86 protein-coding genes, 4 tRNA genes and 24 pseudogenes (1 of these 114 running past the window's edge) are annotated in these 115,343 nt (G+C 52.7%); 65 read left to right on the forward strand and 49 right to left on the reverse strand.

The features are described 5' to 3' along the window. Nucleotides 1–582, reverse strand: a pseudogene (locus tag DO97_RS31000) (integrin alpha); the annotation flags it as partial. 394 nt (nt 583–976) lie between these two features. Between DO97_RS31000 and DO97_RS09675 the strand changes: the two are divergent. Then, complete coding sequence (locus DO97_RS09675) at nt 977–1,975, forward strand: Rpn family recombination-promoting nuclease/putative transposase (RefSeq protein ID WP_239651612.1); 999 nt, start codon at nt 977–979, stop codon at nt 1,973–1,975. Nucleotides 1,976–1,983: 8 nt separating this feature from the next. Then, the gene (locus DO97_RS27590) at nt 1,984–2,115 is read left to right on the forward strand and encodes a hypothetical protein (RefSeq protein ID WP_275574992.1); all 132 of its coding nucleotides are present in this window, start codon (nt 1,984–1,986) and stop codon (nt 2,113–2,115) included. Between the two features lie 321 nt (nt 2,116–2,436). Here DO97_RS27590 and bioF read toward each other — a convergent pair whose 3' ends face one another. Both bioF and DO97_RS29050 read right to left on the reverse strand, forming a co-directional pair. Further along, on the reverse strand, nt 2,437–3,636 hold the full coding sequence (bioF, locus tag DO97_RS09680; RefSeq protein WP_036532920.1) for an 8-amino-7-oxononanoate synthase: 1,200 nt from the start codon (nt 3,634–3,636) through the stop codon (nt 2,437–2,439). A 35-nt stretch (nt 3,637–3,671) separates the two neighbouring features. Beyond that, a pseudogene (locus tag DO97_RS29050) lies at nt 3,672–4,852 on the reverse strand (glycosyltransferase family 4 protein). 222 nt (nt 4,853–5,074) lie between these two features. On the opposite strand from DO97_RS29050, the gene gpmI reads away from it, so the two are divergent. The 3 genes from gpmI (at nt 5,075) to DO97_RS09700 (ending at nt 7,836) form a co-directional block, all read left to right on the forward strand. Beyond that, nucleotides 5,075–6,670: a 2,3-bisphosphoglycerate-independent phosphoglycerate mutase gene (gpmI, locus tag DO97_RS09690; RefSeq protein ID WP_036533043.1), complete on the forward strand. Its 1,596-nt coding sequence runs from the start codon at nt 5,075–5,077 to the stop codon at nt 6,668–6,670. Between the two features lie 25 nt (nt 6,671–6,695). Then, nucleotides 6,696–6,926 carry a preprotein translocase subunit SecG gene (secG, locus tag DO97_RS09695; RefSeq protein ID WP_036532922.1) on the forward strand — a complete coding sequence of 77 codons (231 nt, stop codon included), beginning with the start codon at nt 6,696–6,698 and terminating at the stop codon, nt 6,924–6,926. 151 nt (nt 6,927–7,077) lie between these two features. After that, nucleotides 7,078–7,836: a hypothetical protein gene (locus DO97_RS09700; RefSeq protein WP_052128590.1), complete on the forward strand. Its 759-nt coding sequence runs from the start codon at nt 7,078–7,080 to the stop codon at nt 7,834–7,836. 330 nt (nt 7,837–8,166) lie between these two features. On the opposite strand, the gene DO97_RS09705 is transcribed toward DO97_RS09700, so the two are convergent. Both DO97_RS09705 and DO97_RS09710 read right to left on the reverse strand, forming a co-directional pair. Further along, on the reverse strand, nt 8,167–8,391 hold the full coding sequence (locus tag DO97_RS09705; protein WP_036532924.1) for a hypothetical protein: 225 nt from the start codon (nt 8,389–8,391) through the stop codon (nt 8,167–8,169). Continuing rightward, nucleotides 8,375–8,644 (reverse strand): annotated as a pseudogene (locus tag DO97_RS09710) (BrnT family toxin); the annotation flags it as partial. The pseudogene DO97_RS09710 and the gene DO97_RS09705, both read right to left, overlap by 17 nt. A 61-nt stretch (nt 8,645–8,705) precedes the next feature. Here DO97_RS09710 and DO97_RS09715 point away from each other — a divergent pair. The 9 genes and pseudogenes from DO97_RS09715 to DO97_RS25040 all read left to right on the forward strand — a co-directional run bounded on the left by DO97_RS09715 (nt 8,706) and on the right by DO97_RS25040 (nt 16,887). Beyond that, a complete protein-coding gene (locus DO97_RS09715) occupies nt 8,706–9,338 on the forward strand; it encodes an MOSC domain-containing protein (RefSeq protein WP_036532927.1) in 633 nt (210 codons plus the stop codon). Nucleotides 9,339–9,488: 150 nt separating this feature from the next. After that, a pseudogene (locus DO97_RS09720) lies at nt 9,489–10,272 on the forward strand (ion transporter). A 183-nt stretch (nt 10,273–10,455) separates the two neighbouring features. Then, a pseudogene (locus DO97_RS27595) lies at nt 10,456–11,704 on the forward strand (FIST signal transduction protein). Between the two features lie 97 nt (nt 11,705–11,801). Continuing rightward, nucleotides 11,802–12,278, forward strand: a complete 477-nt coding sequence (sufU, locus tag DO97_RS09730; protein WP_036532930.1) for a Fe-S cluster assembly sulfur transfer protein SufU — start codon at nt 11,802–11,804, stop codon at nt 12,276–12,278. Nucleotides 12,279–12,281: 3 nt separating this feature from the next. Then, the gene (locus tag DO97_RS09735) at nt 12,282–12,815 is read left to right on the forward strand and encodes a Ycf51 family protein (protein ID WP_036532932.1); all 534 of its coding nucleotides are present in this window, start codon (nt 12,282–12,284) and stop codon (nt 12,813–12,815) included. 229 nt (nt 12,816–13,044) lie between these two features. After that, nucleotides 13,045–14,220 (forward strand): iron-containing alcohol dehydrogenase family protein, encoded by a 1,176-nt coding sequence (locus tag DO97_RS09740; protein ID WP_036533047.1) that lies wholly within the window; start codon nt 13,045–13,047, stop codon nt 14,218–14,220. 30 nt (nt 14,221–14,250) lie between these two features. Then, a pseudogene (locus tag DO97_RS31005) lies at nt 14,251–15,434 on the forward strand (aspartate aminotransferase). 177 nt (nt 15,435–15,611) lie between these two features. After that, nucleotides 15,612–16,694 (forward strand): hemolysin family protein, encoded by a 1,083-nt coding sequence (locus DO97_RS09750; protein ID WP_204368560.1) that lies wholly within the window; start codon nt 15,612–15,614, stop codon nt 16,692–16,694. Then, a complete protein-coding gene (locus DO97_RS25040) occupies nt 16,672–16,887 on the forward strand; it encodes a transporter associated domain-containing protein (protein WP_036532936.1) in 216 nt (71 codons plus the stop codon). Before DO97_RS09750 ends, DO97_RS25040 begins: the two co-directional genes overlap by 23 nt. A 129-nt stretch (nt 16,888–17,016) precedes the next feature. Here DO97_RS25040 and DO97_RS09760 read toward each other — a convergent pair. After that, nucleotides 17,017–17,485 (reverse strand): annotated as a pseudogene (locus tag DO97_RS09760) (NUDIX hydrolase). Nucleotides 17,486–17,540: 55 nt separating this feature from the next. Next, nucleotides 17,541–17,999: a hypothetical protein gene (locus DO97_RS09765; RefSeq protein WP_052128592.1), complete on the reverse strand. Its 459-nt coding sequence runs from the start codon at nt 17,997–17,999 to the stop codon at nt 17,541–17,543. Nucleotides 18,000–18,264: 265 nt separating this feature from the next. On the opposite strand from DO97_RS09765, the pseudogene folD reads away from it, so the two are divergent. The 3 genes and pseudogenes from folD to DO97_RS09780 all read left to right on the forward strand — a co-directional run bounded on the left by folD (nt 18,265) and on the right by DO97_RS09780 (nt 20,584). Beyond that, nucleotides 18,265–19,168, forward strand: a pseudogene (gene folD, locus DO97_RS31010) (bifunctional methylenetetrahydrofolate dehydrogenase/methenyltetrahydrofolate cyclohydrolase FolD). Nucleotides 19,169–19,188: 20 nt separating this feature from the next. Beyond that, nucleotides 19,189–20,115 (forward strand): geranylgeranyl diphosphate synthase CrtE, encoded by a 927-nt coding sequence (gene crtE, locus DO97_RS09775; RefSeq protein WP_036532938.1) that lies wholly within the window; start codon nt 19,189–19,191, stop codon nt 20,113–20,115. A 12-nt stretch (nt 20,116–20,127) separates the two neighbouring features. Beyond that, nucleotides 20,128–20,584: pseudogene (locus DO97_RS09780) on the forward strand (divergent PAP2 family protein). A 308-nt stretch (nt 20,585–20,892) separates the two neighbouring features. Here DO97_RS09780 and ftsH2 read toward each other — a convergent pair. Both ftsH2 and DO97_RS24375 read right to left on the reverse strand, forming a co-directional pair. Continuing rightward, a pseudogene (ftsH2, locus tag DO97_RS09785) lies at nt 20,893–22,755 on the reverse strand (ATP-dependent zinc metalloprotease FtsH2); the annotation flags it as partial. 164 nt (nt 22,756–22,919) lie between these two features. Next, nucleotides 22,920–23,222: a hypothetical protein gene (locus tag DO97_RS24375; protein WP_036532940.1), complete on the reverse strand. Its 303-nt coding sequence runs from the start codon at nt 23,220–23,222 to the stop codon at nt 22,920–22,922. A 92-nt stretch (nt 23,223–23,314) separates the two neighbouring features. On the opposite strand from DO97_RS24375, the gene trpS reads away from it, so the two are divergent. The 3 genes from trpS to DO97_RS09810 all read left to right on the forward strand — a co-directional run bounded on the left by trpS (nt 23,315) and on the right by DO97_RS09810 (nt 26,181). Continuing rightward, complete coding sequence (gene trpS, locus DO97_RS09795) at nt 23,315–24,322, forward strand: tryptophan--tRNA ligase (protein WP_036532942.1); 1,008 nt, start codon at nt 23,315–23,317, stop codon at nt 24,320–24,322. A gap of 59 nt (nt 24,323–24,381) precedes the next feature. After that, on the forward strand, nt 24,382–25,278 hold the full coding sequence (locus DO97_RS09800; protein WP_036532944.1) for a methylenetetrahydrofolate reductase: 897 nt from the start codon (nt 24,382–24,384) through the stop codon (nt 25,276–25,278). Nucleotides 25,279–25,776: 498 nt separating this feature from the next. Beyond that, on the forward strand, nt 25,777–26,181 hold the full coding sequence (locus tag DO97_RS09810; RefSeq protein WP_036532949.1) for an NIL domain-containing protein: 405 nt from the start codon (nt 25,777–25,779) through the stop codon (nt 26,179–26,181). Between the two features lie 37 nt (nt 26,182–26,218). Here DO97_RS09810 and DO97_RS09815 read toward each other — a convergent pair whose 3' ends face one another. Then, nucleotides 26,219–27,226: an adenylate/guanylate cyclase domain-containing protein gene (locus tag DO97_RS09815; protein ID WP_036532952.1), complete on the reverse strand. Its 1,008-nt coding sequence runs from the start codon at nt 27,224–27,226 to the stop codon at nt 26,219–26,221. A gap of 276 nt (nt 27,227–27,502) precedes the next feature. On the opposite strand from DO97_RS09815, the gene budA reads away from it, so the two are divergent. Continuing rightward, entirely contained in the window at nt 27,503–28,330 is an 828-nt protein-coding gene (budA, locus tag DO97_RS09820; protein WP_036532954.1) for an acetolactate decarboxylase, read from the forward strand. Nucleotides 28,331–28,384: 54 nt separating this feature from the next. Then, a tRNA-Met gene (locus tag DO97_RS09825) sits at nt 28,385–28,461 on the forward strand. Nucleotides 28,462–28,543: 82 nt separating this feature from the next. Here DO97_RS09825 and sds read toward each other — a convergent pair. The 6 genes and pseudogenes from sds to DO97_RS09850 all read right to left on the reverse strand — a co-directional run bounded on the left by sds (nt 28,544) and on the right by DO97_RS09850 (nt 35,188). Beyond that, nucleotides 28,544–29,515: a solanesyl diphosphate synthase gene (sds, locus tag DO97_RS09830; RefSeq protein ID WP_036532956.1), complete on the reverse strand. Its 972-nt coding sequence runs from the start codon at nt 29,513–29,515 to the stop codon at nt 28,544–28,546. A 286-nt stretch (nt 29,516–29,801) separates the two neighbouring features. Continuing rightward, the gene (gene murI / locus DO97_RS09835) at nt 29,802–30,710 is read right to left on the reverse strand and encodes a glutamate racemase (protein WP_081980711.1); all 909 of its coding nucleotides are present in this window, start codon (nt 30,708–30,710) and stop codon (nt 29,802–29,804) included. A gap of 41 nt (nt 30,711–30,751) precedes the next feature. Then, the gene (locus DO97_RS09840) at nt 30,752–32,125 is read right to left on the reverse strand and encodes an N-acetylmuramoyl-L-alanine amidase family protein (RefSeq protein WP_052128593.1); all 1,374 of its coding nucleotides are present in this window, start codon (nt 32,123–32,125) and stop codon (nt 30,752–30,754) included. Continuing rightward, a complete protein-coding gene (locus tag DO97_RS23870; RefSeq protein WP_156120518.1) occupies nt 32,122–32,709 on the reverse strand; it encodes an AMIN domain-containing protein in 588 nt (195 codons plus the stop codon). The genes DO97_RS09840 and DO97_RS23870 overlap by 4 nt, the downstream gene beginning before the upstream one ends. 86 nt (nt 32,710–32,795) lie before the next feature. Continuing rightward, nucleotides 32,796–34,231 (reverse strand): annotated as a pseudogene (locus DO97_RS09845) (cation:proton antiporter). A 144-nt stretch (nt 34,232–34,375) separates the two neighbouring features. Further along, a complete protein-coding gene (locus DO97_RS09850; protein WP_036532958.1) occupies nt 34,376–35,188 on the reverse strand; it encodes a carbon-nitrogen hydrolase family protein in 813 nt (270 codons plus the stop codon). Nucleotides 35,189–35,377: 189 nt separating this feature from the next. Here DO97_RS09850 and tadA point away from each other — a divergent pair, with 189 nt between their 5' ends. From tadA to ftsH4, 3 genes and pseudogenes are all read left to right on the forward strand, one after another. Continuing rightward, nucleotides 35,378–35,872, forward strand: coding sequence for a tRNA adenosine(34) deaminase TadA (gene tadA / locus DO97_RS09855; protein WP_052128594.1), 495 nt, complete (start codon nt 35,378–35,380; stop codon nt 35,870–35,872). A gap of 199 nt (nt 35,873–36,071) precedes the next feature. After that, the gene (locus DO97_RS09860) at nt 36,072–36,269 is read left to right on the forward strand and encodes a DUF2949 domain-containing protein (protein ID WP_036532960.1); all 198 of its coding nucleotides are present in this window, start codon (nt 36,072–36,074) and stop codon (nt 36,267–36,269) included. Nucleotides 36,270–36,392: 123 nt separating this feature from the next. After that, nucleotides 36,393–38,247: pseudogene (gene ftsH4 / locus DO97_RS30225) on the forward strand (ATP-dependent zinc metalloprotease FtsH4). Between the two features lie 7 nt (nt 38,248–38,254). Here ftsH4 and rsmH read toward each other — a convergent pair. The 4 genes from rsmH to DO97_RS09880 are packed head-to-tail and all read right to left on the reverse strand — an operon-like array spanning nt 38,255 to nt 42,035. Further along, nucleotides 38,255–39,172, reverse strand: a complete 918-nt coding sequence (gene rsmH / locus DO97_RS09870; RefSeq protein WP_052128595.1) for a 16S rRNA (cytosine(1402)-N(4))-methyltransferase RsmH — start codon at nt 39,170–39,172, stop codon at nt 38,255–38,257. After that, nucleotides 39,169–39,963, reverse strand: coding sequence for a tetratricopeptide repeat protein (locus DO97_RS23115; RefSeq protein ID WP_052128596.1), 795 nt, complete (start codon nt 39,961–39,963; stop codon nt 39,169–39,171). The genes rsmH and DO97_RS23115 overlap by 4 nt, the downstream gene beginning before the upstream one ends. After that, complete coding sequence (locus DO97_RS09875) at nt 39,905–41,545, reverse strand: helix-turn-helix domain-containing protein (protein WP_052128597.1); 1,641 nt, start codon at nt 41,543–41,545, stop codon at nt 39,905–39,907. The genes DO97_RS23115 and DO97_RS09875 overlap by 59 nt, the downstream gene beginning before the upstream one ends. A 43-nt stretch (nt 41,546–41,588) precedes the next feature. Continuing rightward, nucleotides 41,589–42,035 (reverse strand): CopD family protein, encoded by a 447-nt coding sequence (locus DO97_RS09880; RefSeq protein WP_036532964.1) that lies wholly within the window; start codon nt 42,033–42,035, stop codon nt 41,589–41,591. 344 nt (nt 42,036–42,379) lie between these two features. Here DO97_RS09880 and DO97_RS09885 point away from each other — a divergent pair, with 344 nt between their 5' ends. Then, a complete protein-coding gene (locus tag DO97_RS09885) occupies nt 42,380–42,985 on the forward strand; it encodes a hypothetical protein (protein ID WP_156120519.1) in 606 nt (201 codons plus the stop codon). A gap of 72 nt (nt 42,986–43,057) precedes the next feature. On the opposite strand, the gene DO97_RS09890 is transcribed toward DO97_RS09885, so the two are convergent. After that, a complete protein-coding gene (locus tag DO97_RS09890) occupies nt 43,058–43,879 on the reverse strand; it encodes a thiazole synthase (RefSeq protein ID WP_036533061.1) in 822 nt (273 codons plus the stop codon). A gap of 3 nt (nt 43,880–43,882) precedes the next feature. Between DO97_RS09890 and DO97_RS24380 the strand changes: the two genes are divergently transcribed. Both DO97_RS24380 and DO97_RS09895 read left to right on the forward strand, forming a co-directional pair. Next, nucleotides 43,883–44,140: a hypothetical protein gene (locus DO97_RS24380; RefSeq protein WP_162182976.1), complete on the forward strand. Its 258-nt coding sequence runs from the start codon at nt 43,883–43,885 to the stop codon at nt 44,138–44,140. A 109-nt stretch (nt 44,141–44,249) separates the two neighbouring features. Next, nucleotides 44,250–45,215 (forward strand): glycoside hydrolase family protein, encoded by a 966-nt coding sequence (locus DO97_RS09895; protein WP_036532970.1) that lies wholly within the window; start codon nt 44,250–44,252, stop codon nt 45,213–45,215. 19 nt (nt 45,216–45,234) lie between these two features. Here the strand turns inward: DO97_RS09895 and DO97_RS09900 are convergent, their stop codons facing one another. The 4 genes from DO97_RS09900 to DO97_RS09910 all read right to left on the reverse strand — a co-directional run bounded on the left by DO97_RS09900 (nt 45,235) and on the right by DO97_RS09910 (nt 50,273). Further along, nucleotides 45,235–46,758 carry an amylo-alpha-1,6-glucosidase gene (locus tag DO97_RS09900; RefSeq protein WP_239651614.1) on the reverse strand — a complete coding sequence of 508 codons (1,524 nt, stop codon included), beginning with the start codon at nt 46,756–46,758 and terminating at the stop codon, nt 45,235–45,237. A gap of 38 nt (nt 46,759–46,796) precedes the next feature. Further along, nucleotides 46,797–47,552 carry a glycogen debranching N-terminal domain-containing protein gene (locus DO97_RS26325; RefSeq protein ID WP_239651615.1) on the reverse strand — a complete coding sequence of 252 codons (756 nt, stop codon included), beginning with the start codon at nt 47,550–47,552 and terminating at the stop codon, nt 46,797–46,799. 87 nt (nt 47,553–47,639) lie between these two features. Then, nucleotides 47,640–49,142: a glycosyltransferase gene (locus DO97_RS09905; RefSeq protein WP_072016415.1), complete on the reverse strand. Its 1,503-nt coding sequence runs from the start codon at nt 49,140–49,142 to the stop codon at nt 47,640–47,642. 36 nt (nt 49,143–49,178) lie between these two features. Next, nucleotides 49,179–50,273 (reverse strand): glycosyltransferase family 4 protein, encoded by a 1,095-nt coding sequence (locus DO97_RS09910; RefSeq protein ID WP_036532973.1) that lies wholly within the window; start codon nt 50,271–50,273, stop codon nt 49,179–49,181. A 574-nt stretch (nt 50,274–50,847) separates the two neighbouring features. Here DO97_RS09910 and DO97_RS09915 point away from each other — a divergent pair. After that, nucleotides 50,848–51,594: a sucrose-phosphate phosphatase gene (locus DO97_RS09915; RefSeq protein ID WP_036532976.1), complete on the forward strand. Its 747-nt coding sequence runs from the start codon at nt 50,848–50,850 to the stop codon at nt 51,592–51,594. 516 nt (nt 51,595–52,110) lie between these two features. Here DO97_RS09915 and DO97_RS09920 read toward each other — a convergent pair. Continuing rightward, nucleotides 52,111–53,481, reverse strand: coding sequence for a DUF1254 domain-containing protein (locus DO97_RS09920; RefSeq protein WP_036532978.1), 1,371 nt, complete (start codon nt 53,479–53,481; stop codon nt 52,111–52,113). A gap of 295 nt (nt 53,482–53,776) precedes the next feature. Between DO97_RS09920 and DO97_RS09925 the strand changes: the two are divergent. Next, nucleotides 53,777–54,265, forward strand: a pseudogene (locus tag DO97_RS09925) (Uma2 family endonuclease); the annotation flags it as partial. A 445-nt stretch (nt 54,266–54,710) separates the two neighbouring features. Beyond that, a complete protein-coding gene (locus DO97_RS09930) occupies nt 54,711–55,376 on the forward strand; it encodes a Uma2 family endonuclease (RefSeq protein WP_036532981.1) in 666 nt (221 codons plus the stop codon). 396 nt (nt 55,377–55,772) lie between these two features. On the opposite strand, the gene DO97_RS09935 is transcribed toward DO97_RS09930, so the two are convergent. From DO97_RS09935 to DO97_RS09945, 3 genes are all read right to left on the reverse strand, one after another. Beyond that, nucleotides 55,773–55,845: transfer RNA gene (locus DO97_RS09935), tRNA-Met, on the reverse strand. Between the two features lie 121 nt (nt 55,846–55,966). After that, nucleotides 55,967–58,291, reverse strand: a complete 2,325-nt coding sequence (locus DO97_RS20945; protein WP_052128598.1) for a LysM peptidoglycan-binding domain-containing protein — start codon at nt 58,289–58,291, stop codon at nt 55,967–55,969. A gap of 782 nt (nt 58,292–59,073) precedes the next feature. After that, entirely contained in the window at nt 59,074–59,535 is a 462-nt protein-coding gene (locus tag DO97_RS09945) for a tRNA (cytidine(34)-2'-O)-methyltransferase (RefSeq protein ID WP_036532983.1), read from the reverse strand. A 231-nt stretch (nt 59,536–59,766) separates the two neighbouring features. Between DO97_RS09945 and aspS the strand changes: the two genes are divergently transcribed. The 3 genes from aspS to DO97_RS09955 are packed head-to-tail and all read left to right on the forward strand — an operon-like array spanning nt 59,767 to nt 62,693. Next, nucleotides 59,767–61,569: an aspartate--tRNA ligase gene (gene aspS, locus DO97_RS09950; RefSeq protein WP_036533069.1), complete on the forward strand. Its 1,803-nt coding sequence runs from the start codon at nt 59,767–59,769 to the stop codon at nt 61,567–61,569. A 6-nt stretch (nt 61,570–61,575) separates the two neighbouring features. Beyond that, on the forward strand, nt 61,576–61,950 hold the full coding sequence (locus tag DO97_RS23875) for a DUF6464 family protein (protein WP_156120520.1): 375 nt from the start codon (nt 61,576–61,578) through the stop codon (nt 61,948–61,950). Next, a complete protein-coding gene (locus DO97_RS09955) occupies nt 61,905–62,693 on the forward strand; it encodes a cobalt-precorrin-6A reductase (RefSeq protein ID WP_036532985.1) in 789 nt (262 codons plus the stop codon). The genes DO97_RS23875 and DO97_RS09955 overlap by 46 nt, the downstream gene beginning before the upstream one ends. Here the strand turns inward: DO97_RS09955 and shc are convergent. Next, on the reverse strand, nt 62,681–64,633 hold the full coding sequence (gene shc / locus DO97_RS09960) for a squalene--hopene cyclase (protein ID WP_036532987.1): 1,953 nt from the start codon (nt 64,631–64,633) through the stop codon (nt 62,681–62,683). The two genes, DO97_RS09955 and shc, sit on opposite strands and share 13 nt — an antisense overlap. Nucleotides 64,634–64,837: 204 nt before the next feature. Between shc and DO97_RS31015 the strand changes: the two genes are divergently transcribed. Beyond that, nucleotides 64,838–65,086: a 2TM domain-containing protein gene (locus DO97_RS31015; protein WP_036533071.1), complete on the forward strand. Its 249-nt coding sequence runs from the start codon at nt 64,838–64,840 to the stop codon at nt 65,084–65,086. A gap of 82 nt (nt 65,087–65,168) precedes the next feature. After that, nucleotides 65,169–65,474 (forward strand): DUF3181 family protein, encoded by a 306-nt coding sequence (locus tag DO97_RS09970; protein WP_036532988.1) that lies wholly within the window; start codon nt 65,169–65,171, stop codon nt 65,472–65,474. 161 nt (nt 65,475–65,635) lie between these two features. Here DO97_RS09970 and DO97_RS31020 read toward each other — a convergent pair. The 5 genes and pseudogenes from DO97_RS31020 to DO97_RS09995 form a co-directional block, all read right to left on the reverse strand. Next, a pseudogene (locus DO97_RS31020) lies at nt 65,636–68,046 on the reverse strand (phosphoketolase family protein). Nucleotides 68,047–69,255: 1,209 nt separating this feature from the next. Next, a pseudogene (chlP, locus tag DO97_RS09980) lies at nt 69,256–70,480 on the reverse strand (geranylgeranyl reductase). A gap of 147 nt (nt 70,481–70,627) precedes the next feature. Then, nucleotides 70,628–71,179 carry a hypothetical protein gene (locus tag DO97_RS20950; RefSeq protein WP_156120521.1) on the reverse strand — a complete coding sequence of 184 codons (552 nt, stop codon included), beginning with the start codon at nt 71,177–71,179 and terminating at the stop codon, nt 70,628–70,630. Nucleotides 71,180–71,203: 24 nt separating this feature from the next. Continuing rightward, nucleotides 71,204–73,358: pseudogene (locus DO97_RS31025) on the reverse strand (cation:proton antiporter). A 195-nt stretch (nt 73,359–73,553) separates the two neighbouring features. Then, on the reverse strand, nt 73,554–73,742 hold the full coding sequence (locus DO97_RS09995; protein ID WP_036532990.1) for a hypothetical protein: 189 nt from the start codon (nt 73,740–73,742) through the stop codon (nt 73,554–73,556). 359 nt (nt 73,743–74,101) lie between these two features. Here DO97_RS09995 and clpS point away from each other — a divergent pair, with 359 nt between their 5' ends. Both clpS and DO97_RS10005 read left to right on the forward strand, forming a co-directional pair. Further along, a complete protein-coding gene (clpS, locus tag DO97_RS10000; protein WP_036532992.1) occupies nt 74,102–74,383 on the forward strand; it encodes an ATP-dependent Clp protease adapter ClpS in 282 nt (93 codons plus the stop codon). A 52-nt stretch (nt 74,384–74,435) separates the two neighbouring features. Further along, nucleotides 74,436–75,272: a CPBP family intramembrane glutamic endopeptidase gene (locus DO97_RS10005; protein ID WP_036532994.1), complete on the forward strand. Its 837-nt coding sequence runs from the start codon at nt 74,436–74,438 to the stop codon at nt 75,270–75,272. Here DO97_RS10005 and DO97_RS10010 read toward each other — a convergent pair. After that, nucleotides 75,252–75,923, reverse strand: coding sequence for a class I SAM-dependent methyltransferase (locus DO97_RS10010; protein WP_036532996.1), 672 nt, complete (start codon nt 75,921–75,923; stop codon nt 75,252–75,254). The genes DO97_RS10005 and DO97_RS10010 overlap by 21 nt on opposite strands. A gap of 154 nt (nt 75,924–76,077) precedes the next feature. Between DO97_RS10010 and DO97_RS10015 the strand changes: the two genes are divergently transcribed. After that, on the forward strand, nt 76,078–76,479 hold the full coding sequence (locus DO97_RS10015; RefSeq protein ID WP_036532998.1) for a hypothetical protein: 402 nt from the start codon (nt 76,078–76,080) through the stop codon (nt 76,477–76,479). A 30-nt stretch (nt 76,480–76,509) separates the two neighbouring features. Here DO97_RS10015 and DO97_RS10020 read toward each other — a convergent pair. Continuing rightward, nucleotides 76,510–76,590: transfer RNA gene (locus DO97_RS10020), tRNA-Leu, on the reverse strand. 198 nt (nt 76,591–76,788) lie between these two features. Here DO97_RS10020 and accC point away from each other — a divergent pair. Next, a pseudogene (gene accC / locus DO97_RS10025) lies at nt 76,789–78,154 on the forward strand (acetyl-CoA carboxylase biotin carboxylase subunit). A 46-nt stretch (nt 78,155–78,200) separates the two neighbouring features. Here the strand turns inward: accC and DO97_RS10030 are convergent. Then, a complete protein-coding gene (locus DO97_RS10030; RefSeq protein ID WP_036533000.1) occupies nt 78,201–78,491 on the reverse strand; it encodes a YggT family protein in 291 nt (96 codons plus the stop codon). A gap of 267 nt (nt 78,492–78,758) precedes the next feature. Here DO97_RS10030 and psbX point away from each other — a divergent pair, with 267 nt between their 5' ends. The 5 genes from psbX to DO97_RS10055 all read left to right on the forward strand — a co-directional run bounded on the left by psbX (nt 78,759) and on the right by DO97_RS10055 (nt 81,416). Beyond that, complete coding sequence (gene psbX, locus DO97_RS10035; protein ID WP_036533002.1) at nt 78,759–78,878, forward strand: photosystem II reaction center X protein; 120 nt, start codon at nt 78,759–78,761, stop codon at nt 78,876–78,878. Nucleotides 78,879–79,057: 179 nt separating this feature from the next. Beyond that, the gene (locus DO97_RS10040) at nt 79,058–79,873 is read left to right on the forward strand and encodes a Ycf66 family protein (RefSeq protein WP_036533004.1); all 816 of its coding nucleotides are present in this window, start codon (nt 79,058–79,060) and stop codon (nt 79,871–79,873) included. Then, nucleotides 79,842–80,477, forward strand: coding sequence for a TolB family protein (locus DO97_RS10045; protein WP_081980708.1), 636 nt, complete (start codon nt 79,842–79,844; stop codon nt 80,475–80,477). Before DO97_RS10040 ends, DO97_RS10045 begins: the two co-directional genes overlap by 32 nt. 2 nt (nt 80,478–80,479) lie before the next feature. Then, nucleotides 80,480–81,037 (forward strand): TolB family protein, encoded by a 558-nt coding sequence (locus DO97_RS10050; RefSeq protein WP_052128600.1) that lies wholly within the window; start codon nt 80,480–80,482, stop codon nt 81,035–81,037. A gap of 34 nt (nt 81,038–81,071) precedes the next feature. Continuing rightward, nucleotides 81,072–81,416 (forward strand): metal-sensing transcriptional repressor, encoded by a 345-nt coding sequence (locus tag DO97_RS10055; protein ID WP_036533006.1) that lies wholly within the window; start codon nt 81,072–81,074, stop codon nt 81,414–81,416. Nucleotides 81,417–81,430: 14 nt separating this feature from the next. Here DO97_RS10055 and DO97_RS10060 read toward each other — a convergent pair whose 3' ends face one another. After that, nucleotides 81,431–82,156: an ACT domain-containing protein gene (locus DO97_RS10060; RefSeq protein WP_036533008.1), complete on the reverse strand. Its 726-nt coding sequence runs from the start codon at nt 82,154–82,156 to the stop codon at nt 81,431–81,433. A gap of 73 nt (nt 82,157–82,229) precedes the next feature. Here DO97_RS10060 and DO97_RS10065 point away from each other — a divergent pair, with 73 nt between their 5' ends. Further along, complete coding sequence (locus DO97_RS10065; protein WP_036533010.1) at nt 82,230–82,757, forward strand: GNAT family N-acetyltransferase; 528 nt, start codon at nt 82,230–82,232, stop codon at nt 82,755–82,757. 17 nt (nt 82,758–82,774) lie between these two features. Next, nucleotides 82,775–83,538: pseudogene (cobS, locus tag DO97_RS10070) on the forward strand (adenosylcobinamide-GDP ribazoletransferase). Here the strand turns inward: cobS and DO97_RS10075 are convergent. Together DO97_RS10075 and DO97_RS31030 are read right to left on the reverse strand one after the other, a co-directional pair. Continuing rightward, nucleotides 83,535–83,861 carry a DUF3593 domain-containing protein gene (locus DO97_RS10075; protein WP_052128606.1) on the reverse strand — a complete coding sequence of 109 codons (327 nt, stop codon included), beginning with the start codon at nt 83,859–83,861 and terminating at the stop codon, nt 83,535–83,537. The pseudogene cobS and the gene DO97_RS10075 sit on opposite strands and share 4 nt — an antisense overlap. Before the next feature lie 40 nt (nt 83,862–83,901). Then, nucleotides 83,902–84,244, reverse strand: a pseudogene (locus tag DO97_RS31030) (DUF2499 domain-containing protein). Nucleotides 84,245–84,296: 52 nt separating this feature from the next. Between DO97_RS31030 and csaB the strand changes: the two are divergent. From csaB to DO97_RS10115, 7 genes and pseudogenes are all read left to right on the forward strand, one after another. After that, nucleotides 84,297–85,350 (forward strand): annotated as a pseudogene (gene csaB, locus DO97_RS10085) (polysaccharide pyruvyl transferase CsaB). Between the two features lie 206 nt (nt 85,351–85,556). After that, a complete protein-coding gene (locus DO97_RS10090) occupies nt 85,557–86,948 on the forward strand; it encodes a hypothetical protein (protein WP_036533012.1) in 1,392 nt (463 codons plus the stop codon). A gap of 291 nt (nt 86,949–87,239) precedes the next feature. Then, entirely contained in the window at nt 87,240–87,704 is a 465-nt protein-coding gene (gene pssD / locus DO97_RS10095; RefSeq protein WP_036533081.1) for a PssD/Cps14F family polysaccharide biosynthesis glycosyltransferase, read from the forward strand. A 30-nt stretch (nt 87,705–87,734) separates the two neighbouring features. Further along, nucleotides 87,735–88,223 (forward strand): glycosyltransferase, encoded by a 489-nt coding sequence (locus DO97_RS10100; protein ID WP_036533013.1) that lies wholly within the window; start codon nt 87,735–87,737, stop codon nt 88,221–88,223. Between the two features lie 328 nt (nt 88,224–88,551). Next, nucleotides 88,552–89,553, forward strand: coding sequence for a sugar transferase (locus DO97_RS10105; RefSeq protein WP_036533014.1), 1,002 nt, complete (start codon nt 88,552–88,554; stop codon nt 89,551–89,553). 89 nt (nt 89,554–89,642) lie between these two features. Beyond that, a complete protein-coding gene (gene kefF / locus DO97_RS10110) occupies nt 89,643–90,290 on the forward strand; it encodes a glutathione-regulated potassium-efflux system oxidoreductase KefF (RefSeq protein ID WP_239651621.1) in 648 nt (215 codons plus the stop codon). Beyond that, on the forward strand, nt 90,283–92,178 hold the full coding sequence (locus tag DO97_RS10115) for a monovalent cation:proton antiporter-2 (CPA2) family protein (RefSeq protein ID WP_036533018.1): 1,896 nt from the start codon (nt 90,283–90,285) through the stop codon (nt 92,176–92,178). Before kefF ends, DO97_RS10115 begins: the two co-directional genes overlap by 8 nt. 50 nt (nt 92,179–92,228) lie before the next feature. Here the strand turns inward: DO97_RS10115 and DO97_RS10120 are convergent, their stop codons facing one another. Both DO97_RS10120 and DO97_RS10125 read right to left on the reverse strand, forming a co-directional pair. Next, complete coding sequence (locus DO97_RS10120; protein WP_036533020.1) at nt 92,229–92,735, reverse strand: phosphoribosyltransferase; 507 nt, start codon at nt 92,733–92,735, stop codon at nt 92,229–92,231. Nucleotides 92,736–92,737: 2 nt separating this feature from the next. Continuing rightward, nucleotides 92,738–93,806 (reverse strand): annotated as a pseudogene (locus DO97_RS10125) (DUF2157 domain-containing protein). Between the two features lie 17 nt (nt 93,807–93,823). On the opposite strand from DO97_RS10125, the gene DO97_RS10130 reads away from it, so the two are divergent. The 4 genes from DO97_RS10130 (at nt 93,824) to DO97_RS10145 (ending at nt 101,657) form a co-directional block, all read left to right on the forward strand. Beyond that, complete coding sequence (locus tag DO97_RS10130) at nt 93,824–95,281, forward strand: MFS transporter (RefSeq protein ID WP_036533023.1); 1,458 nt, start codon at nt 93,824–93,826, stop codon at nt 95,279–95,281. Between the two features lie 317 nt (nt 95,282–95,598). Beyond that, entirely contained in the window at nt 95,599–96,444 is an 846-nt protein-coding gene (locus DO97_RS25045) for a filamentous hemagglutinin N-terminal domain-containing protein (RefSeq protein ID WP_036533025.1), read from the forward strand. A gap of 43 nt (nt 96,445–96,487) precedes the next feature. Next, entirely contained in the window at nt 96,488–99,991 is a 3,504-nt protein-coding gene (locus DO97_RS10140; RefSeq protein ID WP_204368561.1) for a beta strand repeat-containing protein, read from the forward strand. Next, nucleotides 99,882–101,657, forward strand: a complete 1,776-nt coding sequence (locus DO97_RS10145; RefSeq protein ID WP_052128601.1) for a CHAT domain-containing protein — start codon at nt 99,882–99,884, stop codon at nt 101,655–101,657. Before DO97_RS10140 ends, DO97_RS10145 begins: the two co-directional genes overlap by 110 nt. Nucleotides 101,658–101,680: 23 nt before the next feature. Here DO97_RS10145 and DO97_RS10150 read toward each other — a convergent pair whose 3' ends face one another. Next, entirely contained in the window at nt 101,681–102,214 is a 534-nt protein-coding gene (locus DO97_RS10150) for a metal-binding protein (RefSeq protein WP_052128602.1), read from the reverse strand. 116 nt (nt 102,215–102,330) lie between these two features. On the opposite strand from DO97_RS10150, the gene DO97_RS10155 reads away from it, so the two are divergent. Then, nucleotides 102,331–102,402 (forward strand) — tRNA-Val (locus tag DO97_RS10155). Between the two features lie 330 nt (nt 102,403–102,732). Here DO97_RS10155 and DO97_RS20955 read toward each other — a convergent pair. Next, entirely contained in the window at nt 102,733–103,323 is a 591-nt protein-coding gene (locus DO97_RS20955) for a type IV pilin-like G/H family protein (protein ID WP_156120522.1), read from the reverse strand. A gap of 46 nt (nt 103,324–103,369) precedes the next feature. Continuing rightward, nucleotides 103,370–105,182: pseudogene (gene lepA, locus DO97_RS10165) on the reverse strand (translation elongation factor 4). Between the two features lie 375 nt (nt 105,183–105,557). Between lepA and DO97_RS10170 the strand changes: the two are divergent. From DO97_RS10170 to DO97_RS10195, 6 genes are all read left to right on the forward strand, one after another. Then, nucleotides 105,558–105,788 carry a hypothetical protein gene (locus DO97_RS10170; RefSeq protein WP_036533029.1) on the forward strand — a complete coding sequence of 77 codons (231 nt, stop codon included), beginning with the start codon at nt 105,558–105,560 and terminating at the stop codon, nt 105,786–105,788. Nucleotides 105,789–105,828: 40 nt separating this feature from the next. Beyond that, complete coding sequence (locus tag DO97_RS10175) at nt 105,829–106,434, forward strand: hypothetical protein (protein WP_036533032.1); 606 nt, start codon at nt 105,829–105,831, stop codon at nt 106,432–106,434. Next, on the forward strand, nt 106,431–107,594 hold the full coding sequence (locus DO97_RS10180) for a sensor histidine kinase (protein WP_081980709.1): 1,164 nt from the start codon (nt 106,431–106,433) through the stop codon (nt 107,592–107,594). The genes DO97_RS10175 and DO97_RS10180 overlap by 4 nt, the downstream gene beginning before the upstream one ends. Before the next feature lie 64 nt (nt 107,595–107,658). Beyond that, on the forward strand, nt 107,659–108,309 hold the full coding sequence (locus DO97_RS10185; RefSeq protein ID WP_036533088.1) for a DUF3386 domain-containing protein: 651 nt from the start codon (nt 107,659–107,661) through the stop codon (nt 108,307–108,309). A gap of 115 nt (nt 108,310–108,424) precedes the next feature. Then, nucleotides 108,425–108,667, forward strand: a complete 243-nt coding sequence (locus DO97_RS10190) for a NifU family protein (RefSeq protein ID WP_036533034.1) — start codon at nt 108,425–108,427, stop codon at nt 108,665–108,667. Nucleotides 108,668–108,733: 66 nt separating this feature from the next. Then, nucleotides 108,734–111,034, forward strand: coding sequence for a glycoside hydrolase family 57 protein (locus DO97_RS10195; protein ID WP_036533037.1), 2,301 nt, complete (start codon nt 108,734–108,736; stop codon nt 111,032–111,034). Nucleotides 111,035–111,054: 20 nt separating this feature from the next. On the opposite strand, the pseudogene DO97_RS10200 reads toward DO97_RS10195, so the two are convergent. From DO97_RS10200 to DO97_RS31035, 3 genes and pseudogenes are all read right to left on the reverse strand, one after another. Then, a pseudogene (locus DO97_RS10200) lies at nt 111,055–112,983 on the reverse strand (flotillin family protein). Nucleotides 112,984–113,016: 33 nt separating this feature from the next. Next, complete coding sequence (locus DO97_RS10205; RefSeq protein WP_036533039.1) at nt 113,017–113,694, reverse strand: OB-fold-containig protein; 678 nt, start codon at nt 113,692–113,694, stop codon at nt 113,017–113,019. Nucleotides 113,695–113,843: 149 nt separating this feature from the next. After that, a pseudogene (locus tag DO97_RS31035) lies at nt 113,844–115,343 on the reverse strand (chloride channel protein); it runs 1,171 nt beyond the window's last position.

Below are 115,343 nucleotides of genomic sequence, written 5' to 3' on the forward strand. Positions count from 1 at the left end.
TAACCACCAATAATCAGGTCATCAATGCCATCACCATTCACATCTCCTGCCCCACTGACTGATTGACCTGAGAAGTCAGACGCATTAATTCCATTAATTACAAAGCCATTGCTGCCATTGAGGGTAGAGAGGTTCAAGGTACTGCTGAAGCCACTGGTAGTGCCAAACACGACATAACTCTGGCCTGCATTTGTTTTGCCATTGGGGTCGGCGCGTACAGCGCCAATAATCAGGTCATCAATGCCATCCCCATTAATATCTCCGGCACTGCTGACTGAATGGCCTGAGGCGTCACCTCCAGTTCTGCCATTGATAAAAAACGCCATTGGAGCCATTGAGGGTGGAGAGATTCAGAGTACTGCTGAACCCACTAGTAGAGCCAAACACTACGTAACTCTGACCTGAACGGCTGCCATTAGGGTCGGCAAAGGGAGCCCCTATAATAAGGTCATCGATGCCATCACCGTTTACATCCCCTGCTCCGCTAACAGAAATGCCTGATTCGTCACTTGCATTAATACCGTTAAGGATAAAGCCATTACTACCATTGAGGCTGGAGAGATTGAGAGCTGAGCTAACCATGGGTGTTTCTCCTGTATTTGATCAATGAGTTCAGAGTTAGGGAAGACGGCTGCGGTCATTCAAGAAATGCGGCGTTGCAAAATAATTGGCTGTTATTAATTGGCTGTTATGGAGTGGGAACCTGCTTGAGACTCGGAGTTCAATGGGCTGCTAGTGCTGCCTGTTGCTATCTTTTGAACTGATGGAAATCAGGTTAAATTTACAAGCACAGTATCATTTGAGGCTAAGTTTTGCCCCACTGATAAAGAATGGAAATACTTTCGGTCAGGGAAAAATTAATGGCTAATCGATCTGCGTGGTTTGGGGCAGTCGATGGAGGGTGGGCTAGCTCCAGAGAGTAATTGCGTTTGGCTGATAGTTGCTGAAATACCCCCCTCAATCCCCCCTTCTAAAGGTGGGAAGAAGAGAAGAGTTCGGTTCCCTGCGCGATCGGGCTTCAGGGGTGTTCCTTGCTAGATATACAATTGAGCCATCTTCAGCCATCTCCCGATTGAAAACCGATTCTCTGTTTTATCGCTTATTCTCCACGGCTCCTCATTTGCTATTTGAATTGCTGGGAGAGTCTCCGGCGATTCCCTATCAGTTCCAATCCGTGGAGGTTAAGCAAACCGCCTTCCGCCTGGATGGGATTTTTTTGCCCCCGGCTTCTGATCCAGACTTGCCAATCTATTTTGTAGAAGTCCAGTTTCAGCTTGATCCAGATCTTTATCGGCGTTTGTTTGCGGAAATTTTTCTATTTCTGGCTCAAAATCCCAGGATTCGTCATTGGAAAGCAGTGGTAATTTTGGCACGGCGATCCATTGAACCGAAGCAGAAGCTGGCCTATGTCTCACTATTAGAGAGCGATCAAGTGGAGCGCATCTACTTAAATCAACTCCCCCCAGACTCGGGATTACCCGGCATTAATTTAGTGAGGTTAGTGGTGGCGTCTCGCAGGCAGGCGGCGAAGCAAGCCCGTAAACTCCTGACGCAGGTTGAGCAAGGTGAGCCGTGGCTGCCGCAGGGAGTACTATTGGAGTTAATTGAGACGATAATGGTCTACAAGTTTTCTGAGTCTAGCCGGGAGGAAATCGCCAAGATGCTGGGGTTAGCAGAATCCATTACCCAAACCAGGGTTTATCAGGAAGGTAAGTTAGAAGGAAGAGCGGAGGGCAGACTAGAAGGCAAGCTAGAAGGCAAGCTGGAAGGCAAGCTAGAAGGAAGAGCTGAAGGCAAGCTAGAAGGGGAGCGATCGCTGATTGTTCGTCTACTCACCCGCCGCATGGGCACCCTATCCCCTGGGGTACTGACTCAACTGCAAGGGTTATCCCTAGAGCAAGTGGAGGCGTTAGGCGAGGCTTTGTTAGATTTTGCCACTCCATCCGATCTAGATAACTGGTTCACATCTCTTTAAGGGTGTGGATGGCAGTTCTGGCGCAGTTGCTCCGCGATCGCGCGGGTGACCTGCCGTGTTGCTCAAGATTACATTTTCCAGCTTTGAGTTATTGGGGGAGCGATCGCGGTATTTTCTCCAAGGGTGGAGCTATTTTGTAAAATGTTTTACAATTTTTCTCGGCGATCCGAGTTCGAGGGTAGAGTCGTCGAGTTCTGAGGTTCAATACCCGAGGCACTGTTTGACTTTTCCAGTGCCGCTGATCTAGATGCATGGCTGCGGGCAATCAAGCAACTGAGGAGCAGCTACGCCAAAGACCATTAAGACTAAATTTTGCCCCACAGATCAAGAATTAGATTTGAAGCAGTGGGATGACGGGGGGGAATATAGTTGCTGGGGAGTAGCTACTTTTAAGAGGCCGTTTTTGAGATTCACGATGTCTCAATGGGGTCACTCATTTAACGCCTAGGCATCGATTGATGTCATGGATGACATGCCCCTAAAGCCAGTTTTTGAAGGGCGATCGCGACTTGTTGCAGCTGATCGGGGGTATGGGTTGCCATGACCGTGAAGCGCAGACGACTCGTCGGCACTGTGGGGGGACGCACCGCCGCTGCCCAAACGCCCCACTGCCTCAGTTGCCGTCCCAGGGAGAGAACCGTCGCCGCATCCTCGACTTGGAGGCAAAGAATCGGGGACTCCGAGGGCAGCAGTTTCCAGGTAGGGGGAGCAAAATGCTCCAAGACATTTTGGAGCATTTGTTGAAGTATCTGCACATTTTGCCAAAGGCGCTGCCGTCGTTGGGGTTCTTGGGTGACAATCTGCACTGCTGCTAAGGCGGCGGCGGTATCTGCGGGAGACAGACCTGTGGTGTAGATCCACGTAGGAGCGCGGTTGCGGAGTAGGTCAATCAAGGGAGCAGTACCAGCTACATATCCTCCCAGACTTCCCAGTGCCTTGCTCAAGGTTCCGATCTGAATCAGGGGACGTCCGGTGCAGCCAAAGTGCTCCACACCTCCAGATCCTCGCTCACCGAGGACACCTGTGGCATGGGCTTCGTCAATCAAGAGCATGGCATCAAACGACTCGGCGATCGCCAGCAGATCCGGCAACCGACAAAGATCCCCGTCCATACTGAAGACGCTATCCGTCAGCATCAAACAACGGCGATGGTGAGAACGATGTTGCTGTAACTGCTGCCTCAGCAGCGTCAGATCACTGTGGGGATAATTCATCACCGTGGCTCCGCTCAGTGCCGCCCCACTTTTTAGACTGGCGTGATTATATTGATCGGCCACGATCAGATCCCGTGCTCCTACCAAGGCTGAGATTGTCCCCAGATTGGCTAAATAGCCAGAACTAAAGACGAGGGCTGCTGCGGTTTGTTTGAGATCTGCGATCGCCTGCTCTAAGCGGTGATGGAGTTCTCGATGCCCACTCAACAGCCGCGACCCAGTGCTGCCAGTGCCATAGACTTGAGTAGCGGCGATCGCGGCCTGAATCAGCCGTTCATCCCCAGCGAGACCCAAGTAATCGTTACTGGCAAAATTCAGCAGTTTCTGACCCTCCAGGGTGACCACCGATCCGGGGGAGCCGGACACCGCCTGTACTGAACGATACCAGTCTGCCCGATGAATCGCTTGCAGGGTTTGATCAATCCAGGCGTAGGGATCAGGGGGCATTCAATTCAAGGCTCCAGCAACCATCACCCTCTCCCCTACCACACCACCTGTTGCCGCTCCTGCACCACTCGGCAGTAAACGGCTGCGGTCTGTCGAGCGAGTTTCGGCCAGCTAAACCGGGTTTCTAGTTCAGTATAGGCATTAGCGGTGAGAGCCTGGACATCATCGGGATGCTTCAACACCTCTAAAATTCCCCAGGCTAAGGAGTCGGCGTTGTTCGTGTGCGTCACAATTCCGGTTTTCCGATGTTGCACCACTTCAGGGAGTCCCCCTGTATCAGAGACAACGACGGGGACTCGGGCGGCAAAACTTTCTAGAGCCACAATGCCAAAGGGTTCGTAGAGACTGGGAAACACGGCACAGTCGGCAATGGTCTGAAATTGATCCAAGTCATGATCCGACATAAACCCAGTGAAGAAGCACTTCTGCCAGATGCCCAAATCCCAGGCCTGCCGTTTCAGCCCATCGGTGTTCCCCCCCCGATCAACACAAACTTCACCTGACCTGCCATGGCATCAATCACTCTGGGGGCGGCGGCCACTAGCACCGAAACCCCCTTTTCATAGGTCATCCGCCCCACGTAATAGACAATTTTTTCGTTGTCGGTGGCAAAACGTCTGCGAAAGGTTGCCCCATCGAAGTGGAGTTGCTTTTTCTCAGGACGGATGCCGTTGTGAATCACATCAATTTTGTCCCAGGGACTGGCTAAGACCCGTTCCACTTCTCGACGCATGTAATCGGTGCAGACGATAATCCGCCAGGCATTGTAGGCCAGAAGATTTTCTTTGCGATGGATATAGTCTTGATCAGCGTTATGAATGCCGTTGTAGCGACCATATTCCGTGGCATGAATGGTGGCAATCAGGGGAATTTTAAAGGCATGCTTGAGGGCGATCGCCGCATCGCCGACGAGCCAATCATGGGCATGGATCAAATCAAAGGAACCTTCCGCCGCCATCAACTTGCCACCGTGCTGGCCCATGCGCTCATTCATGTTGCCAACCCAGTGGAAGAAGTGGTGACTCAGGGGCACCTTGACGCGATGCACTTGAATGCCTTCTACGACTTCGTAGTGAGGGGCATCGCCAAATTCGACGGTAATCAGATGAATCTCGTGTCCTAGCTGCACTAACTCTGGGTATAGCTCCGCCACATGGCGAGCAATTCCGCCCACAATTCGCGGGGGAAATTCCCAGGTGAGTACCAAGATTTTCATTGCTGTTCCGACGTCCCAACTCCGGGGTTTCTGTCCCTAACAACTCTACATAAATTCTGACAACTTTAGACAGGGATGGCTAACGGTAACTACGGAGTCAACCTGTTTCGCAGCGGACAGAATTTGCTCCAGTGCCGACAACCCCCCGACCGAGAAAATTCAGACTTCAGGGTCGATGGTATGATTGCGATGATACTGCTGCATAAAGGGGCAATTTTCAGTATGCCGCAAGCGCCTGTTTCTCCGGTGGTGCTAGTGATTTTAGATGGATGGGGATATCGAGAAGCCCTCGACGGCAATGCGATCGCCGCTGCCAAGACACCTGTGATGAATAGTCTCTGGGCAGCCTATCCTCATACCCTGATTCACACTTCTGGGAAAGCAGTGGGACTCCCAGAGGGACAGATGGGTAACTCTGAAGTCGGGCACCTGAATTTGGGAGCCGGACGGGTGGTGCCCCAGGAATTAGTTCGGATTTCAGATGCCGTTGAAGACGGTACCCTGCTGGAAAATTCAGCACTGGTGAAGGTCTGCCAAGAAATTCGTCACCGGGATGGCAAATTACACCTCGTGGGTTTGTGTTCAGAAGGCGGCGTTCATTCTCACTTCAGCCATTTGGTAGGACTGTTACAGTTAGCCAAGCACCAAGGTGTGCAAGAGGTCTGTATTCATGTGATTACCGACGGGCGTGATACGCCCCCCAGCGATGGGCACTTGATGCTGCAAATCCTTGAGCAAACCATGGCGAAATTGGGGATCGGACGGATTGTTACCCTTGGTGGCCGCTACTACAGCATGGATCGGGATCATCGTTGGGATCGGGTGCAACGGGCCTATGAGGTGATGACAGCGGATGGCCCCGGCGATGGGAGATCGGCCTTAGAGGTGTTACAAGCCTCCTATGCCGCAGGCATCAACGATGAGTTTGTGCTCCCCACTCGCATTGCCCCAGGGGCGATCGCCCCTGGGGATGGACTGATTTTCTATAACTTCCGTCCCGATCGGGCTCGCCAACTCACCCAGGCGCTGGTGGATCCAAATTTCCGAGGCTTTGAGCGTCCCCTGATTTCTCCTCTGACGATTGCCACCTTTACCCAGTACGATCCGGCCTTCCCCGTGTTGGTAGCCTTCGAGCCCCAAAATCTCAACAATATTCTGGGTGAAGTGATTGCCAACCAGGGATTGCACCAATTTCGCACTGCTGAAACCGAAAAATATGCCCATGTTACCTACTTTTTCAATGGCGGCTTAGAGGAACCCTTCCCCGGAGAAGATCGGGAGCTGGTCTCCAGTCCTATGGTCTCTACCTATGACCGGGCACCAGCCATGTCAGCCCAGGCGGTAACCGATGGAGCGATCGCGGCACTGGAGCGGGGCGTTTACTCCTTGGTGGTGATCAACTATGCCAATCCTGACATGGTGGGTCATACAGGGCAGATGGTGGCAACGGTTCAGGCCATCGAAACGGTGGATCAGTGCCTAGGACAATTACTAGCCAGCGTCGCCAAAGCAGGGGGGACGGCGCTGATCACCGCCGATCATGGCAATGCAGAATATATGCATGACCCGGAAGGCAATCCCTGGACTGCCCACACAACCAATCCGGTTCCCTTTATCCTGGTAGAAGGAGAGGGGCTGAAAATTCCTGGACATGGCACGAATGTGCAGCTTCGATCCGGTTGTTTGGCAGACATTGCCCCCACGATCCTGGAGATTCTCCGGTTACCTCAGCCGCCGGAAATGACGGGGCAGTCGTTGATCGAACCCGTCGAATTTGATGTCCGTCGCAACCGTACTCCGGTGCGGGTCGCCCTTTAATTCATTTTCACTGCTAAGGATTTTTATGGCTGTCGAGATTCTCAAAATTGTCTGGTTGGTCTCTGCCCTGGGTCTGACGATTCTGGTTTTACTCCACAGCCCCAAAGGTGATGGCATTGGCGCGATTGGTGGGCAGGCACAACTATTTACCAGCACGAAAAGTGCTGAAACAACCCTGAATCGGATCACCTGGACCCTGAGTGTGATGTTTATGGGGCTGACGATCATTTTGAGCGCCAACTGGCTCAGTCAATAGCATCAGGCTGGGGAGGTGTCTTCCTGTCCCATGAATCGATGCAAGGGACTGTGGCGGTTCGGGGTTAATATCGCCCTCGCGTTACTGATGTGCGGGGGAATTCTGCGCACAGCCCATCCGGGGACATTGCCGCTGTCCGTTACCCCAACTGATGACATCGTATTTCTGCGATCGCCTCAGACCCACCTTCGAGCATCGCCGTCGGGGTTGCAGGCTCAAACCCTGGGGGAAGGAACCGCGATTCCCAGTTCCCCCATCCCGCCCGAACAACTGCCGCTCCTGCAATCCCATCCCCTTTCCCCCTTCCCTGGCTCAGTGGCGCAACGATGGGGGCGATTACTGGGATCAACTTGTCACGCCAGAGGTGGGTGCCCTGGTTTGGTCAGAGTTTCCCATTCAGGTGTATGTGGAGCCACCGGGCAAACAACCCTCGGAGACTGCTTGGACTCAGGCAGTCTTGGCAGCGGTTCAGGAATGGCAACCCTACCTGCCCCTAGTGGTGGTCGATCAGTCGGAGAGCGCTGATATTGCCATCTGGCGGCGATCGCCCCCCTTGCGCCTCGCGCCTCGCCCTAGCCCTTCGGTGGCTCCGGTGATTGAGCGGGTGCGCTCGGCAGAAACCCGCTATGCCCTCTACCTGCAACAGGGGAGCGGTAGCGCCTCGGTGTTAATCCATCGTTGCGTCATCTATCTCAGCCCCAAACAAACCGCCTTTTATGTCCGAGCAGCGGCGCGCCATGAGTTGGGTCATGCCCTGGGAATTTGGGGGCACAGTCCCCAAGAGACAGATACCATGTATTTTGCCCAAGTTCGCAATCCGCCGACCATTTCGCAGCGGGATGTGAATACCCTGAAGCGCGTTTACGAGCAACCCACTCGCTTAGGGTGGCCGCTGCGAAATGGTAATTAAGCATACGCTGGTTTTGCCTATGCAAAGGATTTACGCTCGGCGATCGCTCGTCTGGGGGAACGACTGCCCGAGCAAACATGGGTAAACCTGCAACAAATTAAGGATCATCTGGAGTTGTATCAGCTTCAGCAGTTTCGAGTTGGGGAAATATTGAGATCGCACATCTTCCCAGAACTGCAACTCAGCACAGACAAGATTTTACAAACGGGCGATCGCTAACACAAGCTGGATTGAAAGATTATGCTAACCACAGAGAAGGCAGTTCCCCTTTCCTGAATAGCGGCTACTACGCTACTCCCGGTTCCTTTCGGGATACAGATGAATTTATCGTTAGTCTTGGACAGACTGGGCAATTTTGGCAAGCAATCGCAAGGCTTCATCCACCGCAGCCGAATCTGGAAAAACGGCTGCCACGTCTGGGTCGAGAATAATTACATTGCGCGATCGCTGATATGCCTCATAATACTTGCCCCGAACACCTCCTGAAAAATCATATTCAGGACGCATCTCATCATCAGTTTCCTGTTCAACCGTAGGGTCAATCTCCGAACTCATACCTTTTTCTCTCATTACGGGTTGCTAAATGCGCACTGATCAGGCGAATCTGCTCCTCTCTTTCAGTATGCAATACCACGACAAGACGCTCTAAATGAGAAATCCCGATCGTCACCAAGCGAAATTCACCGACCGAGTGGTCAGGATCGTTTTTGGTGATAGCCAGTGGATCACCAAAAACCGTCACCGCTTCCTCAAAAGACACCCCATGTTTCTGAAGATTGGAGCTTGCCTTGTTGGGATCGAGCCGAAATCAGAAGACTGCGCGAGGGTGCGTTAGAGTTTCAGGGAGTGATCGTTCAAGGGGTTGCCGGATGAAACTAATTTCCATTTGTGTTGGATTGCCACGGGAAGTGAGTTGGAAGGGAAGGCCGATCACAACGAGTATTTTTAAGCAGCCTGTGGCCGGACGGGTGATGATGCGATCGCTGAATCTAGCCGGTGATCAGCAGGCAGATTTAACGGTGCATGGCGGTACCGAGAAAGCGATTTACGCCTATCCCATGGAGCATTACGCTTATTGGCGGCAAGAGTTACCGGATCAAGAGTTGCCTTGGGGCGCGTTTGGCGAGAACCTGACGATCGAGGGCTTATCAGAAACGACGGTGAATATCGGCGATCGCTTTCGCATTGGCACCGCTGAAGTGATGGTGACGCAGCCCCGATTCCCTTGCTTCAAGCTCAATCTCAAGTTTGGGCGCGACGATATGGTTAAACGGTTTCTCAACAGTCGGTTGAGCGGTATCTACTTCTCGGTTGTGAAGGAGGGGGAAGTTGGCGCGGGGGATGAGATCGCACAGGTAAGCCGCGACGAAAACAATATCACCGTTGCCGACATTGTGAAAATCTATGTGCGTGAGGCGGATGACATTTTGGTGCACCGCGCCCTTCAGGTTCCAGCCTTAGCGACCGAATTGAAGACCTACTTCCAACAACAAATAAAATAACGGCATTAGGCTAGTGCCGCGTCAATACTAAGTGTCAACCACTGGATGGCAGCTCAACATTGTATCGAGGCTCGCCGCTCACTGAATCCTGGTCACGGGACACTCAGTGCATGTTAGCCTGGGTTTCTACGAACTCTTTCGAAAGTAATAGTGTCCTCCTCAAAAAAGTCCTGGGGATTCTATCTAGAGGATCTGGAGACCCCCATTGGTCGGGCGGTAAACCTGGCGATCGCGATTCTGGTGTTGCTGTCCTCGATCATTTTTGTCGCTGAAACCTATCCTCTGCAGCCAGCTGTCCGGAGGCAACTGGCAATGGTGGACTCTTTCTGTCTCTGTGTCTTTGCCATCGAATACGTGCTGCGACTCTGGTGTGCCGAGAATAGACTGCGCCACCTGTTTAATCTCTACTCGGTGCTCGACTTAATTGCGATTTTGCCGTTTTTGATCGGGTTTTTTTGATATCCGCTTTATCCGCGTCTTTCGCTGGTTTCGGATTCTCCGCCTTTTACGTTTCATCGAAGGGAGAACCATTTTTGGCTATGTCAGTCGGGAAGATAGCATCATTTTTGTCCGGATTTTATTCACCCTGTTTACAATTGTTTTTGTCTACTCCGGTCTGATTTACCAAGTTGAGCATCCCCATAATTCAGCGGAATTTAAGACCTTCCTGGATGCTTTTTATTTCTCCATCGCCACCATGACCACCGTGGGGTTTGGAGATGTGACACCGATTTCCGAGACCGGACGGTTATTAACCGTATTGATGATTATCACAGGGGTAGCGCTGATTCCCTGGCAGATTGGCGACCTGATCAAGCAATTTCTCAAGACTGCCAATCAACTCTCAATTCTCTGCCCCCAATGTAGTCATGCCTTGCACGATACGGATGCTAAGTTCTGCAAAGTCTGCGGCACCCAGTTACCGAAGCTGTAGGCGGCCAATCCGGTAGCAGGAGCCAAGATTTGACGATAGATTGGGTTTCTTAAGCGTGGCGCGATGGTCTCCGACCGGCCTTCGGCCATCGCCCGGAATTGATGTCGATTGATAGCTATGATGACTGCCGTCGGAACGCTGCCCTATAGTAATTGCATAGGAGTCTTAAGGATGGGGGAAGCAGTGTCAAACCAAATGCAGTGGGTGAATGCCCTATCGACACGCCCATCCTTAGAGGCAGCAGTTGCAGAGGTGGTAGAACGCACGACTCGACAGTTGCAGTCGGATGCAGATTTGGGGCTGGTCTTTATCTCTTCGGCTTTTGCCAGTGAATACTCGCGATTAATGCCGCTATTACAGGAGCGGTTGCGGGTTCCCACCCTGATTGGTTGTAGTGGGGGGGGTAGTGATCGGGATGGATGCCCAAGGGGTCACCCGAGAGGTAGAGGGAGAGTCAGCCCTCAGCTTAAGTCTGGCCTATCTCCCAGGGGTAAAGATCCACAGCTTTCACATCTCCGCTGAGGATCTGCCCGATCTGGATAGCCCTCCGGATGCCTGGACGGCCTTGATGGGAGTGCAACCCCAAGAACAGCCCCAGTTTATTCTGCTAGCCGATGCCTTCTCTGCGAAGGTGAATGATCTGCTCCAAGGCCTTGACTATGCCTATGCTGACACGGTGAAAGTGGGTGGACTGGCAAATTCTGGAGCAGCCAGCAGTACGGGACTGTTCTGCGATTATCGACTCTATCGGGAGGGAACCGTGGGGGTGGTACTCAGCGGCAACATTGTCCTAGATACGATTGTGGCTCAGGGTTGTCGTCCTGTTGGCCCCCTGTTCCGGGTGATTGAAGGGGAGCGAAATTTCCTCATGGGTCTTGAAGAAGAGCCAGATCTAGAGAACCTCAGTGCCAGTCGGTGTCCACAGCAAACCCCCCTGGAGGCGCTGCAAGGGATTATCCAAGATCTGAGTGAGGCCGACCGCACCTTGGCCCAACATTCTCTGTTTATTGGCATTGCTCGGGATGGGTTTAAACAGCACTTGGAGCAGGGAGATTTCTTGATTCGGAATTTGTTAGGAGTTGACCCCCGATCGGGGGTGATTGCCATTGGCGATCGCGTGCGATCGGGGCAACGGATTCGCTTCCATTTGCGTGATGCCCAGACCTCGGCGGAGGATCTGCAACTGTTGTTAAAGCGGTATCCAAAATCTGATCAGGGGCGATCTGCGACAGCCGGAGCCTTGATGTTTACTTGCCTCGGGCGCGGGGAGGGGCTTTACGGCCAACCCGACTTTGATTCCCAACTCTTTAGCCAGTACTTGCAACAGGTACCCCTAGGAGGATTTTTCTGTAATGGTGAAATTGGCCCAGTTGCTGGAAATACCTTTCTTCACGGTTACACCTCGGTCTTTGGCATTTGCCACCAGCCCTAAGGGCTGACCTGCCGGATCTCTCCCTGCCAGTCTTCCAGGACGCTGATAGGATTGAAGTACGAAGTACAAAGATGTTCATACTTGGACGAACAGCTCCATGACGATCGCAAATCTGCGTGACCTCTACCAACAAGTGATTCTGGAACACTATAAAAAACCCCGGCATCGCGGTACCACCAATCCCGTGCATCGCCACCAGCGGGGACATAATCCCTCCTGTGGAGACACGATTGAGTTGACACTGCAACTGAGTGAAGGGGGTGATCGGATCCAGGAGGTCAAATTTGAAGGCGAAGGGTGTGCGATCGCCATGGCTTCTGCGGATTTGATGGCGGAGGCATTGCGCGGTCGGGAGGTTCAAGAAGCCCTGGCCATGGTGCAGCAGTTTCAGAACATGATGAAGGGGCAGGCCGAATTTCCCAAGGAATTTCGCAAGTTAAATGTGATGCAGGGGGTGTCTCAGTTCCCGGTACGCATCAAATGTGCCACCTTGTCCTGGCATACGCTGAAAGCGGCACTGGAAACTGCCAATGGCAACCTCATGCCAGGGTTTATTAGCAACGAAACCGAGTGATTTATGTTAAGTACTGCTGAGTTTCTGACGGCCTCCCAATGGGTCGGCATTTTCACCCTGGTGTGTGCCACCCTGGCAGGCTTGGGATTTGTTCTCCAGTGGGGCATTCGCTTTCGTCTGGTAGGGGTCACAGGTTTTATGGGAGTGCTGACCGGGGGGCTATTTGCCCTGGGTTTGGTGCCGTTTACCCACCCCGCCATTCCCGGTGCAGTGCACTTCTCGGTGGTCTTTGATAATGGGGCGAACCAGGTGGTGATTGTGGTTCCCCCCACGATTACTGCCCCAGAACTTGAGGCAACCTTGCAACAGGCGGCGGGGGACTTACTATACAGCTATAGTCGCCTCAGCCCCACGGGTCAGACCATTCTCCTGCGAGCCCGCACGATTCTCCATCCTCAACCTGGTGTCTCTCAGCCTGTGTATCTGGGACAGGTACGCCGGGTTTTGGGTGCAGCTACAGATGACGCTAACCAGATTCAAATATTTGCCGATCAGTTCGCCCTGCTGCCCAAACCAGCAGCATCCCCTGCCACCTAATTCGGGAGCAATCTCAGGGGGAGATTCGTTTTTCCGGCTTTTTTTGTCTCTGTCTCAGAAGCCCAAGGGAAATCTGGGAAACAGCACCAACGTCACGGCAATTCGCGGCGAATCATCAGCTCACTACTGGAGCTGAAAAATTATAATAGGAACTCTACACTCCATGGTGTTCCCAGTGCTGATCCTGGGATGGTTTCTCTGCAATATCATTGCGCCCAGCTCTGTTCCCATGCCCAACCCCGTCTCGACTCCGGCATTGAACTCGGTAACCCCAATGCTGACCATCGCCCCGACTCAAGTTTTTCGAGGTTCCCTATCTCAAGCTGGTTCTGCGATTACCCGGTTGGGGCAGCGGCCCTTAGTGGTGGGGGGACAACGAACCCTAGGGGTGGTTCGTCCCCATTTACAATCGCTGCTCGCAGCCAATGCCCTTGATGGGGCTGAGGCCGATTATGGAGGGGAATGTACGGAAGCGGGATTCCTGGCTCTCAGACAGGCCGTTCTCACCCATGAGGCAGACTTCGTTATCGGTGTTGGGGGGGGGAAGGCGCTGGATGCAGCCAAGCTGTTAGCGGATCGGTGTCGGTTACCGATCGTTACCCTTCCTACCTCCCCTGCAACTTGTGCTGCTTGGACAGCGCTTTCCAATGTCTATTCCCCCCAGGGGGCGTTTTTATATGATGTCAGTTTGGCTCACTGCCCTGCCTTGTTAATCTTGGACTATGACCTGATTGCCACGGCTCCACAGCGATCGCTAGTAGCTGGGATTGGTGATGCCCTGGCAAAGTGGTACGAAGCTTCTGTCAGCAGTGGCGATTCCGATCAAGCTCTGGTAATTGCTGCTGTGCAGCAGGCGCGTGTCCTTCGAGATCTGCTGTTTCAGCAAGCTCCCATGGCTCTTGCAGACCCAGGGGGAGCAGTTTGGTGTCAAGTTGTGGAGGCAACGGTGTTGATGGCGGGGGTGATCGGTGGCTTAGGGGGTGCCCAATGCCGCACGGTGGCTGCCCATGCGGTGCACAATGGACTCACCCACCTGCCTGCCTGCCACCAGATGCTGCATGGGGAGAAAGTTGCCTACGGCATTCTGGTGCAACTGCGATTGGAAGAAATGTTGCAGGGTAGTCAACTCGCCCTGGCCGCCCGCCAACAGTTGTTGAAATTTTACCGTCACCTTCACCTGCCCTTACATCTGGAGGATCTGGGACTGGGGGAGAGCACTCTCCAGGAACTCCAAACCGTCGCCGCGATCGCCTGTAGCCCCCAGTCTGATATCCATCGGCTGCCCTTCGCCGTCACCCCAGAACAGTTGGTGGCTGCAATGGGGTCAACCCTGACCGTTCCAGGACAGGAGTCCGCCCTGAATCCCGTTACTGTTTCGGGTCCCCCTGGCAGTAAAGTATCTTAATACCCTGAGTTATTGTTGGCTACATCTTTCATGAACCTGGACTGGATTAACCCCCGCTGACCGCCTGAGAGACCTTCCCCCCTACGTCTTTGCTCGCCTGGATGAGCTGAAAGTCCAAGCTCGGGAACAAGGATTGGACATCATTGACCTCGGCATGGGCAATCCGGATGGAGCCACCCCCCAACCCGTCGTGGAAGCAGCGATCGCAGCGATTCAGAATCCAGCGAACCACGGCTATCCTCCCTTTATGGGCACTGCCAGCTTTCGGCACTCGATTACCGCCTGGTATCAGCATCGCTACGGTGTTGCCCTCGATCCTGAGGGAGAAGCTTTGCCATTGCTAGGGTCTAAGGAAGGGCTGACCCATCTCGCTCTTGCCTACGTGAATCCAGGGGATCTGGTTTTAGTCCCCAGTCCTGCCTATCCCGCCCACTTTCGGGGGCCAATGATTGCAGGAGCCAGAATTCACAACCTGATCCTGAAGCCGGAAAACGACTGGCTCATTGATCTGGCAGCCATCCCAGACGCTGTTGCCGAAGCCGCCAAAATTCTCTACTTTAACTATCCCAGTAATCCCACCGCTGCAACGGCCCCCCGGGGAGTTTTTCCAGGAGATTGTCGCCTTTGCCCACAAGTACGAGATTCTGTTGGTTCATGACCTCTGCTATGCCGAATTGGCCTTTGATGGCTATCAACCGACTAGCTTGCTAGAAATTCCAGGGGCGAAAGAGATTGGGGTCGAATTCCACACCCTTTCCAAAACCTATAATATGGCCGGCTGGCGGGTGGGATTCGCCGTCGGCAACCACCAAATCCTCCGGGGATTACGGACGCTGAAAACCAACTTGGACTACGGAATTTTTGCCGCCCTGCAAACGGCGGCAGAGACTGCCCTGCAACTCCCGGATATCTATCTCCATGAGGTTCAAGCCCGATACCGTAGCCGTCGAGACTTTCTGATTGCAGGGCTAGCAGAACTGGGGTGGACGGTGCCTAAACCCTTGGCAACCATGTACCTTTGGGTACCCTGTCCCCCTGGAAGCACCTCCACGGATTTTGCCCTCTCAGTGTTGGAGCAAACCGGAGTCGTGGTCACCCCTGGGAATGCCTTTGGGGTCGCCGGAGAAGGGTATGTCCGCATCAGTTTAATTGCGGAATGCGATCGCCTGGGGGAAGTCCTACGCCGCTTTAAACAGGCTAGTATTTGCTATTAGTCCGAAATCGTGGCTGTGGAAAAGTCATCAAGAGGGATGCTGTTAGCGCAGGGCTGAAACAGATACGATCCAAGGTCAGATGTTTCCCCTAGAGCACCTGGTTATAATTAGCAGTATTTCGCTGAGTAGTCTGGTTAGTATCCTGTCCTTTCTCCCCAGCATCCCACAAACGTCACAATGGATATTGCCTTTCAGCTTGCCCTGATTAGCGGTCTGGTGCTAGTCAATGGTTTCTTTGCCGCCGCAGAAATTGCGTTGGTTTCTGTGAGCGATGTCCGGATGAGATCTCTCGCTGAACGGGGCAGCAAACAGGCGCGACTGGTACTCAAGGTCACGGAGGATAGCACCCGCTTCCTGGCTACGATTCAAGTGGGCATCACCCTGGCGGGCTTCCTAACATCGGCAACCGCCGCCACAGAACTAGCAGGCCCTTTAGAGCGAACCCTCAAGCCCTTCATCGGGAAAGTGGCGGAACCGATTGCCCTCGTGGGTGTAACCGTGATCTTTGCCCTGATTACCTTAGTGGTGGGGGAACTGGTTCCCAAAAAGCTAGCGTTGCGACACTCGGAAGCCTTTGCCCTGATTGCGATTGCCCCCATTCACTGGCTAGGGCGGGTCATTAACCCGATGGTGAAATCCCTCAGTGAGATCACCAACCTGATCTTGCGCGTCACCGGCAATCCCGTGGGAGACGCGGAAGAACACATCAGCGTCGAAGAAGTGAAAGCCATGGTCGATGCTGCCCGTACTGGGGGAGCAGTGGGCGAACAAGAGCGGCGAATCATCTATGGGGCGGTGGAGCTGAGCAATATTACGGCACGGGCGATTATGGTACCCCGGGTCGAGATTCAGTACTTAAAGGCATCCACAACCTTAGAAGAGGCTTACCAGATTGTTTCTGAGAATGCCCATACTCGCCTGCCCGTCTGCGATGAGGATCTGGATAATCTTTTAGGGATTCTGCACGTTAAGGATTTGATTCGTCCTTTACCCGGATTGATGCAAAATCCTCCCAGTCTCCGGGAATTACTCCGTCCGGCTTCTTATGTGCCTGAAGGTCAACCCGCCACCGATCTGTTGCGCCACATGAAGAAAAATCGTCTGCACATGATGATCGTGCGTGATGAGTTTGGCGGCACCGCTGGCCTGGTCACCCTAGAAGATGTGCTGGAGGAGATTGTTGGCGAAATTCGCGATGAATATGATGCCGAAGAAGAGCGCGAATTTCGTCACCTGAGTGATCACGAAGCCAGTTTTTAAGATTCGAGCTAGTATTGCTACTGTCAATAATGAATTAGACATTCATCTTCCCCGTGACGAAGCGGCAACCCTGGCAGGGCTGTTTCTGGAAGAACTGGATCGCCCCCCCGTCGCTGGGGACTATCTCGCCGTCGATAATATTCTGCTGACGGTTTTAGAAGATGGCCAGCGGGTGCGGGTCAGATCTAAGTAGGCTTAGGCCATGGACGCTGACTGAGTTATTGCGGCTGAGTGGATGAGGATGGTGCGATCGCATCCCAGGCAACCTCCCAGCATTGGCCTGTGACCGTCTGGTTTTTACTTGTAAGTCCAGCACTTGATTTTATCCATCAAGGCGGGTGCCCCCCTGGGCTATAAAATCCAGCAGAATTTGTTGATGGGGCTTTGCCAACGGTTTAACGCCCCCTGCTCGGTCGGAGTAGCGATCGCCCCGCTGGATATCCTCCGGGGTAAACAGTCCCAAGTCCCATCCCTCCTGGAGGGTTAAGACCGTCGGTTCAACGGTGAGGGGCACGGCAAAGACATGGCGTAATACCCCCGGATCGGGATAGTAGCCGAAGAGTTCCGCCTGGGGTAACTGATAGCCAATCTCTTCTAGTAGTTCCCGCTCCAGTGCCGCTTCTGGAGTTTCTTGGGGTTCAATGTGGCCGCCTAAAAAAACCCCAATGAGCTGGATAGAGAATGCCGGGAATATCATCCCGGAGCTGGAGAAGAAACTGGCCGGGGCGATAGAGAATCGCGATGGCTACTTGGACAGGCACAACGCTCACCGTGAAGCTGACTTCTTGCATGCATCTCCCCTGATCAGGACACAGCACTTCAACCTAGCGTATCGGCATATCCGGATCAACGACGAGACTCCTTGGGAACCGGAGCAGGCGTTGTTGACGGTGAGGGACTTAAGGGGGAGGGGGAGGCTTCTTGGAGCTCGACATATACTTCACCCCACTCTTGACCCTCGACTACCGCACCCTGGTAACGAACGGTTCCCTGAACGGTGACTTCTGTCCCCAGCGTCAGTATGGTTTTGGGGGCGAAGACCCAAATGCTCCCGGTTTGATCTCGCAATTCATAAACATGTCCACTGAGCAGGGGCACTTGCCGCTCTACCTGCCCCCGCAGATAGACGGGGCTATCGGTTTGGGGCTGTTGTTGAAGGTCATGGATGGGGGTGAGGGTGCCCCCTGCACTGAGGAGAGGAATCCCGGATTGAGCCAAGCGATCGCAACTAAACCCACTGAGTAGCAGCAAGGCAGTGAGCAATTGTACTCGTCCAACCTGGAGCAAGAGTTGCTTCAGGGTCATATTGCTTCCCCTAACCTGTGGATAATCATGAAATCATCGGTAATCTTGTCTCACAGGATAGGCGAAATCTGAGAAACTAGCATTAAGGGAAGTATCCTTTCCATGCTGGCTGGGAGAGGCAAAGGTGATTGTGAAGAAAAGTTGCCCTGGATTGCTAGCAACACCGACAGAGATTCTTTCAACCTGGATGATGCAGATGGAATGTTGAAATCTTCTGGATATCTGGCCTGCGACCCTACCCCTTGCTGCTCACTCTTGTAAATCAATGTCTGTACCTACGGCTCAACTTCTTGATGGTAAATTGCTAGCCCAGCAGCTTCAGCAGGAGCTGAAGGGACAGATTCAAGTTTTACAGCCGACTGCCGACCGACCGCCGGGACTGGCGGTATTAATGGTTGGGGATCATCCAGCCAGTGCTGCCTATGTCCGCAATAAAGAACGAGCCTGTGCTGCCGTTGGCATCGCTTCCTTTGGACGGCACTATCCAGCAATGACCAGTCAGGCCGAACTGGCCGCGGACATTCAGGCATTGAATCAAGATGCGTGCGTGGATGGCATTTTGGTGCAGCTCCCCCTCCCAGAACACCTGGATGCAATTCCCCTCCTCCATCAAATTGATCCTGCTAAAGATGCCGATGGGTTGCATCCTGAAAATCTCGGACGACTGGTGCGAGGTGAGCCAGGATTACGCAGTTGTACCCCCGCTCGGGGTGATGCGATTACTTCAGGCCTACGGCATTGATCCCAGCGGCCAGCATGCCGTTGTCATTGGCCGCAGCATTTTGGTCGGCAAGCCGATCGCCCTGATGTTGCTAGAAGCAGATGCGACGGTTACCATTGCCCACTCTCGTACCCCAAACTTGTCGGCGATCGCCCGCAGTGCCGACATTTTAATTGTGGCGGTGGGTCGCCCAGAATTGGTGACCGCAGACATGGTCAAGCCTGGAGCCGTGGTCATTGATGTGGGCATCAATCGGGTCACCGATCCCACCGGGCAGGGGCGATTGGTGGGAGATGTGGACTTTGAGTCCGTAGGACAGGTTGCCCAGTTTCTGACGCCAGTTCCAGGGGGGATTGGCCCCATGACCGTAACCATGCTGTTGCACAATACAGTATGGAGCTATAGTCAGCGCTTGAAGGATCGAGCGTTACCTCTGTTGAGAGGCTAACAAACAGGAGGGATCAAGGCATGGTTTTTACAAACGACATCCATTTACCTAAACAGGGCTCTGATTTTGATTTCTTCGGCTATTTAGCAGAGCGACAAACTCGGGTGGAAGCCGCACTGGATGGGGCCCTGCCGGTGATTTATCCTGAGAAGATTTATGAAGCCATGCGCTATTCGCTGTTGGCTGGTGGCAAACGGCTACGGCCCATTCTCTGCATCGCCACCTGTGAACTGCTGGGGGGCACTCTGGAAATGGCCATGCCCACGGCCTGCTCCCTGGAAATGATCCATACCATGTCGCTGATCCATGACGACCTACCGGCGATGGATAATGACGACTTTCGCCGAGGAAAACTTACCAACCATAAGGTGTTTGGTGAAGACATTGCGATTCTAGCGGGGGATGGACTGCTCGCCTATGCCTTTGAATTTATTGTCACCCAGACCAAGAGTGTACCAGCCGATCGCCTATTGCAAGTGATTGCTCGCCTAGGCCGGGCGGTGGGGGCCAGCGGACTGGTGGGGGGGCAGGTGATGGATCTGGATGCCGAGGGGCAGCCCAATATCTCTCTGGATACCCTCAACTTCATCCACACCCATAAAACGGGTGCTCTCCTCGAAGCTTGCGTCGTCTGTGGGGGGATGTTAGCAGGAGCCACCGCCAAGGAAGTGCAGCATTTATCCCGCTATGCCCAAAATATTGGACTGGCATTTCAGATTATTGACGATATCTTAGATATCACCGCTACTCGCGATATTCTTGGCAAGACTGCCGGGAAAGATCTCCAGGCTCAGAAGGCAACCTATCCCAGCATTTGGGGGTTGGAAGAATCCCAGCGCCATGCCCAACAATTGGTGATCAATGCCAAGGCAGAGCTAGCTATTTTTGGGGAACAGGCCCATCCACTGATCGCGATCGCAGACTACATTACCAGTCGTCGCCACTAGAGGTTTTCCATGATGCAGGACGTGAGTACAATTCTCCACAACCGGATCCTGCTGGTTGCATTGATTGCTTGTCTGATTGCCCAGGTTTCTAAATTGTTCGTCGAGTTAGTTCGCGATCGCAAGATCAGCTTCCGGAGTCTGGTGGAAACTGGGGGGATGCCAAGTTCCCACTCAGCATTAGTGGCTGCCTTGGCAACCGAGGTGGGGCAGATCGATGGCTGGGAAAGTACTGAATTTGCGATCGCCGCGTTGTTTGCCCTGATTGTCATGTACGATGCCGCTGGGGTGCGGCAAGCAGCTGGGAAGCAGGCACGGATTTTGAATCAAATTATTGATGAAGTTTTTTCAAGGTAATCATCAATTTAATGAAGCCCGACTCAAAGAACTTCTAGGACATACCCCCGTGCAAGTCATTGTCGGGCTGTTGTTGGGAATTGGCGTCTCTTGGGTGGCAGAGATTCTGTATTAGTTTTCCTGTTGCCTAGACCCTGACTGACCACGGGTTAAGCTGTACTATACTTGTAGTATTCGTAATGTATCAGAAGATGGCGAGGCACCATGAGACTAAAAAAACATGAAAGCCCCCGACGACGGGGGAGAAATACGAAGGGTAAGCTCGCTGCTGCGAGAGCTAGACAATTGAAGAAACGATCTCGCCTGCTCCACCAGCAACTACTGGAGCCTCAAATTCCCCACACTGACAAAAACGCCCCCAATTCGGAGGCGTTTTTTATTAGGGATGAATTGCTGATTTACAGCTGGGGCAGGAAAGGCTCGTTTTTCAGGAACATGGGCATACTCGGCAACAATCTGCCGGAACTCTTCCCCATCAATGGTTTCCTTCTCAATCAGCAGATCGACGAGGCGATCCATCACCACCCGATGCTCCCGCATCAGTTGCAAGGCTCGCTCATAGCAATGGAGGACAATGGTGCGGACTTGGTTATCAATCCGGGCGGCAATTTCTTCAGAGTATTCTGAGCGGGTCATCAAATCCCGTCCCAAAAACACCTCGCTGGTTTGACCTTCCAGAGACAGGGGCCCCAAGTCGGACATCCCAAAGCGGGTGACCATTTGACGGGCCATGGAGGTCACCTGTTGCAGATCGTTACCGGCTCCAGTCGTGACTTCGGCATCCCCAAAAACCACATCTTCTGCTGCCCGACCCCCCAGGGCTCCGGTGATCCGAGCCAGAATCTGAGCCCGAGAGATCAGGCCCTGCTCTTCTGAGGGGGCGAACCAGGTTAGTCCCCGAGCCTGCCCTCGGGGAACCAGTGTCACCTTTTGCACCGGGTCGTGATCCTTGACTAAGGTACCGACAATGGCGTGACCAATTTCGTGGTAGGCAATCAACCGCTTGCTCTTGCTATCGACCAGGGGAGTGCCTTCCATTCCTGCCACCACCCGATCAACAGCATCATCAACTTCTAGCATCGTGATCGCGTCTTTACGCCGCCGGGCGGTGAGAATTGCTGCTTCATTCAACAGGTTGGCGAGGTCAGCGCCAGAAAATCCAGGGGTACGGCGGGCGATCGCCTCTAGGGAAACGCTCTCCGCTAACTTTTTATTACGGGCATGGACTTCCAGCACCTTCAGACGACCCTTGACATCGGGGACATCCACCGTCACTTGGCGGTCAAACCGCCCCGGACGCAACAGGGCGGAGTCGAGAACATCAGGGCGGTTGGTGGCCGCGATGACAATAATGCCCGTATTGCCCTCGAACCCATCCATCTCCGTCAGCAGTTGGTTTAGAGTTTGCTCCCGTTCATCGTTACCGCCGCCAATGCCGGCACCCCGTTGCCGACCGACGGCATCAATTTCATCAATAAAAACAATGCAGGGTGCATTTTCCTTCGCCTTTTTGAACAGATCCCGCACCCGTGAAGCTCCGACCCCAACAAACATCTCGACAAATTCTGAACCCGAGATGCTAAAAAAGGGAACCCCTGCTTCCCCGGCGATCGCCTTTGCCAGCAAGGTCTTACCCGTACCTGGAGGCCCGACTAACAGCACCCCCTTGGGAATCCGGGCACCTACGGCGGTAAATCGTTCGGGTTTCTTCAAGAAGGTAACGACTTCCTGAAGTTCTTCCTTGGCTTCCTCAATGCCCGCCACATCATCAAACATAACGCCGGTCTTGGCTTCCATCATGAACCGAGCTTTGGACTTACCAAAACTCATAGCCTGCCCTGGGCCCCCCGGCACATTGCCAGAGCGACGGAACAGTAGGAACAGTCCAGACAACAGCAGTACGGGAAAGATTAAATTACCTAAAAAGCCCCAGATTGCCCCATCGTTACGGGGAGGATGGGAATCAAAGCTGATCTTGGCATCTCGCAGTTTCGAAATCAACTCCGGAGCAGCGATGGGTAAGTCCACCCGCAGTCGTTGAACGCGATCGCTTAATTCTGGATCGATGGCCTCGACAATTGCAGTCCGACCATTGTCATAGAGGTCAACGCTGGTGACCCGGTTGGCATCCAGATATTCCAGAAACCGCCCATAGGTCATGCGGGTGCTGGCGGTGTTTCTCCCCGTATTTACAGCAGCGGGGGCAAAGGCTCCCTGCCAAACAAACAATCCGATTACCAGCAGCGGTAACGCCCATAGGAGTGCGGTTTTCCAGGAAAATTTCATACGCTGATCACCTTTAGCAACAGTATAGATAAGTGCTTCTATCGAGATTTTGAATGGGCTGAGTCAAGGACTCGGCGGCCAGGGAGCCGATATCGCCGATATTGAGAATGAGAAGAAATCTTAATCAAATGTAACCTGGCGATCGCAGGCAGGGCAACTGTCCACTACTGCTCTTGCATTAACCGCAGATAGTTTCGTTGCAGTTGTAAGTGACTGGCTGCCATGCGCTCAGAAATTTCTTTCTCAACATTGCTCACCTGTTGCCAAAACTCGGCAGAACGTCGGGCTGCTAAAACTTCCCGCCAGAGCACTTCCAGCAGTTCAGCTACCCTGGGGGTATCGGTGCCTAACTGTTGCTGGAGTTGCTTAAAGGCTATGCTCGCTTGGGAATGTTGGGAGACCTCCTGAGCAAGGGACAAACAGGTTTGTAACTGAGCCATGTCGTCCAGGGTTACGGTCTGGGTCATAATTTAGGGGTGTCCAGTTGGCTTAAAGACGATAATTAAGATTTATTAAGTCTTTTAACCATTCTATAACGAAAACAGGCGAGTTGAGAGTGATGGTCAAACAGCGGGTTCTTTCTGGCGTGCAACCCACCGGCAATTTACATTTGGGTAACTATCTAGGAGCGATTCGCAACTGGGTAGACGGGCAGAGCCAGTATGAGAATTTTTTCTGTGTGGTTGATCTGCACGCCATCACCGTTCCCCATAATCCCGCCACCCTCCGGGAGGATACCTACGCGATCGCGGCTCTGTACCTGGCCTGTGGCATCGACTTGAGCCACGCCACTATTTTTGTCCAATCCCACATCCCCGCTCATTGTGAGTTGACTTGGCTGTTTAACTGCATTACTCCCTTGAACTGGTTGGATGACATGATTCAGTTCAAAGAAAAGGCGACTAAACAGGGGGAGAATGTCAGCATCGGTCTCCTCGACTATCCGGTGTTAATGGCAGCGGATATCTTGCTATACCAGGCAGATAAGGTTCCTGTCGGGGAGGATCAGAAGCAGCACTTAGAGTTGACACGGGATATTGCGGTGCGGTTTAACCACCAATTTGGTCAGGGAGAGAAAATTCTCAAACTACCTGAGCCGATGATTCGTCCCGAGGGAGCAAGGGTGATGAGTCTGGCGGATGGTACCCGCAAAATGTCGAAGTCAGACCCCTCCGATCTCAGCCGCATTAACTTATTAGACTCCCCTGAACAAATTCAGAAAAAGATCAAAAGCTGTAAAACCGACTCCATTCGGGGGCTGGCCTTTAGCAGTCTCGATCGCCCGGAATGCCATAACTTGCTCACCCTCTATATGATTCTCTCGGGTCAAAGCAAAGAAGCGGTAGCGGCCGCCTGTCAGGACATGGGTTGGGGGCAATTTAAACCCCTGCTCACCGAGGTAGTAATTTCAGCTCTCAAACCCATTCAAGACCAGTATCAGGCAGTGATGGCCGACAAGGGCTATCTCAACACGGTGTTACGCCAAGGCCAGGAAAAAGCGGGGGCGATCGCCCACCAAACCCTGACGGCGGTAAAGCAAGCCATGGGCTATGCCTTACCACTCTGAGGTAAGCCCTCATTTGCCGCTGTTCCTGACTCTCCATCCCCTTGTAAGACGCTGCTGGCATGACCTCTGTTTTTCGTTCGGCTGCTGAGGCAGGCGAGTTCTTAATTACCGCTGAAGTTGCCCCCCCGAAGGGAGGCGATCCAGCCCATATGCTGGCAATGGCAGAGATCCTGAAGGGACGAGTCCACGCCATTAACCTCACCGACGGCAGTCGGGCGGTGCTGCGGATGTCCCCCGTCGCTGCCTCAGTGATTTTGCTCCTCCACGGCATCGAGCCGATTTGTCAGCTTGCCTGCCGCGATCGCAACCGTATTGGCCTCCAGGCTGATCTCATGGGTGCCCATGCCCTAGGCATCCGCAACATCCTGGCGCTGACGGGGGATCCGGTGAAAGTGGGGGATCACCCCGATGCCCGGAGTGTGTTTGACATGGAATCCGTACGGCTGCTGAAACTAATTGGTAAACTCAACCAGGGGTTTGACTGGAATGATCGGCCCTTAACCGATGGTGTTACCGATCTATTTGTCGGGGCGGCGGTTGACCCCCAACTGAGTAGCTGGTCTGGACTGCAACGCCGATTTGAGCACAAGTTAGCCGCAGGGGCCCAGTTTTTCCAGAGCCAGTTAATCTGTGATTTTGAGCGACTGGAAAAATTTATGAGCCAGATTGCGGCGGGGTGTAATAAACCCATCCTGGCAGGGATTTTTCTCTTGAAGTCGGCCAAAAATGCTCAGTTTATCAACCGCTGCGTCCCAGGGGTGCAGATTCCCCAATCCATCATTGACCGCCTCGATCGGGCAGAGAATCCCCTACAAGAGGGAGTGGCGATCGCGGCAGAACAAGTATGCCTCGCCCGAGAACTCTGTCAGGGTGTGCATATGATGGCGGTCAAACGAGAAGATTTAATCCCTCAAATTCTCGACAAAGCGGGAATTCACCCCTTAAATGCACCTTAATTGTCTGCCAAGATTGTTTTAATGGGCTGAAACCCTTCACATACCCACTCCCTAGAACCGTGACGGATGATTTGAAGCCATCTGAAGTACTCACCGTTCGATACGATCAAGGCCGCTAATGCCAATATCAAGAGTGAATGCTTCTACCAATCTTGAATGAAGCTGAGCATCGTCGTGAGCTTGAAAGCTTTACTCCGCGGGGCTTTTCTTAAAACAGGAGGAGCCTATTCTATTCTCATACACCAGACACTGATGCACTTCAGATTTGAACTAGCGCTTGATAAGTTGCGTTATTTGCAACTGGAATTAAGCCATCGCTGCTCGATCATTCACTGGAGCTTTGACCTACTGCCAGAGAGGCTTGTCTAATCGATTATTAAGTTTTTATATCGGGATTCAACACTTCTGGTTCACGTTGACTATCCACTGTCCTCCCCTCGAGCCTCCAACCCAAGATGGGGAGTGCTAGGTTAAAGGTCGTACTATCCCCAGGCAACCGTGAAAAAGCGGGTCACCCTCATCTTCCCTAAGCGTTCGATCCAGATGCCAGTCACCTACCGCCTGGCAAAGGATTTTAATGTCGCGGCCAATATTATTCGTGCCCAGGTTGCTCCCAATCAAATTGGCAAATTGGTGGTAGAGCTATCCGGTGATATCGATCAATTAGAGGCGGCTATTGAATGGATGCGGATGCAGGATATTGGTGTTTCCCTCACCAGCCGCGAACTGGTGATCAACGAACAAGCCTGCGTCCATTGCGGTCTCTGTACCGGAGTTTGTCCAACCGAGGCTCTGACCCTAGACCCTCAAAGCTTTCAACTCACCTTTACGAGATCGCGATGCATTGTCTGTGAGCAATGCATTCCCACCTGTCCCGTGCAGGCTATTTCCACCAATCTTTAGCTGGGTAGATGCAGCATTTACGGAGCAGCGGTACAGGCTACTTATTTTTCCCCCAGGAACCTGCAAATTTCTGCATAAAAGACATGACTCGCTTCGTCAGGGGCATAGAAGGGTCAGCCTTTTCCAGCTTCACGGGCGGTTCTCCCTTCATGCCTACCACCTCATACACCTGTAAACCAGATCGACTACCGGAAATAGCGATCGTCTGATGCCGATTCACCGCTGCCTCAGCCTGAATTTGGGCATAGGCCGCTTCCGACACCAGTAGCTGACTGCCCACTTCCCGATTCGCCGCTTCAATCCGACTGACCAGGTTTACCGCATTTCCCGCCGCCGTAATCAGAGAAGGCCGACTTGGGTCCACAGGGACGATCACCGCAGGCCCGTAGTGAACCCCCAGGGTCAGTTGCAGCGGCTGATAGGACAGTTGCTTCAGATAGTCGTTCAACTCGCGGATCGCCCGTAGCATCTCTAACCCAGACCAGACTGCCCGTTGGACAGGTTGATCCGTGTCCTCCAGCCCAAAGATAGCCAAACACCAGATGCCCATGTAGTTGTTGATCACCCCACCATAGCGATTGACCACCTGGTTCATGCTGTGGAAATAACGACTGAGAATATAGATCATGTCGTAGGGAAAATTCACCTCGTCAAAGTTTGTGGCACCGCGAATCGAGGCAAACAAGACGGCAACAGTTTTCTGAGTGCCGATTGACCCTGTAGAAAGTTGAGCATCAACAATATCAATGTCCTCGTTGTCGATCACCATGCGGCGGATGGAGACATCCCCCGTCACCCTGGTCTGACAGGCCAAGCGGATGTGGAAAGGAAACTCGAGCTTGCGAGCCAGGGTGCGTTCCGCTGTAGTTGTGGGACTGCAATTTTCAATCCCTTTGAGAATCATTACCCGACAGGTGGAACAGTAGGCATGGCCGCCACAGACATGAGTGTGGGGGATATCAGCGTTTAAGAGCGCCTCGAGAATGGTTTCCGAGGGATCAATCTCCACAGAGCGCTGATCGGGAAGGCTGTGAATGTTTGCCATGGGTTTGCCAAGAGGTGAGGTACTGAGCAGGTGTACAGTATGGCTTGCCCCTGAAGGTTCCAAACCATCCCACTCAAGGATTGCTAGCGACTACCAGTAAACTCTATCCCTTCTAGGCTTGTGTGAAAATTTGCTGAGAATCAAGATAGATACAATTAAAAATTTCTCTGGATTCTGGGGCATGGCAGTTCTGGTTGGGGTATTTATCCCTGCATCTGTTGGGGGTTCGGGGATTGGGTATGCTAGGGTTGGTAGTCCAATTCAGGCACCGTTTCCATGAACTCTTCTCTGCACCACAGGCTATCCCCGTCGTTACAAGTAGCGCTGGCGAAACGGCAGCGAGAGACGGGGCAGTCCATAGAGGAGATTGTTGAAGCAGCTCTGGGTCAGTATCTAGAGGTGGATGAGGAGACGATTTTTCAGACCTCCACCATTAGTGCTTTGGTCGAGGGGGTCAATAAAGGGGACTTGACCGTCGGCGAATTGGTCACCCATGGAAATTTTGGCCTCGGAACCTTTGATGATTTAGATGGGGAAATGGTGTTGCTGGATGGTGAAGTGCTGCAATTAAAATCCGATGGTCAGGCCTATGCCGTGGCTGAGTCGGCCAAGACACCTTTTGCCACCGTCACCTTCTGGGAAGCCGATCGCACCGTCGTCCTGAACCAGCCCTTAGACTACTCGCAACTACAAGCTTACCTAGATACCCTGCTGCCCTCCGATAATATTTTCTATGCCATTAAAGTTGAGGGCAGCTTTGAGTTCGTCAAAACCCGTAGCGTTGCTCGACAGGTCGAACAAACCCGGTTGATTGACGCCACGGCTCAACAGCCCGTGTTTGAGTTTCACCAGGTTCAGGGAACCTTGGTGGGCTTCTGGACACCTACTTATATGCAAACGGTGAATGTCCCTGGCTATCATTTCCACTTTCTCACCCAGGATCGTCGCCAGGGAGGGCATCTCTTAGACTGCCGCATTGGCCAGGTCACGATTGGCATTGATGACACCCCCCAAATGCGGATGGCTCTGCCCAACACTAGCGACTTTTTGGCGGCAGACCTTTCTAAGGATACCCGAGAGGAATTACATCAGTCTGAAAAATGAACCCCAAGGAATATTTGCTATCTAGCTGCTTTATCGCTATACTTAAAAAGCCGACGCGGGGTAGAGCAGTCCGGTAGCTCGTCGGGCTCATAACCCGAAGGTCCATGGTTCAAATCCATGCCCCGCCACCACTCAAAAAATCAGATCCCTGTTGTCTTTTTTGGCTTCAGGGATTTTTGCTGTTAGGGTATTTTGGAGGGTCAGCGTTGCGGATTAATACATCCGGCTTAAGACATAGTCCGCAATATCGATCAGGGCTTGACGAGCTTCAGAAGCGGGTAAATTACTTAAACATTCAATGGCGGCCTTGCTGTGCTGGGCTGCAAGTTCCCGAGAACGACTGATTCCCCTGCTTTCTAGTATGAGGGCGATCGCCTCCTCTAGATCCCCGGTTTGGGCAAACTCACGCTCAATCAATTTTTCGAGGTAGGGCTTTTCTTCCAGTGCCAAGAGCACTGGGGCGGTAAGATTGCCACTTTTTAAATCAGACCCAGCTGGCTTCCCCAACACTTCATCGGAAGCAGTGAAGTCTAAGATGTCATCGACGATCTGAAAGGCTAAGCCCAAATGCCGCCCGTAGTGGTAGAGATCCTCGGCAAGTTGGCTGGAAACTCGACTCAGGAGTCCTGCTGACTTAGAGCTGTTGGCAATCAGAGAGGCGGTTTTACAATAACTCTTTTCTAAGTAAGCGTCCATTGACAAACTGGTATCAAAGCGGTTAAGCCCTTGTTGGATCTCACCTTCGGCTAGATCCATAATCACGCGGGAGAGCAACTTCACAACTTCTAAGTTATCCAGGTTTGCCAGGTACCAAGAAGACTGGGCAAATAGAAAATCCCCTGCCAGCACTGCCACCCGTGTATTAAAGCGACTGTGAACAGTGGGTACCCCCCGTCTGACCTCTGATTCGTCCAGAACATCATCATGCACGAGACTGGCGGTGTGGATCATTTCGGTAATCTCAGCTAGGCGGCGATGATAGGAGCTCAACGCTTGATGCGGCATCGTTGCCCGAGCAGCCAGTAGCACAATTGCTGGTCTTAACCGCTTTCCTCCCGCTCCAAACAAATATTCGGCAGCAGCAAAGAGAATCGGGTGACGCGCACTGACCAGATTCTTAAGATTCTCTGTCATCAGCTCGAGGTCTGCTTCAACAGAGGCAAAGAGGGAGGTAACTGAGGTCATGGATAGGCCGGCAGGGCATTAGGTTACGAAAATTTACATAATCTGTCCCTATTTTAAGCGAAGCCTTCAGCTTGTGAACGGGTACTGTGGGTTTCTGTCCATGGGAATCTTGCCGATAGTGTTACAAGCCAGAGGGGCGATCGCACCCTAGGGTTTAACCAGATTACGTTTTTCCCGTCCCCTGTGGATCGAAATTCGTCATGATTTTCCCCTGGATGCTGGGTAGAACAATCAATCGCACTGCCAGCTGGGATGGTCAAAGACCGGCTTTTGGAGATCGCCGATGTTAGTCTATGGACTCAGCAACTGCTGTCTGCAAGGCAAGTTCACGCAGAGATACCCCTTCAACAACTGGGGTGCAGCCCAGCCATTGGGTTGACAGATGGGCAAATTGTTGGGGGCAACCACTGACATAAAATCGGGTCGGAAACGCTGCCCGATTATTCCGCAGCCCCAGTAGTTCTAATTCCCGAGCCGCCGCTGCTACTAAGTGGACGGCAGGATCAATAAACTTTACCTGACGGGGCAGAATGGTTCTGAGGATCGGTTCTAGATGCGGATAGTGGGTACAGCCATAGATTAAGGTGTCAATCTGCTGCTCCATTAAGGGAGTTAAATAGGATCTCGCGACTTCATAGGCACGGGGAGTGTGAATTAGATTTTGTTCCACCAGGGGGACAAACTCGGGACAGCCTACCTGCCAAACTGATCTCCCTGGATCAATTTCTTGAATCGCCTGAGGGTAAGCTTCACTCGCAACCGTGGCCGGAGTCGCAATCACCCCAATGCGCTGCCCTCGCTGCACCGCTGCTTTCGCCCCTGGCAAGATCAATCCGAGAATGGGAAAATTGTACTCGGAGCGCACGGACTCTAGAGCCAGGGCTGAGCTGGTATTACAGGCCATCAGCACCATCTTGACGTGCTGCTGCTGCATCCAGTCCAGGATCTCGCGCACAAATTGGAGAATCTCACTCGCGGATCGATTGCCATAGGGTAACCGTGCCGTATCCCCAAAATAAAGCACAGACTCTCTAGGCAGTTGGCGATACAACTCTCGCAGCACGGTAAGTCCCCCAACACCGCTGTCAAACAAACCAATCCGATCTGTGACGGGTTGCTCAAGGTCGGAAATAAGGGTATTCAGGGACTGAGTGAGAGGGGAAAATGGGCCGGAGGCGCTAGTAAAACAATTCATGCTGAATTCGGGTGACAACAGAACAGAGGGGTTAAGAACCATTAAGGACTTTGCAGGTATTCTAGAATGCCACGGGCGATCGCGGCTGCCATTTGCGATCGATAGGCGGCTGTTGAGAGTCTAGATGCATCTTCCTGCCCCGTCACAAAGCCAATTTCTAATAAAACCGATGGCATGGTTGTACGCCTGATTACATAAAATCGAGCGGTACGGACTCCTCGGTCTTTGGCACCGGTGCCCTGCAAGATATTGCGGTGTAACACCTGCGCCAGCCGTGCCCCGGTGGCGTAATAGTAAGTTTCAATGCCACTAATATCGGGTCGGCTGAGGTTGATCGAGTTGGCATGGATACTGACAAAAATCGTTGCATTCACCTGGCGGGCAATCTGTACCCGGGGTTCCAGATCGAGATCGCGGTCATCGGGGCGGGTTAACACCGCTTGAATTCCCTGTCGCTCTAGGAGGTCTGCAACCTGGCGACTCACATCTAGAACAATATTTTTCTCCCAGATTCCTCCAATGCCAACAGCCCCGACATCTGGGCCGCCATGGCCGGGATCGATCACCACAACCAAACGGCCTTTCGGAGGCCGAGGCTGGGAGATGGGGGGATAGCTTGTATTGGGTGGGGGATAGCTATTAACCGGCGGTGGTACCGTCAGTGGTCGGGTCAGGGGAGGAGGGACTTGAACACTCTGGGTACGGGTCAATTCCAGGGCGACTAGCTGCGGGTTGGGTTGGTTAATGTCACCGATTTGAATCCCCGCCGCTGGGTATACCAGAATTGTAACCGTGCGGGAATCTTCTTGCCGTAGTTGCAGCCGCAGAATTGGACTACCTGCCCCAGTTCTGGGGGTTCTAATCCCAGCAGCCAAGCGTGCAGGCAGATTGATTCGATAGGCACCGGCTGAACGATCCCAGCCACTGGTATAGACGACAGACCGACTTGCCTGAATCAGCAGTTGGCTGTCATTGTTCCCGAGATCAATTGCCTGAATGGTTGCCAAGTCAGGATTGCCATAGCTCGGTGGTGGAATCAGGGGAGGTGGATCTGGCGGTCGATTGGGCGTCGGCAAGTAGGGTGGATTCAGAGCCGTCCGTTGGGGGGTGTCGACAGGAACCAAGGCCACTCCCCCAAGGGCATTGCTGCCAAAGGTGCTAATCCGCGCCTCCCAGTTCGGAGCCTTACGTTCCACAAAGAGGGTGATTTGTACTGAGGGAGGCACTGCTTGAGAGTCTGTAACCTGTACCCGACTCACCCCAAAGCGATTGACAATCAGATCTCGGCGGGGTACCCGATTCGCCAAGATTGCATTGGTAAAGGTATAGGTAATCTGGCGGCGATCGCGACTGCGTTGGGTTTGTACCTGGGGATTTGCCCCACTGACACGGACAAAAAAACCATCCGGGGTCACCCGAATATTCTGAATCTCAGTAATGGAGTCATTCCTCGGGGCAGCTGGCTGACTCCAAGGGGGGGGCTAGAACCAAGGGGCTGCACTGCATTGTCTGCATTGCCAAACTGAGGTCGAGGGAGCTGAACTGTCCACTGAGTGGGGTTGAGTCCCCGAAAACGAATCTGTTGGGAATCGAGGGTATACCCTGGTGCTAACTCAATCACAATTCGGGTGGTCAGTCGGTCAAACTGACCCACCCGCAAGGCGCGGAATGGATCGTTTAAGGCTTGGGTGACCCCAGGGCGTCCCAAAGAGATGCCCGGTAAGTCAATCACCAATCGTGTGGGATCAGTGATTAACTGCGCCCGGGGTTGCACCCCACCCGTTGTGCGAAATTCTAGGCGGTTCTGTCTGGGGTCAAACTGCCAGGAGGTTAGCCGCCCCGAAGATTGCAGTTGTGCTATCTGTAGCGCTGCCGATCCCCTCGACATCGTTGAAACTGTTGCTTCCCCAGCCGTTGCCAGGGGAGGTGCAAGTAGGGGGGGCAGCGTTGACAGCAGACAGCAACCCAGAAAACCTGGTATTGACCAGCGAACTTTCACAGACCTAAACTCCTCACGATTTCCATTGCCAAGCTGGATGCTGTACCCCCCTGGGACGTAGATACAGCTGTTTAAGTTTCAGTCCCTTAGGGCTGATGGGGTTCTTGGGAGGCTTCAAGTACCGAGATGGCTGTCAGCGGGGCTGGGACTTCTGTTGTCGGGATCATCGTTGGTTCTGGGAACACTAACCGCAGCAGTGGGGGGAGCCAAAAATGTTGTCAGAATCACCATCATCACAATTGCCGCCTCTAAGGGGGGGGTACAGCACCCCCGTTGCCGCCCCAACACTGACGAATACCAGACCCACCTCCCCCCGAGGAATCATGCCGACGCCAATGGCCAGACGGTTAATCTGGGGTTGCCCAAATACGGCCAAGCCCGTCACCACTTTACCCACAATCGCGACGGTAATCAGAAACGCAGCCATCACCAACCCCTCTCGATTACTGGGGACGCTAGGGTTGAGCACACCCAAGTCGGTTCTGGCACCCACTACCACAAAGAAAATCGGCACGAGCATGTCAGCAATGGGGCGGATTTGCTTCTCCAATTCCCCCCGCTTCTCGGTTTCTGCCAAAATCAGCCCAGCGGCAAATGCTCCCAAAATTGCTTCCAGTTGGATGGCGGCACCGACATAGGACAGGAGAAAGGCAAAAATCAGCGCTGAGATCAGGAGGTGCCCCCGCGTTTTAAGCCCATTGACCAAGGCGACAAAGTAGGGACTTAAGAAACGTCCCAGTAAAATTGAGCCAATCAGAAACACAGCGGCACTAACGATCAGGTAAATAACATTACTAACCGCAACTTCACCGGTTTTGGCTAAACTGGCGACGACCGCTAGTACCACAATCCCCAGGACATCGTCCAAGACTGCGGCACCAATGATAATTTGCCCCTCTCGGGAGGTAAGGCGCTGAATTTCTGCTAGTACCTTGGCCGTAATGCCAATACTTGTGGCAGTCAGGGCAGCCCCGGCAAAAATTGCCGGTACCGCCGCCACCCCAAACAACAGCATCAGCCCTGTCGTCCCAGCAACGAAGGGAACGGCTACTCCCACCACCGCCACTGTTGCAGCTTGAGGGCCAACCTTCAGGAGTTCGGTGAGGTCTGATTCCAGGCCAATCTCAAACAGCAGAATAATCACCCCTACCTCTGCCAATACTGTCATCACCTCACTTACAGCCTCAAAGGTGGGGGGGACGGCGTTGGGTTCTAAGGGCGTTGTTGCCTGAAGGAAGGCCATGATGAGGGAATTGCTACTCTCGCCACCCCCTTCGGGGAACACTAGCAAGTGCAATGCTGAAACACCCACTACAACCCCACCCAAGAGTTCGCCCAGAACCGGCGGCAGGTTGATCCGGTAACACAGTTCGCCCCCCAGCTTACTGGCGAGGTAAATGACCACCAGACTCACTAATACACCTGCTAGCACCAGGGGGCCATCCGCTGGGGGGGCAGTTGCCAGCAGGGGAATCAGGGGAGAGAGGGCAGGAAAGCCAGGAACCCAAGCCATTACATCCATGAGATTCAGTACTCGTCCTGTCTAATTTACATGCTTCTCCCTCAATTAGAGCGATCGCGGAGCAGGAGTTCTGAGAAGGGTGCTACAGAATCCTAGAGCTAGAGGGCGATTTTTTACCCATTGACGGCGCGGAAATCAAGGAGCTTAGACAAAAACTCGATGCTGTAAACAGGGCATCTGGCGACGAACTTGTTCCAACCGAGAGGGTTCAATGGCAGCGATCGCCACCCCTGGAGTATCTCCCGCATCGGCTAAAATCACCCCCCAAGGGTCAACAATCATGGCATGACCGTGGGATTGACGGATGGAATTGTGTTTACCTACCTGGGCGGGGGCGATGATGTAGCAGGTATTCTCGATGGCTCTGGCTTGCAAGAGCACCTGCCAGTGATCCTTCCCCGTGTAGGCCGTAAAGGCTGCGGGGACAAACAGCACGTCTGCCCCCATCCGGGAGAGATGGCGGTACAACTCTGGGAAGCGGACATCATAGCAAACCGATAGCCCCAGATTCCCCAAATGCTGGGACGCATAAACCGGCGGCATCCGGATCCCTGCCATTACTGTCCCAGACTCTTGATAGGTATTGCCATCGGGGAGGTTGACATCAAACAGATGTACCTTTTCGTAACGAGCCTGCTCCTGACCATTGGCATCAATCAACAGAGCCGTATTGTAAACCTTGCCATTGCCCACGGGCATCGGGAACCCCCCTCCCAAGATGCTCACCTGAAAACGCTGGGCCATCACCCGTAGAAATTTCTCACTTTCCCGGGCGATCTGCTCTGCCTGAGCCATTTTGGCCGCTTCATCCCCCAGAAAGGAGAAATTTTCTGGCAACCCCACCAACTCAGCTCCTCGACGGACGGCGAGTTCAATTAACTCTTCAGCCTGAGCTAGATTCTTGTGCAGATCAGTCACACTGGTCATCTGCACAGCGGCAGCCAGATAAGATTTCATGGGTATCGGTAGTTAGGGCAATGATTCTGGACTCTATATTTTCACCTGAAAGGGCTACAGATGATCCAGCAGGCCGTTAACTTTTTCGGAGGTCGCAGTCTCTGCCGCCACTGCATTCAACCTCCCACTACCCCTGGCATGGGGTTGCACGGGTGGGATGTCCTCTAATGGAAGTATGTCTTCAACACGATGGTATCGAACTCATCCCCTTTACCCTTAGAACATCCCGACTACCTACAACATCGATTCTGGATGGGACGAGCGTTGGAACTGGCAACCATGGCCGGCAACGAGGGAGAGGTACCCGTGGGAGCGGTGATTCTCAATGCTCAAGGTCAGGTGATCGCAGAATCTGAGAACCGTCGGCAACGGGATCACGATCCCACTGCCCATGCAGAAATTCTCGCCCTGCGAACTGCGGGGCAGGCTCTCGGTCGCTGGCATCTCATTGACTGCACCCTCTATGTCACCTTAGAACCCTGTCCGATGTGTGCGGGTGCCCTGCTGCAAGCCCGTCTGGGCTGCTTGATTTACGGCGTCGATGACCCTAAAACCGGTGCCATTCGGACAGTGCTGAATTTGCCCGATAGTGCCAGCTCCTACCATCGGTTGCGCGTCCTGAGCGGCATTCGGGAGATCGCCTGTCGTCAGCAACTTCAGGATTGGTTTGCCCAACGGCGCTGATGGGAACCCTAAAGTCCCCTCGCCATCTAAGAAATGCAGCAGGGGAGAGACACGGAATCCACCCTGAATTTGAAGGAATTCTTAACCACCCGCCGCAACAATTCCGCGTATGCTCAAAAACATCTCGGATTTTCTGAGAATTCGTAGCTTTTCTTAACAAATTGATTTACAATCATTTACATAAGAGCCCGACGTTAACATGGAAACCAGTTTACAGACGCGACTGATCTGCTTCCTTGAGCAAGAGATGGCAGTTCCTCCCGGTGCGATCGCGATCGCCCTCCGTCAGCAGGAGGTCTTCCCATCACTAATTCCCCTGATTCTTTGGCAGTATGGGCTGATTACCCTGGATCAGTTGGATCGAGTCTTTGACTGGCTGGAGGCCGTTCAAGTTTAAGGGGCGTCGGTCGCTGTCTTTGCATCCCTTCGCCCTAAACGTCAACAATGAAATTGGCTTGAATTTTATCAGGATGTACTATGCCGATTAAAAACTCAACCCACCCCGTCCCGTGCCCGCCAAATCGCCAATATTGTGTTGCTGGTATCGGGCCTATTTCTGGTGGTGAACTTGTTTTTTCCCAATCTATTTGGTTCGCCGACCCCCAGTGTTCCCTATAGCCTGTTCATCCACCAAGTGGATGCGGGGGATGTGACCCGCGTGGCGGTGGGTCAAAATCAGATTCGCTACCAAGTCAAGGGTGAAACAGACAAACCCGGACAAGTGCTGTCAACCACCCCGATTTTTGATCTGGAACTACCCAAGCGTCTTGAAGATAAGGGAGTCGAGTTCGCAGCGATTCCAGTACAAAACAATTGGTTGGGCAGCTTGTTGAGCTGGATAATTCCTCCTCTGATCTTTGTTGCCATCTGGCAATTTTTCAGTAGTCGAGGGGGTGGTAGCCCTCAGGGCGTGCTCTCGATTGGCAAGAGCAAGGCCAAAGTCTATGTCGAGGGAGAATCGGAGCGGGTTACCTTCGCGGATGTCGCGGGGGTAGATGAAGCCAAAACCGAATTGGTGGAAATCGTTGAGTTTCTGAAAAGCCCCGATCGCTTCACCCAACTGGGAGCCAGAATTCCCAAGGGCGTGCTGCTGATCGGGCCTCCCGGTACCGGTAAAACCTTACTGGCAAAAGCCGTAGCCGGAGAAGCTGGGGTGCCGGTTTTTCAGCATCTCTGGTTCCGAATTTGTCGAACTGTTTGTGGGAGTCGGTTCAGCCCGGGTGCGGGATCTGTTTGATCAGGCGAAGAAACAAGCCCCCTGCATTGTCTTTATTGACGAATTGGACGCCATTGGTAAGTCCCGCAGTAGTGGTGGGTTTTATGGGGGCAATGATGAGCGGGAGCAGACTCTCAACCAGTTGTTGACCGAAATGGATGGGTTTGCGGTGGGCGAAGCCACGGTAATTGTGCTGGCAGCAACCAACCGCCCTGAAAGTCTCGATCAAGCTCTCCTGCGTCCGGGACGCTTTGATCGCCAGGTGCTGGTAGATCGTCCGGATTTGTCTGGGCGGGAAACCATCCTCAAAATTCATGCCCAGAAAGTGAAGCTTGGCTCCGATATTGATCTGAAGGCGATCGCCACTCGTACCCCCGGATTTGCCGGAGCCGATCTCGCCAACTTAGTCAATGAAGCCGCCTTACTGGCTGCTCGAAACAATCGGGCTGCCGTGGCGCAAGCGGACTTTGCAGAAGCGATTGAACGAGTGGTTGCGGGTCTGGAGAAGAAAAGTCGTGTGCTCAACGAGAAAGAGAAGAAAATTGTCGCCTATCACGAAGTCGGTCATGCTCTAGTGGGCTACGCCTTGGGCGGAGGCAGTGGTCGAGTCGAAAAGATCTCGATTGTTCCTCGGGGGATGGCCGCTTTGGGTTACACCTTACAACTGCCCACGGAAGACCGTTTCTTGCTAGATGAAGCAGAACTTCGCGGCCAGATTGCGACTCTGCTGGGTGGCCGTTCCGCCGAAGAGATTGTCTTTAATAGCATCACCACGGGGGCTTCCAATGACCTACAACGCGCCACGGATCTTGCAGAACGCATGGTCACCAGCTATGGCATGAGTAAGGTCTTGGGGCCACTAGCCTATCAGCAGGGGCAACAGGCAATGTTCCTGGGTAACCAGGCTCCCAACCCCCGTCGCCTGGTCAGCGAAGAAACGGCAGAAGCGATTGACCGTGAGGTCAAGGACATTGTGGAAACCGCCCATGATCAGGCGTTGGAGATTCTGAAGCAAAACCGCGATCTCTTGGAAGAGATTTCCCTGAAACTCTTGGAGACTGAGGTAGTTGAAGGGGAAGCCCTGCATCAGCTGTTGGGTAAGGCTCAATTACCTACTGCCTTGACGATACCGATGCCCCCCATCCCGGTGGAAGTATAGCAAAGGTTTAAATATCGCTTGTTTGACGACCAGCCTCCCCCCAGCGGGGAGGTTTTGGTTTGTCTAGTTCTGCCCGGACTGCAAACCGCAGTTTGGCTGATCGCGATCGCGGATTCTCCGTCAATTCATCGGCTTGGGGCAAGATCGGTTTTTTGGTCAGCACTTGTAAGTCTGGATGGTTGCGAAAGCTATGCTTCACAATCCGATCTTCCAAACTGTGAAAACTAATCACCCCGATGCGCCCCCCTGGTTTGAGCCAATGGGGTGCCCGTTGCAAGAAGGTTTCCAGGCAGGTTAATTCTCGATTGACGGCAATGCGGAGAGCTTGAAACACCCGCGTTGCAGGATGAATGCGGCCATAGCGATATTTCGAGGGCACCACTTGGGCGATCGCTGCTGCCAGTTCTGTGGTGGTCTGAAAGGGGCGACGCTCGACAATCCGCTGGGCAATCCGGCGCGAGAGCCGTTCCTCCCCATAGGTAAAAAAGATTTCGGCTAGGGCTGGGGCATCCCACGTATTGATCACCACCGCCGCCGTCAATGCTTGTCGTTGATCCATCCGCATATCCAGCGCCGCTTCCTGGCGGAAGCTAAACCCCCGATCTGAAGTATCCAGTTGGGCAGAACTTACCCCCAGATCGGCAATGATGCCATCCCAGGTCTGTCCATCCCCAGGGTAGTCGGCAAAGTTACCCCGCCAAAACTCGAGGCGATCGCCGTAGTCAGCCAGCTTAACCGCCGCCGCTGCGATCGCCAACGCATCCTGATCAATGGCGGTGACCCGGACATCTGGGAATGTCTCTAGTATTCCTCGTGTGTGTCCACCCCCACCGACGGTGGCATCTAAATAGTGACCCCCTGGCTGGATGTTCAGTCCGGCCATCAGTTCCCGACTTAAGACTGAAATATGAACGAACTCGGTCATGACGGTTTGGAGGTAGCGACCAGGGCTTGTTGCACCTTTCGTACCTGCTTAGGAGCCGCCATTGTAGCAAACAGTTGCAGCGCCCGCTCAAAACAGGGCTGACTGGCAACCCCATCCCCTTGGGCTTGATAGGTTAACCCCAGTTGAAAGTGGGCTTCTGCGAGATCGCAGTGGGTTCCAATTGGCTCCAAAATTTCCAGGGCGGCGGTGTGATAGGTGAAAGCGGTGGCAAAATTCCCCTGACGGCGGTACAGCTCTGCCAAGCCACTGAGGGCATTGCCCCTGACCTGGGGATAGTAGTTTTCATCGGCATAGGCGATCGCACGCTGCAACAGCTCATCAGCGATCGCCTGTTGTCCTAGATTCTTATAGGTTAATCCTAGGAAGAGGAAGCGATGACCGGTTCCCAAGATCGGTTGCTGCTGCATCTGGGTCATAAATTGCGCAGCATGGGTCTCAGCTTGCGGAGTATTACCCAAACAGGAGGCCACAAACGCTGTGAACACATCCACCGAAGGATTGTATAAATCCGCTAAACCTGCCTGGATTAATTGCTGTTTGCCGTCGGTTGCTAAGGCGGTAAATACCGCCAAGGCTGCGTCTAGCTCCCACAGCTCCAGTTGGCAGATGCCAATATTGAACAGGTCATGCTGTTGCCAGTTCTTGAGATTCAGGCGTTTTAAGCAGTTGTGATTCTGAGGGGAAGCCTCCTGGAGCAGTTGATGTGCCAGTTTACTGGACTTTTGATGGCAAGCGATCGCCCCGTGGATATTGCCCGAGAGCCGATACAAAACCCCCCAGAATGCTATTGAGTCCACTGAGGTGATAGCCGGATTGTATCTGAGGCAGAATTTGATGAATGGCAACTTGCATCTGTTGGGATAATCCCAGCTTGTAAAACGATCGCCCCAGACGCTCGACCCCCGGCAGTTTGGTGGGTCGCCGCTGTAATATCACCTCGGCTGCCCCTTCATAGTCCTGGACGGCCAGATGGTGATAGTAAGCCTCGAAGGCTTGGAGGGCATCTTCTACGGTGTCAATGACGCTGACACTCTCCGTCCAGAATCTCGCCGCCGCTTGGTGGGCTTTGACCTGATACCCCCCCTGACGTAAGCCGGCGATCGCAGCAATTTGAATCACCGGATGCAGCCAGTAGGTACCTCGGCAATGCTCGATCAGGGAACGATTCCGCAGCGATTCCACCACCCGCCGTTGTCCTGTGGGAGGCAGATCCCATAGAAGTGCTAAGAGTCCGGCAACGGGGACGCTGGGCACCTCTTGAAAGCGATAGCATCCTAGGCGGCACAGCAGGCGATAGGCATCCGGATCTAATTGTTGCAGGCGGCTGAACTGCCCAGACACCAAATCGACCAGATCCGCATGGGTCAGCGGGTCTTGCTGGTAATACTGCCAGTAAGCGCCCATGTCTCCCCCAAAGTCCAGGGTGATGGCGCTGGCAATAATTTCCATTGCCTTTGCATTGCCCCCATAGGCTTTATGGATCATCCCAAGGGTAGACGAGTCAATGTCAATCCCCTGTCGCTCAAATACCTGCTGCCAGGCAGCTGTATCTAATCCAGGAAGCAGGTAATGGGCGACAGTGACGGCGGATTCACACAGGCGATCGCGGCTGGTAATCAGCGTCACTGAGGCAAGGGAGGGATGGGCGAGCATCTGGAGTAATTCCACGTAGCGACGGTGGGCTGAGATCAACTTCCCGTCCGCATCCAGGGATGGTTCCAGGTTATCAATCAAGATGCCAATGGGCTGAGACTGCAACCGTCGCTTTAGCCGATCCAGGGAAATCCCAAACTCCCGTCCCGGCTCCTCGTTGAGTTGGCGCAACCGCTCTTCGACCCAACTCTCTACGGAGGTAATATAGGGGCTTTCCTTGGCGATGGTAAATTCTAAAACCAGGGTAAATGCCTGCTGCAAAAAGCGACGCGCCAAGGTGGTTTTACCAATGCCCCCCTGTCCCTGAATCAGAATGATCTTGGCTCCCCGAGCCACCTGCCTCTGGAGATGGGAGATCGCCCCCGCCCGACCTACAAACTGGCAATCCTGACTTTGGTCCGTCCGAGGGAGTTGACTCCGTTGAGCAGTCATGTGCCGCCGAATCACGGTTTGCAGATTGCCTTTGGTGATCTTTTCCCCCAGCAACTGCGACAACTGCTGCCATAACTGGGCACTGACATCTTTAATATGGCCTTCTGTATAGCCGTTTTGCTGGGCAATTTCTGCATATTTATGCCCTTGCCATACCTCCTGCAACAGTTGGGCTTGAAGATGACTCAAATGACGACCCGTATGATCAACGACCCATCCGTCAACTAGGGTCAGTACCGCTTCTGCATTTAGGTCAGTGTCAGCCATCTAGACTCGACCTCTTTAAAACAAGGGGCAGGTTAGGAGTTAGCTAGGTTAGCCCCCCCAGCCGAATGCCTGCCCCCAGAATTACCAGCAAGACGGCCAGGGTTGTCACCCCCACAATGTGATACGCAAGGGAGTTCAGGGTTTCTTGATACAATCGAGGGATGATGAAAAATCGGGCGTGAATTGCCAGACCCAAGGTGAGCAGCAGCAATCCCAGTTTGATGGCAATGTAGGTCGAAAGAAACCCATCAAATTTCCAGAAATCCTGCAAGCCCGGAAAATAAATCCACGTCAGCCACAGACCGGTGATCCCTTGCAACACGAGGGCGGTTAGTCCCAAGGGCTCGAAGGACTCTTCAAAATTGTGAATCAGAGCGGGATTGCAGCTTTTCAGTGCCTTGGGCAGAACCATTACCGCTAGCACCAGATGTCCGCCAGTCCAGACTGTGGCTCCCAGGGTATGCACAATCACTAGAATTTTAAATAGCACTTGAAATCGGGGTGGGGCAGGGGGCGACAATTTCCTGAATACATCCAGGCTCGGATCTGAGCATAGCGTCTCCATAGATGGCGAGGATATCGACGTTACCCCTAGCTTTGAATTCCAAGGAAATCTATAAAGTTTTATAACGAAGAATTTGTGTCTTCTGCTACTATATCTTTTGAGACAGAGATCCGTAACCTATCTGCAATTTTGGGAAAGCGCAGCTTGGGTTTCCTCTGACTGAAAAGACAACATAATCTAGCTCTTATGTGTGGCCAGCTTGCCTAGGTAAGCTGGCCATTTTTTATTCAGCCCTCCAGGCAACCAAGAGGAACAGGGAAATCAACCCTGTGATACTACTCACATCTGCAACCGCAAACAATCACCTGCGTGCTTCCGGTGCGGTCACTGAGCTGTCCGGCAATTACCAGGATGATGTCAACAGTTCCCCAAGCCCCCCACAAGCCGAGGTTGCCAAGATGTTTATTCTGACTGCTCAGGAAGCTGGAATCAACCACATGACCGACTTAGAACCGCAGCCCTTTTCCTTTCTAGGTCGTCATTTTGTCCTTGGGAAGTCTTTTGCCCCGAGCGATCACTCCTCAGTGGTGCAATCCTGCCGGGAATACCTAGACTTAGGCGTGGTGTGTTTGGTGGTTGAATTGGGCGATCGCTTGAGTCTCTGGTTTGAGCGCCAGGTCTCCCCCTCCAACATTGCTGTGAAGCCCAACCCCGTGGAGATGGCTGTGACATCAACACTACAACCAAGCCTCAAACATCGGGGTGTGGTGGTACAACTGCCGAGTAACTTCCAGCACGATGCCACCCCTGTCGCGACTCCCTCCATGAAGTACCGAGGGGTACACTTCAGATCCACTGAGGCCAAAATATCGACCGTGCAGCCCTCAGCACCAATCCTTGAATCCCGCCGCCAGTATCGGGGTGCAGCTTATTAATTGGTTGGCATCACCCGTTTGAGATCTCATCTGAGTTTAGCCCTGCTGCCCTGCGAGGGAGCTGTTAGAGTCTTAACTGGTAATGGTGCCAGTTTGAGGGGAACTGGCGCTGGCATAGGCTTTGACGGGAATCCGACCTGCCAAGTAGGCCAATCGTCCGGCATCAGTTGCCATGCCCATTGCGGTTGCCATCTTCACTGGATCCTGGGCTTGGGCGATCGCCGTATTGATCAGCAGGGCATCTGCCCCTAATTCCATCCCTTGAGCGGCTTCGCTAGGGGTGCCAATCCCCGCATCGATCACCACAGGAACGCTGGCATTCTCAATAATGATTTGAATGTTAGCCGCATTCCGCAGTCCTTGACCGGAACCAATCGGGGAACCTAGGGGCATGACGGTGGCACAGCCCACCAGTTCTAATCGTTTTGCCAATAGCGGATCAGCGTTGATATAGGGCAGTACCGCAAAACCTTCTTTGACCAGTTGTTCTGCGGCTTCCAGGGTGCCAATGGGGTCGGGCAGCAAGTACTTCGAGTCTGGAATCACTTCCAGCTTGACGAAATTATTGTCTTCTTGACCGAGCAGTTTTGCCATCTCTCGACCCAGGCGAGCAACGCGAATCGCTTCCTCGGCGGTTTGGCAGCCAGCGGTGTTGGGGAGCATCCAAAGTTTCGTCCAGTCCAGCGCCTCTGCTAAGCCTTCGTGTCCTGGAGCGTGGGTTTGGACTCGGCGCACTGCTACCGTAACAATCTCGCAACCGCTGGCGACAATACTCTGGCGCATCTGTTCAAAGTTGCGATATTTACCCGTCCCCGTCATTAAGCGGGATTGAAAGGTACGTCCGGCAATGGTCAGGGTATCGGTCTGGGAGAGGGGTTTGTCCAGGGTTTGCATCGCTTGAGGTTCCTTCGCCAGCCCCAGGGAGGGCATCCAGGTGGTTTATTCTCAGTCTATCGCCCTGGCTTCAATCTGGAGGCGATTCTGGTGAAGCTACAAAATTTAGCCCTAGTTGATGTTTTGGGTGACCCCCAATGTTGTAGAACTGGGACAACGATTAAGCCTTGCGGAGTTCCGAACCGGATTCTAGGGTGTGTGATCAATGAGGATCGCCAGGGGACGCGGTTATTGAGCAAATGGCTTTATCAGAGCTGTTAGCGATCGCGCACTTTTCTCGTCAGTTGATGATTTCATGGTGCGATCGCCTTGATGAGGGGCGATATCGTCCATTTGCTAATTTTAATGTTTCATTAGGTAATAGATTTTAATGTTTCCAACAATGCAGCATCCCTATCGATATGTTTGGGATTTTTGGTATTATTTCGACCCAATAACAAAACTTTTTCATGTATTTTACCTAAATGCTGATGAAATCTTAGTCCCTTCCGAGAAGCATCATCATGCTGCTTGCGTCGGCCATGCTATTACCTCTGACTTTATTCGAATGGAATGGGGGAGTGAGACTAGTTTTGATGTGCTAAAACCCCCTAAAAAGCACTGGGCAAACACCTGTATATGGAGTGGAGATGTCATCAAAATTAAAAATGGATTTTTATTATTCTACACCTCAAGAAATAGAGGACAAGATGATGGAATGACCCAAAATATCGGAGTAGCCTACGCAGCTAACCTATCGCCAGATCATTGGGATCTTTCTTTGATGCGCATTCAACCCGGTCATTGTTACCAACTCAAAAACTCACTGGGAGATTTATCAACCCATGCTTGGCGTGATCCATTTTTATTTCGAGAAAATGCTCAGATTTATATGATTCTTTCAGCCAAATCAACGGATGATCCCATCGGCAGAAATGGAGTTATAGGGTTACTAAGTTTAAATGACAATAACTTTTCAAACGCGAAATGGGACTATCTAGACCCCCTGTTAAGACCCTGCTGTTACTCTGAAATGGAGGTGCCACAGCTATACAAAGATTCTCAAGGAAAGTATGAGCTTGTTTTTTCATCCTGGGCCAAAAATGATTTTTCTGCGGTCACCAGACAGGCTGGGGGCTTACAAGGTTTCACCGGTTCAGATCTGAGGAATTTTAGAGGTGTACCCCATGTCTTAATGCCGGAACAACATGGCCTTTATGCCTGTCGTATCATTCCTGAATTGGATGGAGAGATTGTGGGATTTGATATCCAGCAGGGGGGAATCCGTAGAAGTGGCGTCAAGACAAGATTTCAGCATGTAAATCGTGACTTTTCGGATTTCAGTTTTGAACGCTGAAGCGTGGATATAGCCAGATCTAGGCTTCAATCACGACCCGGAGGTTACCGCGTTTTTTGGCAACGCGGCAGGCGGTAGTACCCGGTCCCTCCTCTGGGGAGTCGGCGGCTCGCACGAATTCCAGATCCAGCAGCGTGGAGTTCACCCGCAAATTCTTCAGGGAGAGATGGTGGATAGAGTCGGGTAAGGCTGGGTCGATGATGCGGAGATGATTGCCGGGGGCGTCGGGGACAAGGTTGGTCATCACGTGCAGCAGTTGGAAGATGGCACCAGAGGCCCAAGCCTGGGGGGAGCAAGCCACGGGATATTGCACCGGGGCCCGATCGCCCGTCCGTTCATAGCCACACAATAATTCTGGGGGACGCTGGTAGGGTTGCAGAAAGGTCATATCGAAGATGCCTTGCGTCACTTCCAGGGCTTGATCTACCAAACCCAGCGATCGCAGTCCCAGGGTAATCAAGCTATTGTCGTGGGGCCATACGGAACCCACGTGATAGCCCATCGGGTTATAGGCAGGGGAGTGGCTGCTAAGGGTGCGAATCCCCCAACCGTTGAACAGATCGGGAGCCCGGAGCCGTTCGGCAACGCTGTGGGCTTTTTCGGAGGTGAAAATACCCAGGTTGAGGCAATGGCCGGGGTTAGACGTGATGCTATCGACGGGGTTGCCATCGCCGTCGAGGGCAAGGGCGCAATAGTCGTAATCGGGCAGCCAGAAGTCGCGATTAAAACGGGCTTGAAGATTGTAGGCTTCTTCCTGCCAGCGATCGGCGAGGTCAATGCGCTTCTTGACCCGAGCTAGTTCACTCAGGCGCACCTTAGCCGCATAGACGTAGGCTTGCACTTCGCAGAGGGTAATTGGCTCGACGGCCAATTTGCCATTGCGATCGACAATGCAATTATTGGAGTCTTTCCAGCCTTGATTTTGCAACCCCCCTTGAGAACGGTAGTGATAGGACAAGTACCCCGTTTGACGAGAGTTGAGATCGATCCACTCCATGGCAGCGCGGGCATTTCCCCAGAGGCGATCCAGGGTTTCGCGATCGTGGGTCCAAGCATAGTATTCGGCATAGAGCATCAACCACAGGGGAGTGGCGTCGATGGTTCCGTAGTAGGGGGTATGGGGAATTTCGTGGCAGCGGGCCATTTCCCCAAACCGCAGCTCGTGGAGGATTTTGCCCGGTTCCTCTTCCCGCCAATCGTCCTCTACTTTGCCCTGGTAGAGTGCCAAGGTGTGGAGGGTGTCCCGGGCGATCGCTGGATCTAAAATTAAAGTTTGGGACGCGGCAATGATGGAATCTCGGCCAAAGAGGGTGGAAAACCACGGCACTCCAGCCGACAGGACTTTGCCATTGCCGAAGGTTTGTCGCAGCAGGTAAATATCCTGTTCCGCCCGCATAATAATCTGGTTAAAAGCCTTGTTGTCGGTGCGAATCTGGGTAATGGTCGATCGCCATTCCTGTTCCTCCATGCCCTCGGCAGCTTTCGCTTGCATCAACGTCATCGGTGCATGGACGTTAGAGGCGGGGCGGTTGTTGATCAACATTTGCAGCCGATAGCCCAACCGCAGGGTTTCGTGGGAACCTAATTCAACAGTCCACAGGGCGGTATAGCCTTTGAGGTGATCGGGGGGTGGTGCAGGAATTGAATGTGGGATTCCATCACCGCGCCATCCAGACCCTGGTAGGCCATCGTCAGTTCAGAGTGGCTTTGGGGGTGGGGGAGGGCGTAGGGTTCTGGATCTGGGGAACTGGCTTCAGAACCTTCTACCGTGGCAGCGTTGACGCTCAGTGGATCTTCGACAGTTGCTTCCACCCGGCGCAGGAGTTTTCCCCGTTGCTGCCGTTGATGTCCTCGGACTTCAAATAGATCGACAAAATCAGCATCAAAACTGAGACTCAGCTCAAATTGCAGCCCTTGGGTGCTGTAGTTAGTCAGGGTAATCTCTTCAAACAGGCCACCATTAATCGCCAATTCACGCTGAATGCCAATGGTTTCGGTGGGGATGCGGTCGTCAATGGCGGGGTTCGCACACAGCACGGAGAGGGCAAATCCCTTTTGGGCATTGCTGCTGAGGAGGATGGGCGATCGCCCCTCAATTTGCAGTTCCAGGCGACTGAGAAACCGAGTATCACGGCAAAACAACCCCAAGCTAGTCAGGGCGCCATCGCTGCCGCAACTGGAAATATTGCCCAGGGTGTCGCTAATCAGAAACAGATCGTCGTCTTTAAGGCTGAGGGTGGTTTCCAGACGGTCTCGCAACATACACCCCCACTCGGGCAGGGGCATCTGATCTGCGGGGATAAACAGCTTACCCTCAAGTTCAATTAGGTCTGGCATAGCTACTCAACGGATAGGGTTACCGAACTGCAAGCTGTGAGCGATCGCCGCCGATCCTGGGCGATCGCTGATTTCTGAGGCACACCCCTACGATGCCTTGATCAGCTTGTTGACACCTCGCGCCGTCGAAACTTCAGGGTGGGCAGTGCCGCTGAGGTCACCCAACGTACTCAGTCGCATCATGGGAGTAGTGACCGTGCCCGGAAGTTGTGCCTGGGCACAGGCAGGATGGCTAAGGGATCGGGCCAATAGCCGCCGATAGAGATCACTCAACTGAATCGCTACCTCCGTCCAGCTAAAGTTTTGCTGCACTCTCAGCGCCGCCTGCTTTCGCATCTTTCGGCCTGACAACCCATTGCTCAGCACCCGATCAATGGCATCGGCAAACGCTGTGACATCGCGGGGTGGTACTAACCATCCCGTTTCTCCCGGCACGACGGTAAACTTCAATCCCCCCACATCTGAGGCGACAACGAGGGTGCCACAGGCCATCGCCTCAATTGCCACCAGCCCAAAGGGCTCGTAATGGCTGGGAATCACACAGACATCCGCTGCTGTATAGAACAGTGGCAATCGATCATGGCCAACCTGACCGACAAAGTGGGTGTGTTCTGCCAGTCCTAAGTCATGGACGAGGGCTTCAAGCCGCGATCGCTCTTGCCCATCTGCTTGCTTGGGATCACTGCCGCCCACGATCAGCAATCGCAGCGTTTCTGTACTGCTCCTTGCCTTCAGATCAGCCACCGCCCGCACCAGGGTTTCAATCCCTTTGCGGGGATCAAACCGACCCACATACAGGACAATTTGTTCGTCGGGGTGCCAGCCTAAATGGGATAGTTCTCGCTGTTGCAACGCCGATCTCGCCTCTGCTTTGGGCATGACATGAAAGGTTTGTAGATCCGTACCGCAGGGAATCACTTCGATATTGCCTTGGGCGGAGACCAGCGATCGCAATTGCTCCTGCTCCTGGGGACTGGTAGCGACAACACAGTTAGCTTCCTCCAAAATTTGCCGTTCGATGGCAAGGCGAGTGGCAGCGATCTCCGGACGGTGATCCACCGCCTGATACTTCACCGCTCCTAGGGAGTGATAGGTGTGCACCACCTGTACTTGACGTTGCTGCTGCAGCTGGAGCCCAACCCAGGCTGACATCCAGTAATTGGTGTGCATCAGGGGATAGTTCGTACCCTCTCGAGCTTGAAACTGAAGCAAGGCTGCGACAAATTCCGGCATGTGCTGAAACAACTGATCGCGGGGAATAAAGGTTTCAGGCCCAGCGGTTAAGCGGATGGTACGGCAATAGGGAGAATGCTGAACGATGGTGGCATCGTCTCTATGGCTCTTGCGAGTGAACATATCCACCTGCCATCCCAATTTGGCGAGGGCTTCTCCGACTTGGCGCACATAAACATTTTGCCCCCCGGCTTCTTCTTTCCCAATTGTGGCTGCGGGGTCTCCATGATCGGAAATCAGGGCGATCGCCTGACGAGAGGGATGGGTGGATCGTACCGTCGTCAAGGATTTATTGAAGGCAACAGGGTTTTTAGCTTTGGTAATCGGGGGAGGAGAGGTTGGAATCAGATCTAACATACTTACACCTCATGAAGAACTGGATTGTTAAGGGGTCTACCGGCTCAAACCAATGGGTCTGTGGAGATCCAGGAGTGGGCTGTGATGCCCATTAAGTAAAAAGCGGTCTGCCAGGATTTGTTGGTAGACCGCCTGATAACCATCCGTCATCCGTTGGGCACTAAAATGCTCCATGACGTATTCTCGACAGACTCGGCGATCCAGGGTGGCGGCTTTAGGCACCGCAGCGATGCAATCTGCCACGGTGTCGCAGAGAAAGCCGTTGGTGCCATGGGCTATCACCTCGGGGGTGGAACCCATACGCATGGCAATTACCGGGGTTCCGGCAGCCATGGATTCCACCATCACCAACCCGAACGGTTCTCGCCAGGTAATGGGGAATAGGGTTGCCACAGCCCCCCCCATGAGGGCATTCTTCATGGCGTGATCGGCTTCCCCCAGGTATTGAATCTGCTGGCCGTCAATGTGAGGCTTGATCTGACTCTCAAAAAAAGCTTCATCTACCCCATCCACCTTACCCGCTAGCTTCAGCTGCCAACCTGAGGCTTGGGCAATGGCGATCGCCAAATGAGGGCCTTTCTCTGGTGACATCCGCCCCAAAAAGGCCAGATAGGGCGGATTCTCAGGCTGAGGATAGAAGTGGTGGCTGGCGACATCAATGCCGTTATATACCGTTGCCACACAGTTGAGACCTAATCGGGGTTCTCGCTGGCTATGGGAAATGCTCACATAGGGCTGGTCTTTCGCATAGGTGAACAGCTTCTCGTTATCTGGGGTAAACACCCCATGCAGGGTATGAACGGTGGGTGTTTTGACCAATCTGGCATAGGGCAAGGCCACACACCCCATATGGGAATGGATGATGTCAAAATCTCCGGCTCGCTCATACACATGGCTTAATTGCAGCATTTCATAAATTCCGAACTCCCGAACCTTGGGATCGAGCCGCAGTGCCTGAGGATGAACGGATTCTAGTTTGGCCAGGGTAATAGAATCGCCGGAGGCAAACAAAGTAACATCGTGTCCTAACCAGACAAGTTCATCCGTTAGCAAGCCCACCACTAGCTCAATTCCACCATAGGCTGGGGGTGGAACTCTCTCCCAAAGTGGGGAAACCTGAGCAATTCGCATAGCAAACCTCTTTTAAAGAATATGCTTCAACATGTTCCCGTCAACTATTGAGCACAGCTCTTTAGAAAACAGTTAGAGTTGAAAAGAATTGAAAGCATTCTGGCGCTGCTAGGTGGAATGTATTTTGATCATTTGATTTCATTAATGAATAAATACCTTCACTGCATTCCTCAATGAATAGCAATGAGAACGCTAGTAAAAACTTTCCCAATAAACATGACTCAGTAAAATGCTGACCGAGGAGCACGAACATCTATATCTGCTATATCTGCATTGCATCGGCTGAATGCAACTAGATGACCAACTCTTCCTGAGAAGGGCTTGTTTTGGTAATCTTGTTGAAGATGCCAATTTGGAATCAAGCATTTTTAAAAACCTGGAATTTTAGTCTGAGTTTTGGATGGATAGTTGTTTTGTAATTTCTAGTACTCTGACTCGCTGTCGCTTGATTTACTGGGTAAATTGATTGATTACGACGCAAATCGCAATAAAACTTAACAATAAGTTTTGCAAACAAGCAAAAATCCGAACCTGACCCATCAGTGCACCTTCTGCCTGGAGTGCTGCTTATACTGTGATTGCTCTATTTGTAACGGATCTGGACAATACGCTAGTTGGTGATGACTTAGCGATGGCAGAACTGAACCAGCGGTTGAGTCAGTTCCGCCAAACACACGGTACTAAGGTTGTCTATATCACGGGGCGATCGCCGACCCTTTATTATCAACTTCAGGCTGACAAGCAGTTGCTGACACCGGATACGCTAGTAACGGCTGTTGGTACAGAGATTTATGACAACAGTAGGAATATTCCTGATCCAACTTGGTCTGAAAAGCTCAGTCAAGGATGGGAGCGAGACCAAGTGGTGGCAATTGCCTCTCACTTTGCTGCGTTATTTCCTCAACCTGCTTCAGAACAACGCCCCTTTAAGATCAGCTACTTTCTGGCTCAGGAAGCAGCCCTAGAGGTTTTGCCTCAGCTCAGAAATAAACTGAGTTCTAAGGGTTTGGAGGTAGAGATAATTTACAGTGGTGGCCAAGACCTCGATATTCTGCCTAGCGGTGCTGATAAAGGTCGGGCAATGTTGTTTTTACGGCAAAAATGGGGAGTTGAGCCTGCTCAAACCGTTGTCTGTGGTGATTCTGGTAACGATATTTCTCTCTTTCGCAGTGGCCAAGAAAAAGGAATTATTGTAGGCAATGCTCAACCCGAATTACTAAAGTGGCATCATCAGAACCCTGCTCTCAATCGTTATCTAGCTAAAACTTGCTGTGCTAGGGGAATCTTAGAAGGACTCAAACACTTTGGTTATCTTGAATGATTGATCAATAAAAGATTCACATTGACATCCTCCCTACCGCGCCTTAAGGCTGAGGGTAGGGATTTCTCGGATCGCTCCGAAGATTTCCTGTTTCAAAGCCAAGCCACCCACGGAGCCTGAGTCTGAACTCATTAGACAATTTGGAACTTTGAAGCGGCATTTCAAGTGATTGTGAACTACCCGACGCTAATTGCTGTGCAATACAGCACGGGCTTCCCAATTCAACGGGAACAACCTCCAGGACTCCATAATCCGTTTGGATTTACATTCCCTCCAAGGGCAGGAGTCCTGGTTCCCAAGACCCATATTTTCCTTGCAACCTGTCCCTATTAGCTTGGTTTTCGCTTACGGCATTGAGGGTCAAGAGGTGCCAATTGTATCATTTGCTTGTCTCCAGGGGATTGACCCCTATCGACAAGCCCTGCTTTCATCCCGACACTGAGCCACTCTTGAGTAAACACAATTCGCAACTACAGTGCGGGGCTTCCCGCAGGAGACGCTAAAAGTTACTGATGTTCAGGAATGGGATGCGATCGACGGTCGCTGGGTGCCGCCTGCGATCCAGCGACCGTCGATCGCTTCTGGCTTGGGCCAATACAACCGCATCGCACAGAAGAAGGACCCCTGGGGGGCTGGGAGCCAGTTCGCTTCTAACTCTGCACCGGGTGGCTCGGATTGCAGGTAGAACGTCAGACCACCCTCTGCATCGCGCTGGAATTGCGGCAACATCGGCGAATTCAGCAGGTAACGGTTGAGTGGATTCGCCACCAGCAAGCTGGCGGGCAACTCATACATGGTCAGCGACCAAAACGCATGCACCGGGGGCAATTGATCCGCTGCAAAGTGCAGGGTATACTTGTTTGCCCCACTCAGCGGCTGTTTATCCGCATCCACGGTATAGAGTGGATACATGGCTTCTTGCTTGGAATTGCCAAAGATGCCAAGAACCGCTGCTGTCATGCGATAAAGATAGTTATTCTGGAGATACTCCCGCGTGCCAAATAGATCGCCAGAGGTGACTTTTCCTGTGTCGATTTGTTGTGTTTTCAACTCGTTGAATTCTGCCCAGGCATCGACTATGCCCTGCGCGATCGCGGTGTTCATCTCGGGCGAGAGCGTATCCACGTCTAAGGTCATCCCTGCCCCCACGTTAATCTGGGCAAATCGCTGCATCAGGGCTTGCTCTGACGGCACAGTGGGGCAAAACTGCAAAATGAAACTCAAGATATTGAAAAACTCCAGCGAGGTCTTCTGGGTTGCGGGGGTGAGCGGCTGGATGAACTCGATCGCCGCTGCCGCATCCGGTGACGGTTGATTGAGGAAGACCGAAAGCGGATACGCCTTGTAACCCGCCTGGATTTGCTTCACGTTTTCCAGATCGGCAGGATTAAACAACTGGGTGCGATAGGCCGCCAGCACTAACTCGGTCTCCGATCGGATCACTTTGGTCATCCCACTGGGCGTTTCGCCTTGCCAGCCGGGGCCTGCAATCAGAAAGCTGCCCCCATCATTACCCGTGGCACGACTGCCAATGTAGTCGAAGTTGAAGGTGTAGAGATCGATCAGTTGGACGCTGAAATAGCGTTCCTTGTGAATTACGGGCACGGTCAGCACGATCGGTTCCGCCCGCAAATCCATCCCCAGCATAGAGTACGGCGTGTCTGAGTTAGGAGTCTGTACCGCCTTGTCCTCTGGTGTGAAGACGCGGGGAATGTTGCGAATTTGGTTCCAGGGTGCTTTGTATTCGGGATTGTTGGGATCGACAAAATAGGCGTGCTGAATCCGGTAGCTGCCCACCATGGGATAGCCGTAAATATAGGCTTCCTTGGCGATCGCGCGGGCTTCTGCGGGGCTGATGGCAAGGGTTGTTGTGTCATACGCTTGTATCCTTTCTTGTCTCTTTCTAGGTGATGTTGCACTACTTCTCGGTTAGCCGTTCGATCCACCCAGAATTGAAATTTCGGGCTAACAGCAAAAGTCCATTGAAATGGACTAAACGCCCAACGCTTCCTAAATCTCAGTCCGCTTTAGCGGACCTGGGCTATGAGCGAGGGAATTTTATTCCCTTGTGGATCGAAGCCTTAACTAAGAAGTATTGGATTATGTTGAACCTGGTCTAAATCATACTGACGATCGCCCATCCAAATTATTGCAATAGGCCGCATCATAGGACGCTGAAACCATGTTTGCCCTTGTCTACCCCGAAAAAATCCAATTACCGGCAGGGGCAGTGGTGCTGTTGCCCGCGACCTGGCAGGACTATCAGAGTTTGTGTGTCCAGCGGGGAGATGGATCAATTCCCCGCTTGAAATATCGCCCTGGGCAAGTGTTTTTGATGTCTCCGCTGCCTGGGCATGAACGAGATGCCCATCTCATTGCCTCTATCGTCACAACTTTGCTGGATCACGATGGGCGGGAATACGATGCCTTTACCCCCGTCACCATGACTTTGCCAGAAGAAAGCGGGATTGAGCCAGATTATTGTTTTTACATTGACCACTGGCATGCAGTATCGGGCAAAAAGCGCATTGGCTGGCAACAGGATCCCCCCCCGGATTTGGTAATCGAGATTGATGTCACCAGCTATTCCGATGTGCAGGATTATCTCCCCTACCGCGTGCCTGAAGTGTGGCTCTACAAAAATCAGCGGACTTTGATTTACCAGTTAGAGGATGTTTTAAAAGGGTCGTCTTGAGCCTCAAATACGACTCAGTGGTGCAATCTAAAATCCATAAACCCTGATTCTGTCGTAGCGGTCTCTAGGTGGTCTGAGTGGTTGGATACACCCAGGAAGACTTTTAAAACATCCTCTTAGAGAGCGCAACCTATCAACTTCACACCCAAAGCCGTTATTTCCCAGACTTCGACTTACAATCTGCGATCGCCCGTTGTGTAAAAATTACCGACGATTGCAACACTGGTGTTGCAATCCACGATCTTAAACAACGCTTAGATCAGCCTCCATCCGTTTAAGCAACTACCCATTAAGCAATTACCCATGGGGATTTTGGGGGCGATTGATACGACAGCGGTGAGCAACTGGACTTATTTTGCAGCCTCCACCCCGCGTGGAGCGATCGCTCTACAATGGTTTCAAGTAGGAGAATTGAGGGCATATGGTACTCCTTGATGATTTAACGCAACGTCTGCAAATTGATGACCCGGAAGAACGGCGAACGATCAGCAATGTCAGTTGGTCACAATACGAAGCTTTGCTTTCTGATTTGGGAGACATGGCTCACTATCGAGTCACCTATTTAGATGGAGTTTTAGAAATCGTGTCTCCCAGTCGTCGGCATGAAAGTGGGAAAACTCAAATTGGTACGCTGCTGGAAATTTACTTTCTGGAAACCGACACTGAGTACTTCCCGACAGGCTCCACCACGCTTCGCAAAGAAGCACAACAGGCAGGCACAGAACCCGATGAGGGCTATTGCATTGGCACTGATAAGGAGTTTCCCGATCTGGCGATTGAAGTTGTCGTGACCAGCGGCGGCATTAATCGGTTGGAACTCTATCGACGGTTGGGAGTCCGCGAAGTTTGGTTCTGGCAAAATAACCAGTTTTCGATCTATCATCTGCGCGAAGAAGTGCCAATTCAGTTCGCTCAGACCTTTGGCTATGAAGCAATCGATCACAGTGAAGTTCTCCCTAATCTAGATATGAATTTGCTGGCTGTGTGTGTGCGCAATCCCAATCCGCTGGCGGCAGCCAAGGAATTTCGGCAGGGCGTGTGCCACAAAAAGTCTTCCTGGGTGTATCCAACCACTCAGACCACCTAGAGACCGCTACGACAGAATCAGGGTTTATGGATTTTAGATTGCACCACTGAGTCGTATTTGAGGCTCAAGACGACCCTTTTAAAACATCCTCTTAGAGATTAAAAGAATTATCCGGTTAAGGAGAGGAGCACAAGTGTTGCACTTCATTTTTGAACTGGCGTATTTGAGGATTTGATCTGCACTGACCCCTTGCTGGACTTAGATTTGATTTCTGTTGCAGGCATAAGGGAGGTCTGGGGTAGTGTTTATCCTTCAGTCAACTTTTACCCCAATTTTTTCGTCAATCTTATCCGTTTACATCCAGAAATAGTAAATATTTACTATATTTGACTGCAAAAATAAAGGGTTTATCTCTGAAACCCTTGCAAATCGTTGATATTCTTGATTTTTGATAAATGGCTCAGGCGAGATTTGAACTTGCGACCTTGGGCTTATGAGTCCCCTGCTCTAACCACTGAGCTACTGAGCCAAATTTCAGACCTTTATAAGGTTAACATATCTGCGTACTCAAATTAGCTCTGGTGAAACATTAAATGGGGGGGCAATTGCCCCCCATGGAAAATACATCCAACTTGCACTAGCAAGTCGATTTAACCACCGGAAGTTCGCGGTAGATACGCAATCGGATTAACAGCGCCCTGACCTGAAGGATGGACTTCAAAGTGGCTGTGGGGACCAGTACTGAAGCCAGTACTGCCCATTTCAGCAATTTGCTGACCTTGCTCAACAAACTGCCCTTCCCGTACCAAAATACGATTGTTATGGGCATAGAGAGTCAAGCTACCGTCTGGGTGACGAATTTCCACTAAGTTGCCATAACCACCAGAGTTCCAACCAGCCGATTCCACCACGCCAGTAGCAGCAGCTACCACCGGGGTGCCAATGGGGGCAGCAATATCAATCCCCCGATGCATCCGTCCCCATCGCATACCAAACCCAGAGGTTAGTAGCCCTTTGGCTGGCCAGATGTATCCTTTAAAGTTGGCAGGTCCCGGCAAATAGGTGTCGGGTGCTGATAACGGGGGCAACTCTGGAGAAACCATCTGCCCACCTAACTGCGTGAGTGGGGTGAAGGAATCTACTCCCAGGGGAGCTGTCGCAATGATCTGAGGCTGAGCATGGGAGGGGTTGGGTACTAGCGTCGGTATTTGAACCCCAGGATTGGGTACCGAAGCTTGCCGCTCCAATTGGCGAGTTTGCAATTGCTGCAACACCCTTGGCTGTATAGACCGTTGGGGAATAAACTCAGGGTTGATTTGTCGATCCATCAATGGCTGGGATGCGACAGAGACGGGGGATACCGGAGTTGGCTGGACAGCAACAGGGGTGAGAGCTGGCTGATATCGAGCTTGCATTTGCACCACTTCAGCCTTGAGATTTTCTACATAGGGATTGGCAACCACCGGAGGGGTTGACTCTACTGAAGCAGGAACGGCTACTGGCAGATTTGATGGCACCCTTGCCATTGTTGCCACAGGGGTTTGTGCCAATGGGTGTGCTGGACTGACGACATCGGGCCGGGATCCTTGATCCACCGAAGGCAAAGTCGGGACGAAGACGGTCGTCTGAGTACCTCCACTGACGCCTTTGATGGCTTGCCGTAGGTTGGATAAGACACTGCCACCCGTAGTGGTGACCGCAGGACTGGCGGGATGCAGCTGAGTAGCAATACCGGGGCTGTGAGTCGCGAAATTATTGGCTGCCAGGGTGGTAGTCACCGTCATTGAAGCTTTGGGAACCTGCAGCAGTTGGTTGGCATGCAGCAGATTTGGGTTTTCTAGACTGTTGAGCCGAATTAACTCTGTGGCAGAAACTCCATAACGCTGGGCGATCGCTTCCAGAGTGTCCCCTACACTGACACGATAGATCTCAATCCCAGAATTCCGATCTTCCACCGGGGTGATGGTTGTTGGTGCAAGTTCTGATGGTGCGGGACGAGGAACTGGCAGTTGGGGAACCATCGCCACCGCTGGGGGCACAGAAGCTGGGTTGGTGGCAACCTGAGGAATTTTCAGGGTTTGATTCACAAAGATCAGATTTGGATCGGAGATCCGGTTGGCCTCAGCGAGAGCAGCAACTGAGACACCGTAGTTGAGGGCGATCGCCTTGAGGGTTTCCCCACGATTCACTTGGTGGAGAACAGTCCCCGTGGCCGTGGAGGGGGTGACTAGAGAGGGCGTAGAGACGCGGCTCAAGGGTACTGGTTCGGTCGCAGGTTTACTATAGGCAACTAACTGTTCAGTTCCTACAAGGGAAGGAGAGAGAGATTCGACGCCAACCGCTGACTCCTGGGGTTTGAAGTTCATTAAGCCACTCTTGAGTTGCTCCCGTTTCTGTCGGAGGTTCGCCAGAGACAACTCCTGTTTGACCTTCAGATCAAGGTTGCCATTGACCGTGGGAATTCTCAGAATTTGACCGACCTGCAGGACTCCACTGGTGCTGAGGTGGTTAGAGGCAGCGATCGCAGCGGGATCAACTTGGTAGAGCATCGCTAACTGCCAGAGGCTCTCCCCTTCCTGGATCACATGTTCAATCACCAGGGAACTCTGTGCAGGGGATGGCGGGGGTTCTATCTCACCCTGGGTGGGTAATCCTGCCGCATCGGAGGTGGGCGCAGAACCCAATGGATCGACGGACGCGGCTGCCGTTGCTGCTTCTATCTGCTGAGGGAGCAGCAAGCTGGATGTTCCCATTGAGAGAGCCAAACTAATCAGAGCCACAGAAGTCCGAATTTTGCGGCGTTTTCCGCTGATGTAAGACTGTTTACCCGAATCACTTCCAGGTACATATCCTGGGAACTGTTGGGGAGCGGGCTGCTCCTGGGCATAAAATTCAGTAGTAGTCTGAGTGGAACCCTGAACAGTATCAGTGTAGGAAGCACTCAGCTCCGGTACTTGTGGAAATACTCGTTTCAAGAACGACCTCCTCGAATAACCTGCGCTTAACTGTCTTCGACGCATTGAACCCATCTACCTAACCCAATGCTCCAATCGGATTGGGCGGAGAGTGGCAGGGGCAAATATGCTTAGGTAAGAGTAACCTGGTTTTTTCGTTAAAGCAAGTTTACACGACCAAAAAAAACTAGCAACCCAATCTTCTCCCCTGAGATCGTCGGCTGCTAAATTACAGGTCATCATAGGCCTGAATCTCTGATTCACAGGGTGATTCAGAGCATTGACTCCCCCACTTAATCTGAGACTCAGCCCTGGCAATTACAGATGGAAACTGTCGAGACAGCAGACTCTCAAATCCTTAATGGCTGGGGCACTGGAGCTGAGGCCGATCGGGTCACCTTACATGATTAATGGCTGTGGAACAGGGGGTAGCGTATGTCGAGATTTTTTTCCCGGCGATATAAATCTCTTATGGTTATGTTGAAATTCCAGTGATGCGCTATGGAAAAGTTTGATGGGTTTGTAGTCTATGCAACCAAATCCTAGATGATGAGTTGATTCTGATTTAGATATGGGAATCCAGATAATAATCAACTGTAATTTCAAGTTAATTCCCTGGTGATGTCGGCCAATTGCCGCAGGATTACAGAGGCTGATTCATGGCATCAATACACCAAGTCATACGAACAGAGGAAACTTGTCAATGGTCAATCTCAGCATTTTGTCGAGTGCTGCTAGGAACCTAACTCCCTACTCTGAAGGGACTGGATGGATGTTTAATTGTTCCCAGCAGCGCTGACAGATTAGTCCAGATAGCCCAATTGACGGCGTGCTTCAAAAAGACCAACCGCAGCACTCACGGATAAATTGAGGCTGCGAACCTGGGGTTGGGTCATGGGAATGTAGACAACCGCAGCACACGCTGTCAACACCGCTGGGGGTAACCCATCGGTTTCACTCCCAAACAACAACCAGTCTGTATCTGCAAAGGGAAAGTACCGATAGTTCTGGGTACCTGTGGTGCTGAAGCCTACCCAACGTCCCCCCTGAAGCTGTTGTTGAGTCTGAAATGCTTCCAAAGAGTCATGGTAGTGCAGTTTCACATAGGGCCAGTAGTCCAGCCCCGCCCGTTTTAAGTAGCGATCGCTGATCTCAAACCCTAGGGGACCTACGAGATGAAGTTCTGTGCCTGTTGCAGCACAGGTACGGGCAATATTGCCGGTATTGGGTGGAATTTGAGGGTAAATCAGAACAATACGGGGCATGGTGAGTCAGAGCCAGGGCGATCGCTTTGAATCAAGTGGGGGTAATGGATTCCGTTCTTCATCATGGCAAACTTTGGTATCGGCGATCGCCTGGAAACTGCCATTGGAGAGATTGGCAGCCGTGCCTGGGTGGATGCTGCCAAGACAGAAGGTACTGGAATGCTGGATAATGGATGAGTTTTCACAAAAACGACCCACGTGGTTTCCCTGTTAGACGTGCGACTCACAACCATGCGAACCTATTATTGCGGCGATCTCCGACCTCAGCAGATTGGTGAAACTGTCACCCTCTATGGTTGGGTAGATCGTCGCCGCGATCATGGAGGTGTGGTCTTCCTTGACCTGCGAGATCGCTCTGGGATTGTCCAAATTGTCAGCGATCCAGAGCGCACCCCCGATTCTTATCACCAGGCTGAGCATCTCCGCAATGAATATGTGGTGCGAGTCCAAGGTCGCGTCACCCGGCGGCCAGAAGATTCCCTGAATCCTCGCTTGGACACCGGTGAAGTTGAGATCTATGCCGACGAAATTGAACTCTTGAACGCCGTCCGCAAACCCCTGCCGTTCCAGGTTTCCGCGACGGAAACCGAAGTAGTGCGGGAAGAACTGCGGATGAAATACCGCTATTTAGATCTACGTAGTCCTCGGATGAGTGCCAACCTGCAACTCCGACATCAGGTGGTGAAGGCAATCCGGCGCTATTTAGAAGATGGGCAAGGCTTTATTGAAGTGGAGACCCCGATTCTCACCCGCTCTACCCCCGAAGGAGCCAGGGATTACCTGGTTCCCTCCCGTGTCAACCCAGGGGAATGGTTTGCCCTGCCCCAATCCCCTCAACTGTTTAAGCAATTGCTGATGGTATCAGGATTTGACCGTTACTATCAGATTGCCCGTTGCTTTCGCGATGAAGATCTGCGAGCCGATCGCCAACCAGAATTTACCCAACTGGATCTGGAGATGAGCTTCATGTCCCAGGAAGAAATTCTGCGGCTGAACGAGGATCTGGTGTGCCATCTCTTCCAAACGATTAAAGGGATTGACCTCCCCCACCCCTTCCCCCGTCTCACCTACGCCGAAGCCATGGAGCGCTATGGTTCCGATAAGCCCGATACCCGCTATGGCTTAGAGCTGGTGGATGTCTCGGATCTGATGAAGGATTCAGGTTTTAAAGTCTTTTCCGGGGCGATCGCCGAGGGTGGGGTGGTGAAAGTGCTGCCGATTCCGGGGGGGAATGATGCCATTTCCAATGTGCGCATTAAACCAGGGGGCGACCTGTTTAAAGAAGCGAGTGAAGCTGGTGCGAAGGGACTGGCCTATATCCGAGTCCGGGGTGCCGAGGAGATTGACACCATTGGGGCGATTAAAGATAACCTGAGTCCGGAGCAGAAACAGGAACTGCTGGCACGCACCCAAGCCCAACCCGGCCATTTGTTACTCTTTGGTGCAGGGCCTACGGCAACGGTGAATAAAACCCTGGATCGACTCCGCCAATACGTTGCCCGAGAAATGGCCTTAATTGATGTTGATGCCGTTAATTTGCTCTGGGTCACGGATTTCCCCATGTTTGAGTGGAATGCAGAGGAACATCGGCTGGAAGCCCTGCACCACCCCTTCACCATGCCCCATCCCCAGGATGTGGCCGACTTAAAAACAGCTCGGGCCCAAGCCTACGACCTGGTTTACAATGGCCTTGAGATTGGGGGCGGCAGTCTGCGAATTTATCAACCAGAGTTGCAAGCCCAGGTGTTTGCCGCCATTGGGTTATCTGACGAAGCAGCCCAGAATAAATTTGGCTTTTTGCTGGAGGCCTTTGAATACGGCACCCCACCCCACGGTGGTATTGCCTATGGTCTAGATCGCTTGGTGATGCTGTTTATGGGCGAAGAGTCCATCCGGGATGTGATTGCCTTCCCCAAAACTCAGCAAGCTCGCTGCCCTCTTACCGGGGCGCCTTCTGGGGTTGACGACAAACAATTGAAGGAGCTACAGGTTACTTCCACCGCCAAACCCAAGTCCTTATCAGACGCCCCGTAAACCGCCATGATGGAACTGCTCCTGATCATCAGCGTTGGTTTAATCTTGGCCTTTGTGTCGATGTTGATCCTGTGGGAAACCGAAGCCCGTACCCAGGAACGATTAAGACTGGCCATTGAGGCCGCAAGACGGGAGCGAGATTGCCGCACTCCACTGTTGCTCCACCCTCCCCGTCGCCGAGCGCCGCCCTGGATCGGCAATGCAGCTTGCCAGTTCAATGCCCACTCAGCTTATTTACGCTGTGCAGTCAACCCCATGGGGCCTTGTGAGGGGTGTCCCCATTATCAACACCAGCCGCTATCTGCGCCTGAATATCGGGGCAGGAGCCAGGAGATATGTTTGATCTATCCCCATCTCTGTATACCGGAAGACTCTGGTTGATTGGCGGCACTCAGGAAAGTGCTGCATTAGCCCAGCTACTAGTAGCCCATTCCCTGCCTTGCACGGTTTCAGTCACCACCGCAACCGCTCGTAGCCTGTATCCCCCCTCTCCTTTTTTGCAAGTTTGGGTAGGACAACTGAGTCCCGAAGCCTTGCCATTGTTTTTGCAGCAGCAGCACATTACCGCAATTTTGGATGCGTCCCATCCCTATGCGGTGGCAATTTCCCAGCTTGCGATCGCCTTTGCTCAACAATATCAATTGCCCTACCTGCGCTATGAACGACCGCTGATCACCACTGGGGAAGCCATTGAGTCGTTTGAGAGTTTGACCTCTCTCTTAGCCAGCGATCGCCTCGGGGGGGAGCGGGTGCTATTGACGATTGGGTATCGCTCTCTGCAACTCTTTCAACCCTGGCAGGATCAGGCCAGATTGTTTGCCCGGATTCTCCCATCCACCCAGGCTCTAACGGCTGCTGTTGCTGCCGGATTCACCCGCGATCGCCTGATAGCGCTGCGTCCCCCGATCTCAGCAGACTTGGAACAGGCTCTCTGGCAACAGTGGCAGATTTCTCTGGTGGTGACCAAGGCGTCGGGCACCCCCGGTGGTGAAGCGATCAAACGTCAACTTGCGACTCAACTGGGCATCCCCCTGGTTGTGATCGCCAGACCCCCCCTCACCTATCCCCATCTCACCTCCGAATTGCCAGAGGTGATCGCCTTTTGTCAGCGCTACTGCCGATAATCACTGGAGTGTGAGGCGGCAAAGCAGGCCCGGTAACGCCCTAAAGCAGTCAGGGGAAAGTGTTGCTGATAGAGGTGGTATTTCAGATAAAAGTGACCAGGAAAGCCTGTGCCGGTGAAGTCCGACTCATCCCAGGTACCATCCGTGCGTTGGCTATTGAGCAGGTAATTGATCCCGCGATCGAGGGCATCACGGTTATACTCTTTCGTAGCATCCCCCGCTGCCAATAACCCGATGAGTGCCCAAGCTGTCTGAGAGGCCGTACTGCATCCCTGCCCCTTCAAACCAGGGTCATCGTAGCTGCGGCAGGTTTCACCCCAGCCTCCATCGGGATTCTGACAGCTCGCCAACCAGGCGGCTCCCCGCTGAATTTGGCGGTGATGAGATTGAGGGGCAATCAGGGCCAGTGCCGCCAACACCCCACTGGTACCGTAGATATAGTTGACCCCCCAGCGGCCAAACCAGCACCCCTCGGATTCCTGCTCTTGGGTGAGATAGTTGAGGGCACGGTCGAGGTTGTAGGGAGTGAGCGCCAACTCCAAGTCTGGAACTGTCAATCGACCTACCATTTCTAAAACACGGGCGGTGACATCGGCGGTGTTGGGGTCAATCATGGCCTTGAGATCCCCGTAGGGCAGGAGATTCAGCCAGTCAGCATTATTGTCTAAGTCAAAGGCAGCCCAGCCCCCATCCCGACATTGCATGGAGGCGACCCAATTGACTGCTCGGGCGATCGCCTGTTGTTGCAGCTGCTCATTGGGCAGTTGCACGGCACTCAACGCCATCACCACCACAGCGGTATCATCCACATCGGGATAAAAGCGGTTCTCAAACTCAAAAGCCCAGGCACCCGGTTGGCCGTGGAGATTCTTGATCTGCCAATCGCCATAGTCGAGAATTTGCTTTTCGATCAGCCAGTTGCCACCCTTGACCAAGGCGGGGTGATCTACCGCCATCCCCGAATCTACCAAGGCGCGCATCACTAGGGCCGTGTCCCACACCGGGGAGATACAGGGCTGGACACGGTAGGTTTCGGTGGTTTCAATGGCAAAGTTGTCTACTGCTCGCAGCCCCCGCTCTACAATCGGGTCCGCAGAGTCATAGTCGAGGCAGCGCAGAGCTAGGAGTGAGTTGAGCATCGCTGGGATAATGCCCCCCCAATCCCCCGTTGCTTCCTGGCGCTCCAAAACCCATTTCTCAGCGGCTTTTAAGCCCTGTTCTCGGAAGGGCACCAAGTTGAGTTTTTCCCCAAGTTTGAACAGGTCATCCAGCGTCACAAAAATATCCGTCCAGGTTTGGCTGCGGGAAATCTCAAACCGTCGCTCCCTGGGAGGCTCCAGGTAGAGCTCCTCTAGGGTAACGGCTGGATCAACGGTATAGATCGGCTTTTTGTCAAAGACAATCAAGAGGGGAACCGTACTCCCCCGCGCCCAACTGGACATTTCGTAAATTGTAAAAATCGGTTGGTTGGGGAGCAACATCACCCAGGGGGGAATGGAGGGAATCCCCTCCCAGCCATAGCAGCCAATCAGTGCCAGGTGCATTTTGGTGAAAATGCGAGTTTTGCGAATGCCGCCCCGTGCCAACACAAATTCCTTGGCCCGCAGCAAAGCTGGGTCTGTCGCCGAGACCCCCAGCAACCGCATCGCCATGTAGGCTTCGACGGTCGTACTCAGCTCTCCCCCATCGCCGTAAAACAATTCCCAGCCACCGTGATTTCGTTGTTGCGATCGCAGATAGGCTTCCACCTTATGCAAGGGGCGGTTTTTATCGGTACCCCAAATCTTATGCACTAAGACGGCTTCGGCAGTAATGGTGACATTCGACTCCAGTTCAGCCCACCAGTATCCAGCGTCGTTCTGAGTGGCCAGCAGATAGTTCTGACTCAGGGCGATCGCCGTGTCTAATCCGGTAATCGTCACTGGTTCCTGCATTTGCATAGCGAATCTGAGGAGAATGAACCTGAATTTTGCTCACTGTAACATTCAGGCCATCATCGAGTGACTCCAGAGTGTTCCACAAAATCAGCTGGAACAGTCCCCTGGCAACCGCTACTCCTGCCTCTCCAGATTCTCTCCCTGGGATCAGGGCATCCAGCCTACAATGGGTTTAGTAATCCCCCTTCGTTGGTTTCGACCCCGTCTATGCCTCCCCGTTGGCCGCGCCAGCCTGACCGTAACGACCCAGCCTATCGTCGCCTGGATGACCGCATGAACTTTGCCATGCATGTGGCAATCTTTGCAGCCAGTAATTCGGGGCTGTGGTTTTTTCAGAATTTACAGGCTCAGGAATGGCCTTGGGCAACTTGGGTCACCTTGGGTTGGGGAATCGGGCTCTTGGGTCATGGCCTTTTCATTTTCGCCATCGCCCGTTATACCAAATCAAGCTCCTAAACCTCAGGGAGGCAGGGTTTCAGTTCGACCTTAAATATCCACAGCCAATATCCACAGCATTAATCTTTGGGAGGTTTGGGTGATGGCTCGATCTAGCAGTGAAATCATTGAAGCTCTGGCAGCTGAGATTGGTGAACAGGTTTACATGGACATTGCCAAGTGGCATCTGTACCTGTCGAATGCTCACTTACATACGGTATTGGCAGAGCGCTTTTATCCCTTAATGACACAGCGATCGCTCACCGAAGCAGCAGTGCTGAAAATTCTTGAAGAGCTATCGGTGAAACTGGGGGGAGGGCGGCGGGAAGTACCGTTGATTGACCTGTTGCCAATGCCCTGTCAGCTAGCCTTGCTGGATCTTTTGGAACGGTTTCAGCAGGATCTTTAAACAATCGAATTTAACGAAATCCTGAGATTCATGCCATTGATTCTGCCCCAGGTAATTGCTGTTAAGGTTTTCCGATTTCTATCAGTAAATCGATTGTATACAGCATATTTCAGGTTTATGAGCCTCAGTAACAGCAGTTAGCGAACCAGTTACTAGCTGAATTAGTAGGGCCATTTCCAACTCACTACATCGGGGCGATCGACCCCCTGTTCGTAAGCATAATTTCGGCAAGAAATTTGCTCGTTTTTGAGCATCTCCTTCACATGAGCGCCAGCTACACGTAATTTTGGAATCCGGTCAATAACATCGATCGCAATACTGAAGCGATCAATCTGGTTGCACATTGCCAGGTCTAAAGGGGTATTGATGTTACCCTTTTCCTTATAGCCTCGCACATGCAGATTTTTGTGATTTGTCCGCCGATAGGTGAGACGGTGGATCAACCAGGGATAACCATGGAAGTTGAAAATGATAGGCTTATCAATTGTGAAGAGACTATCAAAGTCGCGATCACTCAAACCATGGGGATGTTCAGTTTCTGGCAGCAGCTTGAAAAGGTCAATTACGTTGATAAAACGGATCTTCAAGTCTGGAAAATTCTCTCTTAGCATACAGGACGCCGCTAGAGACTCCTGGGTGGGAATATCACCCGCTGTCACTAGCACTACATCAGGCTCTTCTCCATTGTCGGTGCTTGCCCAATGCCAAATATCAAGACCCTTTGTGCAGTTGCTGATCGCCGCATCCATATCGTGAAACTGCAAGTGCAATTGCTTGTCACATACAATCACATTGATGTAGTTCTTACTGCGTAAACAATGATCTGCTACGGACAGCAATGTATTCACATCGGGTGGCAAGTAAATGCGAACCACATCTGGACTCTTATTCAATACCACATCTAGAAAGCCTGGATCCTGGTGGGTAAAGCCATTGTGATCTTGCCGCCAGACGGTGGAGGTAATCAGCAGGTTGAGGGATGAAATCTCTTGCCGCCAGTGAATGTGATTGCAAATCTCCAACCACTTAGCATGTTGGTTAAACATGGAGTCAATCACATGGGCAAAGGACTCATAGGTGGAGAAGAATCCGTGTCGCCCGGTGAGCAAATAGCCTTCCAGCCAGCCTTCCAGGGTATGCTCACTCAGCATCTCCATCACGCGACCATCGGGCGATAGCTCACCCCCGTCAGCATCTTCTGCTAAGTAGTCCGCAATCCAAAACTTCTTACTGACTTCGTAGATCGCACCCAATTTATTAGAAGTATTTTCATCGGGGCCAAACACCCGAAAGTTTGTCATGTTGTTTTTCATGACATCTCTGAGGAACACGCCCAAGGGTTTCGTGTTTTCGACCTCAATCGTGGCTGGCTTTTCTACCTTGAGCCCATACTTCCGAAAATCGGGCATCTTCAGGTCGTGCCTTAATAAGCCACCGTTTCCATAGGGAGAGGAACCAAGCCTTTTGTCACCCCTGGGGGCAATATCCTTAATTTCTGACAGTAGCGTCCCATTTTCGTCAAATAGTTGATCTGGCTGATAGCTGCGCATCCATGCTTCTAGTTGACGCAGATGCTCTGGATTGTTGTGCATCCCCCCCCATGGGTACTTGGTGAGCCCGCCAGAACCCTTCAACTTTGTGTCCATCCACCTCGACGGGGCCCGTCCATCCTTTGGGAGATCGCAGTACGATCATGGGCCAGATGGGACGAGTTGCCACCCCGCTGGAACGGGCTTCCTGTTGAATGCTATGAATCCGAGCGATGCAGTGATCTAAGGTAGCTGCCATTGCCTGATGCATTGATTCCGGCTCGGAACCTTCTACAAAGTAAGGTTCGTATCCGTAGCCTTCAAACAGTGCCTTCAATTCTCGGGGACTAATCCGAGAGAGAATCGTGGGGTTGTTGATCTTATATCCATTCAGGTGCAGCACCGGCAATACTGCACCATCCCGAATTGGGTTGATGAATTTGTTGGAGTGCCAGGAGGTTGCCAATGGCCCTGTTTCGGCTTCGCCATCTCCCGGCATGGACACCACAATGAGGTTGGGATTATCAAATGCCGCACCAAAGGCGTGGGAAAGACTATAGCCCAACTCACCCCCCGTCATGAATAGAACCGGGGGTCTCAGGGGTGCAGTGACTGCCGATGCCACCAGGAAAGGAGAACTGCTTGAAAAAATGTTCCATCCCTGCTGCATCTTCGCTGCATTCAGCGTAGAAGTGGGAATAGGAGCCTTCTAGATAACAGGGACCGAGATATCCAGGCGCACCATGACCAGCCCCGACCAAAAAAAGTAAATCTTGGTCAAATTTCTTAATTACCCGGTTGAGATGGGTGTAAAGGAAGCTAATTCCGGGACTGGAACCCCAATGTCCTAGCAAGCGATTCTTAATCTGTTCGGGCTTTAATGGCTCTCTAAGTAATGGATTACTCCGGAGATAAATCATGCCAACGGCTAAATAGTTAGCAGCTGACCAATAGGAATGGAGCTTACGGATCTCTTCTTGGCTGAGGGGGCTTCCCTCAATTGTGGAACGAGCGGTTCCAAAGGCGCTAATTGATGTGTTCATGGTTGGGTTTGGAGTAGCAGCGTTGAATTTTGATGGTAAAACTTTACGATTTGGACTTTAGAGGGCTTTAAAAGCCCTGTTTATTTAGAACTTTAAAAGCCCTGTTTATTTAGAACAGATACATTAACCAGCTTGATTGGCACCTAACGTGAAACATATAATCTACAAAAGCGACCCAGTTTATTAGCTTCAAGCTTACGTTTAACACTTCTATGTTTAGAATTTCAATCATCATAATCAGTTTTTCACCAAGGAAATGTTCCTAATGTTTGTCGGAAACATTTCCTTTTCTCAATCACTAGTCAAGCTTCTACTTGAAGTCCAGATATTGACAGGGACAATTCGGGATTCTCTCGTTCAGCGACTTAACTGTAAAATATCCGATAACCCTTGAAAGGGAGATGACTTTCTGGAGCTTTCAAGATATTCAATACTCAATTGATTGAGCAAGGGTAATACAGTATTCTCCTTCGTAAATCGCATTACAATCAAAGCAAGATTCCGAAAAATAGAGATGGATTTAGATTCATATTGTACCGCAATTATTGTACCGCAATTATGGGTAAATAACTAGATAGTTGACTTGGTAAACCCAGGAGCATAAAGAGGTTAATAGATGTTTAAGGAAATATTATTGAAATGGATGCTTGTATAGAATAAATATTAAATTTTGCTTATTTTAAATTAATGAAATAAGATTTTTTCTGACAGGCCTGCAGCTGAGATTAAATAATCTGAATTCTAAATTCCTTTGACCTCAGCCTACTCTTCTCTAAATACAGGTTTGTTTCTGTGATTGTTGTTTTCAATATCTTCTGTAAAACCTTGAAGCGGTTGATGTTTTTAAATGATTTAATCTGGAGCGGATAAATTCCCCGGCTCATCTGGGTTTGAGATGATGAGAAAGACTAATGACTTTCTCCATAAGGCTTTCAGGCTTTATTCATGAATTAACTTGTATGGAGTGACACATTTTTTCATCAAGATCCCAGAAGAGCCAATACCCTGCTGCTTGCGGCGTTTACACAAAGCGGGGCATTACGGAATTTTAGGGCTCCGCAAGTTTTACTTATGATTTTATAAGTTTTTCATCAATTATGTGATTTTGCCAGGAGCATGAGGTTTATCTATATGAAAGACAAACAAAGGCGATCGCAGAGTTATTCTCCCCGATCGCCTAATTTTGGATCTTAGTTTCGTATCCTGACTCTAGGGAGCCAGGGCATTGCCTCTCAGCAAGCTTCCGATCGTCTTAGCGGTGATCTTCAACTGTACCAACGGGTTGGCAGGTACCACCGTCTTATACAGATAGCTGTCAAAGGTGAGTTTTTGCACATCCAAGTCTGCGCACATTTCCACGAAGGCTTCGCGGGTGGCATCGGAGCGATAGAAGACTGTTTGCAGCAGATCTAAAACTTTGTAAGTGATGCCGTAGGTTCGATCCCAGCGTTTCAGATAAACTTTGAGATCCGCCTCAGTCGGAATCCGGGTCCCCTGATTGGAGAACTCAACAATGGTCTCGGCACACATCCGCCCAGACTTGGCAGCAAAGTAAATCCCTTCACCCGAGGACTTGGTTACATAACCAGCAGCATCTCCCACCAGGGCTGCCCGACCAACGACCCGCCGGGGACGGGGATGTTCGGGAATGGGATGAGCTTCGACTTTAATGATTTTGCCCCCCCGGCAGTTTTTCGGCGGCACGGGCTCGAATCCCCGCCTGAAGTTTTTTGATGTCGGCTTTGTTGACCTGCATGGTGCCAGTTCCGACCGCCACATGGTCATACTTGGGAAATACCCAGGCGTAGAAATCTGTGGAGACATCATTGCCCACATACATTTCCGCCAGATCTTCATAGTAGGCCATTTTATCTTCGGGCAGTCGGATACGCTCTTGGAAGGCGATCGCGTAGTTATAGTCCCCAGCATCCATCGCTTTGGCAACGCGGGAGTTTGCCCCATCGGCTCCAATCACCAGATCCACTTTCAGGGTCTTGGCGGTTCCCTCCAAGCTGCCATCGGAGTGATCCGCATAGTGAATCGTAGAAGCGTCAGTGCTGTTTGTGGAAAGCTCTAGGGTATGAACCGTGCCATTGATCAGATGAGCCCCACACTCCACAGCGCGATCGCGGAGGAAGCCATCTAAAACTTCCCGACGGCACATGCCAATATACTCATCCGCTTTCAGGGTATTACCAATGTTGACCTCAACATTCGAGGGCGAGATCATCTTCATCTTCCGCACTCGTCGATCAATGATGTGAGGCGGCAGATTAAACTCACTTACCATACACAGCGGAATGGCACCGCCACAGGGTTTGACGTTATCTAATTTGCGTTCTATCAGGTAGGTTTCAATCCCAGCTTTCGCCAGCGTCTCAGCAGCGGAGGAGCCTGCTGGACCCGATCCAACAACAGCAACCCGTAGTACCAAAGGTTTTCTCCCAATCTGTTTATGGCTACAGAGTGGATGGTATCACGGTTGAATTGGTTGCTGAGTCAGGATTCCAGGGATATGAATGAATTGCAACAGACCTTAACACGTTGCAACCAAGAGCCCGGCACCCCACCTAGAGGCAAACTAATGACTGGGCCGACGCTCAGTGGCTGCTGATTCTACCAGTGTCGCTGTGAAGGCGATCTTTTCAGGTAAAGCCCCTACCTGTAAACTACCGTTGATCATGCCCTTGTGAACCGTACCGATTAATTGCACTGCTGGGGATGGATGCGAAGCGCTCTGGCACAGATGCAACTGGGGCATAGATCCAGTGAGGGAGATCTGTTGCTGCTGCAATTTACCTAACATCGATAACGTGGGTTCCAAAACTGCTGTTGGCTGCGAGTGCGACAGCCCTGAAGATGGAACTGCGTCCTTGTCGGTGTTTTTCACCAAAAATAGTCCCCCATTGAGGTAAATACCAGACTGATGAAGAATTAACTCGAGGGTGGGAGGGGGCGTTCCTTGCAGGCACGGTAAGGAGCTTTGAATCTCAACTTCATACTTACCATTGATTGGGGGCGGAGCCTGAAGGTGAGTGCTACCGTAAGCGGTGACCCAGCTAAACAAGAGAATGACGAAGGTAGTGGCACCCCCATAAAATGCCATGGATTTTAAACGCAGGTTACGGCTCATGATACGTTTCCTGGTGGGTTACTATCAAGGGGGGGATGGGGCTTCAGCGATCGCTAACATGGAGGCCAGGTGAGAGGTCACGTGACTGTAACGCCGGGTAATCAGCAGAGAAGATTTGCAGGCGATCGCCAGTTCATCGGCATATCTGCCCAGGGTTTGGCGTTCCAATCCCCATTCACGACTCGCTCCCGCGATTGTTAAATCAAAATTAGCAGAAGCTTCCACCACTGATTGCAAGGGATCGGGTGCCTCTATGGCTGGGAATTCAATCCGTTCCCGGGCGACGGTGGGGAGCTTCTCCATCAGCGATCGAAATTCATAGCTCAAGTCATGGGGGGGCTGATCACTGGAATGAAGCCGCAAAATGGTGAGACGACATTGCTCACTATTGAGCACCAACCTTAAGGCCAGTTCTAACCCCAGATCACTGTGGATATTAGGTGCATAGGGTAATAGGACCGAGGTTAAGGCATCGCGACCCCGATCAATAAACACGGCTACATCCACAGGAGCACTGTTGAGGATCTTGCCAACGCGCCCTCCCAGTCTGTTACTACTAAACGCAGGCCGATGCCAGCCAACGAGGATGAGATTCGCCTGATCGAGCTCGGCAATGGTGGCAGTTTCCCTGGCAACATCAAGGGACGGGTGAATGATGGGGTGGACAAGCGGACGAATTTCCGGTGGTTCTAGAGTCTGAATTAATTCTGTAATCCGATCCCGACGTTGTCGAATCTCGCGATCGACTTCGGCAGGCAAACTGCCAAAGGCATAGTCTTCTTCCACTTCAATTAAGCTCAGCGGATGCACCACTGCCGGTTGGAGGCGTGTGCCCGCAATTCGCCCCGCCAATTGTACCAACCCTTTTTGGGTACTCGGATTCGCGACGGGCACTAAGACGCGATAGGTAGGTTTAACTGGTTCATCAGCGTCTGCCGTGGCAATCAAGTCCAAGCGAATTAATTTTTTGGGGAAGGTCCACTCCAGCAGCGGCGAGGTCATAAAGGTGGTCACCAAGGCCATAATCACCAGCATGGTGAACAACAGCGGTGAAATCACATTCAGGCTGAGGCCAATATTGAGCACAATCAGTTCCGTTAGCCCTCGGGTATTCATCAGCCAACCTAGAGCAGAAGCTTCCCGCTTCTCAATGCCACTGACTCGGGCTGCAAAATAGGTTCCAATATATTTTCCAGAGATTGCGACTAACAAGACCAGCCCACAGAGTAACCAGAGTTCTGGGCGATTCAAAAGACCAATTTCCGTGCGCAGCCCACTATAGGCAAAAAATACGGGCAGCAGAAATATCAGGACAAAATCCTCCGGTTTTTTCTGCCAACTCACGGGTGAGGGCAGCATGTTTGGGCATGACTGCCCCCAGTAAAAATGCACCAAAGATCAGATGGATGCCAATGAGTTCTGTCACCAAGGCAGAGGTAACCACCCCCATGTAAATTCCGGCTACCACCAGCTGGGTGAGGCGTCCGGTGCGATCGTAGTGCTTGGCAAGGCGGCGGAGAAACCATCGCCCAACGGTGAGCATAGCAGCGATGTAGAGAAGTGACAGCACAATGGTGGGAATGGCAGCAGTCATACTATTTGTCTGGGCAACCGCGATCGCCACGGCCAGAATGCACCAAGCCGTTACATCATCGACCGCTGCACAGGTCAGAGCCAGTGTACCCAGGCGGGTTCCCTGTAAGTTGCTCTCCGTAATAATCCGGGCTAGAACGGGAAATGCTGTAATCGACATCGCAGCCCCTAGGAACAAGGCAAAGGCGGTGAAGGCAACATCCCCACTAGAAACCAGAGGATAGAGGAGCAAGGCCAGCAACGTTCCCAAGGCAAAGGGTGTCAAAATACTGACGTGGGAGGTGAGAATGGCAACCTGTAGCTGTCCCTTGAGGTACTTAGGGTCAAGTTCCATCCCAATCAGGAACATGAAAAAAATCAATCCGATCTGAGCGAGGACATTCAGCACAGGTACCGTTGTTGGGGGGAACAACGCTGCGGAAATGTCCGGTGCAATCCAACCCAGGAAGGATGGCCCCAGCAAAATTCCGGCTATGATCTCACCAATGACAAGGGGTTGCTTCAGCCAGCGACATCCCTGCCCCAACAGCCTTGACAAGGCGATCACAACTAGAATGTCAATCAGAACCAGAACAACTGTCTGCATAGTTTTGAGGTCGCCCTAAAAATGCAAGAAGCCACCGCAATTGTGGCATGATCCTCTCGCTCACGACGCTTACCGAAAGGTTTCCTACCCCATCAAAGGCTAGGGGGGCGGTAGAACGGATTTGAAGATGCTGAGAGCGCCTTCCCAGGAAGGCGCTCTCAGCCCATGGAGGCTGATGAATCGGGAACGCCCTACTCACTCGCTGGTTTCGGTGGTTTCCGGGAACGTCTGCTTCAGCTCATCTAGGAGGTCGTCGATCTCCTCAAGGGCCTGATTAACATCAATGCGCAAGATACCGAGACTCGGTTCTTCTAAAAGACGTACCAGGCATTCACGCTTTTCTCTGACCACAGCAACCCGTGTTTGCAGGGTTTGAGCTTCCATATTTGATCCTCCTTGGGTGAATCCCGGTTCCAATAGCGAACCTCAATATTGACGATTTTAAGTTGTTGTTATCAATAATGTTGTTGGCCAACTTACCGGAATGGGCTGAATGCAGTTGCTGTGCCGCGCGAAACCTGTCCACTTTGGCGGTGGCTCTCCGGAGGTAGAGATGGTGTAAGCTATTGCTTAAGATTCTCTCGGCAGAGTTTCTAATCCCGTCATCCTCTGCTGGGCAATGAGCCAGTCAAGCCAAGAGGATCTAGCATCCAGCGATGGAGCAACGGTCTCGCGACCGAATAGCGGCGACGCCAATGACCATTGCCCCCACGACTGAAGCGGCAGGGAAGAGGATAAAAGTTATGTCTGTGGAAACCGTTGAGAAACGATCAACCGTTCGGAAAATTGCTCCCCGATACCGTGTGTTACTCCATAACGATGATTACAACTCCATGGAGTATGTAGTCCAGGTATTGATCACAACAATTCCCAATCTGAGTGAGCCGCAAGCGGTCAACATTATGATGGAAGCCCACACCAATGGGTTGGCCGTGGTGATCATCTGTGCCCAAGAACACGCTGAGTTCTACTGCGAAACCTTACGGAGTCACGGTCTCAGTAGCACCATTGAGCCGGATGAATAACTACAAACAGCGGGGAATGTCGATCCCCCGATCCACCCTGGGCTGACGCTCAATGCTCCCTCGGGACACCCATCGTCTTGCCACTGCTGCGGCTCCGGTACGGATCGGGATTTTCATCTTGCTCTTGCTGGTCTGCTGGTTACCCTTGGCTGCGGCGATGTTGTGGCTAGTTTGCGATCGCAATCTCGCCAGCATTTTGACAATGGGGTTGCTCTTCGGGGAATTTCTGTTGCTCGTTTGGGCATGGGGGCACCTGGTTTACCGAGAGTCGAATCTATTTCACCGCTATGGGCTGCGTTGGACTGCGGTGAATGGCCAGGATTATCTCCGAGGGCTGGGCGTTGGTTTCTGGTTGTTATGGGCGCTGTTTGGGGTGGAAGGCTGGCTGGGTTGGTTGGTGTGGCAACCGCCGACCCATGGCTGGGTGGGGCTACTGCTGGCAGGGTTCATGGTTGGCCTCGGGGTGGGATTGGCAGAAGAACTATTCTTCCGGGGGTGGTTGCTGGATGAACTGCAACGAGACTATCCGCCCCAGTTGGTGTTGTGGGTAACGAGTCTGATCTATGCTGGACTGCATTTTCTCCGACCCCTGCCAGAGATTTTTAGAACCTGGCCCCAATTTTTAGGCTTAGTGATCCTGGGGGTGATCTTAGTAAGAGCCAAGGCTGTTACCCAGGGACGATTGGGACTGGCCATTGGCATCCATGGGGGATTGGTTTGGGGTTACTACCTGATCAATGTGGGTCAACTGGTGCGCTACACCCAAGCAGCACCTGCCTGGGTCACCGGCATTGATCACAACCCCTTGGCTGGCTTGATGGGGCTGTTATTTTTAGGATTGCTTGCAGAGCTTCTGCGCTGGGGTTGGTTAGGAAGGGGGCAGTTTTAAGGCTAGGGTTAAGCCATCGCCAATGGGCACCAGACTCAGTGCCACCCGTTGATCCATTGCTAGTTTTTGGTTAAAGGCACGAATGGCTTGGGTATGGTGGTCCTGGCTTTGGGGATCACTGACCCGCCCTCCCCAAAGCACATTATCAATGGCAATCAGGCCACCGGGACGGATCAATTGCAGCGATCGCTCGTAGTAGAGACTCTGATTTTCCTTATCGGCATCAATAAAGGCAAAGTCAAAGGTTTCGGCCTCTCCAGCTGTGAGCAGTTGCTCCAGGGTTTCCAGGGCTGGAGCCAAGCGAAGGTCGATTTTGTCGGCGACGCCAGCTCTCTGCCAGTAGCGTTGGGCGATCGCGGTGTACTCCTGACTGCGATCGCAGGCAATGATTTTGCCGTCGGGGGGTAAAGCCAGGGCAACCACTAAGGCGCTATAACCCGTGAAGACCCCCACCTCTAGGGTTTTGCGAGCCTGGAGCAGCTGCACCAAAAGTGCCATAAACTGCCCCTGCTCCGGAGCGATTTGCATCCGAGCCATGGGGTGCAAGGCCGTCTCTTCCCGGAGTTGCCGCAGCACCTCTGGTTCCCGCAGGGAAACCGACAAGAGATAATCGTAAAGGGTATCGCCTAAAGTAATCGTTTGACGGGACACTGTGGAAATCCTGCCAGAAATAATTTGAACCTGCCCACAATCTATACTAGCCCTAGGGAGTGGCTGCGCTTGCACCAGCCTTGATCCCTAGACCGGGATGTCACAGGTTTGGTAATGCTTGACAGATCACTAGTCACTGGATAAGGAGCGGGAGATGATAGGACGGCTGCTGATGATCCTGTTGATGGGGTTGCTCACCGCGTGCGGAGGACTCTCAGAACCAAAGATCTCAACGATCCAGCAGGCGATCGCGATGGAAGTCAGCTACACCCAGCAATCCCTCACCCGCCTCCTGCAACTAACCGCCACGACCCCACCCAAGTTCTCCATCAGCCATGTGCAGGTTCAACAGCAAGACCCCCTGGAAATTCAAAACCTCACTGGGTTTCATATTCAGGGTCACTATGACTTAACGCTGCAATTACCTCAACGACCGATCTACCAGCAACAGAACACCTTTGACATCTACCTGCAACGACAGCAGGAGGGTAAATCCTGGCGACTGGCACACCCCCAAGGCGATGGCACGTGGAAAACCGAATTAATTTCCGGCTAATACCCAGCAGGGAGCCGGGATCAAGGTGAATGCGGATGGCGAGACTCGAACTCGCAAGGCAAAGCCACACGCCCCTCAAACGTGCGCGTATACCAATTCCGCCACATCCGCATGGTTCATTTTTTGATGCCTAACAATTGTAGCACTCTGTCGGGATTTCCAGCGTGATAGGATGGGCTACTGGGTAGCAAATCTTCAAAGTCTGTTTTCTTGGTAGGGTAGGCTGCTTGTACGCCACCCTGCGGACTCTTCCTGCAACAGGCCTCCTCCCCCAGGAATATGCTGAATTTGTACTGATCGCGCTGGCAGATGCATTTTTCAAAAATTTTGATTGCCAACCGGGGGGAAATTGCACTCCGGATTCTCCGTACCTGTGAAGAAATGGGCATTGCGACGGTTGCGGTACACTCAACGGTCGATCGTCATGCCCTCCACGTTCAATTGGCTGATGAGAGCGTCTGTATTGGTGATCCTCCCAGTAGTAAAAGTTACTTGAATATTCCGAATATCATCGCCGCAGCCTTGACGCGGAATGCAACTGCCATCCATCCAGGGTATGGATTCTTGGCAGAAAATGCTCGCTTTGCGGAAATCTGCGCCGATCATAACCTGGCGTTCATTGGCCCCTCCCCCGAGGCCATTCGAGCCATGGGAGACAAGTCCACCGCCAAAGCCACGATGCAACAGGTGGGGGTACCGACGGTTCCTGGCAGTGACGGGTTGCTGACCCATGAAAAAGAAGCCATCGTGGTTGCCCGCAAGATTGGCTACCCTGTGATTATCAAAGCCACCGCTGGCGGTGGGGGGCGGGGAATGCGACTGGTTCGGGAAGAATCCGAATTCATCCGCGCCTTTCAGGCTGCCCAAGGAGAGGCAGAAGCAGCCTTCGGTAATTCAGGAGTCTACCTAGAAAAATTTATTGAGCGCCCACGACACATTGAGTTTCAAATCCTAGCCGACAGTTACGGGAACGTGATTCATCTAGGAGAACGAGACTGCTCGATTCAGCGGCGGCATCAAAAACTACTAGAAGAAGCTCCCAGCCCAGCTCTCAGTGATTCGTTGCGGCGGCAAATGGGGGAGGCCGCCATCCTGGCCGCCCAGTCCATTCAATATCTGGGAGCTGGCACGGTGGAATTCTTGTTGGATCAATCGGGGAAATTCTATTTCATGGAGATGAATACCCGGATTCAGGTAGAGCATCCGGTCACCGAAATGATTACCGGATTGGATCTGATTGCCGAGCAAATTCGGATTGCCCAGGGGGAAAAACTCAACTTAACCCAGGCTCAGGTTAAGTTCCAGGGTCATGCCATTGAATGTCGGATTAATGCGGAAGATCCCGATTACAACTTCCGTCCCCATCCCGGACGAATTAGCGGTTATCTCCCTCCCGGTGGACCAGGGGTGCGCATGGATTCCCATGTCTATACCGACTATGAGATCCCCCCCCTACTATGATTCTCTGATTGGCAAACTGATTGTTTGGGGATGTGATCGCAATGCTGCCATCCATCGGATGAAGCGGGCACTGCGAGAATGTGCGATCACAGGACTGCCGACTACCATTAGTTTTCACCAGAAAGTTCTAGAGACAACAGAATTTCTCAATGGCGAGGTCTACACCAACTTCGTTGAGCAGATGATGCAGCGACAGTCGAATTCAGATCAGTGAGGATTTTTGGAATTTTTGCAGCTCAAAAAACAAAGTTGTTAACCCCCTAGGGAGTTAACAGCAGGGTCAATAAGCCCTGCTGACCCAACAGCAGTTCCCGCAGCAGGCTAAAAATCCCAAACCAGATAATAGGAGTAATATCAACACCGCCCAGGGGGGGCAGCCATTTGCGTAAGGGGATCAATAATGGCTCCGTCGGCCACGCGATCAGACAAACGGGAAACTGATTTAATTCAACTTGGGGATACCAGGTGAGGACAATTCGGGCAATGAAGAGGAGGCTCATCAACCCCAGGAACAAGCCCAGTCCCCAGGTTGTCAGCAATGCAGTGGTCATGAATCCTTAAGCTTTGTAACACTGTTGTTCTCATTTTACTGCCATCGATGGATCTTGCGATCCAGGTGGGGGTCAGCTAGGGTGACAAGCCAGGTGGGGAGGGCTAGAGGCCATTCTGGCTCTGGAGGAGCGGCTATAGCCATGACTATCCGGGAGTTGAGATTTGGCAGGGCGTTTCTCAGAAGGTTGCCAGAATGGCTTCTCAAGGTTGTAACAGACGGTTAAAATTTAGAAATTAGGAAATCTTGTAAGAAAGGATGAAGATCGATGACTCCTTCGTTAGCTAATTTTCTCTGGAGTTTGCTCTGGGGTACCGTGATTGTAGTGGTTCCAGTCACTGTGGGCCTGGTCTTTATCAGTCAAAAAGATAAGATTCAACGTTCCTAACCTTACTGTCAGCATCCCCTGACCTCAGCTTCCGGCAGTCGTTGACTCTTGTAGTCCCCTGTCGAGCTGAGGTTTTATATTGAGCGCCGTAGTCTCAAATCTGCTGCCCATGCTCCCAAGTTCTGTGAAGGACGGTAGGAGTGACTTGCTAACATAGAGGCTGAAACAGGAGACAGGACATGGTAAACATTGGGTTCGGCTGGAGTAGCCTGCTAGGTGTTGTGCTGGTGGTGGCAGGGGCAGCCCTGTACTTTCTACGATCAGTCCGTCCGGCTCTGGCACGGGATCACGATATCTTTTTTGCCGCAGTGGGCTTACTCTGCGGTGGCATCCTTTTTTTCCAGGGTTGGCGGCTGGATCCAATTTTGCAATTTGGACAATTTTTGCTCACGGGTTCTGCGATTTTCTTTGCCGTTGAAAGCATCCGCATGCGGGGAGTGGCAACGGAACAGGCCAAGCGGGACACCCCAATTGTGGATGAGGATCGTCCGGTCAGCCGGGTATACCAGGCCGAACTGGATGAGCTCAATCCCTACGATGAACGTCCTGTCACTCGCCGGATTCGGGGCACCCGGGACACTCGGTCTACCTATGCTGATGAATATGAAGGAGAAGTGCGCCGTCGTCCGCCAAGTCGAGGCAGCAGCAGTGGCACGGTGGATCGTCCGGTCACGGATGCTGGCGATCGCAGCCGCAGGCGGCGTCCCCGCCCAGAGACTCCGGCCTCCGATCAACCCATAACTACAGCAGGTCGAGAGGGCTATCGGGAGAGCGGAACCAAACCTCCCCGCCCTAGCAGCAGTCCTTCCCCTCGCCCCTCCGAACCTCGGAACTCGGGCTCGGATGCTCCCCCACGTCCCAAACGACCGCGTCCAACCCAAGAGACTGTGCGCCAGACTCCCCCTTCGACGATCGATCCCCCCGCCGATGACTACGCAGATTATCGGCCGGTCAACTACCCGGATGAAGACGACAATTCAGGGAATTTTGATTAGGGGAGGGACGGCTCCCCATCGATCCCTTCCCAGCCACGCCAAGGGTTTCCACGCTAGGGCTCGTCAGGTTGCTCTGGGGCTGATCACCAGCCTGGGTTTAACCCTGGTCGGGTGCGGCTCTGGGTCAGGGCCGCTGGGATCGATGTTCCTCAACAGTCGCTATACCGATCAACAACCCGCTCTCAGTGGAGATGGTCGCTTCCTGGCTTTTGTTTCCAGTCGCAATGGTACTGCCCAGATCCTGTTCTATGACCTGCAACAGCGCCGATTTTGGGATCTTCCGGGCTTAAATCGACCGGATGCGATCGCTGAAAGTCCAAGTCTCAGTTACACAGGCCGCTACCTTGTCTATCTCTCTGCAGCCCAGGGACGTCCAGAGATACAGCTCTATGATCGGATTACCCAGCGGGTACAGCCGCTAAGCGTGGGTTATCGAGGTTGGATGCGTCACCCGAGTATGAGTCCCGATGGTCGCTATATTGCCTTTGAAAATAGCCTGCGGGGACAATGGGATATTGAAGTGTTCGATCGCGGTCCCAATATTGAATTAGACCGACCCAATGATGGTCGTCCCCAGCCATCTCCGGTGACAGTGCCGCCCTAACCATGGTTTTCCCCTGTTCTGATTCCAGGGTTGTGAAATCGACCCAACCTATCAGTCTCCTGCTGGCGATCGCGGCGCTGTTAGGCAGTTGCACAAGTGCTCCTCGGCTTTTGAGCTTTCCCTTTGATGCCGCCGGACGCAGCCTCAACAGCCCCTTTATGGAAGCCACTCCCCGCATGGCGGGTCGGTTTTTAGTGTTTGTCTCCGATCGTCGGGGGAGTCAAGATATTTATCTGTTCGATGCCGTAGAGCGACGCTTAGTTGATCTGCCGGGCTTAAATGCCCTCGATCTGCTGGCAACCAGTCCGGCTGTCTCTGCGGATGGGCGTACTATTGTCTTTGTGGGTAGTCGTCAGGGGCAATCGGATCTCTATCTCTACAATCGCGACACCACTCAGCTCCAGAACCTCACGGACAATCTTCCAGCCCAAGTGAGTGACCCGACGATCAGTGCCGATGGTAGTACCATTGCCTTTGCCGCCAGCATCAATGGGCAATGGGATATCCTAGTCTATAACCGTTTCGGGCAGCCCTTGAATATCCCCGTCGAACCCCGCTAAACTCTTGCTGGCTTGAGCCTTTGGGACTGAATTCATGATTGAGTCTGATCATCACTTACCGCCAGTCCAGCCCCATGACAGTGTCTCTCACAGTCATCCCCACACCCATATCCACTCGGAAGCCTCCCTGCGCCAGATCGTCAATCGCCTCTCTCGCATTGAGGGGCATATCCGGGGAATTAAGGTGATGGTACAAGAAAGTCGCCCCTGCCCCGATGTTTTGGTGCAGATTGCGGCGATTCGGGGGGCATTGGATCGAGTTGCCCGTCTGGTTCTTGATGAACACTTGACGGAGTGCATTGCCAGGGCAGCCGCAGCTGGCAATATTGAAGCTGAGATTGAGGAGTTGAAGATTGCCCTCGATCGCTTTCTGCCGTGAACTTCCCCCAGGGACTAAGTTGCCTGTCCCTTCAGCCGCCGCTTCACCCCTTCGGCAATTTTTTGCCCCAAGTATTCTGGGATTAAGCTTTCGTCGGGGCCGAGGAGATACAGAATCAGGCGCGTTCGTCCCCGCCACACCAGCAGGGTGGCATTGACAATCAGCAAGTCCTCGTGCCAGATGGCATTCATAACTTTGTAAAACAAACCCGGTTGGTTGTCAGCTTCAACCAGCAGGGCGGGCAGATGAAAAACCGGGTCAACATAGAACTCTGTTTCCACATGTTCTACCCCCTCATTGAGCTTAAACTCTACGGTCAGCATTTCTTCGACCTCAAATCGTCCCGCCAAGGCCTCACGAATGGCGCGACAGGTATTTTCAGCGGTCTTATCCGTCAGCGGCTTCCCACCCCGAGACAGGATTAATTTCACAAAGACCAGCATCGGGGCAGAAATTTGCCCATACAAGCTCAGACTGTGAATCGTCAGCCCATAGGCAGCGAGAACGCCAAAGATGTCACTGAGTAAAAATGACTGATTGCGATAGACAAATTGGAGGACACTGCGATTGCCTTCGGGCTTGATTTCAATCACAGCTTGCTGACTGTGGTATAGCTGGTAGGCCAACTTGAGGTTTTGTAGTTGAACCTCACTACTGACAAATTGCTCATAGAATTTCGGAAACGCCTTATTGAAGCGTTTAAGGAGTTCTAGCGTCGAGGATTTCAGACCCGGAGCCATAATCGTTTAAGAGAGTACGGGCGATATACTAGCTAGTACTGTTATCTAGCTTCACTACCTTAGCCACATCTGCATGGGTTTTTGGAAAAACTTATTTACTGGTTCTGATCCGGCTTCAGCCCCGAAGGCAACCCAGCTTGAGGAGTATTCTACTGAAGTTGTAGGTCAATATACCAGTGGCAATGCCCGCCTCTTCTTCAGTACAGAACGGGAAATAGATCTGTATGAACTGGAGGAACTGTGTGATGCAGTTGGCTGGTCGCGTCGTCCCATGCGCAAGGTCAGAAAGGCACTTCAGTTTAGTTTTTTGGTGATGACCATCTGGGAGCAACGGAGCAGTCAGCGACGGCTGGTGGGATTTGCCAGAGCCACCTCTGACCATGCTTTCAATGCCACTATTTGGGATGTGGTCATCCATCCCACCTATCAGGGTAAGGGGTTGGGCAAGGCCATGATGAAGCAGATGATTAAGCAACTTCGCACGGAAGATATCAGTAACATTACTCTATTTGCCGACCCCCAAGTGGTTGATTTTTACCGAGGGTTAGGGTTTATGTCCGATCCGGAAGGCATTAAGGGCATGTTCTGGTATCCTGACTAACCCCCCCATGCCCCCCCATGCACCGACTGTTAAGGTTCCCTGGACAGCTGGCCGCTGCGATCGCCTTTTATACCTGTTTACCGCTTCCAGGAGCTTGGGCCTTAGATTTCCAGGGGGTGGCGAGGTTGGCTCCCTTTGTGGGGGTGTTGTTCGGGGGGGGGGCTGAGTCTGCTGGATACGGGGTTAAACCTTCTCGGAGTGCCGATCTTGACCCGCAGTGCCCTGGTGGTGGTCGCCTGGATGGGGATCACGGGGGGGACTGCATTTAGATGGGGCGATGGATACCGCCGATGGTTTAGCGGTGACGAATCCAGAGCGGCGGTTAGCCGTGATGGCAGATAGTGTCACAGGTGCCTTTGGGGCGATGTCGGCAATTGCCCTGGTGTTGCTGAAAACTACAGCCCTGAGCGATTTGAACCGGGATCGGGGGTTTGCAATGATTGCATCGGCGGGGTGGGGGCGGTGGGGGCAATTGGTGGCGATCGCCCGGTACCCTTACCTGAAACCCATGGGTAAAGGAGCCTTCCATAAAGCTGCGATCCGCTCTAGGTGGGAGGTACTGCCCAGCGCAGTGCTGTTGTTAGGCATCAGTGGGCTTCAGACTCTACTCCACCCGGATCGTTTCTGGGTGGCCATGGCAGCCGCGATCTCCGGCAGTGGTCTGGCCTGCTTAACCGCAGCTTGGTTCGATCACAAACTCGGCGGCCATACGGGTGATACCTACGGAGCGGTGGTGGAATGGACCGAGGCATTGTTGCTGTGCCTACTGACAGCTTGTTAACTCCCCTGGGTGGGAGCTGCTGGCGGGGGTGGTTTCAAACGACATCGAGCGGTGATGATTGCTTGTCGAAACCCTAACACTACCAAAATATTGGCCAGGGTCAGAAATGCTTCGGCGGAGCCATGGAGCCAATCTACATTGGCTAAGGATTGACCATAGACGGCCTGGGAATAGATTCCGGCTGGGATGGTGACCGCTACAAAGACCAAGGTGCCATAGAACCCCATCAGGGCTAATCGAGGCATCTGTCCGGAACGGGTTAAGAACCAGAGAAAGCCTAGGTAGGGAAACAGGGATAGGGCAAAGAGGGTTTCTTTATTCATGACATAGGAATTGATCACTCAGCGTCAGTCAGCCTTAGGGCTAATCCGATGGGGCAGTTGTTGAGGGAGGGCTGGGGGAGACCCGCAGGGGAGCGGTCGAACGCCACAACCACCAAGCGGCTGCCATCAATGTGCAATTGCCCACCAGGGTCATGGTTGCTTGCAAGATCACCAACCACTCAAGGGCTGGGGCATTGTCAAAAAACGTGCCAGGTACAGGCACACATCGCACTCACCAATGCCGGTAACATCGCCAGGGACAGCCACCACCAGGCACGGTTTTGCTGCACTTCCCCATAGCTCCAGATTAGCCAGGTAGCAACGATCCACTCAATGACGCTGGAGATATGGATGAACCAGGTTGGCAGGGAGAGGACATTCATAGGATGATGCTGAGGGTTGTGAGCCGATGTCGCAGGTCAGTACTCATTCAGTATGGGACAAATTCGAGCGGTTTTGTGTGGCTACTACGGTCAAGGCAATGGGGGCGATGAGGCCCTGCTGGCTACGTTACTGCAAATGTTGCCCTCCCACGTCCAACCCCTAGTACTCTCAGGCAACCCCCTGGAAACCGAGCAACGCTATGGGGTTGCCAGTTGCGATCGCACTTCTCTCCTCAAGGTGCTGAAAGCCCTTTACCAAGCGGATGCCTTCATTTGGGGCGGGGGGAGTCTAATCCAAGATGCCACCAGTGCCCTGAGTCCCTTTTATTATCGGGGGATTGATGGCGATCGCCCAGGGATTGGGTCTGACAACCATTGCCTGGGCTCAAGGCATTGGTCCCCTGAGACGCCCCCTCACCCGGTGGCTAGCCAAACAGACCTTTAGAGGCTGCACTGCTGTGAGTGTGCGCGATCGTGGTTCGGCGAATCTCCTCTCCCAATGGCAAATTCCCTGGCAGTTGGCACCGGACCCAGTTTGGGCTTTGGCATCGTCCCCAGCCCCAAGTCTGGAACCCCGACCGTTGCCGCAGGTGGCCGTTGCCCTCCGCAGTCACCCCCTCCTCACAGCGCCGCGATTGGCTGACCTCACCCAAGCCCTGATTGACTTTCAGCGGGTCACTCAAACCTATCTCCTGCTGGTGCCGTTTCAGCCCTCCCAAGATCTGGCTCTAGCAGAGACTCTGCAATCCCAATTACCCGGCGTGAGTGAGATTATTGGCTTTGCCGATCCCCGACAAATGAAAGGACTATTCCAGGGAGTCACCATGGCGATCGCCATGCGTTATCACGGATTGATCATGGCTGCTGCCGAGGGCTGTCGGTGTTTTGCTCTCAGCTACGATCCCAAGGTAAGCCAGTTAATGCAGGCTTTAGAACTCCCAGGCTGGGAACTTGACCAATTACCCGATAGTCCCCAGGAGATCACCCAAGCCTGGTTACAGGTGTATCACCAAGAAACCTCCCTCCCCTGGACTCAAATTCAATCCTTCGTTACCCAGGCCCAATTACACCAAGTGCTGTTAAAGGAACAGCTGAGATCGCAGTGATTACTGGTCTTGAGGTTACAAAAATCGGTTTATATGTTAGTAGTTTGATCAAAATTCCTGGTTCTCGCCTAGGAATCACCTTTACCCGTTACGAGATCGCTGAGCAGCGCAAGTTCTGAACAGACCTGAGGTCGATGGGACGAATGGATGATGGTCATCGACCTGCAAATCCGTGCCACCCTAGAGAAAGTGAGTGTGAGTGAGCTATGAGCAATTGTGACGTTGATAATCTAACCCCTGATCATCCTGCTGGTGAGGTTGTTACCCTCCTACCGTCTGTCCCAGCAACTGCGGCCAGCTCGGTAGAGACGACCCCTACCCCACTATCCCTGCCATCGACCCTGGAGTCTGAAGGAGCAATGGTTCTCCCATCCACAGGCTCTGACTCTAGCCCTGTCGGATTAATACAAGAGCTGTGTGAGTGTAACCGCAATCTTTTGCGCCACATTGCTCAACTGGAAGCGGCACTGGCAACCTACCAAATGGCTCCGCCCCCTGGCGAAAATGCCTCAGAAACCGTCCTGACCTTTCAGGATCTGATCAGCTTGCAAGCCCAAGTGCAGTCTCTTTCTCAAGAGTTGGTAGTCGCCCACCGCACCGATCAACAGCAACAGGATTTAATGGCAACTCTCACCGTTGAATTGATCAACAGTCAGGAGCGCATTGCCGAGCTGGAAAGGGACTGTGCCCTTCACCAGCAGCAGTATCAGGAGCAATCCCAACAATTGCATCAAACTGAAAATACCTGTCGGGATTTGAGAACGCGCCTCTTCCGCCAGCAGAGTCACACCTTACAACTCAAGGTGGCACTGGAGCGATCTCTAGAAAGAAATGCCTCTGCTGAACCATTAACTGCCCTTGATATTCCTGGCACAGAAGGGAGGCAGCTGACCCATGGCAATGGAATGCCCGGCAACCCGCAACGGCAAGAGTGGGACGCCGCCCCAACCCTCCCCAACCACCCGGTTGCTGTAGCCAAACAACCTTTGGCCCCGAAAGCTGCTCCAATTCCCCCTTGGTCCATATCCCTAGGTACAACCCTCCAGCAGGCTCCAACCCTGGATCTGAACCAACCATTTCAGAGCGAGGGAGGGACTGAAACACCCACCGAAGCGGAGGTTGCCAAGATCACGGAGGCCAGCGATCCCCTCTGGCAGGATCTGGCACGACTAATTGATGCGGCAACCACGGATAGTAATTCCGCAGCGGCATCCGGTACCCAGACCCCCACGGTCACCACCAATCAAGCATCGATCGATCTCGATCCTGCCTTAGTACCAGGAATGGGCAATTCCACCCATCAGCACCGGAAACGACTGGCCCTTCCCACTTTCTCGGCTTCAGTCGTGACAGCACCGGTCAGCCCTGAGGTGATTCTGGGCGCATCCCCAGTGATCTTAGAAGTGGCAGCGATGGCAGCGCCGAACCCATCTGAAAATGAATTGGGGGAAATAATCCTGCCTGTTTCCCAGAAGTCGCTGACGGAAGCCGCTGTTACTGCGTGGTCGTCACTGGTGGTAACGAAACCGCATCCCTCGAGGCGCAAATCAGAGGCAACCGCCGTCGATCTGCCGCTGTTTTTACGCCCTCAAGGCTAGGGAGCCATGTTGCCGATCCTCAGATTGGCAACCGCCAATTCTGGAAAGCCCTCTCATGTGCCATCGCTCTAAGCTTTCTGGCAGTGGCGATCAATCCCGAATTTGATCCGACCATTGTTGGCGTTGAGTTTTGAGGCCAAACTCCGGCACTGGCACCAGATTGGATGCTTCCACGGAGAGCCCTTGCAGGAATGCGACTGAACTGCTACCGTCGTTGGTATTGTTTAGATGATGTTTGATTTACCCCAGGAACTAGCTTGATCCTGATTGATGCTGCCTGAGTTTTTACCGATGAAAATTCTGTTGGTTTGCTCCACTGGTGGTCACTTCAGAACCCTGCACCAGTTACACCCATTTTGGCAGCACCATGAGCGCGTCTGGGTAACCTTTCGCTCAGCTGCTACGGAAACGGCTTTGGCGGAGGAGCAAGTCTACTGGGCTTGGAGTCCTACCAACCGTCATCTTCCCAATCTGATCCGGAACTTTCTTTTATCTTGGCAGGTGCTGTTCCAGGAACATCCCGACCTTGTGCTTTCAACTGGAGCAGGGGTAGCAGTCCCCTTTTTGATTGTGGGTAAGCTCTTGGGCTGCCAAACTGTATTTATTGAGTCCATTACCCGGGTGCGGCAATTGAGCTTATCCGCCCGGTTGGTGTTACCGTTTCTGGATGCGCTTTACGTCCAATGGCCAGAATTACTCATCCGCTATCCCCAGGCAGAGTATATTGGCACCCCCAGCCTATCAACCACCCTCTAAAGCCTATCAACCACCCTCTAAGGGGATGCCATGATTCTCGTAACGGTTGGAACTGAGAAGTTTCCCTTTAATCGCCTGATGCAGTGGACGGAAGCTCTGATCAACTGTGGTTTCCTCAATTTGGAACAGGACGAGGTGGTGGTGCAGTTTGGTGCCTGCACAATCCTGCCGAATGGGACAAAAACCTACAAGGTATTAATAGAGTCTCAGTTTCAATCCTTGATTCAACAGGCCAGGGTTGTGATTTCTCATTGTGGGGAGGGCACGATGAATCTCTTGGAAAGCTGTTCTCAGCCTTACATTCTCGTTCCCCGGAGTCGGCAGTTCGGAGAACATGTGGATGATCATCAGGTGGAAATGGCGATCGCCCTGGCAGCAATGGGCGCAGTCGTAGCTTGGTCACCCGCAGACCTAGTCAGGTTTTTGGCTGATCCCTACCGGGTTAAGATGTCACACCCCGAATCATCCGTGCTGCCCTTCTGTCAAACCTTAGAGGATCGTTTCTGTAAAAACACTTAAAAAAATAAGGCTTTCATGGTACATCAAGTAGATTTTTCATCTCCGAATGAAAATTCAGTGAAGTCCCTTATTTTGAGGGGCATGGTGCGAAAACAGAGGATAGACTGTTGAATAACCAGCAGAATATTGCATAAAATTCTACAGTCAGTAGCTAGGTACTCCTGGTAAACCCTAAGAACTTCAAACTTTAAAATTAAATATTGGCCAATCTATAGCGGTTGAACCCTTTTAAGCTCTTGGTGAGGAGTGAAATTGGAGTTACTTAGGGTTCAACAGACAATGGGTTCGTGGTCGTTGCTTTTGCACATACTCAGCCAGCAGGTCTGCCATGATTGACCAATCTTTGCCTGAAATACCTCAAACAATAGGGGTAACGGTTCTCAACCAGGTAGCACTTCTGCAAGTTCCTAGTCATTTGAGTAAATTAGAAGCGGCTCAGTTTCAGGCAATCTGTCAACAGCAGTGCCAAAGTCATCCGGTGCGGCTGGTGTTAGATTTTAGCCGCACTATTTTTCTCGACAGTAGTGGGCTGGGGGCACTGATGAATGTGTTTCGGCACACCCAACAACAGGGAATTGAACTGGTGCTGTGGAGTGTCTCCGATCAAGTCAAGTTTGTGCTATCCCTGGCAGCCCTGGACACCATCCTCAACGTTGATCCAGGCACTGCTGCGATCGCACCTACCCTGAATCGACCCCTGCGATCGCAGCCCTTCATTACCCATCCCTCGGTACGCTCCCGTCCTAAACGGCTGGTAGATATTCTGGGGGCGATCGTCGGCTTATCCATTACAGCCGTGATCTTCCTGCCCCTGGCCCTTGCGATCTGGATCGATAATCCCGGCCCGATTTTCTTCAGTCAAATTCGTTGTGGACTTTTGGGGCAGCGGTTTCGTCTCTGGAAGTTCCGCTCCATGGTGGTCAATGCCGAAGCGCTGAAATCCCAGGTTGAGAATCAGGCCCAGGGATACTTTTTCAAAAATCGCAATGATCCCCGGGTCACCCGTGTGGGGCGCTTGCTGCGTAAAACCAGCCTGGATGAATTTCCCCAATTTTGGAATGTCTTGATCGGAGATATGAGTCTGGTGGGAACCCGCCCCCCCACCCCCGATGAACTCGAACGCTACGATGTTCCTCAATGGCAACGCTTGGATGTCAGACCTGGGATCACTGGAGAGTGGCAGGTGAATGGCCGCTCTAAGATTGAGAAATTTGAGGATGTGATTCGCTTAGATTTGAAATATCAAGAAAACTGGAGCTTCTTCTACGACCTGAAGTTACTCTTAAAAACGGTGGGAGTTTTACTGAGTAAAGATAGTGGAGCTTTCTAGATTTCCGGGTACCTGTCATCCTCAAATCCCCCGCAACCCATAAACCCAGGAATGGAGTTCTGTGCCAAGATGAATCACTAGATGCTTCCATGGCAAGAATTATGGGCTGCTCCAACCAAGTTTTGATTTTGTTTGCTCACCCGGCACTGGAGAAGTCACGGGTAAATCGCCATTTGATTCATGCTGTTCAGGGATTAGAGGCCGTCACCATCCATGACCTCTATGAAACCTATCCTGACTTTCACATTGATGTGAAGCGGGAGCAAGATCTGCTTCTGGGCCACGAAATCATTGTCTTCCAGCATCCCTTCTACTGGTACAGCAGTCCATCTTTGTTAAAAGAATGGCAAGATTTAGTCCTGGAGTATGGCTTTGCCTATGGCCATGGTGGCACTGCTCTCCAGGGGAAGAAGTTCCTCTCTGCCATCACCACCGGGGGTGGAGAAGAGGCATATTGCTGTAAGGGATATAACCACTTCACGATTCGGGAATTACTCGTCCCCTTTGAGCAAACAGCGAGGCTCTGTGGCATGGAGTATCTCCCGCCTTTTGTCATCCATGGTACCCATCAACTGGGGGAGCAACACCAGATTGCCAAACATACAGAGGACTACCGGAGGGCCATCATCGCCCTGCGGGATAACACCGTTGCCTGGGAGCGACTCCGGCAATTTCAGCACCTGAACCCACACCTCGAACAGGAAATCCAGGCCCTAGAGGTGACCCGTCATGCATAATGAAGGGCTTTTCTTTCAAGCATTTATTTATCTGGTAGCAGCGGTAGTATCCGTGCCCATCGCCAAACGCCTAGGGTTGGGTTCTGTGCTCGGTTATTTGTTAGCTGGCGTGCTCATTGGCCCCTTCGGACTCCGATTTGTCGGCCACGAAGGGGAAGATGTCATGCACTTCGCTGAATTTGGCGTGGTGATGATGCTATTTCTCGTGGGGTTGGAACTGCAACCTTCCCTGCTGTGGCGCTTGCGAGTTCCTATCCTTGGCCTGGGTGGCCTCCAAGTGGTGATCACAGCCCTAGCCGTTACTGCCCTTGGGATCGTTTTGGGATGCCCCTGGCAAATGGCGATCGCCGTGGGGCTGATCTTGGCGATGTCTTCCACCGCAATTGTGCTGCAAACGCTGAACGAGAAAGGGCTGATGAAAACCGAAGCCGGACAGTCTTGTTTCTCTGTACTGCTGTTTCAAGACATTGCCGTGATCCCAATTTTGGCGCTGTTGCCCTTACTAGCTGTCAAAGGCGGAATCGCCAGTCTCCAGCCCCCCAACCTGATGTGGGTGGCAGCAGCGCAAACCACGACCCCCAGTGCTGCCCTGACTGGTTGGCAACAAGCGTTATTGGTGATGGTCACCGTCGGGGGCATTATTGTGGCGGGTCGATTTCTGATGCGACCGATTTTTCGCTTCATTGCCGCAACTCGCTTGCAGGAGATTTTTACCGCTACAGCCTTGCTCTTAGTGATTGGAATTGCCTTGGCGATGCAACAGGTGGGGCTTTCCCCAGCCTTGGGCACGTTTGTGGCCGGGGTGGTGCTGGCGGATAACGAGTATCGCCATGAATTAGAGACCGATATTGCTCCCTTCAAAGGTCTGCTGTTGGGGCTGTTTTTCATCTCGGTGGGGGCTAGCATCAACTTTAACTTGCTCCTAGAGCAGCCCCTGTTAATTCTAGGATTGGTGATGGGTTTAGCCGTCGTCAAGTTTGCGGTTCTCTTGGGGTTGGGGCGATTTTTCCGGTTGGAGTTAAGCCAGAGCTTGTTATTTGCCTTTGCCCTCGCCCAAGGGGGAGAATTTGCCTTTGTACTGGTTTCCTTTTCGCTGCAAAATCAAGTCCTCACTGCCGCGATCGCGGGTCCCTTAGTGGCTGTGGTGGCGCTCTCCATGATGCTGTCACCGCTGATCATGATTGTCCATGAGAAACTGGTGCAGCCGTACTTTGTCCACACCGAACCCGAACGAGAAGCTGACACCATTGACGATAATGAAAACCCGATCATCATTGCCGGGTTTGGCCGTTTTGGGCAGATTGTGGGGCGGTTGTTAATTGCCAACGGTTGCAAGGCCACGATCTTGGAGCATAATCCCGGTCAGCTTGACCTCCTGCGGCGGTTTGGGTTTAAAGCCTTCTATGGGGATGCCTCCCGGCTGGATCTCCTCCACGCTGCCGGAGCCGAGCAAGCCAAACTGCTGGTGGTCGCCATTGATGAACGAGACAAAGCTTTGGCAACGGTTGACCTAGTGCGTCAGCATTTCCCCCACCTAAAAATTTTGGCCCGCGCCATTGACCGTCGCCATGCCTATGAACTGATTCGACGGGGAGTGGAGGTGGTACAACGAGAAACCTTTGGCTCTGCGTTGGAGATGGGCGTGGAGGTGCTGAAGTTATTAGGTGTCCGCTCTTACAAAGCGCATCGGGTGGCTCGCATCTTTCGCTGGCACGATGAGCAAGCCCTGCGGGAGATGGCTCACTTAGAGGGTGATGAAAAGCAGTATGTGGCGCGATCGCGGCAACTGACCGCAGAACTTGAGCAGTTATTGCAGTCAGACGATTTCGATCTCACCCCCGATGTCGATCGTGCTTGGGACACCTCAGCTCTGCGTAAAGATGCTTGAGCTGCAGGGGTAATCTCTAGCTTTTTAGCGGCCATGGGGTGGCGCAGGGGTTATGGATTCACTTTTAGTTCAGCAGGACTAGTGTGTTCATAACGCTCAAAGGGTTGATGAATCCAGGGATTGTCGGGTAAGTAGTCCACATAATAATCGGGTTGAAAGCTAGACCCAGCCTTGTACCACAACACCGCTGTTCGGAGGGCTTGCAAGTCAGCACCATGATGGTGAGTTAACCAACCCACCACTTCCTGGAAGGTCGTGCCGGAATCGACGAGATCATCGACTAAGAGCACATGGCTACCCAGCGTCCCCGTGGTCATGGTCAGATGCTCTGCAATCTTCAGAGAACCGCGCAGTTGCCCTGCCTCCCCGCCATAGGAAGCCGTTGCTAACACCGCCAGGGGTAGATCAAACAGTCGGGACAACACATCCCCAATCCGGAGGCCACCCCGCGCCAGACAGACAATTTGATTCAACGGCCAATGGGATTCATAGATACAAACCGCCAGTTGCTCAATTTTCTGGTGATATTCAGGCCAGGAGACAAATAGATCAGGCATTGTTAGCGTTCGGTGGGTAAAAGTCGTCGCCAGGAATCCGGCACTGAGCGGATCAGAAATGCCTCAATGACTGGACTGTAGCGCTGATACTGAACCCCCAGGACGATAATTGTAACCCCCAAAATTACCATAGCAAAGGGAAACAGTACTGAGTTGGCAAACACCACGTAGGCTAAATGGCCGAAATAACCCAAAACGCCAAAAACCGCCAAAAACAATTAGCAAACGCCGCTTCAAGAGCACAGACAGCACCATTAACCCCAGATTGATAACGCAGTAGATAAAACGTTCCCCCTCGCTATTGGTGTTCATCAGGCTCATCCCGCCCCAGAAGCTCAGCATTCCAAATAAATACAACCAGAAAGCATAATCGGCGGTGCGACGGCGGCAACGTAAATCCACCCCGTAGGCAAGAATCAACATCCCCAAGCCAAACCAGAAAGAAACCCACAGTCGGTCATCCCAGGTATACTCCAGCTTGCCCAACAACCGAGGGGTGAGATCCATGGACATGTACCAGAGACAAAAGGCGATCGGAGCCGTGAGAAAGGGAAAGGCAAAAAAACGTAGCGCCACCAAGCTGGAGAGAATAGTGCCCAACTCAAGTAAGAACCGACTCCCCTGAACCGAGACGTGGAACCCTTGATACACCCCTGGATCTCCCTGGTGCCAGAGACCCGTGAGTCGCAGCAAGCCATAGATTGCCAAGGGAGCCATACTGACAGCCATCGTCACCAGTAACCCACCAGGCACTTTTAAGTTCTGACGATGCCAGAGGTTGTAACCAGCAGCAATAAACAAACCAGCGTAGACCAAGGAGATGAAAAAAATGCCGCCGCCGCCAAAACTTTCCCAGCTAAGGCTCAGGAACCAGCCCATGGCTGAGATGACAATCAAGGCTCCAAAGTAGTAGGCTACATGGGCGAGATCAAAGCGGGGGCGAACCGATCCGTCAGCCCCAGTCTCATTGTTGTTCCGATCTGCCAGGGCTTGCCAGAGCAACTCAGCCTGTGCTGCTGAGATCAATCCAGCGATCGCGGCCCGTTCTAAGTCCGCTTTTTCAATATTCATGGCCTCAGTTCCCTCCTATGCATCCAGATCCCCCAGTCAGTGCCTCCACAAGTCCCATCCCTCAAAAGCTGAGTTTCAGTACCAAGTTGGCCTACGGAGCAGGGGATTTGGGGCCAGCAATTACTGCTAATATCTTGGCCTTTTTCCTCCTGATCTTCTTTACCAACGTCGCTGGTTTAAGCCCTGGCATCGCTGGCAGTATTTTGATGATCAGTAAGATTTGGGATGCGATGAATGATCCAATTATTGGCATTCTCAGCGATCGCACCCGTAGTCGGTGGGGACGACGATATCCCTGGATGATCTTTGGTGCTATTCCTTTTGGGATCTTTTTCTTTTTGCAGTGGGTCGTCCCGCCCTTCGATCAGCAGGGGCTGTTTTGGTACTACGTGGTGATCGCCATCATTTTCAACAGCTTTTATACCATCGTTAATTTGCCCTACACTGCCCTGACCCCGGAACTTACCCAGGACTATAACGAGCGCACCAGCTTAAATAGTTTTCGCTTTGCCTTTTCCATTGGCGGCAGTATTTTTAGTCTGGTGTTGGCGCTGGTGATCTTCTCGGTGATCAAGAACAATCCCCAAGCTCAATATCTGGTGTTGGGGGGAGTCTGTGCAGTGCTATCGATTCTGCCTCTTTACTGGTGTGTTGGGGGTACCTGGAAGCAGACAATGACGGGGCAACATTTCCTGGATGTGGAAGCAAGATCTGAGGAGTCCCTCCCCTTTGCAGCCCAACTGCGGATTGCCTTTAGCAACCGCCCCTTTCTCTATGTCATTGGCATTTATCTCTGTTCCTGGTTAGCAGTTCAGGCCACCGCCGCCATCATTCCCTACTTTGTCGTCGATTGGATGCGGCTACCAGAATCGAACTTTACCCTGGTAGCCCTGGCCGTTCAAGGAACTGCATTGGTGATGTTATTTTTCTGGAGCGCTGTCAGCAAACGAGCGGGTAAAAAAGCGGTCTATTTTATGGGCATGAGCTTGTGGATTATGGCTCAGGCTGGCTTATTTTTCCTCCAACCCGGACAAGTTGTTTTGATGTATGTGCTGGCAGTTATGGCAGGCGTGGGGGTTTCGACCGCCTATTTGGTTCCCTGGTCGATGCTACCGGATGTGATTGAACTCGATGAATTACAAACGGGGCAGCGACGGGAAGGAATCTTCTATGCCTTTATGGTGCTGCTACAAAAGGTCGGACTGGCCCTGGGCCTATTTGTGATTGGCTTGGCTCTGCAATGGGCTGGATTTTTGGAAACGACACCGGGGCAGTCGCCACCGATTCAACCGGACTCAGCCCTACTAGCCATTCGCGTGGCGATCGGCCCCATTCCCACCCTGGTTCTGATTGCCGGGCTGATTTTAACCTATTTCTACCCGATCACCCGTGAGGTTCATGCCGAGATTTTGCTGAAGCTGCAAGAACGGCGATCTAGCACCTTCGCTGCCGATCCGGACATCAGCCAAAAATAAGGGATATTGATCACTGGATTTCATCAACTGAAATACTGACACAGCAAGTGTTCCAGGATGCTCTTCAATGCTCACTTTCATCATATTTTGGTATTATTTCAGACAACGTTCCGAGAGATTTGCTCGTTGTGTTGTATCTATCCTCTGTGGCTTAAGGCATTCGTCAAATTGCCCTCTTGAACAAGCTAGTATGCCGCTTATCTGTTCGGATCTTGGTGAGCGCAGGACAAGACCGATGCCCAACTAAAAACTAATGACGTGGTTCCTACTGCCTGCGTCTAGATGGTTTCTCAATACTTGCATTCTGGAGGGTCTGGATGGCGACGATCTCAATGGTGATCACCAGCTACAATCGAGCCAAGCAGCAATGGGCGGTCTGGCAACCGTTGCCCCGACTTGCCGCTGCCCTGCCACTGCTGGCCTGCCTGCTGACTTCTCCGGGTCTTGCCCAATCCATCCGCAGTAATGGCGACAGCACAGGCACCGTGGTCACCGTGGAGGGGAATCGCTACAACATCAGCGGTGGTAGTCTCTCCGGGGATGGTCACAACCTATTCCAAAGCTTCAGAGACTTCAACCTCAACCCCAACGAAATCGCCAACTTCCTCTCCACCCCTGCCATCCAAAACATTCTTGGCCGTGTCAATGGGGGCAATCCTTCGATCATTAACGGCCTGATCCAAGTCACGGGCAGCAACGCCAACCTCTACCTGCTCAACCCCTCCGGGATCATCTTTGGCTCCAACGCCGCCCTCAATGTTCCCGCTGCCTTCACCGCCACCACTGCCAACGGCATTGGTTTTGGTGGTAACAACTGGTTTAGTGCCACGGGCAATAACCCCTACAGCCTGCTCAATGGGGCTCCCACCAGCTTTGCGTTTAGCGCCACCAACCCCGGCAGCATTATCAACGTCGGTCATTTAGCGGTCGGAGTGGATCAGAGTCTAAATCTGATCGCCGGCAGTGTCATCAACACCGGCAGCCTTACTGCACCAGGGGGGCAGATCACCGTGGTTGCAGTGCCTGGAGAACAGGTGCTGCGGCTGAGTCAACCGGGAAGTCTCTTGAGTTTAGAGATTCAGCCCCTCGCGAGTAGCAGTACCCAACCCCAGAATTGGCAGTTACCCATTGCCTCCTTGCCCCAGTTATTGACCGGGGGGTAATCTCAGCAATGCCAGTGGCTTAGCGGTGAGTGGGGATGGCAGTGTGCAGTTAACGGGTTCAGGGGTAACCGTGCCCACCCAGACTGGGACAACCCTCGTTGCTGGGCAGGTGGATGTCAGTGGTCAGCAGGGTGGACGGGTGGCGCTGTTGGGTCAACAGGTGGGGCTGGTTGGTGCCACCGTTAATGCTTCCGGTGGCAATGGGGGGGGGACAGTTTTAGTAGGTGGAGATTACCTCGGTCAAGGCACGATTCCTAATGCCGCCTTTACCTTTGTCAGTCCTGACTCAACTCTGCGAGCCGATGCCCTCTCAGGGGGGAATGGGGGTAAAGTCATTGTTTGGGCCGATCAAGCCACCCGATTCTATGGCACAATCACAGCGCAAGGGGGGGCAGAGAGTGGGAATGGGGGCTTTGTTGAAACCTCCGGTAAACAGTTTTTAGAGGTGATTGGTGCAACGGTTGACACCTCTGCACGCCTGGGTCAGGTTGGGACGTGGTTGCTTGATCCCTTTGACCTCACCATTAGTGTGTCGGGCGATCAAAATGTCACTGGACTCACCACGGGGCCACTCTTTACTCCCAGTAGTTCTCCTTCCAACCTCAACGTTACGACTCTAGAGAATGCCTTAGTGGTCAACGATGTGACGGTGAGTGCGAATAAGATTGATGTCCTCGATTCTATTAACTTCACAGGAGCCTCGGATCGCACCCTGACCTTGAATGCTGCTGGGGAAATTGAGGTGCAAGATGGAGTCTCAATCACCAGTAGCATCGCTGCCCTGAACTTAGCTTTTAATGCCAACGATAGTATTAAACTCAATGGCAGCAGTAGCGGGATTTCCATTAATACCAACGGGGGTAGTGTCCAGCTTCTAGCCGATGCCGATAGCAGCAGTGGTGGTGCCTTGAGCATTACCCATGCCTTTATTCTGACCGGAGGTGCGGACTTTGTTGGTTTCGGCACTGGGGACAGCAATTTTAGTAATGGCATCACTATCACCAATAGCACCCTCAATACTGGGAGCGGTCACATTTTCCTGACAGGCAATGGCTTCACCAGTGGCTCGGGGAACGGGAACATCGGCATTAAGCTAGATAACAGTGCCTTAATCACCACCGGCAGTGGAACGATTAATCTTACAGGGATTGGAGGCGATGGTTCCGGCGATCAAAATTATGGGATTTTGTTGCAAAATAGCGCTCAAATTATTGCATCTGGGGATGGTGTGATTACCCTCAACGGGACGGGTGGTAATGGCATTAATGATAACTATGGAGTGTTTCTAGATGGTTCAACTACTTCGATCAGTGCCAATAGTGGTGATATCACCATCACAGGTATTGGTAATGGCACTGGCACTAATAACTATGGGATTTTGTTGCAAAATGGCGCTGATATTAGCGAATCAGGGACTGGTAATCTTACCCTCAACGGTACAGGGGGAAATGGCACCAGCAGTAATGTTGGCATACTGCTTTTTGGGGCAGGGACATCGGTCTCCTCTTCCGGTTCTGGCACCATGCAGCTGCTGGGGATAGGGCAAGGCAACAGTACTACGAATATTGGTGTCGCGATCCTAGGGGGAGCTAGCGTTTTTGCCTCCGGTAGTGGCAGTACCCTTTTGGATGGCACCGGGGGCAGTGGTGGCACTGCCAATCACGGTGTCTTATTGCAGGGACCAACTACCAGCATCCAGGTGACAAATGGCAGCCTGAGTATTCAAGGGGTTGCCAATGGCAGTGGCAGTAGCCAAGGAATTCGAATTGATAGTGGTGTCACCATCAGTGCCATTGGCTCAGGCGACATTGATTTGCAAGGGACTGGGGCTGGAATCAGTGATGGTATTTTTTCTACAGGCAGTGGCAATCTCATCGGGGGCGGGAGTGCCACGGGGAATATTAGTCTGACGGCGGATCGCCTGACCCTCGATAATGTGACCGTTCAAGGGTCAGGAACACTGCTGATTCAACCCTTGAGTCAAAGCACCAGTATTGGCGTTGGCAGCGGCTCATCCGGAACGCTGAATCTTAATACCACCGAACTGGCTAACTTAGTTGATGGCTTTACAAGCATCACCATTGGTCGCAGTGACAGCTCCGGGGCGATGAACATCGGTACTGCAACGTTGCAAGATAATTTAAAGCTCCAAACCCCAAGCGGTGGGACCATGACCTTCACGGGTACCCTCGATCTCGGCGGGAACAATCTCACCCTCAAATCGGGTGGAACAGTGACCCAATCCGCTGGGGCGATCGCGAATGTTAATGGATTGGAGCTGATCGGCACTGGGTCCTATAGCTTAACCAGCAGTACAAATGATGTAAATACCCTGGTCGCCAACACCAACGCCGTCAGCTTTCGAGATCTGGATGATCTCACCATTGGAACCGTTGGCTCCACCACAGGGATCACCACCAGCAATGATAGTGTCAATCTTCAGGTTGGTACAAACCTCGCGATTGATGCCCCGATCAATTTGGGTAATGGCAACCTGACTCTCAATGTGGGCAGCGGAGTCAGTCAAACCCTGTCCATTGTTGCCAATGGCCTGGAACTATTGGGGAGTGGGGCTACTTACAATCTCACGGGTACCAACATTATCAACACGTTAGCAGGGGATATCGCAGCACTGAACTTCAATAATATTGCTAGTTTCACCATTGGCACCGTCAATAGTACCAATGGGTTAAGGGTTTCCGGAACCACCCAATTGACCTCCACAAGCGCAGTCAGCCAAACCCAAGCGGTGATTACCCCGGATTTAGAACTTTTGGGAAGCGGTAGCTTTACCTTAACTAATGGGGCCAATGACATTGACATCTTGGCCAGTAATACTATCGGTGGGGTCAGCTTCAGCGATGTCGATGACCTCACCATCGGCAGCGTTTTGAGTGCATCGGGGATGACCACCAGTAATAGCGATGTCAGCCTTCAGGTGGGAACCACACTGACGATTAATGCCCCGATCAGTTTAGGGAGTGGCAACTTGACCCTCCAAGTGGGAACTGCAACCACCCAAGACGCGGCTACTAGTGAAAGCAGTGGCGGAGCCATTACAGCCGCGGGGCTGGTGTTATTGGGCAATGGCTCCTATGACTTGTGGAATAGCGCCAACGATGTCAGCACCCTGGCTGCTAACACGAATAATCTGATCCACTTTACGGATCAAAATGGATTTAACATCGGCACGGTCAATACAACCAATGGGGTGACAACCACTGGGAATCTGGTTTTAGACGCTGGAGGTGCAGTGACCCAAACCCAGGCGATCGCCGCTGCGGGTTTGGGGTTATTGGGAAGCGGCTCCTATACCCTGGAGAACACAGCCAACAATGTCACTACCCTGGCCGCCGACACAACCGGAGCCATTAGCTATATCGATGCAGATGGGCTGACAATTGGCAGTGTTAACCCCACTGGAATCACCAGTACCAGTGGTTTTTATTCGTACCCTCACGGGCAATCTCACCCTGGATGCCCCAATTGTCACTACGGGAACGGGGACACCCTTGGTTCTCGTAGCGGCCAATGCCTTCTTAAATAATGTTGGCTCATCGGCATTGTCAGCTCCCAATGGGCGTTTTCTAGTCTACTCCGTTGATCCTGCCAACAATCAATTAAACGGTCTCTCAGGTTCAGAGCAGTTTTCCTCGCCCTACCCTACCGATGCGACCTTCAGGGGTGATGGTTTCCTTTACGAAGCGTCCCAACCCACTGTAACTCCGACACCGACGCCGACGCCGACGCCGACACCGACCACCACCCCCACCGCCACGCCAACCCCCATCCCCAGCTCACAGTCTTCAGAGCCTGATGTGTTGACGATTTCGGAGGTGGATCAGGGACAGATCGCCCAAGACTTACAAAGTTCTCCCCAAGTACCTCCTGTCCCCACCGTGATTACGGTGCCGATCGCCCCCCTGGACACAACCGTCACCACCCTTGACCAAAGCTTTACGGGAGATTACGAGTCCTATCTCAATCTTCCCGTCGAGTCACCGATCCGTACCCTCCAAGATGCCCAAGCCCTACTCCAAGATGTCGAGAAGGAAACAGGAATTAAGCCCGCTTTAATCTACGTTGACTTTGTGCCAGTTTCATTGCAAGCGAAGCAACAAGCCAAAAACAAAGCCTTACCGGGCAATAAACCCCATCAAGATGATGACCAACTGGAATTGCTGCTGATCACAGGGAAGGGGGCACCGATTCGCAAACGGATTCCCCAAGCAACTCGTGCCCAAGTCTTAGCCCTTGCCCAGACCTTCCGTCGAGAAGTCTCTGACCCGCGCAAAACTCGAACGAACAGTTACTTGCCCGCGTCCCAGCAGTTGTATCAGTGGATCATGGAGCCGCTGGCAACAGACTTACAGGCGCAGAAGGTCACCAACCTCTCCTTCCTACTGGATGCAGGGTTGCGTACCATGCCCCTCGCAGCTCTCCACAATAGTCAGAAGTTTTTGATTGAGCAGTATAGTATCGGGTTAATGCCGAGTTTAAGTTTGACGGATACTCGCCGCATCAACCTCAAACAAGCTCAGGTATTGGGCATGGGCATTTCTGAGAGTACCCAGGGACAATCCCCCCTGCCGGCGGTTCCCATTGAGTTAAAGACCATTGTCGGGCGTCTCTGGCCGGGGCAGATATTTCTCAACGATACAGCAACCCTGGAAAATCTCAAGACCGCTCGCAGCCGCCAACCCTATAGCATTATCCACCTGGCAACCCATGGTGATTTTCAGGGGGGGGCGATCGGCAATTCCTACATTCAATTTTGGAACCAACGACTACAGATGGATCAAATCCGCCAATTGGGTTTAAGTTCTCCCCCTGTAGATTTGCTAACCTTGAGTGCTTGTCGCACAGCCGTGGGAGATGAGCAAGCAGAACTAGGGTTTGCCGGCATGGCGGTGCAGTCCGGGGTGAGAACTGCGGTGGCCAGTCTTTGGTATGTGGGAGATGCGGCCACCGCAGCACTGATGACGAAGTTTTATAGTTCGCTGCGAACCTCCTCCATTAAGGCAGAAGCACTTCGGCAGGCCCAGGCAACCATGGCGGAAGGGCGGGTATCGATTGAGCGAAGTCAGTTACAGGGTTTAGGTTTTGTCACTTCCTTATTACTGCCGACATCGAGCACCGCAGACCTACCAGACAAAGAGTTATCCCATCCGTACTACTGGGCTGCCTTCACCGTTGTGGGGAATCCCTGGTAGCAGCAGTGACATCAGGATTTTCTTTATGGCTTGAACTTTAAGCGTTTCCAGGTAGAACCTAGCCAATCGCTGACCGCGTGACTCATGGCACCCAATTCCAGTCCGATAAACAGGGCAATTACCTCCATTTGGTGCTGATGGAGGTAATTCTGACCCTGAGTGGTCAGATCCTGAATGGGCTTGAAGTTAAAGCCCTGTCCTGTCGTCAATGTGGCACTGATTGCGATCGCCAAACCCAGGACAACGAAAGCCAGACCTGCCATCCAGCAGGCAATGTAACAGATCCGCAGCGTCGTCCCAATAATCGGGCCATGGGAAAACCAGGAGCGGTGTCGCAACAGCTTGCGATAGGGGATCCAAATCCAACGCAGCCAACCCCAGCGTTGATATTGACGGGAGAGAATATCTAGATCCGGCCCAAACATTAACCCTGAAAATAAATAACTGCCGGAGACCAAGAGGGTGAGATCGCTCTTTCCGGTCAGGGTAAGACTCAGTCCTGCCACTAGGGGCAGACTCCAGAGGGTAATTCGGTCATGGGTGCGACCCGCGGGCATGGCTTCCTCGTCAATGGGGCTGAGCGTTCACAGCGTCAGTGATGGTGCTTTTGCATCGGCAATTCATGGATAACACTGCCTAAGTCTGCTAGTATAAGTAACGCATGACTCTCTACGGGCGGTTAGCTCAGCGGTAGAGCGCCTGCCTTACAAGCAGGATGCCACAGGTTCAAATCCTGTACTGCCCATTCAATTCCAGCGCCATTGCCCAAAGGTCATAGGTTCATACCCTATGGGTTCTTCCTGGCTGTGGTGGCGTTAACGAACTGGGATGGTTGTGTCCTGGGGGCGAGATCGCAGCGGTTTCTAAGCACTCTCTAAAAACACACATCTGAGGCCAAAAGTAGTAGCAACAATGACGCTACTAGTTCCCCTGGGTTCCAAGTTTCAAGATCAGTATCTCCAGAGATTGAAACACTCAGCATCAGGATGTGGGTTTTCCTAAAACTCCGCTAACAAGCCCTGGTCATTCATAACCATCTCAGGTAGCGTTGTTAATAATACAACTGGACGATTCGCTAAGGCGGCGGTAGGGGCGTGGTGCCGTCCGTCGGAGCTGGGAAGGAGGGAGCGGGAGGTTCCAGGGGGGCATTCACATCCAGGGTGCCATTGCCGCAGCCGACACTACTGGGCCGCTGATAGTTGGAGTCCTCTGGCTTATAGTTGGGGTCGGCGGGACGAATCGCTCCAGCGACTCTAGCTTTACAGATGATAGTCACCATCTCAGGACGACCCTGGTTTGTCTGCTTTCCGGTCAGAAACACCGCGCTAACAAAAGCTTTGAGAGTGCGGCTCTGGGGGATTGCATAGTGGTAAGCACCCCGGGTGGTGGTGCGAATTGCATAGGTATATTCCGGCGGCGTCGGAAAGCGTTTAAGGGACTGGAGGGGGCCAAAGTAGTTGGCGAAGTAACGATTTCTGAGATAGAAGGTTTGCTGCGCTTCGGTCATAGCCGTTACCGCCGATTGAGCCTGAGCTTGAAGCGCCGAGATGCGGGAATCTTGAGCCTGAACCCATGGGGTGACTCCCAAGGTAACCATGGCCGCCGCTAGGGCAGTGCCCCATCGCCATGATTTGCTTTGGGGTCTGATACCTGCTGTCTCCCTCACACCGCCTCCTTCACGTGACTGGTTTGCCAACGCTATAGTATCCCAATTACTGGGGATCTAGACGGAGCACGGCCATGAAGGCTTCCTGGGGCACATCAACGGTGCCAATGGACTTCAATCGCTTTTTCCCCTTCGCTTGCTTTTGCAACAGTTTCTTCTTGCGGGAAATGTCGCCACCGTAGCACTTGGCGAGGACATCCTTGCGCAGAGCGGGGATATGTTCACTGGCAATCACTCGACTGCCGATGGAGGCTTGGATGGGAATCTTGAATTGGTGACGAGGGATCAGTTCCTTGAGTTTTTCCACCAGCGATCGCCCCACGTGGTAGGCCTTATCCCGGTGGACAATCATGGCCAGGGCATCCACCGGGTCATTGTTAATCAGAATATCCATCCGTACTAAGGGGTTTTCCTGGTATCCGATCAGGTGGTACTCCATACTGGCGTAGCCCCGTGTCCGGGATTTCATCTGATCAAAGAAGTCGGTGACCACTTCAGCCAGGGGGTATCTCGTAGATCAAGGTTGTGCGCCCCTGGGTGAGATATTTCATATCCTTGAACATCCCCCGGCGGGTCTGGCTCAGTTCCATCAGCGCCCCCACATATTCTTCCGGGGTGATCATCTCCACCTTTACATAGGGTTCTGCGATCGCCTGTCGCTTGTCAGGATTGGGCAGGGTACTGGGGTTGTCAATGGTAATCACTTCGCCATCATTAAGGGTCACCTGGTAGACCACTGAGGGCGCAGTGGTAATCAGATCTAAGTTGTACTCCCGCTCCAACCGTTCCTGGACAATTTCCATATGCAGTAACCCCAGAAAGCCACAACGAAAGCCAAACCCCATGGCGCTAGAAGTCTCCGGTTCATAGTAGAGGGCGGCATCGTTGAGCTTGAGTTTTTCCAGGGCTTCCCGCAGATCGGGGAATTGATCTGCATCCGTGGGAAATAACCCACAAAACACCATCGGGCTGACTTCGGTGTAACCGGGAAGGGGCGAAGTCGCCGGCTGCTGGGCCAGGGTAATGGTATCTCCCACCCGAGCATCGCCGACGGCTCGAATGGCCGCAGCGAAATAGCCCACTTCTCCCGCGTGGAGTTCCGGCACCGGAATTTGGGTGGGGGATAACACCCCCAGTTCATCAATTTCGTATTCCTTGCCCGAGGCCATTAACCGAATGCGATCGCCTGTTTTCAGGGTGCCATCCATGACCCGAAAGTAGACGATGACCCCGCGGTAACTGTCGTAGTAGCTGTCAAAAATCAACGCTCGCACGGGTTCCAGTACAGTATCTCGGGGGGGTGGCACCAGATGCACAATGGATTCTAGGATCTGGGGAATGCCTATGCCCTCCTTGGCTGAGGCCAGGATCGCCCCACTACAATCCAGCCCAATGATTTCCTCAATTTCCGACTTCACCCGCTCTGGTTCAGCCCCAGGCAGATCAATTTTATTCAGTACTGGAATCACTTCCAAATTATGCTCCAAGGCCAGATAGACATTGGCCAAGGTTTGCGCCTCCACCCCCTGGGAGGCATCCACGACCAAGAGTGCCCCTTCACAGGCTGCCAGCGATCGCGACACTTCATAGGAAAAATCCACATGCCCCGGTGTATCAATCAAGTTCAAGACATAGTGCTGACCGTCCTGAGCAATATAGTCCATCCGGGCTGCCTGTAGCTTAATGGTGATCCCCCGCTCCCGCTCCAGATCCATGTTGTCCAGGAACTGTTCTTTCATTTCCCGGGCATTGACGGTACCCGTCACCTGGAGCAGACGGTCTGCCAGGGTAGACTTACCATGGTCAATGTGAGCAATAATACAAAAATTCCGAATTCGAGAAACAGGCACATCCGTCATAGACTTCACTCTGAACCACGGGAGGGGCAACCGACCAACTCATCAGACCCCGTTAATGTACTGGGGTTATTAGTAAGCTACTTTATGAATTGTAATGCTTTCTTAGGACGGTGGATTTTCTCCAGCCCATCGGGGGTAGACTAGGTTATTGTCGAATTTCCTGCTCAGCCATTTTGCCAGAACTTCCCTCAACGCAGATGGGTGTAGAAGATTTTTAATTAATATCAATACAGTGGCCCTGATCTCATCGGGACTTCTCGCTGGGTGCGAACTGACCAGTGATAATGAGCCTCACGACAACCAGCGCTTTTGAGATCGCGGATGGCGTCAGGCCAAGTCACAACTCTGCATGTAACGTTAATAAGGCTTGCGGTTATGAATGATCAAGTTATAGATTCCGCCCGTGCTAGCAATAAGGTCGAAGTTTCGATCCAGATTGATGCCGAACTACTGACTCAGATCAGCCACCTGACCAATGATCCCAGTAAGGTCGTTGAGGTGGCGGTGCGGCAGTGGTTAAAAGGTTCGGGGCAGCGGGATGATGAATTGACCCGTAATTTGCAACGCAACCCTCCAGTGCCGCCTCGGGGAGAGTGGAATGATTGACCCTTCCCTTTGTTAAACCCTACGTGGGATGCTTTCGGATATGACTGCTGACCTGGTTTACATCCAGGATGCCCTGGATGAGTTCCGCAGCTTCTATTGGCGGGAAGCAGACTCCTACGGACTGCATCCAGACCAGTTGGTTGGCACCCCGGTGGGTGCCAACTTTGGCCCCGTGGCCATCGTTCCCTATTTAAGTCGAGTGCACCAAGTCCTAGAAACTCAGATTCCAGCTCAGTTCCCCTGTGAGTTTTGGGATCGACAAGGTCATGGGTGGTTATTTGATCTGTGGATTAGCCCGATTCCCTTGTCCGAGGCAGCTACCCCGCAGGTTTTGGTCATGGGATGTTTGCAGGTCAAGGCTCTCGATCACGCTTCCCCAAACGTCCCCCTTCCCAGCACCACACCCATTCCCAGTGCCGACTATTATCAAAAGCTCCTGACCCAGATTGCCTGGAATATTCGCCGTACCCTCGATCTCGATACGATTCGCCAGCAAGCCGTCGAAGGATTGGGCAAGGCCCTGGGGGTGAGTCGCTGTCTCATCTGCTCCTACGAGCGAGGCAGCGAGAGCGTCACCGTTATGGCTGAGTATTGCCAACCTGCCTTCTCCCCCGATGCTGCATCGTCACCTGGCGATCGCCGATGATGCCACCCTCCATCAGATGTTACAGACCGAGAATCTCTTCTCGCTGGATCAACCCCCGTGCCTGTCTGCAACCCGATGTCAGCCCTGGACAAAGCCCAGAAGAATCCTTGTTGCTGCTCACCACTGCCTACCAGGAACACCCCAATGGCCTGCTGTTGCTCTATCAGGCGGCTCCCTCACCCGGTTGGAACGCTGCCAGCATTGCCCTCGTCCGGGAACTGGCGGATCAGGTGGGAACGGCGATCGCCCACGCCACTTTATTTGCTGACGCCCGCGCCATGGCCCAGGAATTGCGACAGGTCAACGATCACCTGCTGCAAAAACACATCGAGCTCGACGATGCTCGGGAGCAGGCTGAAGTTGCCTCGCGCCTCAAAAGTGAGTTTCTCGCCAATACCTCCCACGAACTGCGCACCCCCCTGAATGGGATGTTGGGATTTTTGAAGTTGATCCTGGATGGCATGGCGGAAGACCCGGAAGAACAAGCGGAGTTCATCAACGAAGCCTATCGCTCAGCCCTGCATTTGCTAAATATCATTAACGATGTCTTAGACATCGCCAAAATTGAAGCCGGGAAGCTGCAAATTGATGTGGCTCCTGTCAACCTAGGGGAATTGCTCAAGGATGTAGCCGACTTTACCCAACCCAGTGCTGTTCAAAAAGATCTCGAATTTAAAATTTTGCCTCCCCCGACACAGGACGACATTGTGGTGTTGGGCAATTACCAACGGCTGTTACAGGTGATGTTAAATCTGGTGGGCAATGCGATTAAATTTACCCATGAGGGAGGTGTCACCATTGCGGCGGAGGTGCTGAAAAAGAAAGTTGTGGTTAACAATCAAGAGTTCCCAGGGATGGTGAAGATCCGGGTTGCGGATACGGGCATCGGCGTTTCCCTGGAAAAGCAGGACAAATTGTTCCAATCCTTCAGTCAGGTGGATGGTTCTCGCACCCGTCAGTACGGAGGCACGGGCCTAGGACTGGCAATTTCCCAGCGCTTGGTGGAAGCCATGGGCGGTGTGGTGAATTTCTACAGTATGGGGGAAGGCTTGGGGGCTACCGTTACCTTTACTGTTCCCTTATATCAAGAACCTGTGATGATCTCGTCTCAAATCGGCGATCGCGACAATGCCAGCCGAGAAACCCGTATCAGCCGCTAGCACCCCTGCGGTTGGGCACTAAACTAAGAGGAATAAACCCAGCATGACGCTAGGAGCCGCTCGGATGACAACGCCCTTAACTGCCCGTGATTTGTTTCGACGGGCCTACGAAAATCGCTACACCTGGGATCGTAACTTCCCTGGTTATACCGCCGAGGTTCAATGGAAGCGGGGAGAAGCAGTTGCTTCCGGCACGGTGCGAATTCACCCAGACTTGAGTGTGGAGGTGATGGGGGTGGCGGATGAAACCACCCAGGCAGAGATTCAAGGACAGCTGCGGGAAATTGTGATTCACCGCGTGCGGCGCAGCTTTGAAGACACCCACGGCAAAAATAGCTTTGAGTATGGGGCAACGGATGAAACCGGAGCCGTAGAAATTTTAGTTTCTGGCAAGGCCATGGGCGATCGCTACAAAGTTCGCAACAACGAAGTCTGCATGGTGCATCGCCAGATTCACGGGGTCGTGGTGACCATCAACACCTTTAGCAGCCAGCAGACGGGGACTGGTTACCTCTCCCATCGCTATGACTCGGTATACCACGATGGCAAAACCGGAGTCCTCAAAGGTGCGAGCCAATTTGAAGACCAGTATCAGCCAGTGGGCAACTACCACATCCTCACCCGACGCGTGATTCAATCTCAGCAGGACGGTCAGTCAATCACCACGGAGTTTGCCTTCTCCAAGGTGCAGATCCTGGAACCCGTTGCCGTTTAGTCCTGCGACCAGTCCCCCTCGGGACGGTTGCTTGCTCACAGCCCGGAGAAGGGCAACTGAGATCGATAGAATAGAGCCATGCAGTCCTTTTTACGCATCTTTGTAACGGTGAATTATGTCTCAGACCCTCGCCCTGACTCCTGACAATGTTGAAACGGTTCTAGACGACTTGCGTCCCTACCTGATGGCGGATGGCGGCAATGTTGAGCTGGTTGAGATCGAAGGCCCCGTGGTCAAGTTGCGCCTCCAGGGTGCCTGCGGTTCCTGTCCCAGTTCTACCATGACCCTACGGATGGGAATTGAGCGCCGCCTGCGGGAGTTTATTCCAGAAATTGCTGAAGTCGAACAAGTCTTATAGTTCCAAAATTGGGGCCAGGAAGAGATGTCCTAGCCCTTTTTTTATGCCCAGTCCCCCCTAAGACCTATGTCCCATCCCCTCTATGTTGCCTTTGTCTGGCATCAACATCAGCCTCTCTACCGCAGCCAGGTCAGCCTCCCACCTTGGGGAGGGGATGGAACATTGGCGGGTTCTGGGGCAACGGCACCCCCCGTTCTCCAGAAATGTGCCTATCGCTTGCCCTGGGTTCGGCTGCATGGGGTCAAGGACTATCTGGATTTAATTCTCTTATTGAAGAACTATCCCAAATTGCACCAGACGGTGAATCTGGTTCCTTCGCTGATTCTGCAACTGGAAGACTATATCGCTGGCACCGCGATCGACCCTTACCTAGCAGTGGCTCTCCTGCCATCTGAGCAATTACGACCGGAGCATCACCAGTTTATTCTCGCCCATGGGTTTGATGCCCACGTTCACACCATGATTGAACCCCATCCGCGCTATGCCGAACTCTATCAGCAACGCCAGGACAAGGGCATGGCATGGTGCCTGGACAACTGGGAGTCGCAAGAGTATGGTGACCTGCTGACTTGGCATAATCTGGCCTGGTTTGACCCCCTCTACTGGGATGACCCGGAGATTGCCCAGTGGTTAGAACGAGGGCGTAACTTTACCCTTGGCGATCGCCAGCGACTATTCTCGAAACAGCGGGAGATTCTCAGTCGCATTGTCCCTGAGCACCGCGAGATGCAGGCGTCGGGACAACTGGAAGTCATGACCTCTCCCTACACCCATCCGATTTTGCCCCTCCTGGCCGATACCAATGTCGGACGGGTCGCCGTTCCCACCATGGAGCTACCGCAACACCGCTTCCAGTGGGCGGAGGATATTCCCCGGCATCTCCAGAAAGCTTGGAACCTCTATCAAGATCGCTTTGGTTGTTCCCCCCGAGGGTTGTGGCCTTCCGAGCAGGCGATCAGTCCCGCCGTTTTACCCTATATTACCCAGCAGGGGTTTGAGTGGATTTGTTCCGATGAAGCAATTCTTGGCTGGACGGTTGATCACTTCTTTCACCGCGATGGCCTGGGAACGGTCTGCGAACCGGAATTACTGTATCGCCCCTATCGCCTCGAAACCGAGCATGGTGATCTCTCGATCGTGTTTCGGGATCACCGCCTTTCCGATCTGATTGGCTTTACCTATGGTTCCATGGAACCCAAACGAGCGGCAGCCGATCTCGTCGGCCACCTTGAGGCGATCGCCCGGATGCTGAAACACCGACAATTGGGAGGGGGAACCAGCTTAGAACAACCCTGGCTGGTGACCATTGCTCTGGATGGCGAAAACTGCTGGGAGTTTTATCAGCAGGATGGCAAACCCTTTCTGGAAGCCCTCTATCATTTCCTCAGTGACACCAGTGATCTGCAATTGGTGACGGTTTCCGAGTTTCTGGCTCAGTTCCCCGCCACCGAGATCTTGCGAGCGCAGCAGTTACACACTGGCTCCTGGGTAGACGGTTCCCTGACCACTTGGATTGGCGATCCGGCTAAAAACCGTGCCTGGGAGTACCTGACAGCTGCCCGACAGACCCTCGCCAACCATCCCGAAGCAACCGAGACAGCCAACCCTGCTGCCTGGGAAGCGCTCTATGCGGCGGAGGGTTCAGACTGGTTTTGGTGGTTTGGCGAAGGCCATAGCTCTAACCAGGATGCCATTTTTGATCAGCTGTTTCGGGAGCATTTGTGTGTGCTCTATCAGTCGCTCCAGGAGCCGATTCCTGACTACCTGCGCTATGCAGTGGAAGCTCACGAGTCCAGAGCCGATCATAAACCTCAGGGATTTATCCATCCCCTGATCCAGGGTCATCCCAATGATCAGGACTGGAACAAAGCCGGACGGATTGAGATTGGCGGGGCTCGGGGAACCATGCACCGCAGTAGCCCTATGCAACGCCTCTGGTATGGCGTTGATCACCTAAATTTCTATCTCAGACTGGATTTTCAGGTGGGAACCGAAGCGGGGAAGGATTTCCCTCCGGAACTGCATCTCCTGTGGTTCTATCCGGATCGACCGATGCACAATAGTCCCATTCCCCTGAACAATATCCCGAATTCCCCCCCCTTAAATTACCTCTACCACCATCATCTAGGAGTCAATCTGCTCACCCAGACCGTCTGGTTTCAGGAGGCTGGGGAACACCATCAGTGGCATGACCACTTCAGCCGTGCCTTAGTGGGGTTAGATCACTGTTTGGAGATTGCCGTCCCCTGGGCTGATTTACGCGCCGAACCGGACTGGTGCTTGCGCTTATTATTGGTGCAATCCGAGGCCGGAGAATTTCAGGATTACTTCCCAGACAGCACCTTAGTGCCCATTGATGTGCCCTAGGTGGTTATCTGCCTGAAGCCCTATTCCTGCTCCTGATGCGGTTCTAACTCCCTCGCTTCTGAAGTCAGGTCAGCGGTAGGTGGTGGTGAGGAGTGCCCTAGGAGTTGGGCAACCTGCTGCACCAACCCACTGAGCTTCCCCTCCTCCAGCAAGGTATTGATCAATGCCAGCCCACTGGTGGAGAGCAGCAGTTTGTGAATATCCCCGGTTCCGTGGTTGTTGTCACCATTGGGAAACGCATAGATGCGGGTTTCTCCCAAAACACCGGGTTGGGGTGCCAGGGCTTGGAGAATTTCCGGCAGGCGGGGCGCGACTTGCGGCCAGAGGTTGGTAATCAATTGGGCGGTCAGGTTGGCATTGCTAATCATGTTTTGAGCCACCATCTGGGCACGAATCCCCTCCGCCTCTGCTAAGGCTTGATCTCGGTTGGCTGCGGCGAGGGTGCGAAGGGCTTCGGCTTCTAATGCTGCGGTTTGTTGCGCCACTTCCGCTTGCCGACTCCGACGGAAGGCATCGATTTCGACGATGTTGCGGTCAGCCACCCGTTTTTCCTGGGCATCTTTTTCGGCGGCGATCACGGACAGACGTTGGGAACGTTCCGCCTTTTCAATTTCAGTTGCTGTGAGGACACTGGCTTCGGCCTTGGCACGTTGGGCTTCGGCCATAAAGCTTTCCCGCCTTTTATTCGCCACGGCAATGGCCACATCTTCCTGGGCAAGTTTTGCCAGTCGATCGGACTCGGCAATCTGCACTTGGGCTTGCAATTTGCTAGATTCCACCGTTTGTTGACGGGTAATTTCCGCCACTTCGGATTCCTGTTGTTGGAGGGATTGGGTGACTTTGAGTTGCTTGTTTCGCTCTTCTAGGGAGATAGCTGCCTGAATCTGACTTTGTTGCACCCCCAACTGTTTGCGAATTTCTTCCTCTTCGACGGCTTGATCTTGCAGAATTTTGTTGCGGCGAGCGGCGGCAGCTTCCCGATCTTTGGATTCCTGAATTTCCCGCTCCCGCTGGGCGGTCAGGGCGGCAATTTGGAATTGTTGTTCTAGGCGAGCGGATTCTTGTTCCTGGGCAATTTGTAGCGATCGCTTGCGGGCATCTAATTCTTTTTGCTCAATGGCTACCTGGGTAGTGAGTTCGACTTCGCGTTTTTGTTGAATCGATCGCTGAATGGTTTCAGTCCGCAGTCGGACTCCCTGGGCATCAAAGAAATTGTTGGTGTCGTAGGTGTCGCTCTCTTGAATTTCTGAGATGGCGATATTATTCAGGGTCAGCCCCACCTTGCTCAAATCCTGCTGCATCAGATTTAAGACTTCCTGGGCAAATCCCAACTTATCGGAGTCCACCTCAGCGAGATCTTTGTTTTTGGCGGCGGCTCGGATTGCATCATCGGCGCGTTTCTCCAGGGCATTTTTAATGTTGTCCGGGGTGATGTGATTGTTTTGGGAGAGACGAGCGGCAGCGGTTAAGACATCCTCCTCCGTGGCGTTGATACAAACATAGAAGGTGACGCGCATATCTGCCCGCAGATAATCTTTGGTTCGCACCGCGAGCTTCCCCGTGCGTTCAACATCAATGGAAATTTCCCGCAGGGGCACCCGGGTAAGTTCATGGAACCCCGGTAGCACCACACAGCCGCCGTTTAAGATCACGGGTTTTTTCTTGGCAAACACCCCCCCGTCCGGACAAAGGCTTCGTTGTTGGGGGTGATCACATAGACCCGGGTATATGCCCACACGCTCAATAGCAGCAGCAACACCAGACCCCCCAATCAGACCAGGAAAGAAGAGTAAGCCGCTGCCTAGTTGTCCCACCACAGGCCGGGGGATGAGGGGACTCGGCAGGGTTGACAGCAGCAGCTGAGATTGGGTGGGCGGGATCTTAGCTATCTGCGGTTGCGGCACTGACATCGTAGGCAGGGTCTGAAGGAAGGTTAACCAGAAAAGCATAATCTGTATTTCCTGAGGTTCTGAAGCAGGATCTTACCCATGGGATGAGTGATTGAGCCAGTGATCCTGATCGACACTACCCTGCACAATCACCAGATAGATCTGATCCTGACGGTCAATCACCAAGACCGGGACACCGAGTTTGGCAGTGACGGTTGCCCAATCGGGAAGGGCGGCGTTAATGATTACCCGATTGCGTGCCGAGTCCACGACGTTCACCTGGCCAATCCGTCCTGTTTGATAGGGGGGAATCATGGCTGAACTAACGATGCCTACACAGCCTACCAGGCGATCGCTACTGGCATCTTCTCCAAAGCTGGCAAAAATTTTTTCTAGGGGACGGGCTGCCCATCGCCCCAGGTACAGCGCCACCCCTAAGGCGCTCAGCATCACGGCGATCGCCCCTAAACCCTCTGGCATCGTACCCCCCAGACTCCCTAAACTGCTATTCAGCATCCAGCCCACTACGCCCCAGAGACTGAGATCGACTGCCAGCAGGAGTACGAGAGGGGCTTTGCCAACCCCCAACCACCCCAAGAGATCGCTGAAACCAAACCCTGCATCGGCATCGGCCTCTAAATCTGGGAAGTCACCCTCGACATGGGTATGGAGGCTATCGTCGCTGCCCCCGAGGGCGATCACAAATACAAACAACAGCACGCCCAGCAATAGCAGCATCCAGTAGGGTAAATTAGCCAGATCGAACAGCATCGGGAGCTACCTATTGAGACCGCGAAACATCGCAGGATTAAGGTTAAGTTTAGTCAATTGTGGCTGGGATCAAAAATACTGAGGGGTGGGATGTTCCTAGTGCGGCTCCCTCAACAACCATGGGGATCATCCGCCCCTAGCCTTTGACATCAAGCAAGGGCCTTCCTGACCAGAATCACCGTACAGTCACACCCCCGAGCGATCGCCTCCGGGGTGTTCCCTTGAATCACTTGTTGCAGCAGCCCCTCCCGACTGGCGCCTAAAATAATTACATCACATTGATCCTTCTCAGCCATATCAATAATGGCTTCAGACACAGCCTCGGCACAGACAGGGGAGACCAGTACCGGGAAGGAAAGTCGCTGGCGGAGAAAGCTGGCCGCCGCTGCGAGGGCGGTGGTGTCATGGGCGGGCTCCGAGGGATAAAAGACCTGACACAGTCGGATGGTAGGGTCACGACTTAAGGAAAGTAATTCTGGCAAGAGTTGAATCGCATACTCAGCATTGGGGCCGCCCGCCATGGGTACTAACCAACGATTCAGCTGCATCAAGCGCATTAAGGCATCGGCGGCGGACTGGGAGGAGAGGGGATTTGCTTGCCCCTGAAGTCCTTTGAGATGCTCCCCCAACTTCACCAGCACCACATCACAGGCGGCCTGTCGAATGGCAGTATCCACCGCATCCCCAAAAATCCGACCGGGGGTTGTGGTTTCGCCCTTCCACCCCATGATCAGCAAATCAATGTGACGTTCCTTGATCACCTCTAAAATGGCCTCAGCCAAATCATGGGCAACCCGAATCTGAGTATGCACTGGCACCTGCCAATCTAGCCCCTGTGCCACCGCATGATCCAGCAGCTGTCGATTCAGGGCAATGTTGACCGTTGCTTCCCCAGGGGGAATATGGCGGGGAACCAGGATCACTTGCAGACATTCCAGCTCATAGTGGCGCTGACGGGCGATCGCGGCAGCAAACCCCAACAGCACATCCATGGTTTGGGGATTACTCACCGGCACCAATAACCGCCCCTGTCCCGTTGCCGGGGCTTTGGTTTGATAAACCACATAGGAAGGTTCCGGCTTTGGCCCGAGGGGTCGCACATCCCCCCGCACCTGATCGACTTCAGCGCGAATAATATCGGCACGGGTAATAATGCCAACTAGTTTGCGCCCCTCAATCACGGGCAGCCGACTGATCTGGTAGCGGTTGAGCAAATGCAGTACAGCGGTGAGCGAGTCGGTGGGGTTGACGGTGATCACCTGGCGGGTCATGATTTGAACCAGGGGAACCTTGCCGGAGCGTTGGTGGGGTGACAGTTGCGCCAGATCAGACTGGGTGAGAATGCCCACCAATTTGCCCCCATCCACCACGGGGAAGCCTCGGTGCGGTGAGCGAGAAAATGCTTGGAATGCCTCCTCCAAAGGCATTTGACTGGAGAGAGTTTCCACCCGTCGCTGCATAATGTCGGTTGCCGTCAATCCTTCCCACCGCTGGTCAGCCGTCGTCTTGTGTTGAAGATGAATACCGCGCCACTCCAGCAGGTGCTGATAGATTGACCCTTTAAACAGGCGCTCTGCGACCAGATAGGCCACCACCGAACCAATCATCAGCGGCAGTACCAAATCAAAATCTGCCGTCATCTCGAAAAC

It is taken from the genome of Neosynechococcus sphagnicola sy1 (assembly GCF_000775285.1).
Taxonomy (GTDB): domain Bacteria; phylum Cyanobacteriota; class Cyanobacteriia; order Neosynechococcales; family Neosynechococcaceae; genus Neosynechococcus; species Neosynechococcus sphagnicola.

Coding starts and splice junctions, on each gene's coding strand:
- DO97_RS27590 (WP_275574992.1), top strand. CDS start 1,984: ATGGCAGTTCTGGCGCAGTTGCTCCGCGATCGCGCGGGTGACCTGCCG.
- bioF (WP_036532920.1), bottom strand. CDS start 3,636: ATGCCCCCTGATCCCTACGCCTGGATTGATCAAACCCTGCAAGCGATT.
- gpmI (WP_036533043.1), top strand. CDS start 5,075: ATGCCGCAAGCGCCTGTTTCTCCGGTGGTGCTAGTGATTTTAGATGGA.
- secG (WP_036532922.1), top strand. CDS start 6,696: ATGGCTGTCGAGATTCTCAAAATTGTCTGGTTGGTCTCTGCCCTGGGT.
- DO97_RS09700 (WP_052128590.1), top strand. CDS start 7,078: ATGACATCGTATTTCTGCGATCGCCTCAGACCCACCTTCGAGCATCGC.
- DO97_RS09705 (WP_036532924.1), bottom strand. CDS start 8,391: ATGAGTTCGGAGATTGACCCTACGGTTGAACAGGAAACTGATGATGAG.
- DO97_RS09715 (WP_036532927.1), top strand. CDS start 8,706: ATGAAACTAATTTCCATTTGTGTTGGATTGCCACGGGAAGTGAGTTGG.
- sufU (WP_036532930.1), top strand. CDS start 11,802: ATGACGATCGCAAATCTGCGTGACCTCTACCAACAAGTGATTCTGGAA.
- DO97_RS09735 (WP_036532932.1), top strand. CDS start 12,282: ATGTTAAGTACTGCTGAGTTTCTGACGGCCTCCCAATGGGTCGGCATT.
- DO97_RS09740 (WP_036533047.1), top strand. CDS start 13,045: ATGCCCAACCCCGTCTCGACTCCGGCATTGAACTCGGTAACCCCAATG.
- DO97_RS09750 (WP_204368560.1), top strand. CDS start 15,612: ATGGATATTGCCTTTCAGCTTGCCCTGATTAGCGGTCTGGTGCTAGTC.
- DO97_RS09765 (WP_052128592.1), bottom strand. CDS start 17,999: ATGACCCTGAAGCAACTCTTGCTCCAGGTTGGACGAGTACAATTGCTC.
- crtE (WP_036532938.1), top strand. CDS start 19,189: ATGGTTTTTACAAACGACATCCATTTACCTAAACAGGGCTCTGATTTT.
- DO97_RS24375 (WP_036532940.1), bottom strand. CDS start 23,222: ATGACCCAGACCGTAACCCTGGACGACATGGCTCAGTTACAAACCTGT.
- trpS (WP_036532942.1), top strand. CDS start 23,315: ATGGTCAAACAGCGGGTTCTTTCTGGCGTGCAACCCACCGGCAATTTA.
- DO97_RS09800 (WP_036532944.1), top strand. CDS start 24,382: ATGACCTCTGTTTTTCGTTCGGCTGCTGAGGCAGGCGAGTTCTTAATT.
- DO97_RS09815 (WP_036532952.1), bottom strand. CDS start 27,226: ATGGCAAACATTCACAGCCTTCCCGATCAGCGCTCTGTGGAGATTGAT.
- budA (WP_036532954.1), top strand. CDS start 27,503: ATGAACTCTTCTCTGCACCACAGGCTATCCCCGTCGTTACAAGTAGCG.
- sds (WP_036532956.1), bottom strand. CDS start 29,515: ATGACCTCAGTTACCTCCCTCTTTGCCTCTGTTGAAGCAGACCTCGAG.
- murI (WP_081980711.1), bottom strand. CDS start 30,710: ATGAATTGTTTTACTAGCGCCTCCGGCCCATTTTCCCCTCTCACTCAG.
- DO97_RS09850 (WP_036532958.1), bottom strand. CDS start 35,188: ATGAAATCTTATCTGGCTGCCGCTGTGCAGATGACCAGTGTGACTGAT.
- tadA (WP_052128594.1), top strand. CDS start 35,378: ATGGTATCGAACTCATCCCCTTTACCCTTAGAACATCCCGACTACCTA.
- DO97_RS09860 (WP_036532960.1), top strand. CDS start 36,072: ATGGAAACCAGTTTACAGACGCGACTGATCTGCTTCCTTGAGCAAGAG.
- rsmH (WP_052128595.1), bottom strand. CDS start 39,172: ATGACCGAGTTCGTTCATATTTCAGTCTTAAGTCGGGAACTGATGGCC.
- DO97_RS09875 (WP_052128597.1), bottom strand. CDS start 41,545: ATGGCTGACACTGACCTAAATGCAGAAGCGGTACTGACCCTAGTTGAC.
- DO97_RS09890 (WP_036533061.1), bottom strand. CDS start 43,879: ATGCAAACCCTGGACAAACCCCTCTCCCAGACCGATACCCTGACCATT.
- DO97_RS09895 (WP_036532970.1), top strand. CDS start 44,250: ATGTTTCCAACAATGCAGCATCCCTATCGATATGTTTGGGATTTTTGG.
- DO97_RS09900 (WP_239651614.1), bottom strand. CDS start 46,758: ATGTTGATCAACAACCGCCCCGCCTCTAACGTCCATGCACCGATGACG.
- DO97_RS26325 (WP_239651615.1), bottom strand. CDS start 47,552: ATGCCAGACCTAATTGAACTTGAGGGTAAGCTGTTTATCCCCGCAGAT.
- DO97_RS09905 (WP_072016415.1), bottom strand. CDS start 49,142: ATGTTAGATCTGATTCCAACCTCTCCTCCCCCGATTACCAAAGCTAAA.
- DO97_RS09910 (WP_036532973.1), bottom strand. CDS start 50,273: ATGCGAATTGCTCAGGTTTCCCCACTTTGGGAGAGAGTTCCACCCCCA.
- DO97_RS09930 (WP_036532981.1), top strand. CDS start 54,711: ATGGTACTCCTTGATGATTTAACGCAACGTCTGCAAATTGATGACCCG.
- DO97_RS09945 (WP_036532983.1), bottom strand. CDS start 59,535: ATGCCCCGTATTGTTCTGATTTACCCTCAAATTCCACCCAATACCGGC.
- aspS (WP_036533069.1), top strand. CDS start 59,767: ATGCGAACCTATTATTGCGGCGATCTCCGACCTCAGCAGATTGGTGAA.
- DO97_RS23875 (WP_156120520.1), top strand. CDS start 61,576: ATGATGGAACTGCTCCTGATCATCAGCGTTGGTTTAATCTTGGCCTTT.
- DO97_RS09955 (WP_036532985.1), top strand. CDS start 61,905: ATGTTTGATCTATCCCCATCTCTGTATACCGGAAGACTCTGGTTGATT.
- shc (WP_036532987.1), bottom strand. CDS start 64,633: ATGCAAATGCAGGAACCAGTGACGATTACCGGATTAGACACGGCGATC.
- DO97_RS31015 (WP_036533071.1), top strand. CDS start 64,838: ATGCCTCCCCGTTGGCCGCGCCAGCCTGACCGTAACGACCCAGCCTAT.
- DO97_RS09970 (WP_036532988.1), top strand. CDS start 65,169: ATGGCTCGATCTAGCAGTGAAATCATTGAAGCTCTGGCAGCTGAGATT.
- DO97_RS20950 (WP_156120521.1), bottom strand. CDS start 71,179: ATGAGCCGTAACCTGCGTTTAAAATCCATGGCATTTTATGGGGGTGCC.
- DO97_RS09995 (WP_036532990.1), bottom strand. CDS start 73,742: ATGGAAGCTCAAACCCTGCAAACACGGGTTGCTGTGGTCAGAGAAAAG.
- clpS (WP_036532992.1), top strand. CDS start 74,102: ATGTCTGTGGAAACCGTTGAGAAACGATCAACCGTTCGGAAAATTGCT.
- DO97_RS10005 (WP_036532994.1), top strand. CDS start 74,436: ATGCTCCCTCGGGACACCCATCGTCTTGCCACTGCTGCGGCTCCGGTA.
- DO97_RS10015 (WP_036532998.1), top strand. CDS start 76,078: ATGATAGGACGGCTGCTGATGATCCTGTTGATGGGGTTGCTCACCGCG.
- DO97_RS10030 (WP_036533000.1), bottom strand. CDS start 78,491: ATGACCACTGCATTGCTGACAACCTGGGGACTGGGCTTGTTCCTGGGG.
- psbX (WP_036533002.1), top strand. CDS start 78,759: ATGACTCCTTCGTTAGCTAATTTTCTCTGGAGTTTGCTCTGGGGTACC.
- DO97_RS10040 (WP_036533004.1), top strand. CDS start 79,058: ATGGTAAACATTGGGTTCGGCTGGAGTAGCCTGCTAGGTGTTGTGCTG.
- DO97_RS10045 (WP_081980708.1), top strand. CDS start 79,842: ATGAAGACGACAATTCAGGGAATTTTGATTAGGGGAGGGACGGCTCCC.
- DO97_RS10050 (WP_052128600.1), top strand. CDS start 80,480: ATGGTTTTCCCCTGTTCTGATTCCAGGGTTGTGAAATCGACCCAACCT.
- DO97_RS10055 (WP_036533006.1), top strand. CDS start 81,072: ATGATTGAGTCTGATCATCACTTACCGCCAGTCCAGCCCCATGACAGT.
- DO97_RS10060 (WP_036533008.1), bottom strand. CDS start 82,156: ATGGCTCCGGGTCTGAAATCCTCGACGCTAGAACTCCTTAAACGCTTC.
- DO97_RS10065 (WP_036533010.1), top strand. CDS start 82,230: ATGGGTTTTTGGAAAAACTTATTTACTGGTTCTGATCCGGCTTCAGCC.
- DO97_RS10075 (WP_052128606.1), bottom strand. CDS start 83,861: ATGAATAAAGAAACCCTCTTTGCCCTATCCCTGTTTCCCTACCTAGGC.
- DO97_RS10090 (WP_036533012.1), top strand. CDS start 85,557: ATGAGCAATTGTGACGTTGATAATCTAACCCCTGATCATCCTGCTGGT.
- pssD (WP_036533081.1), top strand. CDS start 87,240: ATGAAAATTCTGTTGGTTTGCTCCACTGGTGGTCACTTCAGAACCCTG.
- DO97_RS10100 (WP_036533013.1), top strand. CDS start 87,735: ATGATTCTCGTAACGGTTGGAACTGAGAAGTTTCCCTTTAATCGCCTG.
- DO97_RS10105 (WP_036533014.1), top strand. CDS start 88,552: ATGATTGACCAATCTTTGCCTGAAATACCTCAAACAATAGGGGTAACG.
- kefF (WP_239651621.1), top strand. CDS start 89,643: ATGGCAAGAATTATGGGCTGCTCCAACCAAGTTTTGATTTTGTTTGCT.
- DO97_RS10115 (WP_036533018.1), top strand. CDS start 90,283: ATGCATAATGAAGGGCTTTTCTTTCAAGCATTTATTTATCTGGTAGCA.
- DO97_RS10120 (WP_036533020.1), bottom strand. CDS start 92,735: ATGCCTGATCTATTTGTCTCCTGGCCTGAATATCACCAGAAAATTGAG.
- DO97_RS10130 (WP_036533023.1), top strand. CDS start 93,824: ATGCATCCAGATCCCCCAGTCAGTGCCTCCACAAGTCCCATCCCTCAA.
- DO97_RS25045 (WP_036533025.1), top strand. CDS start 95,599: ATGGCGACGATCTCAATGGTGATCACCAGCTACAATCGAGCCAAGCAG.
- DO97_RS10150 (WP_052128602.1), bottom strand. CDS start 102,214: ATGCCCGCGGGTCGCACCCATGACCGAATTACCCTCTGGAGTCTGCCC.
- DO97_RS10170 (WP_036533029.1), top strand. CDS start 105,558: ATGAATGATCAAGTTATAGATTCCGCCCGTGCTAGCAATAAGGTCGAA.
- DO97_RS10175 (WP_036533032.1), top strand. CDS start 105,829: ATGACTGCTGACCTGGTTTACATCCAGGATGCCCTGGATGAGTTCCGC.
- DO97_RS10180 (WP_081980709.1), top strand. CDS start 106,431: ATGATGCCACCCTCCATCAGATGTTACAGACCGAGAATCTCTTCTCGC.
- DO97_RS10185 (WP_036533088.1), top strand. CDS start 107,659: ATGACAACGCCCTTAACTGCCCGTGATTTGTTTCGACGGGCCTACGAA.
- DO97_RS10190 (WP_036533034.1), top strand. CDS start 108,425: ATGTCTCAGACCCTCGCCCTGACTCCTGACAATGTTGAAACGGTTCTA.
- DO97_RS10195 (WP_036533037.1), top strand. CDS start 108,734: ATGTCCCATCCCCTCTATGTTGCCTTTGTCTGGCATCAACATCAGCCT.
- DO97_RS10205 (WP_036533039.1), bottom strand. CDS start 113,694: ATGCTGTTCGATCTGGCTAATTTACCCTACTGGATGCTGCTATTGCTG.